Genomic DNA, 107,589 nt, shown 5'->3' on the forward strand with positions numbered 1-107,589 from the left:
GGCTCGGCATCGCCGCCAAGGCCCGGGAGGTCCGCGGCGTGCCCCGCGTCGTCGTGCGCGACGGTGAGGCGATCCGCGCGACGCTGCTCATGATGGGTGCGCAGAAGACCGCAGCGGCGTGGGAGGAGATGCGTCAGCGCCGGGAAGTGCGCGCTGGCGTGAACCGCCTCGTCAACTTCGATGACGCCAACCTCCGCCGTTCCGCGCAGGCCGCCGTCGCCGCGTGCGCGCGCGTCGAACGCGCACTCGAAATCCTGGGCGACACCGTTCCCGATCACCTCAAGCAGGCGGGCGATCTCCGTCTCGCGCATCGTGACGCGAGCCTCGACGAGCTCGGCCACCACGCAGATCCGCCCTTGACGAAGGATGCCGTCGCGGGCCGCATCCGTCGTCTTCTCGCCATGGCCGACAAGAAGGCTGCGCAGGACGGCATTCCGGACACGGAGTCCGCTGTCCCCGCCGGCCTCGAAGACTGACGGGATACATCGCCTCTTCCCGGGAAGCAACCGGGTGCCCGGTGGGTTGGCCCTCAATAGGATGAATCCGACCGGCTGCGCCGTGTGCGCGGCACCGACAGAAGGAAGAGGACATGGCGAAGTACACCCTGCCTGAGCTCCCGTACGACTACTCCGCGCTCGAGCCGAGCATCAGCGGCAAGATCATGGAGCTTCACCACTCGAAGCACCACCAGGCGTACGTCACGGGAGCGAACACCGCCCTCGAGCAGCTCGCTGAAGCCCGTGAGACCGGCAACCTGGCGAACGTGAACAAGCTGGAGAAGGACCTCGCGTTCAACCTCGGCGGACACGTCAACCACTCGATCTTCTGGACCAACCTGGCCCCGGCGTCGCAGGGTGGCGGTGGCGAACCCGAGGGTGAGCTCCGCGCCGCCATCGACGAGTTCTTCGGTGGGTTCGACAAGTTCCAGGCGCACTTCGCCGCCGCCGCTACCGGCATCCAGGGCTCCGGCTGGGCCGTCCTCAGCTGGGACCCGATCGGTGAGCAGCTCATCATCCAGCAGCTGTTCGATCAGCAGTCGAACACGGCTCAGGGCACCGTCCCGATCTTCCAGCTCGACATGTGGGAGCACGCCTTCTACCTCGACTACCTCAACGTCAAGGCGGACTACGTGAAGGCCGCGTGGAACATCGCCAACTGGCAGAACGTCGCCACGCGTCTCGACGCTGCCCGCGAGAAGACGGTGGGCCTGCTCTAGTAGTAGGGTCGTTCACAGGTGAGGATGCCGGGCTCCTCCCGGCAACGGGGGCTGAGCCCCGGCATCCTCTCTCTTTTCCAGCACATCGCGATCGACCCCTTCCTGGGGCGTGCGCGACGAGAAACGGGAGACAACGTGTCTGTCAAGATCGGCATCAACGGCTTCGGCCGTATCGGACGCAACTTCCTCCGCGCGGCGCTCGCGCAGGGAGCTGACCTGGAGATCGTGGCGGTGAACGACCTCACCGACAACAAGAGCCTCGCTCACCTCCTCAAGTACGACTCCGTCGGCGGGCGTCTCGACGCTGACGTCTCGTACACGGAGGACTCGATCACCGTGAACGGCAAGACCATCAAGGTCTTCGAAGAGCGCGACCCCGCCAACCTTCCCTGGGGTGACCTGGGTGTCGACATCGTCATCGAGTCGACCGGTCGCTTCACCAAGGCGGAAGACGCCAAGAAGCACATCGCCGGCGGCGCCAAGAAGGTCATCATCTCGGCACCCGGCACCGACGTCGACGGCACGTTCGTCATGGGCGTCAACGACGGCACCTACGACTCCGAGACGATGCACGTCATCTCGAACGCGTCCTGCACCACGAACTGCCTCGCCCCGATCGCCAAGGTCTTCAACGACAACTTCGGCATCGAGCGCGGCTTCATGATGACGGCCCACGCCTACACGGCCGACCAGAACCTCCAGGACGGCCCGCACAGCGACCTGCACCGCGCGCGCGCTGCGGCGATCAACATCGTCCCCGCCGCGACCGGCGCGGCCAAGGCCATCGGCCACGTGCTGCCCGAGCTCAACGGCAAGCTCAGCGGCTCGTCGTACCGCGTGCCCGTTCCCACCGGCTCGATCGTCGACCTCACCGTCGTCACCCCGACCGAGGGTCTGACCGTCGAGGCTGTCAACGCCGCGTTCGAGAAGGCCGCCTCGGAGGGCGAGCTCGTCGGCTTCCTCAAGTACAACTCCGACGCGATCGTCTCGAGCGACATCCAGCTCGACCCGCACTCGTCGGTCTTCGACGCAGGCCTGACCAACGTGTCGGGCAACCTCGTCAAGATCTCGTCCTGGTACGACAACGAGTGGGGCTACTCGAACCGTCTCGTCGACCTCACCGAGCTCGTCGCCAGCAAGCTCTGACGATGGCTCTGCGCACCCTCGATTCGCTGGGTTCGCTCGCAGGCAAGCGCGTCATCGTCCGTGTTGACTTCAACGTCCCCCTGAAGGACGGCGTCATCACGGACGATGGGCGCGTGCGTGCGGCCATCCCCACGCTCCGCGCGTTGGTCGAGCAGGGGGCGCGCGTCGTCGCTGTCTCCCACCTCGGCCGCCCCGACGGAGCGCCGGACGCGAAGTACAGTCTCGCCCCCGTAGCGACACGTCTCGCGGAGCTTCTGGACCAGCCGGTGGCCTTCGCGACCGACACCGTCGCTGACTCGGCGCGGGACACCGTCGCCGGTCTGACCGACGGACAGGTCGCCGTTCTCGAGAACCTCCGCTTCAACGCGGGCGAAACCGCGAAGGACGACGCGACGCGTCGTGCCTTCGCAGAAGAACTCGCCGCTCTCGGCGATGTCCTCGTCTCCGATGGTTTCGGCGTCGTCCACCGCAAGCAGGCGTCGGTCTACGACCTCGCCGACTTGCTGCCTTCGGCGGCGGGGCTCCTCATCGAGAAGGAGGTCGACGTCCTCGACCGCCTGACCGAGCGTCCCGAGCGCCCCTACGCCGTCGTCCTCGGCGGGTCGAAGGTCAGCGACAAGCTCGGCGTCATCGAGCACCTCCTGCCGCGCGTGGACAAGATCCTCGTCGGTGGCGGCATGCTCTTCACCTTCCTCGCGGCCCAGGGCCACAAGGTGGGAAAGAGTCTTCTCGAGGTCGACCAACTCGACACCGTCCGCCGGTACATGGAGACGGCGCGCGAGCGTGGCGTCGAGCTCATCCTGCCCGTCGACGCGGTCATGGCCTCCGGGTTCGCCGCTGATGCAGATCACGTCGTCGCACCCGCCGATGCCCTCGAAGACACCGACTTCGGTGCCGACGGAATGGGACTCGACATCGGTCCGAAGACGGCGGAATTGTTCGCGGACGCGATCCGCGGCGCGAAGACGGTCTTCTGGAACGGTCCGATGGGCGTCTTCGAGATGCCTGCCTTCGCGGCGGGCACGAAGACGGTCGCGCAGTCGCTGACGGAGGTCGACGGCCTGTCGGTCGTGGGCGGCGGTGACTCGGCCGCCGCTGTTCGTCAGCTCGGCTTCGCCGATGACCAGTTCGGCCACATCTCCACCGGTGGTGGAGCCAGCCTCGAGTTCCTCGAGGGTAAGAAGCTGCCCGGATTGGAGATCCTCGGATGGGAAGCGTGACTCGCAAGCCCCTCATCGCCGGCAACTGGAAGATGAACCTCGACCACCTGCAGGCGGTCGCGTTCGTCCAGAAGCTGCACTGGACGCTGAAGGATGCCGCGCACGAGACCGATTCGGTCGAGGTCGCCGTATTCCCCCCGTTCACCGACATCCGGACGGTGCAGACGCTGATCGACGCCGACAAGATCCCGTTCGCCCTCGGCGCGCAGGATCTGTCGACCAAGGATTCCGGCGCGTACACCGGCGAGGTTTCGGGAGCGTTCCTGAAGAAGCTGGCCGCGGACTACGTGATCATCGGTCACTCCGAGCGTCGTGAGTACCACGCCGAGTCGGACGAGGTCGTCGCGGCGAAGGTCCAGGCCGCGCTCCGGCACGACCTGGTCCCTGTCATCTGCGTCGGTGAGACGCTCGAGCAGCGTGAGGAGTCCGGTCCCACTGCCGTCGCCGTCGCACAACTGCGTGCCGCTCTCGAGGGCGTTTCGGCAGATGCCGATGTGGTCGTGGCGTACGAGCCCGTCTGGGCCATCGGCACCGGTCAGGTCGCGTCGCCCGAGCAGGCACAGGAAGTGTGCGCTGCGCTGCGTACCGTGATCTCCGAGTCGCTCGGGGATGCCGCGGCGGAGCGCACACGCATCCTCTACGGCGGATCGGTGAAGTCGGGCAACATCGCCAGCTTCATGCGCGAACCTGATGTCGACGGAGCCCTCGTCGGCGGTGCCAGTCTCCTGGCCGACGAGTTCGCCGCCATCATCCGATACCAAAAGCACGTCGGCGTGTGATCTCGAGCGGTGCGGCGCCTCACGGCGCCGCACCGCTCAGCCGGTATACTCGTGCGAGCGCTGAGCACCTCGGCGACCCGAAAGGCTTTCAACAACTGTGGACATCCTTCAGCTCGTGCTGCAGGTCTTGCTGGGACTCACCAGCCTCCTGCTCACGCTCCTCATCCTCTTGCACAAGGGGCGCGGCGGCGGCCTCTCCGACATGTTCGGCGGCGGCATGAGCTCGGCGATGGGGTCCTCGGGCCTCGCTGAGCGCAACCTCAACCGCTTCACCGTGGTGCTTGCCCTCGTCTGGTTCGTCTCTATCGTGGCGCTCGGTCTCATCACGAAGTTCCAGAGCATCTGATGGCTACCGGGGGAAACGCTATTCGCGGCACTCGCGTGGGCGCGGGGCCCATGGGGGAGCAGGATCACGGACACCACGCTGATCGCGTCGCCGTTTCGTACTGGGATGCGCACGGCAATGAGACAGTGCGCTACTTCGCGGCAGGCATCTCGGAGGAAGAGATCCCCGAGACGATCGATTCGCCTCACTCCGGACTGCCTGCGGGCCGCGACAAGGCGAACCCGCCCGCGCTCTCGAAGAACGAGCCCTACAAGACCCACTTGGCATACGTGAAGGAACGGCGTACGGACGAGGAAGCCGAGTCGATCCTCGGTGACGCTCTCCAGCAGCTCCGCGATCGACGCGGCCAGAGCTGAGCGGCATCCGCTCACTTCGATAGACCCCGGGTTCTCTTAGAACTCGGGGTCTATCAGTTCTTCCGGAACTCCCTGCGCGGCGGCCTCATCGACGAAGAAGACCGTCTGCTTGCGACCCTTCGCTCCGGCAGCGGGCACCGAGTGGTAGCTGGCGCCGGCGAGAGCGAGCCCCAGGGCTGACGCCTTGTCGGTGCCCGGCAGGACGAGCCAGACCCGGCGCGAAGAGTTGATCACTGGTCGGGTCAGAGTGATGCGCTCGGATGGCGGGACCGGCGACTCGCGCACGGCGAGGACGGCGTGTTCGGTGTCCGCGATCTCGCTCCGGTCGGGGAAGAGCGACGCGATGTGACCGTCCGGTCCGACGCCGAGGAACGTGACCGTGAAACGCGGCCACGCCTGCTCGTCGGTTCCGAACCTCGCGAGCTCATCGGCGTAGTCGGCTGCTGCTTCGTCGTGGGTGCGGCCACTGTCAGCAGCGGCGATCGGGTGGATGTTCGCCTCGGGGACGTCGATGCGCGACAGGAACGCCTCCCTCGCGGCGGTCTCGTTGCGGGCGGGATCGTTCGAGGGGACGAATCGCTCGTCGCCCCACCAGAAATGAACCCTCGACCAGTCGACCTCATGACGCGCGTCGCTCTCGCCGGCGGCCTGCAGGACAGCTGTTCCCGCCGTGCCGCCGGTGAGAAGGACGTGCGTCGTCTTCCCGTCGGTCGCGCGTGACGAGATCCGTTGGAAGAAGCGCTTCGCAACACCTTCGGCCAGTGCCCGGGCATCCGAACTGACGACGACGCGCTTCTCCGCGCGGAACTCCGACATACGACTCCTACCTCGTGGGAGGGTCGAGGAGCTCCCACCCTTCGGTGATGACTCGACCATACAAGAGGTCGGGATCGAGGCGGCGCAGCTCCTCCGCGAGGCACTCGCGCAGCGAGCGACGCGGCAGCACGATGTCGTGCGTGGGCTGACCGGGCTGGGTGAGCGTCGCGTCAGTCGCACTGGTGCGCTCGAGGACGATGTCGCCGGACGCACGCGACAGGGTGACCGAACGGATGCCGTGGGCCCACTCGTCGGAGTCGGTGTAACGCCACTCGACAGCGACGTCCAACTTGAGGCGCAACCATGCGGCCAGCAGCCCCGTCGAGGGGGAGCTGCCTGCCCCGACGACGGTGACGGCTGTGACGGGCTCGAACGGGGGCTGGTCCAGGACAGCGGCGAGCTGCTCGCGCCAGTTCGTGAGACGCGTCCACGCGAGGTCGGTGTCGCCGGGAGCGTACACCGAGCCGAGCTGGGCGAGACGGTCGTGTGCGATCGGCTTGGTCGAGGCATCCGTGATCCGTCGCTGCGCCATGCGCCCGATTGGGGACTCTGCCACGTCGACAGGCGGATCTTCCGGCCACCAGGCGACCACGGGTGCGTCGGGCAGTAGGAGGCCGTTGACGAGGCTCTCCTGGTTGCCGGCTGCGGCGCCGCGGGCGCGGAGCACAACGACCTCGCTCGCGCCGGCGTCGCCGCCCACGCGGATCTGGGCATCGAGGCCCGTCGGAGCGTCGGGTTCGATGACGAGCACGATAACCCGCATGGGGTGCTCACGAGAGGCCGCGTTGGCGGCGTCGATCGCTTCCTCGTCGAATCCTCCGGTCGAGACGATCACCAGCGTGAGCACGCGACCGAGGGCGACAGCGCCGCCCTCTTCGCGCACACTCACGAGCTTCTTCGCGATCGTGGACACCGTGGTGTCGGGCAGATCGACGATCATGGGCGCCTCCAGACGCGGCCGTCGCGGGCCAAGAGCTCATCGGCGGAAGGGGGACCCCACGAACCGGGGGAGTATTGCTCGAGCGCCTCGTCCTGTGTGGCCCAGAACTCCTCGATCGGATCGAGGATGCGCCACGAGAGCTCCACCTCTTCGTGACGGGGGAACAGCGGCGGGTCACCCAGCAGGACGTCGAGGATGAGGCGCTCGTAGGCCTCGGGGCTCGACTCGGTGAAGGCGTGACCGTAGCCGAAGTCCATCGTGACGTCGCGCACTTCGTTGCCGGCACCGGGAACCTTCGAGCCGAAGCGCAGGGTCACGCCTTCGTCGGGCTGGATGCGGATGACGAGGGCGTTCTGTCCGAGCTGCAGGGCCTGCGAACGCAGGAACAGCAGCGGGGGCGTGTGCTTGAACACGACGGCGATCTCGGTGACACGGCGACCGAGACGCTTGCCGGTGCGCAGGTAGAACGGCACGCCGTTCCATCGACGCGTTGCGATCTCGAGCTTGACGGCGGCGTAGGTCTCAGTGCGGGACTGCGGGTCCATACCGTCTTCGTCGAGGAACCCGGTCACCTCTTCACCGCCCTGCCATCCACCGGCGTACTGCCCGCGGGCGGTGGCGGAGGCGAGGTCCTCCGGCAATGTGACGGCGGCGAGCACCTTCTCCTTCTCGGCGCGGAGGTGCTCCGCGTCGAGGGAGATCGGCTCTTCCATCGCGGTGAGGGCGAGGAGTTGCAGCAGGTGGTTCTGGATGACGTCGCGAGCCGCGCCGATGCCGTCGTAGTACCCGGCCCGACCGCCGACGCCGATGTCCTCGGCCATCGTGATCTGGACATGGTCCACGTAGTTCGCATTCCACAGCGGCTCGTACAGCTCGTTCGCGAAGCGCAGCGCCAGGATGTTCTGGACCGTCTCCTTGCCGAGGTAGTGGTCGATGCGGAAGATGGCGTCGGCGGGGAACGCGACTTCGAGAGCCTCGTTGAGCTCGCGGGCGGTCTGCAGGTCGCTGCCGAACGGCTTCTCGATGACGACTCGGCGCCAGGTGTCACCCTTGGCCGTCTCGTCGACGAGACCGGAGTCGCGCAGCTGCCGCGCCACGACGGGGAAGTCCTTCGGCGGGATCGACAGGTAGTACGCGTGATTGCCCATCGTGCCGCGCTCGGTGTCGAGCTTCTCGACCGTCTCGCGGAGGCGGGCGAAGGATGCGGCGTCGTCGAACTCGCCCTGCACGAACCGGATTCCCTGAAGAAGCTGATTCCAGGTTTCCTCGCGGAAGGGCGTCCGCGCGTGCTGGCGCACGGCGTCGTAGACGACCTTCGCGAAGTCCTGGTCCTCCCAGTCGCGCCGTGCGAACCCGACCAGAGCGAACCCCGGGGGCAGCAGGCCGCGGTTGGCGAGGTCGTACACCGCCGGCATGAGCTTTTTGCGCGACAAGTCTCCCGTCACGCCGAAGATCACGAGCGCGCTCGGACCCGCGATGCGGTTCAGGCGACGATCGTCGGGGTCGCGGAGGGGGTTCTTCCCCCGCGAGATCTCAGCAACCATCGGTCAGCGTGCGCTGTCGAGAGCAGTCTGCACCGTGCTCTGCAGATCGTGCCAGGAGACGATGAACTTCTCGACACCTTCGTCCTCGAGCACCTGCGTGACATCGACCAGGTCGACGCCGGCAGCGGCCAGCTGGTCGAAGACGCCGTGGGCGTCCTCGTAGGCACCGGTGACGGTGTCGCCGGTGACCTTGGCGTGGTCGAAGGTCGCTTCAAGCGTCTTCTCAGGCATCGTGTTCACGGTGCCCGGGGCGACCAGCTCGGTGACGTACAAGGTGTCGGGAAGCGCAGGGTCCTTGACTCCCGTGGAGGCCCACAGGGGACGCTGCACGGTCGCACCCGCGGCGATGAGCTCGACTGCCGCCGACTCTGCGAAGCGCTTCTCGAAGAGCTCGTAGGCGAGACGAGCATTCGCGATGCCCGCCTTGCCCTTCAGAGCAGCCGCCTCGCTGGTGCCGATCGCCTCGAGGCGCTTGTCGACCTCGGTGTCGACGCGCGACACGAAGAACGATGCGACCGAGTGGATCGTCGAGATGTCGTGACCGTTCTCCTTGGCCCGGCGGACACCTTCGAGGTACGCATCGATGACCGCGGCGTAGCGCTCGAGGCTGAAGATCAGGGTCACGTTGACCGAGATGCCTTCGGCGAGAACGGCGCTGATCGCGGGCAGACCGGCCAGCGTGGCGGGGATCTTGATGAGCGCGTTGGGTCGGTCGACCTTCGCCCACAGTTCCTTCGCCTGAGCGACGGTGGCGTCGGTGTCGTGAGCGAGGTCGGGGGAGACCTCGATCGACACGCGTCCGTCCACGCCGTTCGTGCGGTCGAAGACCGGGCGGAAGATGTCGGCGGCGTCGCGCACGTCGGTCGTCGTGATCTCGAAGATCGCGGTGTCGACGTCGGCGCCCTGGCCCGCGAGGGTCTGCAGGGGCGCGTCGTAGGAGTCGTCTTCCTTGTTGCCGATGGCGGCCTGGAAGATCGACGGGTTGGTGGTGACGCCGACCACGTCGCGCGTCTCGATCAGCTGGGCGAGGTTGCCCGTGTCGATCCGCGATCGTGAGAGGTCATCGAGCCAGATGCTGACGCCGGCGGCGGACAGGTCCTCGGTGGGGGTGCTCATGCGTTCTCCTTGACGGTTGCGCGGGCCGCTTCGACGACCGCTTCGGCAGTGACGCCGAACTTCTCGAACAGGGTCTTGTAATCGGCGGAGGCGCCGAAGTGGTCGATTCCGACGGTGCGTCCGGTGTCGCCGACGACCGCCTTCCAGAGGCCGGTGGCCCCGGCTTCTACCGAGACGCGCGCCTTCAGGGCGGCGGGAATCACGGACTCGCGGTAAGCAGCATCCTGCTCGGCGAACCACTCGAGGCTGGGAGCGGAGACGACGCGAGCGCCGATCCCCTCCGCCGCGAGAGTCTCACGTGCTGCCACAGCGAGCTGCACCTCGGAGCCGGTTGCGATCAGGACGACATCGGGCTCGCCTTCTGGCGCGTCGAGGAGGACGTAGGCACCCTTCGCGACGCCCTCGGTGGTGGCGTAGCCGTTTTCCCCACGCGGGAACACCGCGATGTTCTGGCGGGTCAGGGCGATACCGGTCGGCCCGTCCTGTCGACGAAGGATCTCGAGCCACGCGGCGGCCGTCTCGTTCGCATCCGCGGGACGCACGACGGTGAAGTTCGGGATGAGGCGTAGCGTCGCGAGCTGTTCGATCGGCTGGTGCGTCGGACCGTCTTCGCCGAGGGCGACGGAGTCGTGCGTCCAGACGAACACCGAGGGGATGTTCATGAGGGCCGCGAGGCGCACTGCCGGTCGCATGTAATCGCTGAAGATCAGGAACGTCCCGCCGAAGGGCCGAGTCGGTCCGTGCAGCTTGATGCCGTTGATGATCGCGCCCATGGCGTGCTCACGGATGCCGAAGTGCAGGACGCGCCCGTAGGGGTCGCCCGACCATTCGTGCGTCGACCACTCGGACGGGATGAAGCTCTTCGCGTCCTTGATCGTCGTCAGGTTCGATTCGGCGAGGTCAGCCGATCCGCCCCACAGCTCGGGCAGCTCGGCGGCCAGAGCGTTGATGACGAGGCCGGATGCCGCGCGGGTCGACACATCCTTGCCCGCCTCGAACGCGGGAAGGGCGGTCTCGATGCCGTTCGGCAGGGTTGCGGCCTCGAGACGGTCGAGGAGGGCTTTGCGCTCCGGGTTCGCAGTGGCCCAGGCGTCGAAGGACTCCTGCCACGCGGCCCGGTCGGTCGCAGCGCGCTCGGCGAGCGAACGGGTGTGCGCCAGCACGTCGTCGGCGACGGCGAAGTGCTCCTCGGGGTCGAACCCGAGCACCTTCTTCGTTGCGGCGAGTTCGTCGGCTCCGAGGGCTGATCCGTGGATCTTGCCGGTGTTCTGCTTGCCGGGAGCCGGCCAGCCGATGATCGTCCTGAGGATGATGAGAGAGGGCTTCGACGTCTCCGCCTTGGCAGCCTCGATCGCGGTGTGGAGAGCGGCGACGTCTTCGACGTACTCGCCGGTCTTCTTCCAGTCGACGGTCTGCACCTGCCATCCGTAGGCCTCGTAACGGGCCTGGACGTCCTCGGTGAAGGCGACGTTGGTGTCGTCCTCGATCGAGATCTGGTTGGAGTCGTAGATGGCGATCAGGTTGCCGAGCTGCTGGTGACCGGCGAGGGAGCCGGCCTCGGAGGTCACACCCTCCTGCAGGTCGCCGTCCCCGGCGATGACGAAGACGTGGTGATCGAACGGGGAGGTGCCGGCATCCGCCTCGGGGTCGAACAGGCCGCGCTCGTAACGGGCGGCGTAGGCGAAGCCGACGGCGGAGGCGAGGCCCTGGCCGAGGGGGCCGGTCGTGATCTCGACGCCCTTGGTGTGGCCGTACTCGGGGTGGCCCGGAGTGAGCGAGCCCCACGTGCGAAGCGCCTTGAGATCGTCGAGCTCGAGACCGAAGCCGCCGAGGTACAGCTGCACGTACTGCGTCAGCGAGGAATGTCCCGCCGACAGGATGAAGCGGTCGCGACCCAGCCAGTGGGTGTCGGCCGGGTCGTGGCGCAGGACGCGCTGGTAGAGGAGGTACGCAGCCGGTGCGAGGCTCATCGCGGTTCCCGGGTGGCCGTTACCGACCTTCTCGACAGCATCTGCCGCCAGCACGCGTGCGGTGTTGACCGCGCGTCGATCGATCTCGTCCCAAACCAGCTCTGACACCAGGAAACCTTTCGTCGGTGAGTCCGCGCGGACGACCGCTGGTCTCGAAAGAGGAGGGAAGTCCCACGCCGGGGATTTTCAGCATATCGATCCGGGCACCTCGCCGAGGCCGGGCGGCGCTCTGTGACGTGCGCTGTGAGCGAAGCGCGGGTGATGGCACGGCGAAGCGTGGCTGATGGCGCGGGAGAGACTGCCTCTGATGGATGCCGTAGACTCGACGGAACGATCTACACGGCAGGGGCGATGGCACTCACGGACACCGGCGCGCGCGTATCCGCGCCCGCTCGACAGTCGTTCGGCCGAACCTTCCGCGCCTACGTCCAGTTGACGAAGCCTCGGGTTCTCGAGCTTCTGCTCGTCACGACGATCCCCGTCATGTTCCTCGCCGAGGGCGGCCTTCCCGATCTGTGGCTCATCCTCGCGACGGTCGTCGGCGGTGCCATGAGCGCCGGCTCGGCGGCATCCTTCAACATGTACCTCGATCGCGATATCGACGCGCACATGAAGCGGACCGAGAATCGACCCCTCGTCACGGGTGAGGTCTCACCCCGTGGCGCTCTCGTCTTCTCGTGGACCCTCGCCGTCGTCTCGACGCTCTGGCTTCTGGCCTTCACGAATTGGGTCGCCGCTGCGCTGAGCGCGACTGCCATCTTCTTCTACGTCGTGATCTACACGATCCTGCTGAAGCGCCGCACGGAGCAGAACATCGTCTGGGGCGGAATCGCCGGATGCTTCCCCGTCATCATCGGGTGGTCGGCGGTCACCAGTTCGCTCACGTGGACCCCGTTCATCCTGTTCCTGCTCGTCTTCCTCTGGACCCCGCCGCACTATTGGCCGCTGTCCATGAAGTACAAGGGCGACTACGCCGAGGTGGATGTGCCGATGCTGGGCGCGACCCGCAACGGTGCGCAGGTCGGTCTTCAGGTCATTCTCTACGCATGGGCGACCATCGCGAGCTCACTGCTCTTGATCCCGGTCGCCGGTATGGGGCTCGTCTACACCGTGTCGGCTGTGGTGTTCGGCGGCTGGTTCGTCTACGAGTCGCACATCCTCTACGCCCGCGCGGTGCGGGGCGAGAAGGTCCAGCCGATGCGAGTGTTCCACGCATCCATCACCTACTTGACGCTGCTGTTCGTCGCAATCGCGATCGACCCGCTGCTGCCGTTCTGACCGCAGCGGGCCGATCGACCGGTCAGCGCGTAGCGCCGTCGAGGACGGGCTGGTCGGTCGTGTCGAGCGACTCGTCGTCTGCTGACGGGATCTCTGCGGCGGTGACGTCCACATCCTGCGCACGCGGTGCGACGGCGAAAGCGCGCAGGGCGCCCAGCGAGAAGGCCAGCAGCAGCCCGGTCACGCCGACACCGATGAGGATCGCGCCAAGGATGGCCCAGACCTGTCCGACGTAGACCTCCACACCGGTCGCTGTGCCGGCGTTGAGCGCGGTCTCCATCGTCCCGAGCTTGTCGATCAGGACGATGGCGCCGGCGGCGCTGGACGCGAGTGAGCCTGCGACGAGCACCCAGAACGGGATGCTGCGGGTCAGGCGGGGGCGGGTGTTCATCGAATCTCCTCCGGGTCGGAGCCGCCCGGTCTCGGACGGCCCGGGCCACTGTTCCCGACGCACCCGGGCAGGAGTGATGCGGACCCTATGAGATCTCAGTGAGACGCGACGGCCGCGTCGGGTACCGGAGCCTTCATGCGGAGGATGACGACGGTCATGGTGGCTGCCGTCAATGCGGCGAGCACCATGTGGATGCCGACGGCGATCTCGGGGAGGCCGTTGCGCGCCTGATAAAGGCCCACGGCGATCTGGACCGCTTCGGCCCCGAGGAGCACCGTCACCCAGGTGCGCGGGCGCAGTCCGCGCGTCCAGGCGACCGCGACGAGGACCAACGTCAGCGCGAGGAGGGTGTAGCCCGGCCACGCATGGATGTGCTCGAGGAGCTCCGCGTTGAATCCGTTGCGACCCGCGGCTGCGTCACCCGAGTGGGGCCCTGCGCCGGTGGTCAGGACGCCGAAGGCGATGGTCACGGCGAGGACCGCAGTTGTCAGATGGGCCAGTCCTGCATACCAGGACGGGACGACTCGGACTCGGGGTGCGGCCGTTTCTTTCATGCGCACCAGGAAGGCGGCGCAGACGCACACGAGGACCAGTGATACGACGTAGTGGAAACCGACGATGAAGGGGTTGAGGCCCGTCAACACGGTGATCCCGCCCACGATGGCCTGGGCGATGACACCGCCGAGGACGATGAGCGCGAGCGTGAACAAGTCGCGTCGGGCGCGGCGCATCCGCCACACGAGGACGACCACGACGAGCGCCAGGATGCCGACAACGCCGGTGAGCGTGCGGTTGCCGAACTCGATGACACCGTGAAGGCCCATTTCGGGCGTCGCGACGAGCGACTCCGGCGTGCACGTCGGCCACGTCGGGCACCCGAGCCCCGAACCGGTGAGGCGCACGGCTCCACCAGTGCCGATGATGAGCGTCTCTGCGATGAAGGAGAGCCACGCGACGACGCGCAGCAGTCGCGGCATCCGGATCACAGGCGGAGCGGTCGGTGTCGACGCGGTGATGAGCATTGGGGTCGCCTCCGGGCGAGGGGCCGGCACGCCGCGGGGGACGGCCGTGCCTGTAGAATGAAGCAGTCGGCGAGCGCGATCCCCATCGCAGCCCGCACAACGATTCTAGGCGCGGTATCGCGTCGTCAGAGCGGCCAGTAGCGGCATCCCCCTCGTGCACTCCTCTCACGGGAGGGAATGCCGGAACGGATGACACCGTTGCCGCCCGTGAGGAGGAAATTCATGTCGGATGTGCTCATCGACCGTCCCGAACTCGAAGGCCTAGGGGTATACGAGTTCGGCTGGCACGACGCGGATGCCGCCGGTGCCATCGCCCAGCGAGGTATCAACGAGGACGTCGTCCGTGGGATCTCCGCTCTCAAGAGCGAGCCCGAATGGATGCTGAAGACCCGTCTGAAGGGTTATCAGCTGTTCGGTCGCAAGCCGATGCCGACGTGGGGCGCAGACCTCTCCGGCATCGATTTCGACAACATCAAATACTTCGTGCGCTCGACCGAGAAGCAGGCTCAGACGTGGGAGGACCTCCCCGAGGAGATCCGCAACACGTACGAGAAGCTCGGGATCCCCGAGGCGGAGCGTCAGCGCCTCGTCGCCGGCGTCGCCGCGCAGTACGAGTCTGAGGTCGTGTACCACCAGATCCGCGAGGACCTGGAGCAGCAGGGTGTCATCTTCATGGACACCGACACGGCTCTGCGCGAGCACCCCGAATTCTTCGAAGAGTACTTCGGCACCGTCATCCCGGCCGGCGACAACAAGTTCGCTGCGCTGAACACCGCGGTGTGGTCGGGCGGATCGTTCGTCTACGTCCCGAAGGGCGTCCACGTCGAGATCCCGCTGCAGGCCTACTTCCGCATCAACACGGAGAACATGGGCCAGTTCGAGCGGACCCTGATCATCGCCGACGAGGACAGCTACGTCCACTACATCGAAGGCTGCACGGCACCGATCTACAAGAGCGACTCGCTGCACTCCGCCGTGGTCGAGATCATCGTGAAGAAGAACGCCCGCGTTCGTTACACGACGATCCAGAACTGGTCGAACAACGTCTACAACCTCGTCACGAAGCGCGCCGTCGCCCATGAGGGCGCGACGATGGAGTGGGTCGACGGCAACATCGGCTCCAAGGTGACGATGAAGTACCCGTCGATCTACCTGATGGGCGAGCACGCGAAGGGTGAGACGCTGTCGGTCGCTTTCGCGGGCCCCGGTCAGCACCAGGATGCCGGCGCGAAGATGATCCACATGGCTCCGTATACGCAGTCGTCGATCGTCTCCAAGTCGATCGCCCGCGGCGGCGGTCGTGCGGGTTACCGCGGCGAGGTCCGCGTGGACGCGAATGCGCACCACTCCGCCAACACGGTGCGTTGCGATGCGCTCCTGGTCGACACGATCTCGCGGTCCGACACGTACCCCGCCATCGACATCCGTGTGGACGACGTGCAGCTCGGCCACGAGGCGACCGTCTCGAAGGTCAGCGAAGAGCAGCTGTTCTACCTCATGAGCCGCGGCATGCCCGAGGACGAGGCGATGGCGATGATCGTGCGCGGCTTCATCGAGCCGATCGCCCGCGAACTGCCCATGGAGTACGCCCTCGAGCTGAACAAGCTCATCGAGATGGGCATGGAAGGATCCGTCGGCTGATGACGACAGCGACTCAGGCCCCCGCATCCGATGCGAAGGGCCACATCGACCCTGCGGCGACACTGACCGGCACGGCCGCGGTCCCGGTGCAGACCCGATCGGCGCGCCCGTGGTCGTTCGACCCGGACGACTTCGGAATGCCCACCGGCCGCGAGGTCAACTGGAAGCACACGCCCCTCGACCGCGTCGCTTCGCTGCTGGCCAACGAGCCGGCGCCGCACGACGTGATCGGCGTCGAGGTGATCGGCCCGGATGCCGTGGAGCACCGACGTCTGCAGAAAGACGAGGGACCCCGCGGCGAGGTGTTCCGACCTGAGGACGTCGTGAGCGCGATCGCATGGACGCAGGAGCCCGAGGCTCCGCTCATCCGCATCCCCGCCGACACGGAGATCGACGAGCCCGTGATGGTCACCCTCACCGGTCGAGGCGGCGTCGCACACGCGCACGTCGTCATCGAGGCCCAGGCCAACTCGCGCGGCACGGTCGTCCTGCGTCACGAGGGATCTGCCGCACAGGCCCAGAACGTCGAGATCATCGTGCGGGACGGTGCGTCGCTGACCGTCGTGTCCGTGCAGCGGTGGGACGACGACGCCGTGCACCTTGCGGCGCACCAGGCGCGCGTCGACCGCGACGCGACCCTCACCCACATCGTCGTCAGCCTCGGCGGCGGCCTCGTGCGGGTCAACCCGTCGGTAGAACTCGCCGGGTCCGGAGCGCGGGGCCGCCTTTACGGCCTCTCGTTCGCCGACGCAGGCCAGCACCTCGAGAGCCAGGTGTACCTGCACCACAAGGGCGATCACACCAACGGCGATGTCCTGTACAAGAGCGCGCTGCAGGGCGCGTCGGCACGGACGGTCTGGATCGGCGACGTGCTGATCGGACCGGATGCCGTCGGCACCGACTCCTACGAAGCGAACCGCAACCTCGTCCTCACCGACGGGGCGCGTGCCGATTCGATCCCGAACCTCGAGATCGAGACCGGTGACATCGTCGGCGCGGGCCACGCCAGCGCCACCGGACGCTTCGACGACGAGCAGCTCTTCTACCTGCAGGCGCGCGGAATCGACGAGGAGCAGGCGCGACGCCTGGTCGTCCTCGGCTTCCTCGCCGAGATCGTCCAGAAGATCGGCATCCCCTCGCTCGAAGAGGAGTTCATCGACGCGATCGAGGCCGAACTCACGGGCGGTGTCCCGGCATGAGTGCGCAGAAGGTCCTCACCCTCAGCGAGCTGACCCAGGACGAGGCAGTTCGCGTCGAGGTGAATGGTGTGCCGATGGCTGTCGTTCTCGATGCCCAGGGCGAGGTGCACGCGATCGGCGACACCTGCACGCACGGTGACATCTCTCTCGCCGACGGGTTCGTCGAAGGCGAGTCGCTGGAGTGCTGGGCCCACGGGTCCGCCTTCTCGCTGCGCACCGGCCGCCCCCTGAATCTGCCGGCCTACGAGCCGGTGCCCGTCTATGAGGTCACGATCGAGGGGGACGACGTCCTCATCGACCCCGCCGTGACCAAAGCCGTGAACTGAAGAAAGAAGCTGACATGCCTGTCCTCGAGATCCGCGACCTCCACGTGACGGTCGAGACGGAAAACGGCGAGACCCCCATCCTCAACGGTGTCACGCTCACCGTCCGCACCGGTGAGACGCATGCCATCATGGGCCCCAACGGCTCGGGTAAGTCGACGCTCGCCTACACGATCGCCGGTCACCCCAAGTACACCGTCACGGGCGGCACGATCACCCTCGACGGCGTGGACGTGCTCGCCATGTCCGTCGACGAGCGTGCGCGCGCTGGTCTGTTCCTGGCGATGCAGTACCCGGTCGAGATCCCCGGGGTGACGGTCACCAATTTCCTCCGCACCGCGAAGACGGCGATCGACGGCGTTGCGCCTTCGATCCGCTCGTGGACCAAAGACGTGAAGGGCGCCATGCAGAACCTGCGCATGGATCCGAAGTTCGCGGCCCGCAACGTCAACGAGGGCTTCTCCGGCGGCGAGAAGAAGCGCCACGAGATCCTGCAGCTGGAGCTGCTCCAGCCCAAGATCGCCATCCTCGACGAGACCGACTCCGGTCTCGACGTCGACGCTTTGAAGATCGTCTCCGAGGGTGTCAACCGGGCGAAGGAGCAGAGCGACATGGGCGTTCTGCTCATCACGCACTACACCCGCATCCTCCGTTACATCCAGCCCGACTTCGTTCACGTGCTCGTGAACGGCCGGGTCGCAGAAGAGGGCGGCCCCGAGCTCGCAGCACGACTGGAGGATGAGGGTTACGACCGTTTCCTCGCCCCGGTCGGCGGCGAGCAGGCCTAGGATCTTCGCATGACCGACACGCTCGCACCCGAGAAGTACGACGAGGTCACCGAGGCCCTGAAGGATGTCATGGACCCCGAGCTGGGGGTCAACATCGTCGACCTCGGGCTGATCTACGACCTGGGATGGGATGACGAGAACGACGCACTCGTCATCCACATGACGCTGACCTCCGCCGGCTGTCCGCTGACGGACGTCCTCGAAGAACAGACCGGTCAGGCGCTCGACGGCGTCGTGGATCGTTTCCGGATCAACTGGGTCTGGATGCCGCCGTGGGGTCCCGAGAAGATCACCGACGACGGCCGCGACATGATGCGCGCGCTCGGGTTCTCGATCTGATCTGACTGCGGAAAGCGGTGCGACGATGTCGCACCGCTTTTTCAGTTCTCCGAGCGGCCCAGCCGCCAGTACCCCATGAACGCGACGGCGCGGCGATCGACGCCGACCTCGCTCACCAGGTGGCGTCGCAGTGCCTTGATAGCGGATGCCTCACCGGCGAGCCACGCGTATAGGGGAGCGCTCTTGAGAGCCGCACCACCCTTCGCCGTGCGCGGGACCTCCCACAGGATGTCGTGGTCTACGTCGATCTCCTCGACTTCGGCTCCGATCCCGCGGGGAGCGAGCCGAGAGGCGACCTCGGTGACCGCGGCGATGAGGTGATCGTGGCGGCAGTGCTCGCCTTCCCGCGCTGCCGTGATGAGCTCGAAGCCGGGATGCGCGGGGAGGTAGGCGATGTCGTCGGGATGCGGGACCTCGAGGACCACGACACCGCGGGCGTCGGCGGGCAGCTGCTCCAGGATGCGCGCGATCGCGGGCGCGGCCGTCTCGTCTCCGGCGAGGAGGATGTTCTCGGTTTTCGCCGGGGGCACGAAGTCGATGCCGTAGTTGACGCCGGTGTGGGCTGTCGTCGGTGCGAGGATCAGGACTTCGTCGCCTGCCTTCGCATCGGCGATCCACGCCGAGGCGGGGCCCATCACATCGTGGGCGACCATGTCGATGTCGACCTCGTGGTCGGCATTACGCACCGCTCGGGTCGTGTAGGTCCGCATGACGGGACGGGCGTCGTCGGGGAGGGCACGCCATTGGTCGTACCAGTCTTCGCCGGTCGGCATCGACTCGATGGGGGCGGTGGGTGTGGGGAAGAGGACCTTCACCCGCTGATCGAAGCCGGGGTCACCGTAGACCGACAGTGCCGTGTCTTTGAAGGTGAATCGACGGAAGCTCGGGGTCACGTCGGCGACGGACGCCACCGGTGCGCGGAAGAAGGCCATGGTGCTCTGGGTCATCGGTCACTCCGTGGATCAGCGGGCAGCGCCGTCGAGCGGCGCGGGGACGTGGTGGCGACCGATGGGAAGAACCAGCGGTCGACCCGTGAGCGGATCGGGGATGACACGGCTGTCGAGGCCGAACACCTCCCGGACCGTCTCGGCGGTGAGTACGTGCTCGGGCTCTCCCGAGGCGAAGATGCGACCCGCTGACATCGCGACCAGGTGATCGGCATAGCGGGCGGCCAGGTTGAGGTCATGCAGCACCATGACGATGGTGGTGCCGCGGGTGTGGTTCAGGTCGGTCAGCAGATCGAGGACGTCGATCTGATGGCTGACGTCGAGGAACGTGGTCGGCTCGTCGAGGAGCAGGACGTCCGTCTGCTGGGCGAGCGCCATCGCGATCCAGACACGCTGGCGCTGGCCGCCGGAGAGCTCGTCGACGGGCCGATCGGCGATCGCCACGATGTCGGTCGCTTCGAGGGCCTCGGCGACAGCGGCATCATCGGCGGGGGTCCACCGCGCGAGCGGGCCGTGGTGCGGGGTCCGGCCACGGCTCACCAGGTCGGACACCGCGATGCCCTCGGGTGCGATGGGCGATTGCGGCAGCAGGCCGAGATCGCGCGCGACCTGCTTCGTCGGCATCCGATGGATGTTCTTGCCGTCGAGGAGGACCTGTCCCGCTTTCGGGGAGAGCAGGCGCGCCATCGCCTTGAGGAGCGTCGACTTGCCGCAGGCGTTCGCGCCGACGATCGCCGTGACCTTGCCGGCGGGAACGGTGAGATCCAGTGTGTCGACGATGATCCGATCGCCGTACGCGAGCGAGATCCCCTCCGCGGTGAGGGTGCGGTGGGCGGTCATAGGGTGCCTCCCGAGCGGCTGCTGCGGATGAGAAGGAAGATGAGGTACGGCGCGCCGAGCACACCCGTGACGACGCCCACAGGCAGGCGGAGTCCGAGGAGGTACTGCCCGACGAAGTCGGCGACGAGCACCAGGAGGGCACCGAACAAGCCGGCGACGAGGACAGGGGAACCGACGGGTCCCAGCATCCGTGCCGCGATGGGGCCCGCCAGGAACGCCACGAACGAGATGGGTCCGGCCGCGGCGGTCGCGAACGCCAGCAGGGTCACGGCGGCGACGATGAGCATGACGCGCCGGCGCTCGACGGGCACGCCGAGCGCCGCGGCGGTGTCGTCGCCAAGTCGCATCAGCTCGAGGTCGCGCGCGAGCCAGAGGATGACGGGGACTCCGATCACCACGACGACGGCGAGGGGGACGGCCTCGTTCCAGGACGCGCCGTTGAGGTTGCCCGTGATCCAGCGCATCGCTGCCTGGAGATCCCACTCCGCGGCTCGCGACAGGACGTATGCCACGACGCTGTTGAAGATCGCGGCGACGCCGATTCCGATGAGGATGAACCGTGCGCCCGCCCCGCCGTCCTTGAACGCCAGGAGGTAGATGGACAAGGCGGTGACCAGCGCGCCGACGGTGGCGATGATCGCCACCGGGGTCTGATCGAGCGAGAGGAAGACGATGCCGACGACGGCGGCGGCGCTGGCGCCCGCGTTGATCCCGATGATGTCGGGGCTGGCGAGCGGATTGCGGAGCATGGTCTGGAACACCGCACCCCCGATGCCGAAGCAGGCGCCTGCGAGCAGGCCGACCGTCGAGCGGGGGAGTCGGAGCTCACCGACAGTGAACGAGGCGCCGGGGACGAGCTGACCGGTGATGACGCCCCAGACCTCGGCGAGGGAGTAGAAGGTCTGTCCCACCATCAGCGACACGAGGTAGGTGGCCGCGACCGCGATCACGAGGATGCTCGTGACGACCACGCGTCGCCGCGCCCTGCGGGCTCGGCCGCGCGTGACGAGGTCGAGTGTCGACGGCTGAACGGATGCCGCGGTCACAGTGCACGCATCTTCTGTCGACGCACGATGGCGATGAAGAACGGGGCCCCGATGAGCGCGGTGACGACACCGACCTCGACTTCCTGCGGCGGCGCGATCACGCGGCCAACGACGTCCGCGATGGTGAGGAGGCCGCCACCGACGAGGGCGGAGACGGGCAGGAGCCACCGATGATCGGGTCCGACGAGAAGCCGGCAGACGTGCGGGACGATGAGGCCGACGAACCCGATGGGCCCCGCGACGGCGGTCGCCGCTCCGCAGAGGATGACGGCTCCGACCGCGGCCAGCAGCCGTGCCGTCTGCACACGCTCGCCGAGGCCCGCGGCGAGGTCGTCGCCGAGGGCCAGAGAGTTCAGACCCCCGGCGGACGCGAAGCAGATCACGGCGCCGACGAGGAGGAACGGGATGACGAGAAGGATCTTGTCGGGGGATGCCCCGCCGACTCCGCCGATCTGCCAGAACCGGAAGACGCTCATGACGTCGATGCGAGGGAGCAGGATGGCGCTGATCAGCGAAGTGAAGGCGACCGCGGTCGCGGCGCCTGCCAGTGCGAGCTTCAACGGGCTGGCGCCGCCCCGTCCGAGAGATCCCACGGTGTAGACGAACACCGCGGCGACGGCGGCGCCGAGCATGGCGAGCCAGATGTAACCGAAGGCATCCGTGATGCCGAAGAAGGCAAGCCCGACGACGACGGCGAGGGAGGCGCCCCCGTTGATCCCGAGGATCTGCGGGTCCGCGAGGGGATTCCGCGTCACGCCCTGCATGACCGTTCCCGCGATGGCCAGGGCCGCTCCGATGAGCAGGGCCAGGAAGGTCCGAGGCACGCGCTTCGCGACGGCGGCCGCGGATGCTGTGTCGACGTTTCCGGACAGCCCCGCCCAGATGTCGTTGATGCTCACCGACCTCGCCCCCAGCGTCACGGACAGAACTGCAGCCACCGCCACGAAGGCAACGAGCACAAGCAGCCAGATCACACGCCGACGCCGCGGTCGCCGTCGAAGAGACGGGACCGCGGCGGCGGTGGGAGTGAGGGTGGTGGGCACGTCGATGGGACCGGAAGGGCTCAGGAGGCCTTCTTCGCCGCCTCCGCGAGCATCTTGATGAACTCGGAGGTGTGGGGATCGGTGATCGAGAGCGGGCTCGGGTTGGCTGCCGCCGCGAGCGAATCGTTCACCGACGGCAGGACCACGACGGCACCGTTCTTCACCGCGGGGATGCGGGACAGGAGCGGGTCCGCCTGCATGGCGGCGAGCGTGGAGTCATCGCCGTACGTCACCAGCACCTGGAGGTCGCTGAACCGCTCGATGTCCTCGGTGCTGTTGACGATCCAGAACTCCTTCGAGCTCTTCGACTGCTCCTCGACGGTGGTGGGGGGAACAGTGCCGAGATCCTTCAAGAACTTCGCGCGGGGGTCTTCCAGCGTGTAGAAGCCGATCTGGCTGAGGTTGCTCGGGTCGAAGGAGCTGAACATCGCCTTCTTTCCCGCGATCTCGGGGTACTTCGCGACCTCGTCATCGAGGGTCTTCGTCAGCGTCGACACGAGGTCTTCCGCCTGGGTCTTCAGGCCGAGCGCGGTGCCGTTGGTGATCGTCATGTCCTGCCACGTCGTGCCCCACGCGACCTTCGGGTAGGCGACCACGGGCGCGATCTTGCTCAGCTTGTCGTAGTCCTCGCGGGTCAGTCCCGAGTAGGCGGCGAGGATGACGTCGGGCCGGGAGTCGGCGACTCCCTCGAAGTCGATGCCCTGAGCCTCGTCGAACAGGGTGGGCGTCTTGGCGCCGAGCTCCTTGAGCTTGTCCTCGACCCAGGGAAGGACACCGTCTCCGTCGTCATCGCCCCACGTCACCTTGGGCATGCCCACCGGCACGACGCCCAGGACCAGGGCGGCCTCCTGGTTGCCCCACGCCACCGTGGCGACGCGCTCGGGCTTCTTCGCGATGGTGGTCTCGCCGAACGCGTTCTCGATGGTGACGGGGAATGCACCGGCGGCACCTGCAGTCGATGAGCCACCACCCGCGGCCGGAGCGGCGTTGGTCGCGCAGCCGGTCAGGACGAGGACGGATGCTGCGGCGAGGGCGAGTGCAGTGCGGATGCGAGGCACGGAGGTCTCCTGAGGAAAGTGATTAGGGTCGCCTAACCTTACCCCGAGTGCAGCGGCTCCGGAAACCAGAGGTCACCTGTGAGAGGCAACCTTGGGCGTCGTCCGCCGGCCGAACGCTCGCATCGTTTGCCGAGCCGTGAGAGTGGGCAGGTAGGCGCGAGCCAGTGCCAGCCCGATCGCGGGAAGGGCGAGCGGGTCGGCGTATACCAGGTGCAGTCGGCGGAATTCCGGCCGGAACTTCGTCTTGAACCGCAGGAGCGAACGGAACCCGTAGACCGGTTCCAGCGATCGGCTGAGAACCGCCAAGATGGCGCGCAGCGAGGCCGACTGGCCGTCCGGATCCACGTCGACCGCGAGGGGAGCCCCTGACAGGCTGACGAAGTCGAGACTTTCCTCACCGGCCTGCAGGATCGTCCGCGCGATCAGGAACTCCATGACCCCGTTCATGCTGTCGGGTGCCCGCCGCATGAAGTCGAGGGTCCAGCCTCTGACTCGACCGTCGTGGAAGGTGGGAAGCCAACTCGTCACGGCGTGGACCCGGTCGTCACTGTCGACCGCGATCATGAGCATGACGTCGCTGTCGAGCAGTTCATCGAACCCACCGAGGGTGAACCCCATCTCGGGGAGGTCGCGTTCGGCGACCCAGAGCTCGGAGATCTCGCGCACCTGCGCGGCGTGACGAGCGGGGAGGTCGCGGAATCGCATCCAGGATGCCGACAGCCCTTCTTTCTCGGCACGATTGATCGCCGTCCGGATGTCCTTCATCTTCCCGCCCTGCAGCGACCACCCGGTGGGACAGATGACAGTCTCCTCCGCGACGGCGATGGATCCGTATCCGCGAGCGACCAGCTCGCCGCGCAGGTCCTCGGTGACGGAGTAGAAGGCGACCGTCCACCCGTGGTGAGCGCAGTAATGGGCGAACGCTTCGGCGACGGCGGCCTCGCCCCCGGCTGCCACGATCGGGTCGCCGGTGGTGATCGCGACATTGTTGATCACCCGGTAGGCCACGGCGCCCCCGTCCGGCGCGAACCAGTAGTCGTTCCCATCCCACGTCGCCATCCACGAGAGCGTGCTCACCGAGCCTGCCTTCAGCAGTCTCAGGACGCGGGTGCGCGCCGAACCGTGTGCGGTGTCGATAGGCGAGCTGTTCTGCATGCCCCGATAGGCGATGACGATCAGGATGACCCAGAACAGCGGTCCGACCCCTTGTGAGGCCGCGATCGCGACCGGGCCCGTAGCCACCATGTCCACCGGCTCGAAAGCCAGGAAACCCACGGGGATGAAGTGCTCAGGCAGGTCAAGGATGAGCGCCGCGAATGATGCCGTGGGTGCGAACTGATCTCGAGCCGCCCACGCCACGGCGAGGAACGCGCCGGCCGTACCCACGAACGTCAGGAGTCCCAGCCCGACGAAGCGCAGAGCCACGCGGCCGGCACTCGAGGCCGGGAAGAGCGGGCGCGCAAGGACCAAAACGATCGCGAGTCCCGCAGGTACCAGGGTCGCAACGAGGTCGAATGCTCCGAACTCCTCCGCGGCGGCCGACTGGAACCGCGTGTACTGGGCCGAGGCCAGGAGGGGGAGGAAGCCGTAATAGACGGCGGCAAGCACCGCGAACAGGACGTTGAGGGCGATGGCCAGATAGAGACCGACGCGGCGGCCGCGGTAGATGCCGCGTGCGGCGAGGAGCATCGCGACGAGAGGCAGCACGGTGACGAGGACAGCACCCGGCCCGTCGAGTCGGGTCAGGGCCACGGCATCCAGGCACTGCCTTGTGAACTCACCGGTCTCGCACCTGGCCGCGACGAAGGCAGGATCGTGCAACGGGTCGCGGAAGAGCGAGCCCAGGGGGTTGAGGACCCCGGTGCTGTGAGGCGCGAGGATCGAGACGACAGGGCCGAGTGCGGTCACCGCGATGACCGCCGACAGCAGTGTGCGCGCCTCGCGTCGACTCGCGCGCGGGCGGGTGATGCCGGGGCGGCGATGCGCGAGCAGGACGCCGGCGAACACGCCGGCGATACCCGCCCCCAGGCGGTACTGGTCCGCCGGCGCACCCGCGTACAGGACCAGCACCGCCAGGACGGCGAATCCGATGATCCGTACCCGTCGACGCAGAAGCGGACGCGCGAACGCGCTCGCCGCCATGATGGTGCCGGCGACGGCGATCGTCGGGTCGAAGACGTGGTGACCGCGTGTCGCCTGTGCACCGTAGAGGTTCGAGACGAGACCGAGCGCCTGCGCCGACAGCCCCAGCGTGACCCCGATCACGGTGACGGCGGCGAACACCGCGAGAGTGCGGAGGTGGCCCATGCGCCGTTCGCTCCAGCCGAGGCCCAGAATCACGGCAAGCAGGGTGGGGAGGAGGCCGCCCGGCTTCGGGACGAAGAAGACCGCGGTGAACACCGACAGCCAGTCGTGGCCCAGGAGAACGGTGTCGAACCCGGTCGATGCGATCGCATCGAGAGTGCGGCGGAACTCCCCGTCCGGGCGCGTGAAGCGGTAGACGCTCGCGAGGGCGACGACGGCGGCGATGGCCCACGTGACCGGGACCGTGCGAGCGATCCGTGTCGCGGCATCCCAGGTCGCGCGGTACCGCCCGGCAGTCGGCGCGGCGGTGGTCGCGGGCGATGTCATCGGTCCAGTCCCCAGTGATCGGCGATGAGAGTGAGGCCCCGAGCGAAGATCTGCCTCCACGCATGGGAGTCGTGGGCGGTGTTCGGCACCTCGATGTAATGGGTGGTCATGCCGGCCGCGCGGGCGTCCGACGCGAGTGTCTCGATGCCTGGCTTGAAGCGGACATCCAGCGCTCCGACGCCCAAGACCGCGATCGTGTCCTTGTAGGGTGCGTGGGCGGTCATGATCGCAGCGGGCGCGGCAGCGGCGAAGGCTGCCGCGTCGCCACCGAAACCCTCCGCGATGGTCTTCTCATCGGAGCCCAGCGAGGGGTGCAACTGACCGGACGCGTCGAGGATGGCATCGAACAGTTCGGGATGTTCCGCCCCCAGCTGACTCGCGCACGTTCCGCCCTGGGAGAGCCCGCCGACACCCCACGAGCCGGGTGACAGCGTGGCGTTGAGGTGCGTCCGTATCCAGTGCGGGACGTCGACCGTCAGGTACGTGGCGGAGTTGCCCGCGCGAGCGGAGTCGATGCACATCGGATTGATATCGGGCGATCCCAGCTGGTCGGGTGAGACGACGATCGGGGCGAGACCGCGGTGCTCCGCCGCGTAGGCATCGAGGTGTGCGCCGAGACGATCGACCACGAGGGGGTTCTCCGGGCGGCCCGGCTGACCCGACATCATGATGAGGACGGGAAGGCGAGGAGGGTTCCGGGTGAGCGCTGCGGGCGGCAGGTAGACCACGGCGGGTCGAGCCCGAAATCCCGACACCGTCCCCGGGATGTCGACCGAGCCCAGCGCGCCGCGCGACGGCATGTCCGCGGGGGGTCGCCACGAGTCGATCGTCGGGGCGTCCGCTCCTGCCCGGGCCGTCGATGGGAGCCCCTCTTTCACGGAGCTGATGCCCAGGGCGCTTCCAATCGTCGGGTACTGGCCGAAGTCGACGTTCACTCCCATCGCGGCGGTTCCGACGAAGAGAGCCGCCGCCAGGACGCTGCCGATGGCCCGTCGCCAGGTGGAACGGATGATCGACGCCACGGCGAGGCCGACGCCGACGAAGCCCGCGATGATCCAGCCGCGGACGACGGGCGTCAGGTCGGCGTCGAACAGGTCGAGCCGATCGGACAGGAGCCAGGTCAGTCCGAGGCCGATCACCCCTCCGCCCACCGCCGACACCGCGGACACCGCCGCCCAGGACATCCGTCGCCAGCGTCGCGAGGGACGCCGGACGAGGAGCAGGACGAACGCGGCACCTGCGAGGAGATAGGTGACGATGACGACGGGTCCGTCGGTGATTCCGACTCCCAGCAGAACGTTCATGGTGCTCCTTCGCACCCAGTCTGGTTCCCGCGGGCCTCTGAACCCGACCATCGACGCCACATCGCGGCGATCTCATAGTCGAGGCATAGGAACGGGCGCGAACAGGTGCGGCCGGGCCGTGCATGCGGCCGCCGTATACTGGGGGTTTGGCCACTCGGCCGCCCTCCCTCGAAGAACGGACGTCTGCTGTGCTCGCCGTGCACGATCTTGAGATCCGCGTCGGTGCACGCACGCTCATGGCGGACGTGTCGTTCCGCGTCTCCCCGGGCGACAAGATCGGTCTGGTCGGACGCAATGGGGCAGGCAAGACCACCCTGACGAAGGTCCTCGCCGGTGATCTGATGGCCGCCGACGGCCGCGTCGACCGCACCGGAGAGCTCGGCTACCTGCCGCAGGACCCGCGGACGGGTGACCCTGAAATGCTCGCGCGAACCCGCATCCTCGATGCCCGCGGCCTCGGCTCCCTGGTCATCGGGATGCGCGAGACCGCGGAGCAGATGGCCTCGACGGATGCCGCTGAAGCCGATCGTGCCATGCGGAAGTACGGCTCCCTCACCGAGCGCTTCGAAGCTCTCGGTGGCTACGCCGCCGAGGCGGAGGCCGCGTCGATCGCGCACAACCTGTCGCTGCCGGACCGCATCCTCGATCAGCCGCTGAAGACGCTGTCGGGCGGTCAGCGCCGTCGTATTGAGCTCGCCCGCATCCTCTTCTCCGATGCCCAGACGATGATCCTCGATGAACCGACCAACCACCTCGATGCCGACAGCGTCGTGTGGCTGCGCGAGTTCTTGAAGGGGTACAAGGGCGGGCTGATCGTGATCAGCCACGACATCGAGCTCGTCGGCGAGACCGTGAACCGCGTCTTCTACCTCGACGCGATGCGTCAGGTCATCGACATCTACAACATGAACTGGAAGAACTACCTGCGTCAGCGTGCCGCGGACGAGGAACGGCGTCGCAAGGAACGAGCGAACGCCGAGAAGAAGGCGACTGCTCTCCAGCAGCAGGCGGCACGGTTCGGCGCGAAGGCCAGCAAGGCTGCCGCGGCGCACCAGATGGTCGCCCGGGCCGAGAAGCTCCTCGCGGGACTCGACGACGTCCGTCAGGACGATCGCGTCGCCAAGCTGCGGTTCCCGAAGCCTGCGCCATGCGGCAAGACGCCTCTCATGGCCAAGAACCTGTCCAAGTCGTACGGATCGCTGGAGATCTTCGCGGGCGTCGATCTGGCCATCGACCGTGGTTCGCGGGTCGTGGTGCTCGGCCTCAACGGTGCCGGCAAGACGACGCTCCTGCGCATCCTCGCCGGAGTCGACAAAGCCGACACGGGCGTCATCGACCCGGGTCACGGCTTGAAGATCGGTTACTACGCCCAGGAGCACGAGAACCTCGACGTCGGCCGCTCCGTCCTCGACAACATGATGTCGGCGGCACCGGACATCACCGCCACAGAAGCACGCAAGGTCCTGGGATCGTTCCTCTTCACGGGTGACGACGTCCTGAAGCCGGCCGGGGTCCTCTCCGGTGGCGAGAAGACGCGACTGTCACTCGCAACGCTCGTCGTGTCATCGGCGAACATGCTGCTGCTCGACGAGCCCACGAACAACTTGGACCCGGCATCCCGCGAGGAGATCCTCGGTGCGCTCGCGCACTACGAGGGCGCTGTCGTCCTCGTCTCCCACGACGAGGGCGCCGTCGAGGCGCTGAACCCGGAGCGCGTGCTCATCCTCCCGGACGGGGTCGAGGACATCTGGGGCCGCGACTACATCGACCTCATCACGCTGGCCTGATCACGGGAGCCGGCCCGGTGGTCGGGCTGCGCGAGATCAGCGGGCGTCGAGGAGCTCGTCCTCGGCATCCATGTCACTGTCGCGACGTCGACTCGGGGTCCGGCGCGACCGCTGACGCGTGCCGCTCTCCTCGTCCTCTCGGCGGTGTCGGATCTCTGTGCGGATCATGTACCAGATGAAAGCGAACCCCATGACGGCGAACAGGATCCACTGGATCGCGTAGGACAGGTACGGCCCCGGGTCTGCAGACGGGTCCTCGAGGGCGTTGGGTCGCTCCGCCGGTCGTGGTGTCTCGTCGGTCATGAGCACGTAGGCCGAATCGACCATCAGACCGGACTGGCCCGTTTCCTGGCCGATGAGCCCCAGGTCGATGGTGGGCACCTGCCCGTCGGCGGCGACACGTCCGTCTCGGGCGGCAGGTTCGCCTGCTTGAAGTCGTCCCGTCACGGTCACCCCACCCGAGGGAGGTGCCGGAATCGAGTCGGGTTCGGGCTGGTCGTCGCCCGGGCGGAGCCAGCCCCGGTCGACGAGCACGACGCGGCCGTCGTCGGTCCGGAGCGGGACCAGGACCTCGAAGGCGCTCGTGCCGCCGTGAGGACGGTTGCGGACGAGAAGCGTCTTGTCGGTGAGGTACTCGCCCGTCAGCTCGACCGGCCGCCACTCGTCCGCGGGTGAGAACGCGCCGCCTTCGGGAATCAGCTCGGCCAACGGCACCGCTTCGCGGGAGTAGTTGTTCTTCACCAGGGTGAGCTCGGCGTCGCGCTCCGCGTTGCGGGAGAACTGCCAGTTCGACAGCATTGCGCAGGCGATGGCGAACACGATGGCCATCGCGACGTACCCGCTCCAACGGAGCGCCGTCTCCTTGTTCATGAGGCGGACGCGGAGTCCAGCACCGCAACCTCAACCGGGAAGTTCCGGGAGGCGAGGTAGTCGCGGAGGAAGTCGACGTGCTCGGGGCAGGCCACCCACACCTTGCGCCGATCGGCGGAGTGGATGCGGGGGTTCCGCCACACGACCTGCCATTCGGCATCCCTGCGGCATCCCGCTCGGGAGCACTGCGCGACGGTCATCGATCCTCCCGCGGGGGGTTCTCCTGGATCCGGATGATTCCATCGTCGGTGGCCGGCGGGGCAGCGGGCTGGGAGGGCGGCGCCTCGATTTCGCGCGACGGGCGTTCCGCGACGATCACCTCTTCTTGGTTGCCGGTGTTGGCGACGACGACCGCGAGGTAGGGCAGAACGGCAGCGCCGGCCGCGAAGATCCAGGTCTGCCAGCCGTAGGGCGTCACCGTGACCATCAGGATGAAGCAGGCGACGCGGACCGTCATCATGATGATGTAGCGGCGGCTTCGGGAACGCGCATCGACCTCGGGTGCGGTGGCGAGTGAGGTCGCGGACTGCGTCCGGTCGTGCTTGGTGTGGCGAGACGTGAGAAGGCTCCTCAGGAAACCTGGGTGAAGGCCGGCGCGGACGCGGCGAACGCCACGATGAAGATCAGCCAGAAGGCGATGATAAGCAGCAGGATGCCTCCGCCGACCCAGCCGACGATGGTTCCGCCGAGAGCGAGACCACGGCCGTTCTCCCCGGAGGTCTTCAGCTGCTTGAGGGCCATGTGGCCGGTGATGATGCCCACGATCGAGGCCACGAACGGGAGGATCGTCAGCCCCGCGATGGAGGCGATGAGGGACACGATCGCCAGCACGTTGGTCGGCCGGGCCGGCGCAACGGCGTACCCGTAGCCGGGCTGTCCATACGCGGGCTGCCCGTAGCCGGGCTGCGGGTAACCGGGCTGAGAGTACTGCTGCCCGTAGACCGGGGCGCCGGGGGACTGCTGCCCGTAGACCGGGGCGGCGGGGGGCTGGCCGTAAGCGGAAGGAGCGTACGGCGGAGCGACCGAGGCGGACGAGTCAGGCGCGGGCGGCGCCGGCGGCACGTTCGAGGGCTGCGGCGGGGTGTTCGTGGCGTCGGTCACGTCCGTCTCCTTCAGGCGAGTTGGACCCCAGCCTACCGGTCGCCTGCGCCGCTAGGCTGGTGCGGTTCACCCGGCTCGGAGCAAGGAGAAGAATGTCCCGCGAGCGCGTCGTCCTGGTCACTGGAGGCAACCGCGGCATCGGCCGCGCGATCGCCGAGCGATTCGTCGCGGAAGGCTACGCGGTCGCCGTCACGGCCCGCTCCGGCGAAGGCCCCGAGGGGACGCTGACCGTTCGCGCAGATGTCACTGACGCCGCCTCGCTGGATGCCGCCTACACCGAGGTCGAGCAGCAGCTCGGCCCCGTGGAGGTCGTCGTCGCGAACGCTGGCATCACGAAGGACACGCTCCTGCTGCGGATGACGGAAGACGATTTCGACTCGGTTGTCTCGACCAACCTCGGGGGCGCATTCCGCGTTGTCAAGCGTGCGGCGAAGGGGATGCTGCGCGCCAAGTGGGGACGTGTGATCCTCATCTCCTCAGTCGTCGGCCTGTACGGCTCGGCCGGACAGATCAACTACTCGTCGTCCAAGAGTGCTCTCGTCGGGTTCGCGCGCTCGCTGACGCGCGAGCTCGGTTCCCGAAACATCACGGCGAACGTCGTCGCCCCGGGGTTCATCGAGACGGACATGACGGCCGCTCTCCCCGATGAGACCCAGGCCGATTACAAGAAGAGCATTCCGGCCGCCCGGTTCGGCGCCGCTGAGGAGGTCGCTGCCGCGGTCGTGTGGCTCGCGTCCGATGACGCCGCCTACATCTCCGGCGCCGTCATCCCGGTCGACGGTGGCCTCGGCATGGGGCACTGAGCCCGGTCAGCGCACCGCCTCGATGATCCGCCTGGCGAGCTCGTCCGGCGCGGAGAACTGGGGCCAGTGACCGGTGCCGAGCCGAACCACCTCAGCGTCGTCGATCGCCTCGAACTCCGCCGCGAAATCACCCCACGCCGTCACGACCTCGCGGAACGTCGGCTCGTCCATCGATCCCATGAGCATCGTGACAGGGATGCGGTGCCGCGCCGTTCCCTCCATGGGAAGCGGGTCGGTCGGCACACGCTCGGGCACGGATGCCGCGAGAGGCGCCGTGCGTGCGCGCGTCGCGTCGTCGAGGTCTGCGGTGTCCTCCGCGTCGAAGAAGTCCCACCCCGGGAACGGCACGACGCCGTCGTCGACGGGGAACTCCGAGATCGACGCACCGGGGGGCGGCGGCGTCGTGTCGACGAAGATGACGCGGCGGACGACGTCTGCGCGCTGCTCCGCAGCGGCCCAGGCGACGTTTCCGCCGCCGCTGTGTCCGACGATTACGACGGGGCCGCCGATGCGGTCGATCTCGGCGACGACGGCATCGATCCAATCGCTCAGGCCCGCGTCGGATGCCGCCTCGCCCACGCCGGGCAGGGTCAGCGGGTGAGGCGTGTGACCGGCGTCGCGAAGGGCGGGGACGACGTCGTCCCAGGAAGAGGCCGTCAACCACAGGCCGGGGATCAGGATGATGTTCATGTCGGGAGGCTACGCCGCCCTCCCGACATCGCTCAGGTCAGGGGAGGAGCGCGATCACTTCGGCCAGATCGACCGGGCCGACGACGAGGTCGGCGCGCCCGCGCACGGCGGGCTTGGCATTGAACGCGACGCCGAGGCCCGCGGCATCCATCATCAGCAGATCGTTCGCGCCGTCGCCGACCGCGATCGTCGCGGACGCCGCGACACCGTAGGCAGCCGCCCATTCCCGCAGGGCCGAGGCTTTGGCAGCCGCGTCGACGATCGGCCCGTCGACGGCGCCGGTGAGGATGCCGTCGGCCACCGCGAGCCGGTTCGCGCGCCACACGTCGACCCCGAGACCCGGCGCCACGGTGTCGAGGATCTCGTGGAACCCACCCGACACGACGGCGGCGACACCGCCGCCGTCGTGGATCGCGGCGATCAGCGCGTCGACTCCGGGTGTCGGTTCGATGCGAGACAGCACACGGTCGAACGACGCGACGGGTACGCCTGCCAGCTCGCCCACGCGCGAGCGCAGACTCGCCGCGAAGTCGACCTCGCCGCGCATCGCTGCCTCCGTCGCCGCGGCGACTTCCGCGCCTCGACCGGCCTCATCGGCGATGAGCTCGATGACTTCGTTACGGATGATCGTGGAGTCGGCGTCGAACACGACGAGGAATCGGGCGTCAGGCACGCGTCAACGCTATCGGCTGGACGACGACGCGCCCCTCAGGACGGAATGCGGATGTTCTTGCCGACGACGGTCAGTCCGCTGTCGGTGACGGTGAAGCCACGGGACAGGTCGAGCTCGCGATCCACTCCGACCGTCGCGCCCGGTTCGAGCACGACGTTCTTGTCGAGGATCGCGCGGTGAACGCGGGCACCCGCCCCCACACTGACGTGATCGAACAGGACAGAATCCGTGATCGTCGACCCGCCGCCCGAGAGCGTCCAAGGGCCGAGGACGCTGCGCTCGAGGTGCGTTCCCGACAAGACGCAGCCGAGCGACACGATCGAATCGATCGCATTGCCGATGCGGCCCACGCCATCGCGGACGAACTTCGCGGGCGGAGAGTTCACCGACTGCGAGCGGATCGGCCAGTCCATGTTGTAGAGGTTGAAGATCGGCAGCGCGGAGATCAGGTCCATGTGCGCGTCGAAGAACGAATCGATCGTCCCCACGTCCCGCCAATAGTCCCGGTCGCGATCGGTGGACCCGGGCACGTCGTTGCGCTTGAAGTCGTAGACCGCCGCCTCACCGCGTGAGACGAAGTAGGGGATGATGTCGCCACCCATGTCGTGGTTCGACGTGGGCAGTTCGCCGTCGGCTTCGACGGCTTCGATGAGCGCGTCGGTGTCGAACACGTAGTTGCCCATCGACGCGAGGACCTCGCCCGGGTTGTCGGGAAGGCCGGTCGGGTTCTGAGGCTTCTCGAGGAAATCGCGGATCGTGACGCCGTCGGCGGGGTCGACGTCGATGACGCCGAACTGGTTGGCGAGCCCGATGGGCTGACGGATGCCGGCCACCGAGGCCCGCGCACCGGAGGCGATGTGCGCATCGATCATCTGCTGGAAGTCCATGCGGTACACGTGATCCGCACCGATGACCGCGACGATGTCGGGCTTCTCATCGTGGATGAGGTTCAGTGACTGAAGGATCGCGTCGGCCGAGCCGGAGAACCACCGCTTGCCCAGGCGCTGCTGCGCCGGCACCGACGTGACATAGGCGCCCAAGAGGGCGGACATGCGCCACGTCTGGGAGACGTGACGGTCGAGGCTGTGAGACTTGTACTGCGTCAGGACGACGATCTGGCGAAGCTCCGAGTTGATGAGGTTCGAGATCGCGAAGTCGACGAGACGGTACTGCCCACCAAAGGGGACAGCCGGTTTCGCGCGGTCCTGGGTGAGCGGCATGAGGCGCTTGCCCTCGCCACCGGCGAGAACGATACCGAGGACCTTCGGGGATGCTGGCATGTGCTCACACTAAAGCGATTTGCGCTGACGGGGCGAGGACTTTGGTGCGTGTTCCGTGTGGCCTAGAGTTCGGTCCATGCGCGTCGACATCGTCACGAAGGAGTACCCGCCGGAGATCTACGGCGGAGCGGGAGTCCACGTCACCGAACTCGTGTCGGCGTTGCGTTCACGCATGGAAGTCCAGGTCCGAGCCTTCGGTGAGGCACGCGACGAAGCCGACACCACCTCGTACGCGGTGCCCGCCGGTCTCGCCGAGGCGAACGCCGCCGTGCAGACCCTCGGCACCGACCTCGAGATCGTGGGAGACGTCGCCGGGGCCGACGTCGTGCACAGCCACACCTGGTACGCGAACTTCGCCGGTTTCCTCGCTTCGAAGCTCCACGGCATCCCTCACGTCGTCACGGCCCACTCCCTCGAGCCGCTCCGGCCGTGGAAGGCCGAGCAGCTCGGCGGCGGCTACGCGGTGTCGAGCTACGTCGAGCGGACGGCCTACGAGAACGCCGCTGCCGTCGTCGCCGTCAGCGACGGGATGCGGCGCGACATCCTCCGCAGCTATCCCGCCCTCGACCCCGCCAAGGTGCGCGTCATCTACAACGGCATCGACGTCGACGCCTGGCAGCCGCGGGAAGACCCCGATTTGCTCTCGCGCTGGGGGATCGACCCGTCGCGACCGTCGGTCGTCTTCGTCGGCCGGATCACTCGTCAAAAGGGCCTGCCGTACTTCCTGCGCGCCGCCGAGCTCCTGCCGCCCGAGGTCCAGCTCGTCCTCTGTGCCGGTGCCCCCGACACTCCCGAGATCATGGCCGAGGTGCAGGGCCTCGTCCGGCAGCTCCAGCAGACACGTGAAGGCGTCGTCTGGATCGAAGAGTTCCTCCCGCGTCCCGACCTGTGCGCGATCCTCACCTCCGCGACGACCTTCGTCTGCCCGTCCGTCTACGAGCCCCTCGGGATCGTCAACCTCGAAGCCATGGCGTGCGGCGCTGCGGTGGTCGGGACGGCGACCGGCGGCATCCCGGAGGTCGTCATCGACGGCGTCACAGGCCGTCTCGTCCCGATCGACCAGGTCGAGGACGGCACCGGAACGCCGGTCGACCCCGATCGTTTCGTCGCCGACCTCGCCGCGACACTGACCGAGGTCGTCTCCGATCCCGAGAAGGCGAAAGCCTACGGCCGCGCAGGACGCGAGCGCGCCGCATCCGCGTTCAGCTGGGAAGCGATCGCGGATGCCACGGCAGAGCTGTACCGCGAGGTCGCCGCGACCGGCCGCTAGCGTCCCGGCACGGTCCCGGCCGGTCGATAGGCTGGGAGCATGCCTCAGGTGCTCGAACTCGCCGACGTCGTCGTCCGTCGGAACTCCCGCAACATCGTCGATGGGATCGACTGGACCGTCGACGCAGACCAGCGGTGGGTCGTCCTCGGACCCAACGGTGCAGGCAAGACCACGATCCTGCAGCTCGCGGCGACTCTCGTCCACCCGACGTCGGGTTCCGTGACCGTTCTCGATGAGGTCCTCGGCCGCACCGATGTGTTCGATCTGCGCCCCCGCCTCGGTTTCGCCTCGTCGGCCATGGCGAAGCGCGTTCCGCAGGACGAGACCGTCCTCGACGTCGTCCTGACGGCGGCGTACTCGGTCCTGGGCCGGTGGCGCGAGGATTACGAGGCCATCGACGAGCGACGCGCGCGTCGGGTTCTGGGGGAGTGGGGGCTCGCAGACCTCGCCGACCGGACGTTCGGAACCCTGTCGGACGGGGAGCAGAAGCGTGTCCAGATCGCTCGCGCCGTCATGACCGACCCCGAGATGCTGCTCCTCGACGAGCCGACCGCGAGCCTCGACCTCGGGGCCCGCGAGGAGCTCCTGAGTCTCCTGGGCGGGTACGCCCGGGAGGAGTCGACCCCCGCGATGATCATGGTCACGCACCACGTCGAAGAGATCCCGGTCGGGTTCACGCACGTCCTCCTGCTGCGCGATGGTGCCGTGGTGGCGCAGGGGCCGATCGGGGAGACGCTGACGGCCGAGAATCTGACCGAGACCTTCGGGATGCCGATCACGCTGACGTCGCAGGACGGTCGGTTCGCCGCGCGCGCGGCATCCTGATAGAATCTTGCGTTGGCGCTCTCGCGCCGCAGACTTTCACCCGCATCTGGCAAAATCCAGGGCACTTCGTGAGGAACCCAATGAAGACTGACATCCACCCCGAGTACCGCGCCATCGTCTTCCGCGACCTCGGCTCCGGCGAGACCTTCCTGACCCGTTCGACGGTCACGAGCGACAAGACGATCGAGCTGGACGGCGAGACCTACCCGGTCATCGACGTTGAAATCTCGTCCGCTTCGCACCCGTTCTACACGGGCAAGCAGCGCATCATGGACTCCGCCGGCCGCGTCGAGAAGTTCAACCAGCGCTTCAAGAACTTCGGCAGCAAGTAAGCAGCCGTCATCGAAGGCCCCGCTTCGGCGGGGCCTTCGTCGTTGATGGCCGGGGCGGTCTGCCCGGTGGCCAGCCGGGTCAGCGGATCGGCCAGCTCCCGTCGACGTCCGCGTCGAGTCGTCCGATGCGGACGAAGTACTCGCTGAGGCTCTCCGCCTGGGCACGGGCCCAGGCGACCTGCTGTACGTGCAGCTCGTCGGCGGAGGTCTCGAGGTCGAACCGCGCGGCGATGGCCTGCGCGACCCGTCCGGCCGCAATCGCGTCGGCGGCCGCATCGTGGGCGCCCTCGAGCGTCACCGAGTAGTGCGCGGCGACGACTTCCAAGGTGCGCTTCCCCCGCCGGTACCGGTCGTAGGTCCTGTCGACGACGAGCGGATCGATCACGGGCGACGGTTCTGCGATCGGGGTCACGCCGTGCCGCAATCCCTCGTACTTGAGGAGGGAGAAATCGAAGGGCGCGTTGTAGGCGACCACCGGGATGCCAGCGGCGAACAGATCCCGAAGAGCGTCAGTCACCTCCGCGACGACAGCGGCGGCGGGCCGCCCGTCTGCTCGCGCGCGTTCCGTCGTGATGCCATGGACGGCGGTGGCACCCGCCGGAATCTCGACCTCGGGGTCGGCGAGCCACGTGCGCGCGTCGATGACGGCGCCGGATGCGTCGAGTACGCCGACGTGCGCCGTCACGATCCGATCGGACCGGACGTCGATGCCGGTCGTCTCGAGGTCGAACACCCCGATCGGTCCGGCACACGGGCCGGAGGTGAGGGGAGCGGGCGGCGAGACGAGCGGGGCCGGTGAGGCGTCGGCCGCCGTGGCGTGCTCGGCGGCGACGGTGGCGACGATCGGGGGTGAAGATGCCTCACTCCACGTGTCGTCGTCCCACAGCGGAAGTTCCCCCCAGGTGCCCATCCTCCGACGCTACGGTCGACCGCCGACATCTCCGGGGACGACGCGCCGCCCGGGTGACGCGGACGCACCGCTCGTAGACTCGGAGGGTGAGTGCCGAAAATCCCTACGCCGCGCGGCTCGCCGCGATCCCTGCCGAGCGGCACGAGGTGGTCGTCGCGGGTGTGCGGACCGCCTATTGGGTCTACGGCCCCGCGGAGGCGGCGATGACGATCCTCGCGGTGCACGGATTCCGCGGAGATCATCACGGGCTGGAGCCCGTCGTGGCGTTCCTCGACGGTGTGCGCGTCGTCTCGCCCGACCTCCCCGGCTTCGGCGATACGGCTCCCCTGCCAAGAAAGCACGACCTCGACGGCTACGCGACCTGGCTCACCGCATTCGCGACCGAGGTCGCACCCGGAGCCGTCGTCCTCGGGCATTCCTTCGGCTCGATCGTCTCGTCCGCTGCCGTCGCGCGCGGCCTCGCAACGCCGCGACTGATCCTGGTGAACCCGATCGGTGCGCCGGCACTGGAGGGTCCGCGCGGCATCCTCACCCGGCTCGCGATCTTCTACTACTGGGCGGGCGCACGGTTGCCGAAGCGGCTCGGTGATGCGCTCCTGCGGAACGGCCTCATCGTCCGCGTGACGAGTATCGCGATGGCCAAGACGAAGGATCGAGGCCTCCGCTCCTTCATCCACGACCAGCACGACACCTACTTCTCGCGCTTCGCCGACCGTGACACGCTGCACGAGGCGTTCGTGACCTCGGTTTCTCACGATGTCCGGGCCGCGGCCGCCGACATCGTGGTGCCGACCCTGCTGATCGCGGCCGAGAACGACGACATCACCCCGCTCTCCGCTCAGCACGAGCTGCAGCGGATGTTCCGTGACGCAGACCTCGTCGTCATCCCGAAGGTGGGACATCTGATCCACTACGAGACGCCGCGGGCAGCGGCGATCGCGATCACGCGCTTTCTTCAGCCTTCCGACGGCGATACGCCATGACGTTCATGCGGTTGCCGCAGTTGCCGGTGTCGCAGTAACGCTTCGACCCGTTCTTCGAGTAGTCGATGTAGACGGCTTGGCAGTCGTCGGCCGAGCACACGCGCACGCGGTCGAACTCGTCCGAGCGGATGACGTCGACGAACGCCATGGCGACCTCCACGGTGATCCGCGTCGCGAGGGGTGCCGCATCGTCGGTGGCGTGGATGTGCCAGTCGTACCCGTCGTGGATCACCAGCTGGGGGAGCGCCTGACCCTCGCGGAGCATGGCGTTGACGATCGGCACCGCAGCGACGCGGTCGCCGGTCCACAACTGGCGCAGCTGAGACCGCGCGGAGCGGAGTTCGGAGAGCTCGACATCGTCCCGGCGGATCGTTCCCGAGTAGGGATACTCCTGCAGGAACGTGCTCAGGTCCTCGAGGGTCGCCAGGCGATCGATCCCTTCGCCGTCGATCTCGGGAAGGGAGTTCACGAGCGCCGTCGCCGCGCGCAGTGCGCTTTCGGTGTCATGAATGAACATGGTGTTGACTCCTGACGCTTTCGGTCGCTACTGTCACCAGTGTAATGACGCTTAGGTCATGACGAATCGATCTCGCCCTCGAGGACCGCTGATGACTTCTACGATGTCCGTCCAGCTTCCCGCACGTCCCACGCGCGGTGCTGTCCCGCCGAGCGGGTTGGTCCTTGCGGTCGCGAGCGCCCTGACGTTCTCGGTCAGTGGCCCCATCGCCAAGCCGCTGCTCGAAGGGGGTTGGTCTCTCGCGGCCGTTCTCGCGATCCGGATGGGGGTCGCCGGCCTCGTGCTCTCGCCGGCGCTCGTGCGCACCCTCATTCGACGCCCCGACTTCCTCCGCGCCCATGGGGTCTCGCTTCTCGCGTTCGGGCTCATCCCCGTGGTCGGATGCCAGGTGTTCTACTTCTCTGCGCTGCAGCGGATGCCGGTGGGCATCGCCCTCCTGATTCAATACCTCGCGCCGGTCATGCTCGTCCTCTTCGTCTGGGCGAGGACCCGCCGTGCTCCGTCCCGCGTCGTGCTCATCGGATCCGTCGTCGCGATGGTCGGCCTCGTCCTGGTGGTGGACGTCGCCGGCGCGCGGTTCGATCTGCTGGGAACTGCGTTCGCCCTCCTCGCTGCGGTGTGTGCGTGCGTGTACTTCGTGATGAGCGAGCGGACCGGCGATGATCTGCCGCCGCTGTCGCTCGCGGCGGGCGGTCTGCTCATCGGGACGGTGACGATCCTGTTGCTGGCCGCCGGGGGCATCCTGCCCCTGTCGGTCTCCGACGCGCCCGTGGAACTGTTGGGGATGACCGTTTCGCCGCTCGTCCCGCTGGTGCTGGTGGGGCTCTGCACGGCGACGGGCTACGCGCTCGGGATCGTGGCCGTTCCCCGGATCGGTTCGCGCCTCGCGTCGTTCGTCGGACTCTCCGAGGTGCTGTTCGCGCTGAGTTTCGCGTGGCTCCTGCTGGGGGAGGCGCCCGCGGTCGTGCAGTTCGTGGGCGGTGCACTCATCCTGGCGGGCGTCGTCCTCGTGCGCGCCGAGGAGCGGGCGCCCGTGGATGTCAGTTCCCCCGCCGAGCCGCTGCCAGGAGAGGTCGCACCCGGTACCCGATGACCTCGCCCATCGCGAGAGACGTCTCGGTGCGCTCGACGCCGTCGATTGCCAGGATGCGCGCGTCGATGTCGAACAGGTGCTGCGTGTCCCGGGCAGCGACGCGGACGAGCAGATCGACGGGTCCGCTCATGCCGTGGCATTGGACGACCTCGGGGATCTCCTGCAGTTCCGCGGTGATCCGCGGCAGGTCGGCCTGACGCACCTGCACGTGCAGGATCGCGTCGATCGCGTAGCCGAGAGCGGCGGGTGACATCGCCCGTTCGAAGGAGAGGAACACCCCCGAGCGCTCCAGCTTCGCCATCCGGGCCTGGACGGTGTTGCGAGACAGCCCGAGCCGCTCGGCGAGAGCGACCACGGTGGCGCGGTGATCCTCGGCGAGGGCGTTCAACAGCTCGAGATCCACGTGGTCGAGAGCGCTCATAGTGCCACACCATAGCAGGAGGCCTCTCGTGCGCTTACGCATCCTGCTCAATGTTCTTCGGGATGCTTGAGCGAGGTGCGATGTCGGCCTAGTCTCGCACCATCCGGCGACGAAGCCGGTGTTCTGCCCCGGTCGTCCGTCCACAAGACGCGCGTCCGCGATCAGAGAGGGACGACGATGACCGACACTCTGACACCCGCCACCGTGGTGGCGAGCGATACCGAAGACGTGGCCCGACTGCTTGATCACGAGGGTCGCCGTGTGCGGGACGAGCGGCTCGAACCGTGGGCAGCCGACGTGGACGCGCCGATGCTCCGTCAGGTCTACCGAGACATGTTCCTCGCCCGCCGGCTCGACGCCGAGGGAGTCGCCCTGCAGCGCCAGGGACACCTCGGACTCTGGGCACCGGCGCAGGGGCAGGAGGCCGTCCAGGTCGGCACTGCGTGGGCGTGTCACGATGACGATTTCCTCTTTCCGAGCTACCGCGAGATCGGCATCGAAGTCGTCCGCGGCGTGCAACCCCAGGATTTCGTCCTCGTCTGGCATGGCGCTCAGCACGCGAGCTGGAACCCGTTCGATGTCCATGTCGCCAACCCGCAGATCATCATCGGCGCCCAGAGCCTCCACGCCGTGGGCTACGCGATGGGCATACAGCGCGACGGTGGCGACCAGGTGGCCGTGGCGTACTTCGGCGACGGCGCGACGAGCCAGGGCGACGTCAACGAGGCCATGATCTTCGCCTCCTCCTACGGCGTTCCGGTCGTCTTCGTCTGCTCCAACAACCAATGGGCTATTTCCGAGCCCGTGGAGCTGCAGTCACGCACGCCCATCTCCCACCGTGCGCCGGGCTTCGGCATCCCGAGCCTGCGCGTCGACGGCAACGACGTCCTCGCCTGCATCGCCGCGATGCGCTGGGCCGCCGATCACGCCCGGAGCGGACGCGGGCCCGCCTACCTCGAAGCCGTGACGTACCGCGTGGGGCCTCACACCACCTCCGACGACCCGACCCGCTACCGCGACGCGGGCGAGGTCGCCTACTGGCGTGCCCGCGACCCCCTCACTCGGGTCGAGGCGTACCTGCGTTCCCTCGGCGCCTTCGACGATTCGTTCGCGCAGTCCCTGACCGCGGATGCCGGCCGGTTCACAGCGGCGATGCGGAGCGCCGTCGTGGGGGCCGTGGCCCCCGAACCCCTCCGGGTGTTCGACAACGTGTACGCCGAGCCGCACAGCGGACTCGATGAGCAGCGCGCTCGATTCGCTTCCTACCTCGACGGCTTCGTGGGCGGTGCGTCATGACCGAACTCACGATGGGCAAGGCCCTCACCGCCGCCATGCGCCGTGCTCTCGCGGACGACGATCGGGTTCTCGTCATGGGGGAGGACATCGGCCGACTGGGCGGCGTCTTCCGCATCACCGACGGCCTTCAGGAGGAGTTCGGTGCCCGCCGCGTGGTCGACACCCCTCTCGCCGAATCGGGCATCGTCGGAACAGCGGTCGGGCTCGCCTTCCGCGGGTTCCGGCCGATCGTCGAGATCCAGTTCGACGGCTTCGTGTACCCCGCGTTCGACCAGATCGTCAGCCAGGTCGCCAAGCTCCACTACCGCACGCAGGGTCGCGTGAAGATGCCCATCACGATCCGCATCCCGTGGGCCGGCGGAGTCGGCGCGGCCGAGCATCACTCCGAGTCGCCGGAGGCGTACTTCGTCCATACAGCAGGGCTCCGGGTCGTTGCCGTGTCGAACCCGCAGGACGCCTACACGATGCTCCGTCAGGCGATCGCGAGCGACGACCCGGTCGTCTTCTTCGAACCCAAGCGGATGTACCACGCCAAGGGTGACGTCGACCTCGAGGCCGACATCGCGGACGCGGCTCCGCTCGGGCTCGCGCGCGTCGTCCGCGAGGGCACCGACGTGACAGTCGTGACCTACGGCGCGCAGGTGACGACGGCGATGGATGCCGCGCTCGCCGCCGAGGACGAGGGCATCAGCCTCGAGATCATCGACCTGCGATCGCTCTCGCCCATCGACTACGGCACGGTCGCCGCATCCGTCCGCCGCACCGGCCGCGTCGTCGTGACGCACGAGGCCTCCCGGGAAGCAGGCGTCGCTGCGGAGGTGATCGCGAGCATCACCGAGAAGTGCTTCCACTACCTCGAAGCGCCGCCCCTCAGAGTCACGGGTCACGACATCCCGTACCCGCCGGCGAAGCTCGAGCATCATCACGTGCCCGACCTCGATCGCATCCTCGACGCCGTCGACCAGGTCCTCGGACGCTCCTCGAACGTGCCGGAGGTGACCGCGTGATCACCGAATTCCGTCTCCCCGACCTCGGTGAGGGCCTCCGCGAGGCCGAGATCGTCCAGTGGCACGTCGCGGCCGGGGACGTCGTCACCCTGAACCAGACGATCGCCGAGGTCGAGACCGCGAAGGCCGTCGTCGAGCTGCCCTCGCCGTTCGCCGGCACCGTGTCCGCCCTGCACCACGCCGAGGGCGACATCGTCCCCGTGGGCGAGGTCCTGATCGCCTTCGAAGTGGAGGGGGCGGATGCCGCCGGCACAGACGCGCCGGTCGACGCCAAGCGAGAGCCGAACCTGGTCGGCTACGGTGCCGCACCGCGCAGTTCCGCGCGTCCCCAGCGTCGTGTCCGCGCGGGTATCGGTGGCGACGCTGTCGACCTGGCCGTCCGCGAGGCGGCACCTCACGATGCCATCGCGCCGACGGTTCCGGAGCACGAGCCGCGCGAGCGCCCGCGTTCCACTCCGCCGGTGCGCAAGCTCGCCCGCGACCTCGGGGTCGACCTCGACCTCGTAGCGGCACACGGCGTCGACGGGATCATCACGCGCGAGGACGTCGAGGCTTATGCGGCGGAGACGACCGCCGTGGCCGTCGCCCCCGCGCCGGCATCCGCACGTCCGGTGGCCGCGACGACGGACGACCAGCGGGTCCCGATCCGGGGGGTCCGCAAACACACGGCGGAGGCGATGGTGCGCTCCGCGTTCACGGCCCCGCACGCGGCGACATTCCTCACGGTCGACGTCACAGCATCCGTCGGGTTCGTCGCCGGTTTACGCGAAGACCGGCGATACGCGGAGCACCGCATCGGAATCATGGCGGTCGCGGCCAAAGCGGTCTGCCTCGCGCTACGCCGGACTCCCGAACTCAACGCGACCTGGGACGAGGCTGCCGGCGAGATCGTCCGGTTCGGGCGGGTGAATCTCGGGATCGCCGCGGCGACAGAGCGGGGACTCGTGGTCCCCTCGGTCAAGGATGCCGGCGCTCTGTCGCTCGTCGATCTCGCCGGGGAGATCCGCACACTCGCCGACACCGCGAGAGCGGGTAAGGCCACTCCGGCGGACCTGTCCGGCGGGACCTTCTCGATCACGAACTACGGGGTGTTCGGCGTGGACGCCGGAACCCCGATCCTCGTGCCCGGTGAAGCCGGGATCCTCGGACTCGGCGCGGTGCAGCGTCGACCGTGGGAGCACGACGGTGCCGTCGCTCTCCGCGACGTCATGACCTTGAGTTTGTCGTTCGACCATCGTCTGGTGGACGGGGCCGAAGCGGCCCGGTTCCTCACCGACGTGGCCGATGTCTTGCGTGAGCCGGGAAGGGCGATGGTGTTCGGATGAGTCTGCCGATGTCGGGATACAACCTCACAGAGGAGCAGATCGAGCTGGCCGGTCTCGTCCGCTCGTTCGCGGACGAGGTGGTCGCGCCCGCCTCGTACGAGGCTGACCGCACGAAGACTCTGCCGATGGACGTCGTGGCGCAGATGGGGGACATGGGGCTGTTCGGCCTGCCGTTCCCCGAAGAGGTCGGCGGCCAGGGCGGCGACTACGTCACCCTGGGCCTCGCCATCGAGGCGCTCGCCCGCGTCGATCAGTCGATCGCCATCACGCTGGAAGCCGGTGTGAGCCTGGGAGCGATGCCGATCTTCCGGTTCGGCACCGACGCTCAGCGGAAGGAGTACCTGCCCGACCTTCTGGCAGGCCGAGCGCTCGCCGGCTTCGGGTTGACCGAGCCGGAGGCGGGGTCGGATGCCGGGGCCACCCGCACGACCGCGAAGCTGGACGGCGGAGAGTGGGTCATCGACGGCGGCAAGCAGTTCATCACCAACTCGGGTACCTCCATCACCCGCTTCGTCACGGTCACCGCCGTCACCGGGAGCTCCGACGATGCGAAGCGCGAGATCTCGACGATCATCGTGCCCCGCGGCACCCCCGGCTTCACGGTGGGGCCGGCCTACGACAAGGTCGGCTGGCATGCCAGCGACACGCATCCGCTCGTCTTCTCGGGCGCGCGGGTTCCCGAAGCCAACCTGCTCGGCGAGCGGGGCCGCGGGTTCGCGAACTTCCTGCACATCCTCGACGAGGGCCGCATCGCGATCGCGGCGCTGGCCACAGGTGCGGCGGAGGGATGCCTCGAGGCGGCGGTCGACTACGCGAAGACCCGGGTGGTCTTCGGCGAGTCGCTCGGCAGCCGGCAGAGCATCCAGTTCATGCTCGCACGCATGCAGCAGCGTGTGCACGTGTCGCGGCTCGCGTGGCTGCACGCTGCGCGCCTGCGCGATGCGGGGCGGCCCTTCAAGACCGAGGCGGCGATTGCGAAGCTGACCTCGAGCGACGCCGCGATGGACAACGCGCGCGACGCGACGCAGATCTTCGGCGGCAACGGCTTCATGAACGAGTACCCCGTCGCGCGCCACTTCCGCGACTCGAAGATCCTCGAAGTGGGGGAGGGGACGACCGAAGTGCAGCTGCTGCTGATCGCCCGGTCGCTCGGCCTCGCCTGAGCGTCAGACGGGCAGCGCGGACGACGTCAGCAGTGACAGCCAGGCGTCCTCGACCCGGAAGGTGTGCGCAGAGCCGTTGGCCAGCTTGTGGCCGGGCTCCGGATACTCGCCGGACGTCGCGTGCGAGATCACGGTGCGGATGAGTGCGCCGTGGGCGACGGCGATGACGTGCGGGGATGCCGGTGCGACCAGTGAGCGCGCATCGGCGACGGCCTCCTGGATGCCCCGCAGTGCGCGGGTTGTCACCTCCGCCCAGGGTTCGGCATTCGGGACATCGGCCGTGTGCCATGGCCCCCACCGTTCGAAGACCTCGACGTCGGTGAGGCCTTCCGCATCCCCGTACCCGCGCTCGCGCAGCGCCGGATAGGTGCGGGGTGCCGGGAGGTCGAGGATCTCGGCGATGATTCGTGCAGTCTCGTTCGCACGCGACAGATCGCTGGAGACCACGACGCTCGGGGTGAGGGGATCGAGTGCCTCGGCGAGGGCGGTTCCCGCCGCGCGCGCCTGAGCGCGGCCGGTGTCGTTGAGGGGGATGTTGCTGGACCCCTGGATGCGGCGGGTGCGGTTCCAGTCGGTTTCGCCGTGGCGTACGAGGGTGATGATCGTCACCTCTCGAGCGTACGGCGACCGCATCGGTGGCTCAGACCGCGGCGAGCGCGTCGCCGAGGACAGTGAGCACCTCGGACGCGCCTGCGTCGATCTTCACGGTCGCACGCTTGTCGCCTCGGGTCTCACCACGGTTGACGATCACGACCGGGAGGCGGCGTCGGCGCGCACGGTCGAGGAGACGGATGCCGGAGTTCACCACCAGCGATGATCCGACGATGAGGAGGGCGTTGCTCGAGCGGAGGAGCTGTTCGGCTTCGCGGAACTTCTCGAGGGGGATGTACTCGCCGAAGAAGACCACTTCGGGCTTCAGCATCCCGCCGCAGACGGAACAGTCGGGAATGATGAAGCCGTCGCTCGCGCCGGGTGTCACGTCACCGTCGGGCCCGAGTTCGACGTTCTCGGGCACGGTGATCCACGGGTTGTCCCGTTCGATCCGCACCGCGAGGTCGCGACGGTCGAAGACCTGACCGCAGTGCAGGCAGGAGACACGGCGCATCGTGCCGTGCAGCTCGACGACGCGGCGGCTGCCGGCGCGGACGTGCAGACCGTCGACGTTCTGCGTGATGACTCCGGTGGCGATCCCCGCCTTCTCGAGGTCGGCGAGCGCGCGATGGCCCTGATTGGGGGAGGCGGCGGCGAAGGTTCGCCAGCCGAGGTGGCTGCCGACCCAGTACCGACGGCGGGAGGCATCGTCGGCGAGGAACTCCTGCGCCGTCATGGGGGTGCGGACGGGGGCGCCCTTGCCGCGATAGTCCGGGATACCCGAATCGGTCGAGAGTCCGGCACCGGTGAGGACGGCGACGCGATGTCCCGCGAGCGCGTCGATTGCGCGTTCCACTGCGGCGGTCGTCGCGGCATCCAGGTCCAGCACGCTCATGGCCCTCCTCGGTGATCGAGCCTACGCCGTCGTCGTTTCGCGGAGGTCACGTCGGCCCGCGTGACAGCATGGGGCCATGACGACGATCCGCATCGACGACCCCGCGGATCCGCGCCTCACGGACTACCGCGGCCTCACCGACACCGCCCTCCGGCGGGTGACGGAACCGGCCGGAGGTCTCTACATCGCCGAGTCGGCCAAGGTCATCACGCGTGCCGTCGAGGCGGGGCACCGCCCTCGCTCGGTCCTTGTGCAGGAGAAGTGGGTCGACGACGTGACGGCGCTCGCGGGCGACGCGCCCGTCTACGTCGTCCCCGACACGGTCGCCGAGCAGGTCACCGGTTTCGCCGTCCATCGGGGAGCGATCGCTGCCATGCACCGGCCCGTGCAACCCGCCCCGGAGGATCTCCTCGCCGAGGCGCGGACCATCGTCGTCCTCGAGGACATCGTCGACCACACGAACGTCGGTGCGGCTTTTCGCGCTGCGGCCGCGCTGGGCGCCGATGCGGTGCTCGTGTCACCCCGCTGTGGCGACCCGCTGTACCGGCGCAGCGTGCGGGTGAGCATGGGGACCGTCTTCCAGGTGCCGTGGGCGCGTCTACCCGAGTGGGATGCCGAGGGGTCGCTCTTCACCGACGCGGGGGTGCATCTTGCGGCGCTCGCGCTCTCCGACGACGCCGTCTCGCTCGACGTGTTCGCCGCCTCCCGCCCACCCCGCCTCGCCGTGCTCATGGGCTCGGAGGGCGATGGCCTGTCGGCAGCAGCGCTCGCCGCCGCGGACACGATCGTCACGATCCCGATGTCGGGCGGGGTCGACTCGCTGAACGTCGCCTCCGCTGCGGCCGTCGCGCTCTGGGCGCTTCGCTGACTCAGTCGCCGCGCGGGTGACCGGAGAACGGCAGCGCGTCAGGCCGCTTCGCGGTGATGTCGTCGCCGGAGGACTGGTGCCGAAGGCGCCGGAGGACCCACGGCACGAAGTGCGTGCGCGCCCAGACGAGGTCGTTCGCCCGCGCAGCGCGCCACGTCGTCGGCGGAAGCGCCTCGGGGGCCATCGGCTGCAGCTCGTTCGGCACGTTCAGGGAACGCAGCACCATCCGGGCGACCTCATGATGGCCGAGCACGTTGTAGTGCAGGCGGTCGTCGTCGAAGAAGCGCATGTCCTGCACCTCTTTGAGCGCCCACTGGTCGGCGACGATGCAGTCGTAGCGGTCGGCGATCGCGCGGATGTTCTCGTTGTAGATCGCGACGCGGCCCCGGATGCCGCGGAACACCGGCGTGAACTCCGTGTCGATGGCGGTGAACACGAGGAGCGTCGCGCCCTGGGACGACAGGCGGGCCACGGCATCCTCGAACAGCTCGGCGACGGCATCCGGATCTCCCTGGGGACGGATGACGTCGTTGCCGCCGGCGGAGAGCGTGATCAGATCGGGCTTCAGGGCCAGCGCCGGCTCGATCTGGGCGTCGACGATCTGGCGGATGAGCTTGCCGCGGATGGCGAGGTTCGCGTACGCGAAGTCGTCGACCTGCGACGACAGGACGGCGGCGACACGATCGGCCCAGCCGCGATGCTCGCCCGGGCGGTCGGGGTAGGGATCGCCGATCCCCTCGGTGAAGGAGTCGCCGATCGACACCATTCGCCGCCAGGGGTGGACGGTCGGATTGGGGATATAGGGCGACCGGTTCTCGGCCGCGCCCGGGGCGTTCTCGATCATGGCACCTCCACATCGAGGCTACCCGCCGGAGGTCAGTCGTCCAGATGCCGGCGGGGGTGACTGTCGGAATGCACGATTAGGGTGGATCGACGTGACGAGCGAGATGACGAGCGAAGAAGGGGCGGCTGCGGAGGAGCCCCACTTCGGGAGTTTCGCCGCCGAGCATCTTTCCCCGGCGTTCCCGCAGCGCGCCCCGTGGGGAACTGCGCAGAACCTCCGAGCCTGGCAGGCCGAAGCGCTCGAGCGGTACTTCGAGATGGACGGACCTGACGGGGTCGGGGGCGGGCCTCGCGACTTCCTCGCCGCCGCGACCCCCGGCGCCGGTAAGACCACCTTCGCCCTTCGTCTCGCGAGCGAGCTGCTCCGCCGTCGCATCATCGACCGCATCATCGTGGTCGCGCCCACCGAACACTTGAAGACCCAGTGGGCGGATGCCGCGGCCCGTGTCTCGATCCGCCTCGACCCGCGCTTCAGCAACAAGCACTTCACCCCGGCGCGGCACTACCACGGGGTCGCGGTCACCTACGCGCAGGTCGCCGTGAAGGCATCCGTCCATGAGCGGCTCGTCCTCGACTCGAGGGCGCTCGTCATCCTCGACGAGGTCCACCACGGCGGTGACGCACTCAGCTGGGGCGATGCGCTCCGCGAAGCGTACGGACGCGCAACCAGACGTCTGCTCCTGTCGGGGACCCCATTCCGCAGCGACAGCGCTCCCATCCCGTTCGTCGAGTACCACCCCAACGACAAGGGCATCCGGCTGTCGCGGACCGACTACAACTACGGCTACGGACGTGCGCTCGCCGACGGCGTCGTCCGCCCCGTCCTCTTCCACGTCTACGCGGGGCAGATGAAGTGGCGGACCAAGGCGGGCGACGAGTACGAAGCCCACCTCGGCCAGGACAACACGAAGGACATCAACTCCCAGGCGTGGCGGACGGCGCTGAATCCCGAGGGGGAGTGGATCTCGGCCGTTCTGCGCTCCGCCGACCGGCGTCTCACCGAGGTCCGCCAGGACGTCCCGGATGCCGGGGGCCTCGTCATCGCGACGGACCAGACGGCGGCGCGCGCGTACGCCGCGATCCTGCGCGACATCACGGGGGAGCCGACGACGGTCGTCCTCTCCGACGACAAGGCGGCCTCGGGCCGCATCGAGACTTTCGGTCAGTCGACGACGCGATGGATGGTCGCGGTCCGCATGGTGTCGGAAGGTGTCGACGTCCCCCGCCTCGCCGTCGGTGTGTACGCCACCAGTGCGTCGACGCCGCTGTTCTTCGCTCAGGCGATCGGCCGCTTCGTGCGAGCCCGCCGCCGGGGCGAAGCGGCATCCGTGTTCCTCCCGAACGTTCCGCAGCTGCTCGCCCTCGCGAACGAGATGGAACGTGAGCGTGACCACGCCCTGGACCGCGAGGAGACCGACGACGACGGCCTCGAAGACTCGCTGCTCGAAGAAGCGGAGCGGGAGGACAAGGCATCCGATTCGCTCATCGAGGAGGGTAGCTACCAAGCCCTCGGTTCGACCGCGCACTTCGACCGCGTGCTCTACGACGGCAAGGAGTTCGGGCAGCTGGCCGTGCCGGGAACCCTGGAGGAGGAAGAGTTCCTCGGCATCCCGGGACTGCTCGAACCCGAGCACGTGCACGATCTGCTCATGCAGCGGCAGTCGCGACAGACGAGGCACCGCCACGCGCGTGAAGCGCAGGAGAAGACGACGGCCGAAGCGACGGGTGAACCGGAGAACACGCTGCCGCCGGCCCTCCACCGCACGCTCCGTGAACAGCGCCAACTCCTCAACAGCCTCGTCGGGCTGTACGCACGGCAGAGCGGTGAGCCGCACGGAGCGGTGCATGCGGAACTCCGCCGGGTGTGCGGCGGGCCCGAGGTCGCCCGCGCCACGGTCGCTCAGTTGCAGGCCCGCATCGAGGTCCTGCGGCGCCGCGTCCACTCCTGACGCGTGCTCCTTCGGATCCCCGAAATGCTGGCAGTTCCAGCTTTCGGCCGATGGCGGCCATCGGCCCTGACTACCGTGAAAGGGACATGAACACCCTGAACGCGACTTCCGTGCCCGACGCCACGCCCCGAGATCGGCGGCGGTGGGCCGCCTACCTGGCGGACGAACGCGCCGAAGCCCGGGTGTATCGCGAACTCGCGGCACGACGGTCGGGGGAGGAACGCGAGATCCTCGCGGCTCTGGCCGACGCCGAGGGGCGGCATGAGGCTCACTGGCTCGGCCTCCTGGGCGGAGAGCCCTCGCGTCTCCCCCGCGCGTCGGTGCGCACTCGGATGCTGGCGGCCATGGCGCGCCGGTTCGGCTCCATCTTCGTCCTGGCGCTCGCGCAGAACGCGGAAAACCGTTCGCCGTACGACGACGATCCCCACGCGACTCCCGCCATGCGCGCCGACGAGAAGATCCATGGCGAGGTCGTCCGCGGCCTCGCGGCCCGCGGCCGGATGCGACTGTCGGGAACCTTTCGGGCGGCGGTGTTCGGCGCGAACGACGGTCTCGTGTCGAATCTCGCCCTGGTGATGGGTATCGGTGCGACGGGTGTCGCTCCCCAGTTCGTCCTCTTCAGCGGCGTCGCGGGCCTGCTTGCGGGAGCCCTCTCGATGGCGGCGGGCGAATTCGTCTCCGTGCGCTCGCAGCGGGAGCTGATCGAGGCGACGCACCCCAACAACGACACCGACCACGTCCTCCCCGACCTCGATGTCGACGCGAACGAACTCGCACTCGTCTACCGCACGCGCGGTCTCGATGAGGACGCCGCTCTCGCGCGGGCGCGGAAAGTCATCGCGACGGCGCAGGCGAGCGACCGGGCCACTCCGTACCGCCGCGCCGCGGAACCGCCGGCGGACCTCGAGTCCGTGGGGTCGGCGTTCGGCGCTGCGGCATCCAGCTTCGCGTTCTTCGCGTCGGGCGCGGTCATCCCCGTGCTGCCGTGGATCTTCGGGCTGTCCGGCTTTGCAGCCGTCGCATTGGCGTTGGCCCTCGTGGGGCTCGCGCTCCTGCTCACCGGCGCGACAGTGGGGCTGCTGTCGGGGGCTCCGCCGCTGCGTCGTGGGCTCCGCCAATTGGCGATCGGATTCGGTGCCGCAGCGATCACCTATCTGCTGGGTCTGCTGTTCGGCGTGTCCGCCGCGTAGCGGCGCTGACAGTGCTCTCGATTTATCGGTCCGCACAGAACGTGCTACTGTCGATCCTCGGTTGCGAAACCAAAATCCCGGCGGAAACAAAGGGAAAAAACTCTGCGCGGGTGGCGGAATAGGTAGACGCGCTAGCTTGAGGTGCTAGTGCCCGATAGGGCGTGGGGGTTCAAGTCCCCCCTCGCGCACAGAGTGGAAATGGGTCCCGATAGGGGCCCATTTCTCGTTTCCGGGCTGATGCGGCCTCACCGGAACGGCACCCTCCTCTCCGAGGGGGAGAGGCGTCATCCGCGTGGGGGAGGCGTGAAGGAGCGTCCTCGCGTGGAATGAGGGCATGGACACCGAGCCCGCCCTGACGCCCACGACATCCGGTGGTGATGAACCCGTGTCGGTGGTGTCGGTGAGGCAGCTGGCGAAGCGGTACGGGCGGCGCGCCGCCCTCGACGACATCGATCTTGACATCGCGCGGGGAACGGTCCTGGGGATTCTCGGGCCCAACGGCGCCGGGAAGTCGACGCTCCTGGAGACCATTGCCGGGTTGCGGGCACCGACATCGGGCGTGGTGTCCGTCCTCGGCGTCGATCCCCGGCGCGAGCGACGTCAGACGACCCGGCGGGTGTCGGTACAACCGCAGTCCGCCAGCGTGTTCGGGTACCTGTCGGTCCGAGAGACCGTCAGGTTGTACGCCTCGTTTCATTCCGAATACCGCGACGTCGCCGAGGTGATCGTCGATGTGGGCCTGGCCGAGCAGTCCGAGGTGCGCGCACGCGACCTCTCCGGCGGTCAGCTGCGGCGCCTTCTCCTTGCGGTCGCCATCGTCGGCATGCCCGAGATCGTCATCCTCGATGAGCCGTCCGCCGGACTCGACCCTGAGGCGAAGAGGCACCTGCTCGATCTCATCCGATCACTCGCCCGAGATGGCACCACTGTCATCTTCTCGACGCACGACATGGCGGAGGCCGCCCAGATCTGCGATCGAGTCGTCATCGTCGTCGCCGGGAAGGTCCGCGCAGACGGGGCGCCCGCGGATCTCATCACGGGCGGGCGCTCAACCCTGACCTTCGACGTCGTGACCGAGGAAGCTCTGACTCGGGCGAGGTCAGTGCTCTCTGCCGACGCCGTGACGTGGTCGCAGGATGCCCGCGGAATCCACGTCAGCTACGCGACCGCCGACCCGGATGCAGCGCTGGAGGTCTTGACGCGGGACAGTCAGATTCGTGGCCGGTCTTATCGCGTCGTGAGTCCGACGCTGGAGGACCTCTACCTGTCGATCGTCCGCGGGGCGCGTGAAACCGACGGAAGACGCGACGCTGATGCCTGACACCCTCAGATACGGTCCACACTCTGCATTCGTGGAACTGGCGACGGCGAGCGCCAAGGACCTCTGCCGGGACCGGAGAGGCGCGTTCTCGATCCTGTTCACCTTCGTCTTCTTCTTCCTCTTGATCATCGGGTTGAACTTCGTGATCAACGTGGGCGGACGAGTAGCTCCGGTGGTCGTCATCGACAGCAGTGTTGCGCAGGGCGCCGAGATGGCCGACGAACTCGATTCTGCCGGCATCATCGTGGTGGAAGACGGGAAGGATGCCGCCGCAAACGTCGCGATCGCACCGGCGAAGGGCGGCGTCGCCATCCTCCTCGACGCCGACGCGAATCCGGAGTGGTTGGCGGTCGCGGCTGCCGTGGAGCGCACCGGAACCACTTACACCGTCACCGACACGGACGGTGAGGTGTGGATCGACTTGCTCCGGGCGAACCTTGCGGCGCTGTCGTGCATCGGACTGCTGGCCATCACCTTCATCGGCACGTCCGTTCCGCTTACACGGATGCGCGAGAATGGCACGCTCCGCCTGCTCGGGACCACACCCGCGAGCAAGTTCACCGTCATCGCCGCCCTCACCCCTTCACGTGTCGTCTTCGCGCTGTTCGTGATCGCGACCATCCACGCGACCTCGGTGATCCTCGGGTACTCCCAGTTCTGGCAGCTCCTCCGACTCCTGGTCACGATGTTCCTCGGCGTCGCGATGTTCTTCGCGCTCGCATATCTGCTCGCGTCACGGACGCGACGCGCGGAGACCGTGAACAACGTGGCCGCCGTGCTGCCGGTGATGGCGATCTTCGCCTCGGGCTCCGTCCTTCCTCCGCAGCTCATCCCAGAGCCGGTGGCATGGGTGCTCAACTGTCTGCCGACGACCTGGTACATGCGTGCGGCCGCCGCGGATCTCGCGGGAGACGCGGCGAGCGAGGGGCTGCTGTTCCTGTACTGGGGGCTCATGCTGGCGACGACGGTCCTCGCCGCCGTCCTCGCCGCCCGACTGTTCATCTGGGACGACCGAGAACGTTGAGTCGGAGAACGCCGGGCGTGACCGCGCGGGTAGCGTGGGCGCATGTCTGTTCACGACGATCTGCCCGAGGTCGCCCGCGTCGCCCGCGACCTGATTCGGTTCGACACGACCAACTACGGCGAAGGACGCGCGAACGGCGAGCGTGAGGCCGCCGAGTACGTCGGCGCCTATCTCGAATCGATCGGGCTCACCCCCGAGTACTACGAGCCCGTGCCGCGGCGCACCAACGTGATGGCGCGGGTCCCGGGTCGCGATCCCGACAAACCCGCGCTCATCCTTCACGGACACCTCGACGTCGTCCCCGCCGTGGCGGCGGACTGGAGCGTCGACCCCTTCGAAGGCGTCGTGCAGGACGGGATGCTGTGGGGTCGCGGCGCCGTCGACATGAAGGACATGAACGCCATGATCCTCACCTCGGTGGCCGAGCTCCTCCGGTCGGGGGAGCGACCCGAGCGGGATCTCATCCTCACGTTCTTCGCCGACGAGGAGAACGGTGGGGTCGAGGGCTCTCAGCTCGTCGTCCGTGACCGCGCTGACTGGTTCGCGGGTGCGACCGAGGCGATCAGCGAGGTCGGCGGCTACTCCATCGGCGTCGGCGATCAGCGCGCCTACCTGCTGCAGGTCGGCGAGAAGGCGCTCATCTGGATCCGTCTGCACGCCAATGGCCAAGCCGGCCATGGCAGCCGCCACCATCCCGACAACGCCGTCACGCGGCTCGCAGAGGCCGTCGCGGCTCTCGGGCGCGTGGGGTGGCCGATCGAACTCACGTCGACCACCCGGCAGCTCGTGGGATCGCTGGCAGAGCTCTCGGGGACGTTGGCGGATGACCCCGACGCGATCGCCGACACGGCGGGCGCGGCATCCGCGTTCCTGCGTTCCACGTTCCGCACCACGACCAACCCGACCGGGCTGACCGCCGGCTACAAACACAACGTGATCCCGGATGCCGCGACTGCCGCGATCGACATCCGCACCCTTCCGGGGCACGAGGACGAGGTGCTCGCGCAGGTGCAGCGGATCGTCGGCGACGACATCCGGATCGAGGTCGTCCACCGCGACATCGGACTCGAAGTGCCGTTCGCGGGTGACCTCGTCGACGCGATGGTCGGCGCGCTGGGGCGCCATGATCCCGGAATCCCGGTCATCCCGTACCTTATGGGGGGAGGGACCGACAACAAGGCCCTCGCCGAGCTCGGCATCGCCGGGTTCGGGTTCGCACCGCTGCGATTGCCCGCCGATCTCGACTTCACCGGGATGTTCCACGGTGTGGACGAGCGCGTCCCCATCGACGCCCTCGTCTTCGGGCAGCGTGTGCTCACCGATCTGATCCGCACGTACTGAAAGGCCCCCATGTCGATCTTCGACGCCATCATCCTGGGTATCGTCCAGGGCCTGACAGAGTTCCTCCCGATCTCCTCGAGCGCGCACCTGCGCATCGTGGGGGAGTTCCTGCCCAACGCGCAGGACCCGGGGGCGACGTTCACCGCGATCACGCAGATCGGTACGGAACTCGCCGTCCTCGTCTACTTCTGGCACCGGATCGTGAAGATCATCGCCGCGTGGGCGAAGTCGTTGACCGGTCGTGTGCCGCGGAACGACCCGGATGCGCGCATGGGATGGATCGTCATCATCGGTACGATCCCGATCGGCGTGCTCGGGTTCTTATTCCAGGACGTGATCCGCGACACCTTCCGGAATCTCTGGCTCGTCGCGATCGTGCTGATCATCTTCGGACTCATCCTCGGTGTCGCCGATGCGCTCGGAAAGCGCGTGCGCACCGAGAAGGACCTGACGATCGGCCACGGGCTCACCCTCGGGTTCGCGCAGTCCCTCGCCCTGATCCCCGGCGTCTCGCGGTCGGGTGCCACGACGACGGCTGCCCTCGCGATGGGGTACACCCGTCCCGCCGCCGCCGAGGTGGCGTTCCTCCTCGCCGTGCCGGCGGTCTTCGGCAGCGGACTGTACGAGTTGGTCCAGGCGATCCGCGAGCCCGGTCAGTCGCCCTTCACCCTCGGTGAGACGGCCATCGCCACGGTCGTGTCGTTCGGTGTGGGCCTCGTGGTGATCGCGTACCTGATGCGCTACCTGAAGCGGGGCAGCTTCCTGCCGTTCGTCCTCTACCGCCTGGTGCTCGGCATCGTGCTGCTCATCCTGCTGGCGTTCGGGGTGCTGCAGGCGTACTGAGTCCGGCCAGGCTCAGCGGCGCGGGTCGTCCTTCGAGCCGCGCGGGCCGTCGCCGCGGCGGCGGAGATAACGCTCGAACTCCTGCGCGATGGCGTCGCCCGATGCCTCGGGGGAGTCCCAGGCGTCGCGCGCGGTCTCGAGCTGATGGATGTACTCCGTCATCTCCTCGTCGTCCGCAGCTGCGGCATCCACGGATGCCTCCCAGGCCAGCGCCTCCGCCGGCAGCACGCCGCGGGGGATCGTGGCACCGGTGATCTCCCCGAGCTTGTCGAGAAGGGCCAGGGTCGCCTTGGGTGACGGCGTGTGACCGGCGACGTAGTGGGGGATGCTCGCCCACAGGCCTGCGGTCGGGATACCGGCCGCCTCCCCGGCCGCGGCGATCGTGGAGAGGATCCCGACGGGTCCCTCGTACGTCGATCTCTCGAGTCCGAGAGCGCCGCGGAGCTCCTCGTTCTCCGACCCGGCGAACACCGAGATCGGACGGGTGTGGGGAACGTCGCTCATCATCGACCCGAGCGCGACGATGCCGGTGATGTCCTCGCGGAGCGCGGCGTCGATGAACTCGGCCGAAAAGGCTTGCCACGCGCGCGCGGGCTCGGTGCCGGTGAGGAGCCAGAGGTCGGGACCGTCCTGGCGGGGAGCCGCCGGCCGCCACAGGGTCGCGTCCGGCCAGACGAGGCGACGGGAACCGTCGGCATCCATCTGCATCTGCGGCCGCGTGTACTGGTAGTCGAAATACAGCTCAGGATCGACCTCGAAAGCTTTCTCGAAGGTTCCTGCCGCGCGCAGCTGTGCGGCCGCAGCCGTCGCCGCCTCGCCGGCGTCGTTCCAGCCGTCGACGGCGATCACGAGCACCCGCTGTCCCAGTCCCTGCACGGAGGTCCTCTCTGTCGGTACCCCCACGATACGCCGCCGCCCCCGGGGCGGGCGGAAGCCCTCGCGTAGCATTGACCGGTGATCTCCCCTCTCCCCGCCGCAGTCCTCTGGGACATGGACGGCACCCTCGTCGACACCGAGCCCTACTGGATGGCAGCCGAGACCCCGCTGGTCGAGCGGTTCGGCGGTACCTGGACGCACGAGGACGGCCTCGGGATGGTGGGACTCGGACTCGAGGACGCTGCTCGCATCCTGCAGGGCGCGGGGGTCCGCATGGAGGTCGATGAGATCGTCGCCCACCTGACCGCCGAGGTCATGCGCCAGCTCCGGGAGGATGGTGTCCCGTTCCGCCCGGGTGCGCGCGAGATGCTCCGTGAGCTCCGGGATGCCGGGGTTCCGACAGCGCTCGTCACGATGTCCATGAGCCGCATGGCCAAGATCGTCACGGAGCTCATCGACTTCGACGCGTTCGACATCGTCATCGGCGGCGATGACGTCGCCCGGCCGAAGCCGCATCCGGACCCGTACCTCCAGGCGTGCGAGTCGCTCGGCGTGGATCCTGCCGACACCGTCGCGTTCGAGGACTCGATCACCGGCGCCCGCTCGGCGATCGCCGCGGGCACGGTGACCGTGGGAATCCCGAACATGGTCTCGCTCGACGAGGTCGGCGCCCACGTCCTGTGGCCGACTCTCGAGGGCCGGACCGTCGCCGATGTCGCGGACGTCCTCGCTCAGGCGCGCCAGGGGGTCCGCGCATGAGCGTCGACCTTCGCCCCAGTGGCCCGTTCCGCCTCGGCGATCGGGTTCAGCTCACCGGTCCGAAAGGCCGGTTGCACACTGTCACGCTCCGCGAGGGTGGTGAGCTTCACACGCACCACGGCGTCCTTCGCCATGAGTCGATCATCGGTCAGCCCGACGGCTCGGTCGTCGCCAACAGCGGCGGGCACGAGTACCTCGCGCTCCGCCCGCTGCTGCGCGACTTCGTGATGTCGATGCCCCGTGGCGCGGCGATCGTCTACCCGAAGGATGCCGCTCAGATCCTTGCCTCCGCGGACATCTTCCCCGGAGCCACCGTCGTCGAGGCCGGCGTCGGGTCCGGTGCGCTGTCGATGTGGCTGCTGCGCGCGATCGGGCCCGCGGGGCGCCTCGTGTCCTTCGAACGCCGCGAGGAGTTCTCCGAGGTCGCCGAGGCGAACGTCGAGACGTTCTTCGGGCACTATCCGAAGTCTTGGCAGGTCGTCGTGGGTGATCTCGTCGAGCAGCTTCCTCAGGTGACGCAGGCGGGCACGGTCGACCGCGTCGTCCTCGACATGCTCGCGCCGTGGGAGTGCATCGATGCCGTCGCGGAAGCCCTCACTCCGGGTGGTGTCGTGCTCTGCTACATCGCGACGGCGACCCAGCTCAGCCGCGTCGCCGAGTACATCCGGCATTCCGGGCTGTTCACCGAGCCGGAAGCGACCGAGACGATGATCCGCGGCTGGCACGTCGAAGGACTCGCCGTGCGCCCCGACCACCGCATGGTCGCCCACACCGGGTTCCTGCTCACCGCCCGTCGGCTCGCACCCGGTGCGATGCCGCCCGATGTCCGCAAGCGCGCCCTCAAGAAGCCCTCGTACGCAGACGCCGATGTCGAGACGTGGACCCCCGGTGCGGTCGGCGATCGTGAGATCACCGACAAGAACCTCCGCAAGCGGGTCCGTGATGCGCAGCGCGCCGCCGAGGGTGCGCGGCAGGCTGCCGGGGATCGCTCCGACGAGACCGTAGACTGAACCAATGCGCCAGATTCCCGCTGCCGTGGCCGTTCTCGGCCTGACCGCCCTGGCCCTCGTCGGGTGCGCCCCGACCGGACCGACCGTCAGCGGCTGTGAGCGTGTCACCGCCCACGCGTCTTCGCTCGACCTGGTCGACGTGACCGGTGCCGAGGGTTCCCCTACGGCGAAGACGAGCGACCCCGTCTACGTGTCGCGCACTTCGTACAAGGACCTCGCGAAGGGGGAGGGCACCCCGATCACGACGAGCAAGCAGGACGTGCAGTTGAGCATCACTCTTCTCAACGGCGCAACGGGGCAGACGATCCTGTCCGCGCCGACGCGGCTCATCCAGCTCAGCGTCCTCGAGCAGTCCTTCCCGACCATCGAGAAGGCCCTCGACTGCGCCCGGCCCGGCGCCCGCGTCGTCGCAGGCATCCCGGCGAAAGACCTCGAGCCGGCGCTGGTCGACCAGATCGGTCTGAAGAAGGACCAGTCCGCCGTCCTCGTGATGGACGTGAACACGGTCTTCCTGCCGGCGGCGAACGGCGTCCCGCAGTACGTAGACGGCAGCAACATCCCGACGGTCGTCCTCGCACCCGACGGTACCCCCGGCATCATCGTCCCCGACGCGGCACCGCCGAAGGATCTGGTCGTCAAGACGCTGAAGAAGGGCGACGGCGAGAAGATCACGGCGACCTCGACGCCCCGCCTCGCGTACACCGGCGTGCTCTGGAAGACCGGAGAGGTGTTCGATTCGACCTGGCAGAACGGCAGCCCCGTGACGCTCGCGATGGACAAGGTCGTGAAGGGTTTCTCGAAGGCGCTCGAGGGTCAGACCGTCGGTTCGCAGGTTCTCGTCGTCATTCCGCCGGACCTCGGATATGGCGACAAGCAGTCTGGGAGCATCCCTCCCAAGTCGACTCTCGTCTTCGTGATCGACGTCCTCGGCATCGACACCAGCGAAGACGCCGGCACCACGACACAGTGAGTCCCCGCGGGGCCGCGAGCCGGTCCCGCGCCTAGGATTGCGATGTGTCCAACGAACCGATCCGCAGCGCGCCCGAGGAACGGCTCGTCAACCTCGTGGTGGCCCTGCTGGCCACGGAGCAGGGGCTGACGAAGGACACGATCCTGTCGTCCGTGTCCGGCTATCGCGAGCAGGCCGCGGCCGGAGCGTCGAAGGACGCGCTCGAGAAGATGTTCGAACGCGACAAGGACAGCTTGCGATCGCTGGGCGTTCCCATCGAGACGATCGGCGACTACGCCGACCCAGACGATCTGCGGGAGGCCCGCTACCGGGTTCCCACCTCCGAGTACTCGCTTCCCGTCGACATCGACTTCACGCCGGCCGAGATCGCCGTCCTGAACCTGGCGAGCGGGGTGTGGGGCGAGAGCTCGATGTCGGCGTCGGCGCGCAGCGGGCTGCGCAAGATCAGCGCCCTCGGCATCGAAGTCGACGCCCCGATCATCGGCTACGCGCCGCGGATCAGCCTCCGTGAGACGTCGTTCGCCCCGCTGCAGCGTGCGATCGAGCAGGGCCGGGTGGTCGAGTTCGACTACATCAAGGGCGGGTCGGATGCCGCGCACCGCCGCCGCGTGCAGCCGTGGGCGCTCGTGGAGTACGAGGGGCGCTGGCACGTCTACGGTTTCGATCTGCTGCAGGACGCCGAGCGCACCTTCTTGCTCTCACGCATCTCGTCCGACGTGGTTGTCACCCGCATCTCCTTCGATCTGGCGCTTCGTGACGGCGCGGGGGAGAAGGTCATCACCGGGTTGAACGCCCTCGCTGAACGCCAGCGGGCTCGGCTGCAGGTCGAACCCGGCACCGAGGCGGCACTCCGGCTGTCGCGCCGCGCGATCACCGCCGACGACGCGGGATGCCTCGTCCCCTACGTCGACGCGCAGATTTTCGCGGATGAACTGGCCTCTTACGGCCCTGAGGTGCGTGTGATCGATCCTCCGCTCCTGGTCGACCTCGTCGTGGCGCGTCTTCGCAGAGCACGCGACCTCCATGGGGTGGTGGCGTGATGAGCGCGCAGCCGCTGGTCGCGACCGACCGAGCATCCCTTATCCTCCAGCTCGTTCCCTATCTGATCTCGAAGGGTGAAGTCACCGTGGCCGACGCTGCGCGCGACTTCGACGTCGAGCCCGACGAGATGCGTGCCATGGTCGAGAAGCTGACCGTCATCGGTCTGCCGGGCGACGGGGGCTTCTGGCAGATGGCGAACGACCTCTTCGACATCGACTGGGACCTGCTCGACGAGCAGGACACGATCTCGATCACCAATGCCGTCGCGCTCGAGCGCACCCCTCGGCTGACCGCCCGGGAGGCCGCCGCCCTGCTGGCGGGACTGCAGCTCGCGGCGAGCCTGCCGGGTGTCGGCGACAGCGGTGTGGTCCAGAAGCTGCTCGCAAAGCTCGCCTCCGGGGCCTCCAGCGCCCCTGCCGAAGTGATCGTCGCGACCTCCGGTGTCGATGATGTGCGGACGACGGTCGCGGAGGCTGTACAGCGGGGGGTCGCGGTGTCGTTCGAGTATCGGGCTCCCGATGCGCCGGTGACGACGCGCACCGTGGACCCGGTCAAGGTCCACATCGCCGACGGCCAGTGGTACCTCCAGGGGTGGTGTCACCTCCGTCAGGCCGTCAGGACGTTCCATCTCGACCGGGTGTCGCACGTCGTCCTCAGCGACATCGCCAGCACCCACGGAGCCGACGCGCTGCCGGGCCTGTTCGAGCCGACCGAGACGGACGTCGTCGTCGAGCTCCGCTGCCGCAAGGACGTGGTTCCGCTGCTCGGAGAATTCGCCGCGCGTGCGGTCGTCCACGGCAAGGGGGAGTACCGCACGGTGAAACTCCGCGTCGGCGACGAGCGCAGTCTCAAACGACTTGCCGCGCGTCTCGGCGGAGACGTCGAGATCGTCACACCGCAGCCCGCTCGCGAGGCGGCGCGCGCGTGGGCCGAGGCGGGGCTCGCCCTGTACAGCTGAGGGTCCCCGTTCACCTGAGGCGGTTAGACTGACGTGAAACCCCGACCCAAGGAGCTTTTCATGGGCTTGCAAGGATGGCACCTTCTCATCGTTCTGGCGGTGATCCTGCTTCTGTTCGGTGCAGCGAAGTTGCCCGCACTGGCGAAGAGCGTCGGTCAGTCCGCCCGCGTCTTCAAGGGTGAGATGAAAGCGATGAAGGAAGAGGACGGACCGGCCGAGACGCCGGCCCATCAGCAGCCGCAGGCTCCCACTTCCGTCACCGGTCTGACGCCCCCGCCGGCGCAGGGCTCATCGCAGGGCCCCACCAGCTCCAGCTGAGTCGGTGACCACCACCGATCGGGACGCCGCGACAGGCGACGCCCCTCTCCGGGACAAGCGGATGTCGCTCGGTGACCATCTCCGTGAGTTCCGCAAGCGGCTCATCATCGCCGCGATCGCTCTGGTCGTGGGGATGGTCGTCTCCTTTGCGCTGGGAGATGCGATCATCTGGGCGATCACGGAGCCCATCCGTATCGTGGCCGAACGTCGAGGCGACGAGAACGCCGTCACCCTCATGTTCGCGACGGTCACGTCCGCCTTCGACCTGCGTGTGCGCATCGCCTTCGCGGTCGGCGTGCTGATCTCCGCCCCCGTGTGGCTCTGGCAGATCTGGGCGTTCCTCATGCCGGGGCTCACTCGCAAGGAGGTCCGTTACACGATCGGATTCGTCGCCGCAGCCGTCCCGTTGTTCTTCGCCGGGGCGTTCACCGGATGGCTCATCCTGCCGCACCTGGTCGAGCTGATGGCCGGCTTCACGCCCAACGGTGCGTCGAACTTCTACGACGCGAAGTACTACTACGACTTCGTGTTCAAGCTCCTGATCGTCGTCGGCGTCTCCTACGTCACTCCCGTCTTCCTCGTGGCGTTGAACCTCGCGGGCGTCATGACCGGCCGGGAGATCATGAAGGGGTGGCGCGTGGCGATCGTGATCGCGACCGTGTTCGCGGGGGCCGCCACGCCGTCCGCGGACGTCGTCAGCATGCTCATCCTCGCCGGCATCCTCACCGTCCTCTTCTTCGCCGCGGCGGGCCTGTCGATGCTCTTCGACCGCCGCAAGAGCAAGCGCGAAGCCGCGCTTCTCGGCCCGATCGCATGACGGACTTCGCCGCCCGTTACGCACGCGCACAGTCCGACCGCCGGCATCCGATCTCCGCATCTTTCGCCGACCTGCAGCGGTTCGATCTCGATCCGTTCCAGGTCGAGGGGTGCAACGCCCTCGAGGACGGTCGGAGCGTTCTCGTCGCGGCGCCCACCGGCGCGGGCAAGACGATCGTCGGCGAGTTCGCGATCCACCTCGCGATGCGTGAGCCGGGTGACAAGGCGTTCTATACGACCCCCATGAAGGCCCTGTCGAACCAGAAGTTCCGGGAGCTCCAGGAGGTCTACGGCGAGGACGAGGTCGGACTCCTCACCGGTGACACGAACATCAATGGCAACGCTCGCGTCGTGGTCATGACGACCGAGGTGCTCCGCAACATGCTCTACGCGGATTCGCCGGCCCTCCGCGGGCTGCGATACGTCGTGATGGACGAGGTGCACTACCTCGCCGACCGGTTCCGCGGGCCCGTGTGGGAAGAGGTCATCCTTCACCTCCCGCCCGCCGTGCGGCTCGTGTCGCTGTCGGCGACGGTGTCGAACGCGGAGGAGTTCGGCGACTGGCTCGACACCGTCCGCGGCGACACCGCCGTCATCGTCTCCGAGACGCGACCCGTTCCGCTGGAACAGCACGTGCTCGTCCGGGGCGACCTGTTGCCCCTCTTCGATGATCGCGCCGGCGTCGCGACCGCGCAGGTGAATCAGGAACTGACCCGCATCCGCTCACCGAAGGGTGCGACGTACGAGAACAACCGGCGCGCGTCCGAGTATCGGTCCCGCAGCGACCGCGAAGGGCGCCGACCGCACCGCGGCGGCTCCCGTCCTGTGCGTCCGTCTACGGCGGCGCGCATCGAGCGCATGGACCGTCCCCAGGTCGTCGAACTCCTGGGCCGCTCCAACCTGCTGCCGGCGATCTTCTTCATCTTCAGCCGCGTGGGCTGCGAGGCCGCCGTCCAGCAGGTGCGCCGTTCGGGAGTGCGGCTGACCGACACCGCCGAGCGCGACGAGATCCGCGCGATCATCGACGAGCGGCTGCGTCCCCTTCAGGATGAGGACCTCAGCGTCCTCGGCTACTGGGAGTGGCGCGAGAACCTCGAGCGGGGAGTCGCCTCACACCACGCCGGAATGCTGCCGGCCTTCAAGGAGGTCGTCGAGGAGCTCTTCCGTCGCAAGCTCGTCAAGGTGGTCTTCGCCACCGAGACGCTCGCGCTCGGCATCAACATGCCCGCGCGAACGGTCGTCCTCGAGAAGCTCGAGAAGTTCAACGGCGAGGCACGCGTCGCGATCACGTCGGGGGAGTACACGCAGCTCACCGGTCGCGCCGGACGCCGTGGCATCGACGTCGAAGGGCACGCCGTGGTCCAGTGGACCGAGGCGCTCGACCCGCAGGCGGTCGCCGCGCTCGCCTCGCGCCGCACCTATCCGCTCAACTCCAGCTTCCGGCCGACGTACAACATGGCGGTCAACCTGATCGACCAGTTCGGTCGCGAGCGGGCCCGCGAGATCCTCGAGTCCTCGTTCGCCCAGTTCCAGGCGGACCGCGCCGTCGTGGGCCTCGCCCGTCAGGTGAAGGATGCCGAGGCATCCCTCGCGGGCTACGAGAAGTCGATGACGTGCGACCGGGGAGACTTCGCCGAGTACTCCGGGATCCGTCGTGAACTCAGCGATGCCGAGAAGCTGAACCGTGCCGACCGAACGGCACCGGCGCGCATCCGGCAGCAGCGGCAGAACGAGATCCAGTCGCTGCGGCGGCGGATGCAGCGGCATCCCTGTCACAGCTGTCCGGACCGCGAGAACCACGCCCGGTGGGCGGAGCGGTACTGGAAGCTGCGGCGCCGTACCGATCGCACCCGCCGTGACATCGAGACCCGCACCGGTACCGTGGCGCGGATCTTCGACCGGATCATCGATGTTCTCGCCGAACTGAACTACGTCTCCTTCGACGATGGCGCCGCTTCCCTGACGGCGGCCGGGCGGACGATGCGTCGCATCTACGGCGAGCGGGACCTCCTCGTCGCGGAGTCGCTGCGCCGCGGGCTGTGGGCGAACCTCGACCCCGCCGGCCTCGCCGCCCTCGCGTGCTGCCTCGTGTACGAACCGCGCCGCGATGAGGCGGGGGAGTACCGCTTGCCCCGCGGCCCGTTCCGCGACGCCCTGACGAAGACGCAGGAGCTCTGGAGCCGTCTCGACGACCTCGAGCAGGAGCACCACCTGCCCGGTACGGAACCGCTCGCGACGGGACTCGCCCAAGCGATGAACTCCTGGGCCCGAGGCGCGTCCCTCGACGTCGTGCTGTCGGAGGCCGACCTCGCCGCCGGCGATTTCGTGCGCTGGACGAAGCAGACGATCGACCTGCTCGATCAGCTCTCGATCGTCGCCGATGCGGACGTCGCGGTGACGGCGCGGAAGGCTCTGGATGCCGTCAGGCGCGGGATCGTCGCCTACAGCTCGGTGTGAGCGGCGACGCGGTATGTGGAGGGGATGACGGGAATCGAACCCGCGTAATCAGTTTGGAAGACTGAGGCTCTACCATTGAGCTACATCCCCGACGACGCTGTAATCAGCGCCTCGACGAGTGTACCGGACATGGTCGGCTAGACTTACCAACGGCCGTTTTTCGGCGCCCGCCAGCGTGCGCGCCCGGGGCGTAGCTCAGCTTGGTAGAGCGCCCGCTTTGGGAGCGGGAGGTCGCAGGTTCAAATCCTGTCGCCCCGACCAACGGCCCCACGAACCCAGATCACCGAACGGACGCGCACGTGCGCGGCCGGACAAGGAGAACGACAGGCATGGTCACCAGCACCGTCGAGCAGCTCACCCCGACGCGGGTAAAGCTCCACATCACGGTCACCCCGGACGAGCTCAAGCCGAGCATCGCCCACGCGTACGAGCACATCGCGCAGGACGTCCAGATCCCAGGCTTCCGCAAGGGCAAGGTCCCGGCGCCGATCATCGATCAGCGCATCGGTCGCGAAGCCGTCCTCGAGCACGCCGTGAGCGAGGGCCTCGACGTGTTCTACCGCGAGGCAGTGACAGCGAACGAGGTGCGCATCGTCGGGCGTCCCGCCGCCGAGATTGTCGAGTGGCCGAGCACGAAGGACTTCTCCGGCGACCTCAAGGTCGAGGTCGAGGTGGACGTCCGCCCCGAGTTCGAGCTTCCCTCCTACGACGACATCACCATCGAGGTCGACGCTGTCGAGACCGATGAGGCCGCCGTCGACGCTGAGCTCGACAAGCTCCGCAGCCGCTTCGGCACGCTTGTGACGGTCGATCGTCCCGCCAAGGCCGGCGATTTCGTCGAGCTCGACCTCGTCGCCACGATCGACGCCGCCGAGATCGACCGCGCCGAAGGCGTGTCCTACGAGGTCGGCTCCGGCGAGCTCCTCGAGGGCATCGATGAGGCCGTCGAGTCGCTCACCGCGGGTGAGGACACCACGTTCCGTTCGAAGCTCGTCGGCGGCGACCACGCCGGTGAAGAGGCCGAGGTGGCCGTGACCGTCAAGGCCGTCAAGGAGCGCGAGCTTCCCGAGGCCGACGATGACTTCGCTCAGGTCGCGTCGGAGTTCGACACCATCGCCGAACTCCGCGAGAGCCTCGTCGAGCGCGTCTCCGAGCAGGCTGTGTTCACGCAGGGGTCCGCGGCCCGCGACAAGCTGGTCGACGCCCTCATCGAGAAGGCTGACATCCCCGTTCCCGCCAAGCTCGTCGAGGACGAGGTGCACACGCACCTCGAGGGTGAAGGACGTCTCGAGGACGACGTGCACCGCGCCGAGGTGACCGAAGCGAGCGAGAAGCAGTTCCGCACGCAGATGATCCTCGACAAGATCGCGGAGAAGCACGAGGTCCAGGTCTCTCAGGAAGAGCTGACCCAGTACCTCATCCAGTCGTCGGCGCAGTACGGCATGTCCCCGCAGGACTTCGTCAACGCGCTCCAGGAGGGCAACCAGATCCCGATGATGGTCGGTGAGGTCGCCCGCAACAAGGCTCTCGCCGTCGCTCTCGGCAAGGTGAACGTCGTCGACACCAACGGCAAGAAGGTCGACCTGGCCGGTTTCGCCGCCGAGGACGACGAGGCTGGCGACGAGTCCGCCGAGACCGCGGACGAGAAGCCCACCGCCACGAAGGCCCCGGCCAAGAAGGCTCCGGCCAAGAAGCCCGCCGCGAAGAAGGCGGATGCCGCCGACGACGCCGAGGCTTCGGACGAGAAGCCGGCCGCCAAGAAGGCTCCGGCGCGCAAGCCCGCGGCCAAGAAGGCTGACGCGGACGCCGCTGAGGAGCCCGTGAAGAAGGCTCCCGCCAAGCGCGCCCCCAAGAAGGCCGCCGACAGCGAGTGACCTCGGTGGAGGGCGGCGGGTGCCTTCGGGCCCCGCCGCCCTTCGTCGTTTCCCGACGTTTTCCGAGGGCCCGCGGGCGTTGATGCCGCCGCTGGTATGCCCACGGCGAACACGGGCGAGACGCTTCGAACGCGCCACTAGATTCGAAGCACGAACACGAATCCAGGAGAGCATCCATGGCTGAACCCCTTATGGCGACCAGTGTCTTCGACCGGCTGCTGAAGGACCGAATCATCTGGCTCGGTTCCGAGGTGCGCGACGAGAACGCGAACGAGATCTGCGCCAAGATCCTGCTGCTCGCGGCCGAGGATTCCGAGAAAGACATCTACCTCTACATCAACTCGCCCGGTGGCTCGATCACCGCGGGCATGGCGATCTACGACACGATGCAGTTCGTGCCGAACGACATCGTCACCGTCGGTATCGGCATGGCCGCGTCGATGGGACAGCTGTTGCTGACCAGTGGCACGAAGGGCAAGCGCTACATCACGCCCAATGCCCGCGTCCTGCTGCACCAGCCCCACGGTGGCTTCGGGGGCACCTCGAGCGACATCCAGACCCAGGCGCAGCTCATTGTCTCGATGAAGAACCGTCTCGCCGAGATCACCTCCGCGCAGACCGGCAAGACGGTCGATCAGATCAACGCCGACGGTGACCGCGACCGCTGGTTCACCGCTGAAGAGGCCCTCGAGTACGGCTTCGTCGACCACATCCGCGAACACGCTGCTGACGTCACCGGCGGCGGCGGGACCGAGAACTGAGCGTCGGAGGACAGACGACATGAACATTCCCACCTTCGGTCGCCCCCAGGGCGACATGATGCCCTCGAGCCGGTACATCCTGCCGCAGTTCGAGGAGCGCACCGCCTACGGCTACAAGCGTCAGGACCCGTACAACAAGCTGTTCGAAGACCGCGTGATCTTCCTCGGCGTCCAGGTCGACGATGCCTCCGCCGATGACGTCATGGCGCAGTTGCTCGTCCTCGAATCGATGGACCCGGACCGCGACATCATCATGTACATCAACTCGCCCGGCGGCTCGTTCACGGCCATGACGGCGATCTACGACACGATGCAGTACATCTCGCCCCAGGTCTCGACCGTCGTGCTCGGTCAGGCGGCTTCGGCGGCATCCGTCCTGCTCGCCGCCGGCGCACCCGGCAAGCGTCTCGCCCTGCCCAACGCCCGCATCCTGATGCACCAGCCCGCCGTCGGCGAGTCGGGCCACGGTCAGGCGTCCGACATCGAGATCCAGGCCGCGGAGATCCTCCGGATGCGCACCTGGCTCGAGGAGACCATGGCTCGCCACTCGAACCGTTCCGTCGAGCAGGTGAACAAGGACATCGACCGCGACAAGATCCTCTCCGCCCATGAGGCGCTGGAGTACGGTCTCGTCGACCAGGTCCTGACGTCGCGCAAGCGCACTCCGGCCGCCATCACGGCCTGATGACCGCACACGATGCCCCGCCGATTCGTCGGCGGGGCATCGTCGTCCACACTCGCGTCGCAATCCACCCCGTGTCGGGATCTGCGATTAGGCTCGACTCCACCGGCACGAATCCTGAGGGGGAACACCATGGCACGCATCGGTGAGAGCGCCGACCTGTTCAAGTGTTCCTTCTGCGGCAAGAGCCAAAAGCAGGTCCAGCAGCTGATCGCCGGCCCCGGCGTCTACATCTGCGACGAGTGCGTCGAACTCTGCAACGAGATCATCGAAGAGCGGATGGCGGAGTCGGGTGACGGCGAGGTCAAGGACTTCGATCTTCCGAAGCCGCGCGAGATCTTCAGTTTCCTCGAGGAGTACGTCGTCGGCCAGGACCCCGCCAAGCGGGCCCTCGCAGTCGCGGTGTACAACCACTACAAGCGTGTCCGCGCCCGCAGCACGATCCAGTCCGCAGAGCAGCGGGCTGATGAGATCGAGATCGCGAAGAGCAACATCCTGCTCCTCGGGCCGACCGGTTGCGGCAAGACCTACCTCGCGCAGACCCTCGCCAAGCGTTTGAACGTCCCGTTCGCGGTGGCGGATGCGACGGCGTTGACGGAGGCCGGCTACGTCGGTGAGGACGTCGAGAACATCCTCCTGAAGCTCCTTCAGGCCGCGGACTTCGACGTCAAGCGCGCGGAGACCGGCATCATCTACATCGACGAGGTCGACAAGATCGCCCGCAAGGCCGAGAACCCCTCGATCACCCGCGACGTCTCGGGTGAGGGCGTGCAGCAGGCGCTCCTGAAGATCCTCGAGGGCACCGTTGCTTCCGTGCCGCCCCAGGGCGGGCGCAAGCACCCGCACCAGGAGTTCATCCAGATCGACACGACGAACGTCCTCTTCATCGTGGCGGGTGCGTTCGCGGGCCTCGAGGACATCATCTCGTCCCGCGTCGGCAAGCACGGCGTCGGCTTCGGCGCCCCGCTGCAGGACAAAGAGCAAGAACTCGACGTCTTCCGCGACGTTCTCCCGGAAGACCTCCACAAGTTCGGCCTGATCCCCGAGTTCATCGGCCGGCTGCCCGTCGTGACGACCGTGTCACCGCTCGACCAGACCGCGCTCATCGAGATCCTCACGGGTCCGAAGAACGCCTTCGTGAAGCAGTACCAGCGCATGTTCGAGCTGGACGGCGTCGAACTCGAGTTCGAGGAAGACGCACTTCGCTCGATCGCCGACCTCGCTGTTGCGCGCAAGACGGGCGCGCGTGGTCTCCGAGCGATCCTCGAGGACGTCCTCGGCCCGATCATGTTCGAGATCCCGTCGGCGGAGGACGTCGACAAGGTCATCGTGACGCGTGCTGCCGTCGACGAGGGTGCACCCCCGACGCTGGTTCTGCGGCAGAAGCGCAAGAGCGCCTGACGCCCATTCACGCAACGAAGGGCGCCGCCTCCGGAGGGAGACGGCGCCCTTCGTTTCTCGCGGTGTCAGGCGGCGAGACCGCGCCGCTCGAGGAGCGGCTCGATGCGTGCATCGCGGCCACGGAAGTCGCGGTAGGCCTCGAGCGGGTCCTTCGACCCGCCGACGCCCAGAAGGCGCTGCCGGAATCGATCGCCGTTCTCGCGGGTCAGGCCGCCGTTCTCGCGGAACCATTCCACGGTGTCGGCGTCGAGGACCTCGCTCCAGATGTAGGAGTAATACCCGGCGCTGTACCCGCCCGAGAAGATGTGGGCGAAGTACGTCGATGAGTAGCGCGTGGGCACCGCGGGGTTGTCGAGGCCGATGTCGGAGAGCGCGGTCGCCTCGAAGGCGTCGACATCGATCCCGCCGGCCGTGTCCTCCGAGTCGAGGCTGTGCCACGCCTGGTCGATCCAGGATGCGGCGAGGTATTCGCTGGTGGCGAAGCCTTGGTTGAAGGCCTCCGAGTCGCGGAGCTTCTCGACCACCTCGGCGGGGAGCGGCTCGTCGGTGTCGACGTGGCGTGCGTAGGCTGCGAGCACCTCAGGCCAGAAGATCCACATCTCGTTGACCTGGCTCGGGAACTCCACGAAGTCGCGGAACACCGAGGTCCCGGCGAAGTGAGGATAGGTGACTGTTGCGAACAGCCCGTGCAGCGCGTGGCCGAACTCGTGGAAGAGCGTCGTGACCTCGTCCAGGGTCAGGAGCGTCGGGCTGCCGGGGGCGGGCTGCGGCACGTTCAGGTTGTTGACGACGATCGGCGCTGTGCCGCGGAGGGCGGACTGCGACACGATCGAGTTCATCCACGCACCGCCACGCTTGGAGTCGCGGGTGTACAGGTCGAGGATGTAGAGCCCGAGGTGCGAGCCGTCCTCGTTGCGGACCTCGAAGACCCGAGCGCCCGGGTGGTAGGCGGGAAGGTCGGCCCGCTCGGTGAACGTGATGCCGTAGAGATCGGTCGCGGCGCGAAAGACCCCGTCGACGAGGACCCGTTCGGCCTCGAACCACGGCCGGAGGGCGGTGCGGTCGAGGTCGTACCGCGCGGCGCGCACACGCTCCGTGTAGAACGCCCAGTCGTGCGCGGCGAGACGGAAACCCTCACCATCGCTGTCGATGATCTCCTGGAGTGCGGCCTGTTCCTGGCGCGCGTTCTCCGCGGCGGGCACGGCGAGACGTCGGAGGAGGGCGTGCACGGCTTCGGGGGAGCCGGCGGTTTCATCGGCCGTCACGTACGCCGAGTGGGAGTCGTACCCGAGAACTCGTGCCCGCTCCGACCGGAGCCGGACGATCTCGGTGAGGACCTCACGGTTGTCGTTCTCATTGCCTCGCCGCCCCCGTGAACGGGATGCCGCCATGAGGCGCTCGCGGCTCGTCCGAGAGGTGAGCGATGAGAGGTACGGGTGTCCGGTGAAGAGCGTCAGCGTGACGACGTACTTGCCGTCGAGGCCTCGGTCCGACGCATTGCGCGCCGCGGCGGACAGCTCGCCGTCGGTGAGCCCGTCCAGCTCGGCGGCGTCGTCGAAGACGACGGCGAGGTCGTTCGTGTCGGCGAGCAGATTCTTCTCGAACGTCGTCGTGAGCGTCGAGAGCTGCTGGTTCAGTTCCGTGAGGACGGTTTTGTCCGAGTCGTCGAGCCCGGCGCCGGCGTTCGTCATCTCGCGGTGGGTGCGCTCGACGAGGTAGCGGTCCTCGCCCTCGAGGCCGAGTTCTTCTCGACGGGCGAAGACGTCTGCGACGCGGGCGTATAGGCGGGAGTCGAGCGTCACCGCGTCGTGGTGCGCGGCCATGAGGGGTGCGAGTTGCTCGTCGATCTCTTGGATGGCTGCGGTCGCGTCGGCGGAGCTCACCGTGTAGAAGGTCCGCGCGACGCGACCGAGGGTCTCGCCGGCGCGTTCGAGGGCGACGAGCGTGTTCTCGAAGGTCGCGGCGTCGGTTGCGGTCGCGATCTCCTCGATCTCCGCCCGGTGCTCGGCGAACGCCTGCTCGAACGCCGGCAGGTAGTGCTCGGGCCGGATGTTCGGGTAGTCGGGGAGATCGAACGCGAGGGGCGAGGGGGAGAGGAGCGGGTTCAGAGCGGCATCCGTCATCGTCCCAGCGTACGACGCCGCTGCGCCGCTCAGCGCGACCGTTCGGGTGCAAAGAAAAACTTGCAAAGAAGTGCTTGCAAAGATATCTTTGGAGATATGACTGAGGCACCGACACGGCGGGACGACCGCAAGTTGGATGCCGGTGCGCTCCGCGCGCTGGCACATCCGCTGCGCGTGCAGCTCTTCGACATCCTGTCCCAGTACGGGCCGCAGACGGCCAGTTCGCTCGCGGAGCGCACAGGGGAGTCCTCCGGTGCGACGAGCTATCACCTGCGCGCGCTCGCGAAGCAGGAGCTCATCCGTGAGATCCCGGACCGGGGGTCCGCCCGGGAACGGTGGTGGGAGCGCGCCGACAAGGCCGTCTCCTTCGACAGCCCCGAGGCCCTGGCGACGCCATCGGGCAAAGCCGCGACTCAGATGATCATGAATGAGTTCCTGGGGAGACGGCAGCAGCAGCTCATGCGTCACGTGAGCGAGCAGATCGCTGCGGGCGACCACGCCGACGACGGCACCTCGTCCATCACGACCGCCCACATCCACCTCACGCCCGAGCAGGCCAGGGACATGATCCGACGCCTGTCCGCCGTCGTCGACGAGGTCGTCGCCGGCGCACGCGGTCACGAGCAGGAACCCGATCGATCGCCGTTCACCGTGCGCGTGGACGTGTTCGCACTGCCCGAGGACGGAGACGGACGATGACCACCATCACGATCCCGACGCTGGATGTCAGCGCACGGCCCACACGGCTCGAGGCCGCACTGTGGCGTGCAGCGGCATCCGTCCAACACGCCGTCGCCGCCAGGATGCTGCGCCGCGTCGACCAATCGACCGCACGATCAGCCGCGACCGAGTACGCCAAGCAGACCCGCGCGCACGTGCTCACGCACGTCGCTCGTCACCCCCGGGCCTGAGCCTGAGTCAGGACATGCCGTCGTCGTCCAGATGGCCGACGACGACCTCGCCCTCACGGTCGACTCGGACGACGACGCCGGTGTCGAGCTCGGCGACGGGGCGTCCTTCGAGCCAGGTCAGCGTCCACCGCGGGCGGGGCTGACCGAGAGGGTCCTGATCGACGGATGCGTCGACCGCCGCGATCTGTTCGCGGAGGATCTCAGGCACGGCAGCCGGCGGCTGGTCACCGCTGGTCCATCGCGTTCCGAGCTGCATGTCACGCCTCCTGCGGGGTGAGGACGATGTCGCTGACGGACACGGCGTCGCCGGCCGCGTACGACACCTGCGCGATGCGTCCCACGGCTGCGAGGTCGCCCTCTGCGGAGCGGATGGCCTCGAGGGCCGCATCCGGACCGGCGATGGTCAGCGAGTCGACGGGGGTCTTCTGCGAGGCCTTCGCTTCGGTCTTCGCGCGGCGCACCGAGATGAGCGCCTCGCCGACCGTGCGGAGCACTGCGGGGTCGCCCTCGATGCCCACGGGCTCAGGCCACTCAGCGGTGTGCACCGAGCCCTCTTCGAACCACGACCACGCTTCTTCTGCCGCGAACGACAGGACGGGAGCCAGCAGCCGCAGCAGGGTCGACAGCGCCATCCGGAGGGCGAGAGCAGCCGACGCCTGGCCGGCATCCGACTGGTTGTAGGCGCGCTCCTTCACGAGTTCTAGGTAGTCGTCGCAGAACGTCCAGAAGAACGACTCGGTGATCTCCAGGGCGCGAGCGTGATCGAACGCGTCGAATGCCTTCGTGGCGTCGCGGACCACCTGGTCGAGCGTCGCCAGCATCGATGCGTCGAGCGCGTGCGTGATGCGGGCGTCTTCGGGAACGGGGAAGGACAGCACGAACTTCGCCGCATTGAGGACCTTGATCGCCAGGCGGCGACCGATCTTCACCTGCGTCGGGTTCTGCGGGTCGAAGGCGGCGTCGGCGCCGAGGCGGCTTGAGGCGGCCCAGTACCGCACCGCGTCCGTCCCGTGGGTGTCGAGGATGTCTGCGGGCGTCACGACGTTGCCCTTCGACTTCGACATCTTCTTGCGGTCGGGGTCGACGATGAAGCCGGAGATGGCGGCATCCGTCCACGGAGCACGGTCGTCTTCGAGCACCGAACGCACCATGGTCGAGAACAGCCACGTGCGGATGATGTCCTGACCCTGCGGGCGGACATCGAACGGGGCCACGAGGTTCCAGAGCTCCTCGTCGCGCTCCCAGCCGCCGGCGAGCTGCGGGGTCAGGGAGGACGTCGCCCAGGTGTCGAAGATGTCTCGCTCGGCGTCGAAGCCGCCCGGCACGCCGCGCTGGTCCTCCGTGTAGCCGTCGGGGACGTCGGTGGTCGGGTCGACGGGAAGGCGGGACGCATCGGGGGTGAGGACGCGGTCGTAGTCGCGGTCGCCGTTCTCATCGAGGCCGTACCAGATCGGGATCGGCACGCCGAAGAAGCGCTGACGAGACACGAGCCAGTCACCCGTCAGGCCGTTGGTCCAGTTCTCGTATCGCACGCGCATGAAATCGGGGTGCCAGCCCATGCTGCGCCCCATCTCGATGAGCTTCTCGCGCAGCTGAGCGTCACGGGCGCCGTTGCGGAGGTACCACTGGCGGGTCGAGACGATCTCGAGCGGCCGGTCGCCCTTCTCATAGAACTTCACCGGGTGGGTGAAGGGCTTGGACACCTCGAGCAGCTCGCCGGACTCCTCGAGGAGCTCGACGACACGCTTCTTGGCGCTGAAGACGGTCTTGCCGGCGAGTTCCGCATAGGCCGCCTTCGCGGCATCCGTCACCAGTGCGTCGGGGGCCTCGTCGATGATGCGACCGTCGCGGCCGAGGATCGTGCGGTTCGGCAGATCGAGCTCGCGCCACCAGATGATGTCGGTCACGTCGCCGAAGGTACAGATCATGGCGATGCCCGTGCCCTTGTCCTTCACCGCGAGCGGGTGGGCGAGGACGGGCACCTCGACGTCGAACAGAGGGGTGCGCACGGTCGAGCCGAAGTATGGCTGGTACCGCTCGTCGTCGGGGTTCGCGACGAGGGCCACGCACGCCGCCAGCAGCTCGGGGCGGGTCGTCTCGATGTGGATGTCGCCGGAGCCGTCGCTCTTGTGGAAGGCGACGCGGTGGTAGGACGCCTGCTGCTCGCGGTCCTCGAGTTCGGCCTGCGCGATCGCGGAGCGGAAGTCGATGTCCCAGAGCGTCGGCGCCATGGCCTGGTACGCCTCGCCACGGTCAAGGTTGCGGAGGAAGGCGAGCTGGCTCGTGCGGATCGTGTCGTCGGAGATGGTCCGATAGGTCTGCGTCCAGTCGACCGAGAGGCCGAGCTTGCGGAACAAGTCCTCGAACTGCTTCTCGTCCTCGAGGGTCAGCTCCTCGCAGAGCTCGATGAAGTTGCGACGGCTGATCGGGACCTGGTCGGCCGGCTTCAGGCTCTTCGCGTCACCGCGGAACGGCGGGGTGAACTCGGCGTCGTAGGGAAGCGAGGTGTCGCACCGCACGCCGTAGTAGTTCTGCACGCGACGTTCGGTCGGCAGACCGTTGTCGTCCCAGCCCATCGGGTAGAACACGGTCTTGCCGCGCATGCGCTCGTAGCGCACCTTCACGTCGGTGTGCGTGTAGCTGAACACGTGCCCGATGTGGAGCGATCCGGATGCCGTCGGGGGAGGCGTGTCGATCGAGAAGACGCCCGCGCGGCCCTTGGCCTTGGCCGCGTCACGGTCGAACAGGTACGTGCCGGCGTCAGACCACGCGGCATCCCACTTCTGCTCGAGGCCTTCCAGGGCGGGCTTGTCGGGAATGTGCGCGTTCGTCATGGTGATGCTCCTCGAGCGATATGTGCGGCACTGTGTGAGCGTGCCTGAGTGTGGGTGGCAGACAGTCTACCGCCGGGGCGCTCGCGGGACCGAGGTGCGACGCGGCTTCGCAAAGAGATGCGGTTTGCCGAGGAGCGGATGCCGGGATCCGGCCCTCGGGACGCGTCATCTCCTCGCGAAGCGACCCGCAAGGCTCAGAAGGCGGTCTCGATGGTCTTGTTGCCGTCGATGATCTTCCGGACCGGTTCGCTCGTGAACGCATCGACCAGGGCCTTGGTCGACGCGGCATCCTTCTCCTCGCCGGGGACGACGAGCTGCAGCGCGAAGCGGTCGTCGAGTTCGGTGAGGAGGCCGTCGTCCTGCGGGGTGAGGCCGAGAGCGGCGATGTGCGACGGCCACTGGAACACGAGGTCGGCCTCGTCGTAGGCGGTGTTGAGCTGGTTGATCTGCAGTTCGAGGAACTGCAGGTCCTTCGGGTTCTCGGCGATGTCGTCGACGGTCGCGGCGTAGGGGTCTACGCCCTCGGCGAGGGTGATGATCTTCGCGTCGGCGAGCATCTTCAGCGCTCGGCCGGTGTTGGACGCATCGTTGGGGATCGCGACGGTCGCGCCTTTCGGGAGATCGGCGATGTCGTCGAGGGTCTTCGAGTAGAACGCGATCGTGAAGTTGTAGATCGGCTGCACGGCGGTGAGGTCCGCATCGTTGGCGGCGTTGAACTCCTCCATGTAGGGCTTGTGCTGCGAGAAGTTCGCGTCGATGTCGCCCGCGGCGAGCATCTTGTTGATCGTGACGTAGTCGGCGACCTCGACGAGGTCGATCTTGTAGCCGTCTTCGATCTCGTCGGCGGCGGCCTCGACGATGTCGGTCATGGGCGAGGTGACGGCGCCGACGCGGAGGGTCTGGACGTCGCCGGTGCCGGGCGCGGCAGGGGAGGCGCAGCCTGCGAGGAGGGCGACGGCGGCAGCGGTGAGTGCGGCGGCGAGGGTGATGCGGCGCGGGGACATGGTGCTCCTTGTGGGATGGGGTGGATGCCGGCGATGGCCGGGCTCAACGGTGGTCGAGACGGACCGAGATCCGTTGGCCGACCGCCTGGACGACGAGGACGATGATCAGGATGACGAGGATCGTGAAGTACATGAGCACGTCGTCGTACTCCTGATAGCCGTAGCGCAGCGCGAAGTCGCCGATACCGCCGCCGCCGACGACGCCGAGCACGGTCGAATACGACAGCAGGCTGATGCTCGCCGAGGTGAGCGCGTAGACGAGACCGGGGAGGGCCTCCGGCAGAAGGAACCGCCAGACGGTCTGGGGGACCGTCGCCCCGAGGGTCTGGGCGACCCGCGGGATGCCGGGACTCACTTCGCGGAGGATCTGCTCGACGAGCCGGGCGTACACGGCCACGGCGACGACGCAGAGGGAGAAGGTCGCCGCGGGTGTGCCGAACGTGGTGCCGTAGACGGCCCGGGTCACCGGGACGAGGAAGACGACCAGCAGCAGGAACGGGAACGAGCGGATGACGTTGATGAGGAAGTTCACGATCGACCACACGATGCGCTGGGGGACGATCCCGCCGGGGCGGGTCAGATAGACCGCCGCTCCGAGGGGCAAGCCGATCACCACGGCCGCGGCGAGGGAGACGCCGAGCATGTAGGCGGTCTCGCCGAGAGCTTCGATCAGGTCGTCGCCGCGCGCCACGAGCGATGCTCCGAGCGACGCGAGGATGTCATCCTGCCCCGTCATGCGCCGAGCTCCCGTCGGGCGCGGTCGAGGTACGACTCCCGCTCGCGGCGTGCCGCGGGGGCGATGGCGAGAACGTCGACGAGCCTGCCGTCGTCGAACAGAGCGACCCGGTCGCAGACGTCGCGCACGACGTCGAGGTCGTGGGTGACGATGACGACCGTCGTTCCGAAGCGATCGCGGGCGTCGCGCAGGAGGTCGAGAACCTCACCGGCGGTCGCCGCGTCGAGCGCTGAGGTCGGCTCATCGCACAGCAGCAGGCGCGGGCGCGTCACGAGGGCTCGGGCGATCCCGACGCGCTGGCGCTGACCACCGCTGAGCTGGGCGGGATAGGCATCCGCTCGCTGGTCGAGCCCGACGAAGCGCAGCACGTCGTCGACAGCCTCGGCGGATCGCTCGCGCCGGGGGCGGAGGTCGAGGGGGACTTCGACGTTCTGCCGCACCGTCCGGTTCGAGAGGAGATGCACGCCTTGGAAGACGACGCCGATGTCTCGCCGCAGCCGCCGCAGGCCCGCTCGGTCGAGCCGTCCGACGTCCTGGCCGAGGACGCTGACCGTGCCGGAGGTGGCGGACACCTCACCCGTCAACACCGAGAGGAGAGTGCTCTTGCCCGCACCGCTTTCGCCGATGACGCCGAGGATCTCGCCACCGGCGACGGTCAGGTCGACGCCGGCCATGCCCTGAACGCCGCCCGGGTACGCCACGCCCGCGCGAGCGAGCGCGACCGGTGAAGTAGGCAGCACGACAGGACCTCAAGACGTTGTTGGATGCCGTCCAACTATAGTTCTGCCATGAGCACCAGGTACCGGACCGCCGCAATCAACGACGACGGCGGAACCGGAGTCTCCCGGGTGGAGGGCGGCCTCGAGGTCGCGGTCTCGAACCCGCTCAGTCCCGATGCGGATCTCTCCCGCAGCAACCCGGAGCAGCTCCTCGCCCTCGCGTGGGCGACCTGCCTCGACGCGACACTGCAGGCGATCGTGAAGGGCGCCCACCGTACGAGTGTCCGCGTCGAGGTCGAGCTCCACGACTCCGCTGAGCGCGGCGGCTACGAGTTCCACGTCGTCGCCTTCGTCTCCGCCGAAGGCCGTACGCTCGCCGAGACCGAGACTCTCGTGACCGCCGCTCACGACCGGTGCCCCATCTCCCGGCTCCTGCAGGGAGCGTCGACCGTCGGCATCCGTGCCGAGGAATGGGCAGGCTGAGCCTCAGCGGTCGACGGCGAATCCGAGATGCGGCATGTCCACGCCGCGGTAGTGCGTCAAGAATCGACGGCGCACCGTCATCCCGAGTCGGATCGCGACGTTCATCGAGGCGACGTTCGTGTCACGGACCTTCGCCCAGATCGTCGCGGCGTCGAGCTGTCGGAACGCCCAGTCCCGTGACGCGGTCGCCGCCTCGGTGGCGAAGCCGCGGTGCCAGTGCGCGCGATGGAACAGGTAGCCCACCTCGAGGATGTCGTCGTCCTCGAGGCGCTGACGCGTGATCCCGCACTGACCGATCATCCGCCCGGGCGCATCCCTCAGCTCCACCGCCCAGAGGCCGAAGCCGTCCTCGTCGTAGCGCTGCAGGTTTCGATCGAGCCACGCCCGTGACTCGGAATCGTCGAACGGGCCCTCGTACGCGGCCATGGCGACCGGGTCCGTCAAAATCTCCCGGAGGTTCGGAAGGTCCGTCTCACTCATGTCACGGAGGACGAGCCGCGTGGTCTGCAGTCTCATCACTCGCGCCTCACATCGATGCCGAGGGATGCCGCGAACGCGAGCGCGTGCGTCATCGCCTGGTCTGCGGTCACGGTGACGCCGCGCAGCATCCGGACGTCCGTGAACGAGAGCACCTCCGCGCCCCGGAGGTCGACGTCGTTCGTCTGCCACTCGCGGACATCCCACTCGTCGATACTCGACTCCGATACCCGGAGGCGCTCGACGCGGGAGCCCGGAAGGTCGAGTGTGCCGATGCGGCATCCCGTCACCTCGACGTCGCGAAGCGTGGCAGCGCCACCCGCAAGGTAATCGATGCGGACGCCGTCGAGGATGAGGCCGTCGCACCGGGCGCGGGAGAGGTCCAGCGTGCCGATACGCCCGCCACGGATGATGACGGTCCGCCACGTGGAGTCCCGTGCGATCACCTCCACAGCCGAAAGGCCGTCGACCACGACGTCAGAGAGGATCGCGCCCCTCACATCCACGGTCTGGACGGATGCCGCCGCCACGACGCTCTCGCTGATCCGAGAGTGCGCAGCGTCCGTCGTTCCGGAGTCGAGCTCGATCCGCGACTCGGAGAACTCGCCCGACCGGCTCAGCGTCGCCGGCGCGAACTCGCGGGGCAGATCCGGATCCGGGATACGGGGCGGCTCGGGACGGATACGGGTGCGGGCCATGACGCCAGGCTATGCCGACGGTATGATCGACGCATCAGCACCGATCCGGCCATCACCGGGGAGCTCTCGGAAGAACAGCGGTCCGCCGCCCAGTAGACCCGAGCGGGGCAGGCCCGTCATCGCCGCAGGTGAGTGGGTGAACCCGGATCCGGGTTGCGCCAAGCGGGGTGGTACCGCGGTCCTCGGATCGTCCTCGCAGGACCAGACCTGCAGGAGCGACATGACCTACCCCCGACCTTCCGCCTTCGGCCCCGCCGCCGACGCGACCAGCCCGGTCGTCCCGAGCCCGCGGTTCCCCGACGTCGAGCGCGACGTCCTCGCCTTCTGGGAGCAGGACGATACGTTTCGCGCCTCCATCGCGCAGCGCGACGGCGCTGACGAGTGGGTGTTCTACGACGGCCCGCCGTTCGCCAACGGCCTGCCGCACTACGGCCATCTCCTCACGGGATACGCGAAGGACCTCTTCCCGCGTTTCCAGACGATGCGCGGCAAGAAGGTCGACCGTGTCTTCGGCTGGGACACCCACGGGCTCCCCGCAGAGCTCGAGGCGATGAAGCAGCTCGGTATCACCGAGAAGAGCGAGATCGAGGACATGGGGATCGCCGCGTTCAACGCGAAGGCGCGCTCCTCCGTCCTCGAGTACACGCAGGAGTGGGAGAACTACGTCACCCGCCAGGCGCGCTGGGTCGACTTCGAGCGGGGCTACAAGACGCTCGACACCGGGTACATGGAATCCGTGCTCTGGGCCTTCGCAGAGCTGTACGAGAAGGACCTCGCCTACGAGGGCCACCGCGTGCTGCCGTACTGCTGGCGCGATGAGACCCCGCTCTCCAATCACGAGCTGCGGATGGACGACGACGTCTACAAGATGCGTCAGGACCCGTCCGTCACGGTCACCTTCCCGCTCGTCGGGGCGAAGGCCGAAGCCCTGGGCCTCACCGCCGTCCGCGCGCTCGCCTGGACGACGACCCCGTGGACCCTTCCGACCAACCTCGCGCTCGCCGTCGGCCCCGACATCGAGTACGTGGTCCTGCCCGGCGGACCCGCCGGTGCCTCCGACGTCCATGAGGACGCGCTCGAGGGCGAATCGCACCGCTACCTGCTCGCCTCCGACCTCCTCGCGAACTACGCGAAGGATCTCGGCTACGCCTCGGCTGACGAGGCCCGCGACGCCGTCGACCAGACCGTCCGCGGGGCCGACCTCGCCGACGTCGCCTACGACCGGCTCTTCGACTACTACGCCGACGAGGAGACCTGGGGCACGCAGAACGCGTGGCGCATCCTCGTCGACGACTACGTCACGACGACCGACGGCACGGGCATCGTCCATCAGGCTCCGGCCTACGGTGAGGACGACCAGCGCGTGACGGCGGCCGCCGGCATCCCGCTCATCATGAGCCTCGACGACGGCGGACGTTTCCTGCCGCAGGTCGCCGACGTCGCCGGCGAGCTCTGGATGGACGCCAACCGCCCGCTGATCCGGCTGTTGAAGGGTGAGGGGCGACTGCTCCGCGAAGCGAGCTACGAGCACTCGTACCCGCACTGCTGGCGCTGCCGGAACCCCCTCATCTACAAGGCCGTCTCGAGTTGGTTCGTCCGGGTCACCTCGATCAAGGACCGCCTCGTCGAACTCAACGAGCAGATCACCTGGGCGCCCGAGAACGTCAAGCACGGGCAGTTCGGAAAGTGGCTCGAAGGTGCGCGCGACTGGTCGATCAGCCGCAACCGATTCTGGGGCTCGCCCATCCCGGTGTGGAAGAGCGACGACCCCGAGTACCCGCGCGTCGACGTCTACGGATCGCTCGCCGACCTCGAGCGCGACTTCGGTCGCCTCCCCGTCAACGAGGCGGGCGAGGTCGACCTCCACCGTCCGTTCATCGACGACTTGACCCGGCCCAACCCCGACGACCCGACCGGGAACTCGACGATGCGTCGCATCGAGGATGTCTTCGACGTGTGGTTCGACTCCGGGTCGATGCCGTACGCGCAGGTGCACTACCCGTTCGAGAACCGCGACTGGTTCGACGAGCACGCGCCGGCGGACTTCATCGTCGAGTACATCGGGCAGACGCGCGGCTGGTTCTACGTCATGCACGTGCTCTCGGGGGCGCTGTTCGACCGTCCGGCGTTCGCGGGTGTCGCCTGCCACGGCATCGTCCTCGGCAGCGACGGTCAGAAGATGTCGAAGTCGCTCCGGAACTACCCGGACGTCAGCGAGGTCTTCGACCGCGACGGCTCCGACGCCATGCGCTGGTTCCTGATGAGCTCGTCCGTCCTCCGCGGCGGCAATCTCGTCGTCACCGAGGAGGGCATCCGCTCGGGTGTCCGCGAGTTCCTGCTGCCGCTGTGGAACGCGTGGTACTTCTTCTCGACCTATGCGAACGCCGCGGGCGGCCAGGACGGTACCGGCTACGAGGCGACGCGTCGGACGGATTCGACGAACGTGCTCGATCGCCACATCCTGGCGCTGCTCGGCGACCTCGTCCGCGACGTCGCCGCCGACCTCGAGGCGCTCGACTCGACGATGGCCGCGGCCAAGCTCCGCGACTTCGTCGAGGCGCTCACGAACTGGTACATCCGGCGTTCGCGGGATCGGTTCTGGGTGGGGGTGGATGCCGCGGACCCCACCACGACCGAGGCGTTCGACACCCTCTACACGGTGCTCGAGACGCTCACCCGCGTCGCGGCGCCCCTCATCCCGCTCGTCTCCGAGCGCGTGTGGCAGGGCTTGACGGGTGGGCGCAGTGTCCACCTGGAGGACTGGCCGGACGCCGACGAGTTCGCCCCGGCATCCGACATCCGCGAGGCCATGGACACCGTCCGGGAGGTCTCGTCGGTCGCGAACGCCCTCCGCAAGAAGGAGGGCAAGCGCGTCCGCCTACCGCTCGCCTCGCTGACGGTCGCCGTCGCCGGAGCCGACGCGCTCGCTCAGTTCGAGGACATCGTCCGCGAGGAGCTGAACGTCAAGGCCGTCGAGGTCGTCGAGCTGACCGAGGGCCTCGCCGAGCAGTACGGCATCAGCCAGCGCCTCGCGGTCAACGCACGCGCCGCGGGTCCGCGGCTCGGCAAGCAGGTGCAGCACGTCATCAAGGGCGCCAAGGCGGGTCTGTGGACCGAGGAGAACGGCGTGGTCGTCGTCGACGGCATCGCGTTGGAGCCGGGGGAGTACGACCTCACGCTCGAGGCCGGCGGCGTCGCCGAAGGCACCGCGATCGCGCTCCTCCCGCGCGCCGGGTTCGTCCTCCTCGACACCACGACGACACCCGAGCTCGAGGCCGAGGGCCTCGCGCGCGACGTCATCCGCGCCGTGCAGGACGCCCGCAAGGCCGCCGGGTTCGAGGTGAGCGACCGCATCGCGCTGCAGCTCACCTTCGACGACCGCGCCGATGCCGACGCTGTCGCCGGGGCCTTCGATGTCGCCGACGTCGCGGGGGAGACCCTGTCGGTCGCCGACCTCGTCGCCACCGCCGACGGCTCCACCCTGCGGGGTGAGGCGCTTCGCTCGAGCCCCGAGCACACGGCATCCGTCCCCGCCGGCACGTACGCGAACGCCGGCGACTTCACGATCGGCGTCCGCCGGATCGGAGCGACCTCATGAGTGACCGGACACGAGCGGATGCCGTCTACGCGGCGCTTCTGGAACGCCAGGGGGAGCGGTGGGTCGAGCCGCGCGTCGAACGCACACGGCGCGCTCTCGAGCTCCTCGGCGACCCGCAGCGGACTTACCGCGTCATCCACGTGACGGGCACCAACGGGAAGACGTCGACGAGCCGGATCGCCGAGTCGATCGTGCGCGCGCACGGCCTCCGGACGGGCCTGTTCACGAGCCCTCACCTGCAACGCTTCACCGAGCGGATCACGGTCGACGGCGAGCCGATCGCCGACGCCGCGATCGCCGACGCCTGGGACGAGATCGCGCCCATCGTCGCCCTCGTCGATGACGAGCTCGAGCAGAAGGACGAGCCCCCGCTCACGTTCTTCGAGTTGCTCACCGTCCTCGCGTTCGTCTGCTTCGCCGACGCGCCGGTCGACGTCGCGGTGGTCGAAGTCGGCATGGGTGGTTCGTGGGATGCCACGAACACGGCCGATGGCGACGTCGCCGTGTTCGCGCCGATCGACATCGACCACGCCGACAAGCTCGGCGACACCATCGGGGAGATCGCGACCGTCAAGGCGGGGATCATCAAGCAGGGAGCTGCCGCCGTCTCCGCCGCGCAGACGCCCGCTGCGACGAGCGTGCTCGCCTCGGCAGCTCGTGCCCGGGGCGCTTCGCTCGCGGTGGAGGGGGAGCAGTTCGGCCTGCTCGACCAGAAGCTCGCCGTGGGTGGTCAACTGTTCACCCTGCGGGGTCTCGCCGCGACGTATGAGGAGCTCTACCTGCCGCTCTACGGCGCGCACCAGGGGCACAACGCGGCGCTGGCGATCGCGGCGGTCGAATCGCTGATCGGCGGGGGGACGCAGGCGATCGCGGCCGACGTCCTCGCCGACGGTCTGGGCAATGTCACGTCCCCGGGGCGGCTGCAGCTCGTCGGAATCGCCCCCACGGTGATCGTCGACAGCGCACACAACCCGCACGGCGCGCGCTCGCTGGTCGCTGCGCTCGGCGACTCGTTCGACTTCGACGAATGGGGACTCGTCCTCGGTGCCTTCGCCGATAAGGACGTGGCCGGCATCGTCGGTACGCTCGCCCCGGCTGTCGCGCACGTGTTCGCTACGGCGCCCGAGTCCGACCGAGCAGAAGAGCCGGATGCCGTCGCCGACCTCGTCGAGCAGACGGAGACCCCCGTCACTGTGCACCGCGACCTCGCCGAGGCCGCCGAGGCGGCGCGCGCCTGGGCTGCGGACTCCGAGCGCCGCGCGGTCGTCATCGCCGGAAGCGTCTTCCTGGCTGGCGAGGCCGTCGTCCTCGCCGAGGCGGAGGACTGGAAGTCGGGGTACCGCTCATGAGCCGCACGCCGCGAGCTCGACGCCAGCGAGGCGCTCAGGAGTCCCTTCTGTCGGTGATCCTGGGCTTCGAGTCGATCGTCGCGTTCCTGGCGGGTCTCTCGATCTACGGGCTCAAAGCGCTCCCCGCCGGCATCGAGCCGTGGTGGGGCATCGTCGCCGGTGTCGCCCTCGGCATCCTGATGATCGTTCTCAGCGCGTTCACCCGGTACCGCTGGGGTGTCATCGCGGGCGGAGCGCTACAGGTGCTGATCGCGCTCGGCGCGTTCCTCGTGCCGGCGCTCCTCATCGCCGCCGCTGTTTTCGGCGCGTTGTACGTGTATGGCACCATCAAGGGCGGCGCGCTCGACGAGCGCAACGCCACACTCGCCGCCGAGGCGGAGAAGAACGGAGACTGACATGGCCACCGAACAGACACTCGTCCTCGTGAAGCCCGACGGCGTCGCGCGCGGACTCACCGGTGCGATCCTCGCGCGCATCGAGGCAAAGGGATACTCGCTCGTCGACATCCGCCTCGTGGAGCCCGATCGCGAACGCCTCGAGCAGCACTATGCCGAGCACGCGGGCAAGCCCTTCTACGAACCGCTGCTGGAGTTCATGATGTCGGGGCCGTCCGTGGCGATCCGCCTCGCCGGCAACCGCGTGATCGAAGGATTCCGCTCCCTCGCGGGCACCACCGATCCGACGTCCGCAGCGCCGGGAACCATCCGTGGCGATTTCGGTCGCGACTGGGGTCTCGCCGTGCAGCAGAACCTCGTGCACGGGAGCGACAGCGTCGAATCCGCGAACCGCGAGCTCGCGATCTGGTTCGACTGATCACAGCCCTGAGTGCGCCCGTCCCGGTATCGGGGCGGGCGCATCGTCGTCTCAGCGGGTGAACTCCGAGATCCAATCCAGTCGCACCTGGGCGATCACGCCGACGACGGCGAAGGCGACGATCGCCATGAGCGGCGTCCACGCGATGAGCCCGTCCGCTTTGCGGCGGACTGCGGCGGATGCCGGGATCGCCCCCTCCCGGACGAGGTGCACGATGACCGCGAAGAAGGTCGGGATCGTCACGGACCACGTCACCATGCACCACGGGCAGAGCGTCGCCAGCACGAAGATGCTTTGGGTGATGAGCCACAGGACGAAGGCGAACGCCGCGGTGACGCCGACTCCGAACAGCAACCAGAACCACCGCGCGAAGCGAGCTCCCGCCAGCAGAGCTGCCCCGACGACGATGGGCGCCATCCAGCCGGTCAGGCCGAGGATCGGGTTCGGGAAGCCGAACACCGCGCCCTGCGCAGACTCCAGGTTCTTGCCGCACTGGACGAGCAGGCTGATGTCGCAGGATGCCGACGCGCCCGGGTTCTCGAGCAAGCGGAAGCGCTCCGTGGTCAGTTCGAACGCGGCGAACCACCCGACGATGCCGGCGACGATCAGCCAGATCGCGAAGAGGGTCGGGCGGGGAGAGCGGGTCCGCGTGGTCATGGGGGCGATTATCGCACCGCGGGTGATCGCTCTCCTGAGCCCCCGGCCGTGCATATCGGAGTGGGTCGGTCACGGTTCTTGCCCGGGTAGTGAGATAATGGGGGTCGACGTCTCCGCGGCCGCGCCGCCAAGATGTCACAGAAGACTTCGGGCGGTCAGCGCCCGCGCAGCATCACCCCGCCGAGTGTGCGGGGATCGGCTGCAGACCGAATGAGTTCGCGGCACCCCCGACACCGGAGCGGAGCCGCCCGATTTTCGCCGGACGGCACGCGGGGCCGTCGGCTAGGAGTAGGCCAGAGATGGCAGATGACACGAACGACACAGCAGCATCCGAAGCGATCGACGGCGATCTGACGGCCGCCGCCGACCAGGTGACCCAGGCTCCAGCCGCACAGGTCGCCGAGCCCGAACACGACGAGCAGGCGACAGAGCCCGCACAGGCGTCCGAGCCTCAACAGGTCGCCGAGCCTGAGCAGGCAGCAGAGGCCGAGCCCGAGCAGGCAGCAGAGGTTGCGCCCGCTTCTGGGCCGGAGCAGCCCGCGGAGCCCGAGCAGCCCGCCGAGCCGACGATCCCGACGGCTGTGAGCCTGGGGCTCCTCCCCGAGGAGTTCGTCTCCGCCGTGTCCACGGCCCTTCACTTCTACGCCCCCGAGCTTCCGGCGCTACCCCCGCTGCCGCGCGAGGAGCGCGAGGAGCGGTACGACCGTGACGACCACGACGAGTCCGCATCCGAGTCGGCCGGGAGCTCACGTCGACGCAACCGCCGCCGTGGCGGCAACGCTCCTGAGCAGCAGGACGAGCCGGCGCCGCGGCGCCGTGCCGTCGAGGTCATCACGGAGCCGCAGCGGATCAAGGGCTCGACGCGTCTCGAAGCCAAGAAGCAGCGTCGTCGCGACGGTCGTGAGGCAGGTCGTCGTCGCCCGGTCGTAACCGAGGCCGAGTTCCTCGCCCGCCGCGAGTCCGTCGACCGTGACATGATCGTCCGCACCCGTGGTGGCCGCATCCAGATCGGCGTCTTGGAGGATAACGTCCTCGTCGAGCACTACGTCGCGCGCAACCAGGACGCATCGCTCATCGGCAATGTGTACCTCGGTCGCGTGCAGAACGTCCTCCCGAGCATGGAGGCCGCGTTCGTCGACATCGGTCGTGGACGTAACGCCGTGCTGTACTCCGGTGAGGTCGACTGGGATGCTGTCGAGACCGGCAACCAGCCGCGACGCATCGAACTCGCACTCAAGTCCGGAGACCGCGTCCTCGTGCAGGTCACGAAGGATCCCGTGGGGCACAAGGGCGCTCGTCTGACGAGCCAGATCTCCCTTCCGGGCCGGTACCTCGTGTACGTTCCCGGCGGCGCGATGAACGGCATCTCGCGGAAGCTCCCCGACACCGAGCGCGCTCGCTTGAAGAAGATCCTCAAGGAGGTGCTCCCGGAGTCGTCGGGCGTCATCGTCCGCACTGCCGCCGAGGGCGCCACGGAAGATCAGCTCACGCGCGACGTGCAGCGGCTCACCTCGCAGTGGGAGCACATCAGCACGCAGGCGCAGACGGGACAGGCCCCGGCGCTGCTCCACTCCGAGCCCGACCTTCTCGTGAAGATCGTCCGTGACGTCTTCAACGAGGACTTCCGCAAGATGCTCATCCAGGGGGACGAGGCGTACGAGACGATCACGTCCTACCTCACGGGTGTGGCTCCTGATCTCCTCGAGCGCATCGAGAAGTACGAGGGCGAGCAGGACCCGTTCGATGTCTTCCGAGTCACCGAGCAGATCGAGAAGGCCCTCGACCGCAAGGTCTGGCTGCCCTCGGGTGGTTCGCTCGTCATCGACCGCACCGAAGCGATGACGGTCGTCGACGTCAACACGGGCAAGTTCGTCGGTACCGGCGGCAACCTCGAGGAAACCGTCACCAAGAACAACCTCGAGGCCGCTGAAGAGATCGTGCGGCAGCTGCGCCTCCGCGACATCGGCGGCATCATCGTCGTCGACTTCATTGACATGGTGCTCGAGTCCAACCGCGATCTCGTGCTGCGACGCCTCGTCGAGTGCCTGAGTCGTGACCGGACGAAGCACCAGGTCGCCGAGGTCACCTCGCTCGGCCTCGTGCAGATGACCCGCAAGAAGATCGGCCTGGGCCTGCTGGAGACCTTCAGCGAGGCGTGCGAAGTGTGCGCCGGCCGCGGCGTCATCGTCCACCACGACCCCGTGGTCAAGCACCGTCCGCAGAACGGCAGCAGCAACGGGAACGGCAACGGGGGAGGCGGCAACCGCCGTCCTCGCCAGGGTGGCGGCGGCGTGCCGCAGAACCAGGCCGCCGGCGCAGCCGCGCCGGCACCGGGCGGCACCCACGTGATCACCGAGGGTGTGAAATCCGCGCTCGCACAGATCGCGGCATCCACCATCCAGCCCCACGAGGAGCCGGCCGCGGTCGTCGCGGAGGAGCCCCCAGCCGAGCGGACCGAGCGTCCGAAGCGCGCGCGTCGCAAGAAGGCAGAACCGCCCAAGAGCGACGCCGACCGCCTTCTCGACTCCGTTCTCGAGGCGCTGCCCGAGCCGAAGGCTCCGGGTCAGGGCCGTGCGCGACGACGCGTCTCGACGGCCGCCCTCACGGGAACGCCCGTTCAGACGACGCCCGAGGACTGATGTCGCGTGTCACCGCCCGCGGCGTTCGCGGGTGGTGACGCGCAACCCCGATGCGATCAGGCGGCGGACGAGTTCGTGCGCGCCGACCTGTTCGGCGCCGCCCGCAACGAGTCGGTTGATCGCCTCATCCGGAACGTCGTAATGATCGCGGTCGAATGCTCGCGAGGGGATGCCGTGGGCCGCCGCGAAGGCATGCAGCTCGTCGAGATCGCTGTCGGAGACGAGATGAGCCCACAGCCTTCCGTGAGCCGGCCACATCGCGGTGTCGACGAGGATGGCCATCCGCCGATCATAAGCGGGCTCTCGTCCGGTCGGGTCGGCGGCGACGCGCCGGAGCGTGCTTTTGCCCTCACTGCGGGGATCGGGTATTCTGGTCCCTTGGTGCGTCACGTGTCGCAGGCAGTTGCGATGCAGAGCCTGGCTTCCGCACCAAGACTTCCAGTCTCATCAGACAATCGGAGCCGTGCGCTCCACAGAAGAAACAAGGTGTGAAGTGGTTTACGCAGTTGTGCGCGCCGGTGGCCGTCAGGAGAAGGTTCAGGTCGGCACCATCGTCGTCCTCGACCGTCAGTCGGCCAAGGTCGGCGACAAGATCGAGCTTCCCGCTGTCCTCTTCGTCGACGGCGACGCCGTGACGACCGACGCCGACAAGCTCGCCAAGGTCAAGGTCACCGCCGAGGTCGTCGGCGAAGAGCGTGGTCCGAAGATCATCATCCAGAAGTTCAAGAACAAGACCGGCTACAAGAAGCGCCAGGGCCACCGTCAGGACCTCACGCGCGTCAAGATCACCGGCATCAAGTAAGTAGCCGAGAGGACACGAGAGATGGCACACAAAAAGGGCGCAAGCTCCACCCGTAACGGTCGTGACTCCAACGCCCAGCGCCTCGGCGTGAAGCGCTTCGGTGGTCAGAAGGTCCTCGCAGGCGAGATCATCGTCCGTCAGCGCGGCACCCACTTCCACCCCGGCGCCGACGTGGGCCGCGGTGGCGACGACACGCTGTTCGCTCTGGCCGCCGGTGCGGTCGAGTTCGGCACGAAGGGTGGCCGCAAGGTCGTCAACATCGTGCCGGTCGCTGAGTGACCACACACAATCCTTGACGAGGGGCGGGCTGCGGCCCGCCCCTCGCTTTTTCCCCGCCGACCTCGGTCGGCTTCCCCGTCAGGAGACACCGCATGGTGACGTTCGTCGATCGCGTGACGCTGCATTTGAGCGCAGGCAAGGGCGGCAACGGCTGCGTGTCCGTGAAGCGAGAGAAGTTCAAGCCTCTCGCCGGTCCTGACGGCGGCAATGGCGGAAACGGCGGCGACATCACCCTCGTCGCAGACCCGCAGGTCACGACGCTCCTGTCGTACCACCACGCACCGCACCGCTCCGCCGGCAACGGCGGTTTCGGTATGGGCGACCACCGCTCCGGTGCCGCCGGTGAAGACCTCGAGCTCCTCGTTCCCGTGGGCACCGTGGTCAAAGACGAGAACGGCGAGACGCTCGTCGACATGGCGACGCCCGGCATCCGCTTCGTCGTCGCTCCGGGCGGTCAGGGCGGTCTCGGCAACGCATCGCTCGCGAACCCGAAGCGCAAGGCGCCCGGCTTCGCTCTTCTCGGCACGCCCGGCTGGGAAGGCGATGTCCATCTCGAACTGAAGACCGTCGCCGACATCGCACTCGTCGGCTTCCCCTCGGCGGGCAAATCGAGCCTGATCGCTGCGATCTCTGCTGCTCGCCCCAAGATCGCCGACTATCCCTTCACGACCCTCCACCCGAACCTCGGCGTCGTCCAGGCGGGGGATGCGCGCTACACCGTCGCCGACGTCCCCGGGCTCATCGAAGGTGCGAGTGAGGGTAAGGGTCTCGGCCTCGAGTTCCTCCGCCACGTCGAGCGCTGCACGGCCCTCGTGCACGTCCTCGACTGCGCGACCCTCGAGCCCGACCGTGACCCGATCAGCGACCTCGACGTCATCCTCGCCGAGCTCGCGGCCTACCCCGTACCCGAGGGGCAGATCCCTCTGCTGGAGCGTCCGCAACTCATCGCACTGAACAAGCTCGACGTTCCCGAGGCGAAGGATCTGGCGGACCTCGTGCGGCCCGAGCTCGAGGCGCGCGGGTTCCGCGTGTTCGACATCTCCACGGTCAGCCGTGACGGTCTGCGTCAGCTCACCTTCGCGCTCGGTGAGGTCGTCGAGGAGCACCGGGCGGCTCTTGCCGCCGCTCCCGCTCCCGAACGCGTCGTCATCCGCCCGAAGGGATCGAAGAAGGACTTCGAGATCCGCGTCGAGGGCGGCACGTACGGCAACATCTACCGCATCCTGGGCGACAAGCCGGTGCGCTGGGTTCAGCAGACCGACTTCCAGAACGAAGAAGCCGTGGGCTTCCTGGCCGACCGCCTCGAGAAGCTGGGCGTCGAAGACGGGCTGCTGAAGGCCGGCGCCGAAGCGGGTTCGACGGTCGTCATCGGCCCCGGCGACGGCATCGTCTTCGACTGGCACCCCTCACTCGGCTCCGCTGCCGAGCTGATGACGGCTCCCCGTGGCACCGACCCCCGCCTCGACCTCAACCCGCGTCGCACCACCTCGCAGCGTCGTGACCGGTATCACGAGCGCATGGACGCGAAGGCCGAAGCGCGCGCTGAGCTCGAGTCCGAGCGCATCGCCGCCACGCGCGGGGAGGACGAGGACGCCTCGTGACGCTGCAGGACCGGGCCGGGCTCGCCGGCGCACGTCGAGTGGTTGTCAAGGTCGGTTCGTCCTCCATCAGCGGTGAGAACGCCGAGAAGATCGGCCCGATCGTCGACGCCCTCGCTGAGGCCCATGCCCGCGGCACCGAGGTCGTGCTGGTCTCCTCGGGAGCCATCGCGACCGGGATGCCGTTCCTCCTTCTCGACGCACGTCCCAGCGACCTCGCGACTCAACAGGCTGCTGCAGCCGTCGGTCAGAACATGCTCGTGTACCGCTACCAGGAGGCGCTCCGGCCGTTCGACATCGTCGCCGGCCAGGTGCTCCTCACGGCAGGCGACCTTGAGAACCCGACGCACCGCTCGAACGCGCGACGCGCGATGGAACGTCTTCTCGGTCTGCGGATCCTTCCGATCGTCAACGAGAACGACACCGTCGCCACCCACGAGATCCGCTTCGGCGACAACGACCGGCTGGCTGCTCTGGTCGCACAGCTCGTCGGAGCTGACGCGCTCGTTCTGCTGAGCGACATCGAGACCCTTTACACGCGCCCGCCGGACGAGCCGGGCGCCACCCCCATCATCGACGTCGACTTCGGCGACGACTTGTCGGGGTATCAGTTCGGCTCGGTCGTCGTGAACAGCGTCGGCACCGGGGGAGCGGCGACCAAGGCGTCCGCAGCGCGCCTCGCGGCATCCGCCGGCATCGCCGTGCTCGTCACGAGTGCCGACCTCGTCCACGCCGCCCTCCGCGGCGAACAGGTGGGGACGTGGTTCGCTCCGAACCCGCAGCCGATCGCGCCCTCGACGACGGCGCCCGTGCGCGTCGACGGCGCCTGAACGAGAGAAGCGGCGGCACCCACCCGCTCTAGACTTGGCGGATGACGATCACCGCTGCGACGCCTCAGGAGCGCATGCGCTCGGCGCGGACCGCCTCGCGGTCGCTGGGACTGCTGACGGATGCCGCCAAGGCCGATCTCCTCCGTGGCATCGCTGACGCGATCGACGCGAACGTGACCGTTATCGTGGCGGCGAACACGGAGGATGTCGCCCGTGGTCGAGCCGACGGTTTGACTCCCGGTCTCGTCGACCGTCTCACGCTGGATGAGGCGCGCGTGCGGTCCCTGGCGGCGGCGGTGCGCGACGTCGCCGAACTTCCTGATCCCGTCGGTCGGGTGCTGGACGATCGCGTCCTCGACAACGGTCTGCACCTGCAGAAGGTGTCGGTCCCGTTCGGCGTCATCGGTTCCATCTATGAAGCTCGCCCGAACGTGACTGTCGACATCGCCGCCCTCGCACTGCGGTCGGGGAACGCCGTCGTGCTCCGAGGCGGCAGCGCTGCGCAATCCTCCAATGCAGCGTTGATCTCCGTCATGCGGGGCGCTCTCGCCGACGCCGGAGTCGATCCCGAGGCGATCCAGACGGTCGACGACTTCGGCCGCGACGGCGCCCGGGCGCTCATGCGTGCCCGAGGGCTCGTCGACGTGCTCGTGCCCCGTGGCAGTGCCCAGCTCATCGAGACGGTCGTCACGGAGTCGTCCGTGCCGGTGATCGAGACGGGCGCGGGCGTCGTGCACATTGTGCTCGATGCGTCTGCGCCTCTCGAGTGGGCGACGGACATCGTCGTCAACGCGAAGGTGCAGCGGCCGAGCGTCTGCAACGCCGTCGAGACCCTTCTCGTGCACCGCGATGCCGCGGCCCGCTTGGTTCCGCCGGTCGTCGCCGCCCTGCAGGCGCAGGGCGTCACGGTGCACGGCGACGCGACGACCGCGGCACTCGCCTCGGGCGTCGTCGCGGCCACCGCGGAGGACTGGGCTACGGAGCACATGAGCCTCGACATCTCCGTCCGCATCGTCGACGGTCTCGACGATGCGCTCGCGCACATCCGTGAGTACTCGACCCAGCACACCGAGTCGATCATCACGGCGGACGATGCCGTCGCCGAGCGCTTCCTGGCGGAGGTGGATGCTGCCGTGGTCATGGTGAACGCATCGACCCGCTTCACCGATGGCGGCGAGTTCGGCTTCGGTGCCGAAGTGGGGATCTCCACTCAGAAGCTGCACGCGCGTGGACCCATGGGGCTTCCGGAGCTCACGACCACCAAGTGGCTGGCGCGGGGCGCCGGGCAGATCCGCGCCTGACCGCCTAAACTGAACCTGCACCACACCCCTCGAACGGAGCCCGAATGAATCTCGCGACGACCATCGTCCTCGCCGCAGCGGAGACCGAGCACCATGGCGGCAACGTCATGGCCACGACTTACGGCTACGGCATCCTGGCGTTCGCGCTGTTCATGATGCTCGGTCTGGTCAGCGTCTCCTACCGCAACGTGGCCAACCGCCACGCCCACAAGGCTGAGGCCTACGCCGCGAACAACCCTGTGCAGCAGGCGGGCCACGGCCACCACTGAGGCCGTGTCCATGGCAACCACGCGCGCACCGCGTATCGGTGTGATGGGCGGCACGTTCGACCCGATCCACCACGGCCACCTCGTGGCGGCGAGCGAGGTCGCGCAGTCGTTCGATCTCGACGAGGTCGTGTTCGTGCCGACTGGACAGCCGTGGCAGAAGTCCGGCGTCTCCTCCGCGGAGCACCGCTACCTGATGACCGTCATCGCGACGGCATCCAACCCGATGTTCACGGTCAGCCGGGTCGACGTAGACCGTACTGGTGCCACCTACACGATCGACACGCTCCGTGATCTCAAAGCTCAGCGCCCCGACGCTCAACTGTTCTTCATCACGGGTGCCGACGCCATCGCGCAGATCCTCGGATGGCGTGACGTCGCGGAGCTGTGGGACCTCGCCCACTTCGTCGCGGTATCCCGACCGGGGCACACTCTCAGCGTCGACGGGCTGCCGTCGGATGACGTCAGTGTCCTCGAGATCCCGGCCCTGTCCATCTCCTCCACCGACTGCCGCGCTCGCGTGAACCGCGGCGATCCCGTCTGGTACCTCGTGCCTGACGGCGTCGTCCAATACATTGCGAAGCATCACCTGTATCGGAGCAAGGCATGACCACACCCGACCAGCCGAGCACCCCGCCGCTGACCCGGCGTCAGCTGCGTGAGTTGCGCAACACGGCATCCACGCCGATCATCACGTCGGAAGAGGCGCAGGCAGACGTCGACGCCTCGCAGGACGTGGTCGACGACGCCCCTATCGTCGAAAACGCGCCCGTGGACTCCCCCCACAGCGAGTCGATCGAATCCGACCAGTCGCCCATCGCGCTGGCCGACGACGCCGATCTCGACCCCGATGTCCACCCCGTCACGCGGCGTCAGGCTCGTCATCTCGCCAAGCTCCGCACCGGGACGGTGGACGTCGTCGAGACGGAGCCCGCTCCAGAGGACGCGTCTCGCACGGATGCCGAAGCGGTCGAGTTCGCGCACGGCGGTGGCGACGAGGAGCCCACAGACGAGGACGAGGTCGACGACGCCGACGAGCAGAGTGACGCCGAAGCGTCGGACGAGTTCGACGTCGATGTGGACGCCGAACCGGATGAGGTCGACGAGCCCGAGGTCGAAGAGCCCGTCATCGCTGCGTCTGACGAGCCGGCGACAGCTCACGAGGTCCACGTGGCGGCGCCGAGCGTCGCCACCGACGCCGAGCAGGAGCCTGCACGCGTCGTGGCGCCCGAACTCGGGGCCCAGCTCCTCGAGGACGGTGCCGCGCCGATCGACCTGCCGTCGTCGTTCGATCACCTGCTGACACGAGGGGGGAGCGGTTCCTCGGCTGCCCCGAACGCCCTCATCCTGTCCCAGACGCCTGAGACAGGTTCGCTTTCGGTACCGATCCTCGGCACCGGAGAACTCATCATCACCGGCAGCTACGCCCTGCCCGACAGCTACGGCTCGACCGGCTCGACGCCGGGCAGTTCCGACGGCAAGGACGTCGATGAGAGTCTCATCGACGGCGAGCTGCCCCCGGCATCCTCGCCCACCCCGATCGCGGCATCGTCGGCGATCAGTACGATTAAGAGTGCGGATGACATCATCCGCCCCCCGGCGCCCGAAAAAGGCAGCCGTCTCATCATGACCCTCGCGATCTGCGCCGGTGCCCTCGGGCTGGCCCTCGCGACGGTGCTCATCCTCACCGTTGTGAACGGAGTCTTCTAATGGTTGCTGCAGAGCATACGCACGAACTGGTCCAGGTGGCGGCGGCCGCCGCTGACAGCAAGGGTGGCACAGACCTCGTCGCGTTCGACGTGTCCGGTCCGCTGCCGCTGATCGACGCCTTCCTCCTCGTCACGGGAAACAGCGAGCGGAATGTCGCCGCGATCGCCGACGAGATCGAGGACAAGATGCTCGAGGCGGGCCAGAAGCGGCTACGCCGCGAGGGGCGTTCCGAGTCGCGCTGGGTCCTCATCGACTTCGGCGATGTGGTCGTTCACGTCTTCCATGAGGAGGAGCGCGTGTTCTACGGCCTCGAGCGCCTCTGGAAGGACTGCCCGGTCATCCCCGTGACGATCGCGGAGCCCACTCCGCAGGACTGACGTCGTCGCCTCATGTTCAGAGCACTCCTCCGTGTGTAGTAAGCTGGATGAGTTGCCGCGAGCGGCGATCAAGGGCCTGTGGCGCAGCTGGTAGCGCACCTGCATGGCATGCAGGGGGTCAGGGGTTCGAGTCCCCTCAGGTCCACCAAATACCCCGGTTCGCCGGGGTTTTTGTGTTTCTGCAGTCAGGGTTGCAGATGGCGTACGCTCGGCGCATGCGCATCGACGGCCGCCGACGATCGACCCTCTCGTGACGGCGTCGCCGCGGCGTCCGGCATCCTTGCATCTTGTCCCTATGGTGCCTCGGGATCCTCACGAGCCGGGGAGGGTGGCCTCCTCGCTGGAGCTGTTCTTCGACCTCGTCTTCGTCGTTGCGGTGAGCATCTCCGCGGTCGAGTTGCATCATGCGCTCACCGATGGCCTTGTCGTGTCCGGAGTCCTCAGCTACGCCGCCGTCTTCTTCAGCATCTGGTGGGCGTGGATGAACTTCACCTGGTTCGCTACCGCATTCGACACGGACGACTGGCTCTACCGGGTGCTCACCATCGTCCAGATGAGCGGAGTGCTGGTTCTGGCAGCCGGGGTTCACTCCGCCTTCACCGAGTCCGATTTCCGTATCGTCACTGCGGGGTACGTCGTGATGCGGCTCGCGATGGTCGCACAGTGGCTCCGCGCTTCTCGCGGTGCCGGCCCCGCTCGACCCGCGACGCTCGTCTACGCCGTCGGTATCGCTTGCGTCCAGGTTCTGTGGGTTGCGGCCCTCCTGCTTCCCGGCGAGATCTTCCGCACTGTCATCGTCGCGCTCTTTCTGGCGGAACTCGCGGTACCGGTCGTCGCCGAAAGCCGCGGTGCGACGCCGCGAAACGCGCACCACATCACGGAGAGGTACGGCCTGTTCACCCTGATCCTCCTCGGCGAGAGCCTCCTCGCCTCGGCGAACGCGATCATCCACGCGGTGCAGGATGCGGAAGCGCTGGCGCCCCTCGTCGGAATTGCCGTCTTGACCCTGGCCGTCACGGCGGCTCTGTGGTGGATCTACTTCTGGCCGCCGCATCACCTCGCGATCGACCTCGTGCGTAGCCCGCTGATCTACGGCTACGGCCACTTCTTCATCTTCGCCGCTGCCGGCGCCTTCTCGGCCGGAATCGAGGTCGAAATCGATGTGCTGATGGGGCACAGTGCGTTGAGCTCACCCGCGGCATCCTTCACCTACACGGTGCCGATCGCTGTGTTCATCGGCGTCGTCTGGGTGTTGGCGATCCGACCGCGCGCGACGCGCGTGGTCAACGTCGTCGTCGCGGCCGGGGCCTTGCTCGTCCTCGTCGACCCGGTCATTCCGGTGCCCGTGGCGTTGACGGCGGTGGTCCTCTCCGGGGTCGTGGCAGTGCTCGTCGCATACGGGCCGACAGACCGCGAGCAGGAGTCACTCGTCGAGGTCTGAGGCATCGTCGGCGGGTGTTCATCGACGGCGGCGAGCGCCGTGTGACTCCACCTGCTCACAGGTCGTTGAGGTCACGCGTCCTGTCGCCGGCGTGCGCCACGATGTCGCGAGCGACGTCGGAGAGGCGCCGTTGGCTCCGGCGCGCCTGCTCCCGAAGGCGTTGGAAGGCTTCATCCATGTCGATGTTATGCGTATGGGCGAGCACGCCCTTCGCCTGTTCGATCACCACACGACTGTCCAGCGCCTGCTGCAACTGAGCGCGCGCGAGATCAGCTTCTCTGAACGCCTGCTCGTGGAGGATTCCGATCGTCGCGATGTCGGCCAGACCACGCGCCGCTCGAACGTCTTCCGGGCTGAGGGTCTCGGATCCGTCCCCGAAGAGGTTGAGCGAGCCGATCACCTCATCACGCAGACGCAACGGCACCGCGTGCATCCAGTTGTATCCCAGAGCGCCTGCCCTCGCGGCGAAGTCCGGCCAACGCTCGCGGATGGACGCGATGTCGTCGACCGTCACTGGCTCACCGGACCGATAGGCATCGACGCACGGACCTTCATCCGCACTGAGCTGCAGGAGACTGATGAGCTGGCTTCGCTCTGTCGTCGAGGCGACGACTTCCAGCGGATGTCCGTCGATCCGCAGGAGGATACCGGCGTCCGCCGCCGCGAAGATGATCGAGCATCGCGACACGAGGCGATACAGCAGGTCTACGACGTCGTACCCGCCCACCATGGTGTCCGCGATCTCCACGAACGTCTCGATGAGTTGCTTCTCCCGCATTTCCCTGCTCATGTCTGCAACCTCTTCCGAACCAACCTGATGATCACACCGTGAAGTCGATCTCGCGACCGACGATCGACTCCGCTATCTGGACGACGGACCGGCCGGAGGCGAACGCGTGCGCACGGATGACCACGAGAGCGTCGTCCGGATTCACTCGCAGCTGGGCGCAGACCATCCCTGTTGCCTGGTGCACGACCCGCCGGGACGACCCACCGAACCCTGCGGAGGCATCCTCGCCAGCCAGGACCCGCTCGAAGATGCGGAGAGCGGCTGCATCCGCCATGGCCGACGCAAGGGCGACATCGCGCTGCTTCAGCGCGCCGAGGTCATCGGCGTAAAGGTCGACAACTCCGACCTCGACCTCACCGACGGTCATGGGGAAGGCGTACAGCGACCGGACACCGTGATTCCCGGCAACAGCGCGGAGCATGGGCCAATCCAGCGCCGACGCCTCCTGCACATCGTGAAGAAGCACCGGCGCGCGGGACGACCGTGCGACCCAGCACGGACCGACGCCGGAATCCAGCTGGATCTCCTCGAGCGCGGCCGCTGCGAAATCACTCGTACAGATCGTCTCGACATCGAAGGGGGGGCCCAGCGTCGATACGCCCACATGGTGGACCGGAAGCATCGTCATGAAGACGGCACAGATGGGATCGCTGTCTGCGGTAGAGAAACCGATCATGCATTCTCCGGACCTGGCTGTCAGAAGCGGCCTAGATCCAGGGACGCTGGTTTCAGTATAGGGAGTGTGCATGTCCGCGCATCGTCATTCCTTGTGCAGACCCGGGGATGGCAATACAGTGACACCACGTTGCCCCGGACCTCGGCTCGCGTTCACTGACATGCGAGAGCGGGAGGACGTCATGACGATGAACTTTGGGCACCAGGGGGACAAGCTGGTGTGGAGTACGACCGAGCCGCAAATGCACGTCTGCATGCAGGGCTCGCGGACGGTGGGTTTCGTCGTCCGCGTCGAGGGGGGCTTCATCGCATTTGATAACGACTCGAATCCGCTCGGCCGCTTCCAACGCTGGCGCGCCGCGAAGCAGTCCGTTGAGACGATTCCCGCGCGGCGCTCGATCCTGTGACTCTGCGCATGAGCCATCGTCTCTGTGACGAGGATGCCGACGGTCACGACCCGGGAGCGCTCGCGTTCCACACATCACACGTCCGTGGCCTCGTCATCGATCTCGAGGTAGCTACCTCCGGGCGCCTGGAATCGTTCGTCGGGCGCCATCGCGTCGACGTCGTCAGGTGCTCCTTCGGGCGCCGGCGGAAGGCCCTCCTGCTCTCCGCCGACGAGACGGTCGAGGTCGGGCGAGTTCGAAGTGCTGTCTGCGCTCACAGTGATCCTTTCGACGCACTCGAGTCTCGCTAGAGAGTCGGCTCGCGTCGAGGGCCTTGACGTCGCATCGCTTCAGCGGATGACCGCCAGGAGGCGTTCGCGGATGGGCTGGGCCCGATCGGTGAACGCGCGTTGAGCGGTGATGTACTCCGCCTTCCCCGCGGGCGTTTCGACGGGAACCGGCGGGTATCCCCACTCCGTCAAGTCGTAGGGAGAGGCCCGCATGTCGAGTTCTCGGATGTCGCGCGCGAGTTCGAATGCGTCGAGGAGCACCTCGCCCGGGACGAGCGGCCCCAACTTGACCGCCCACTTGTAGAGGTCCATGCCGGCGTGCAGGCATCCAGGCTGTTCTGTCTGCGCCTGGGTGTCGCGGGTAGGGGCGAACCGATTGAGCGGAGCGGCTTCCGGAGTGAAGAAGCGGAACGCATCGATGTGCGTGCAGCGCAGGTCGTGCGCTTCGACGACGCCGTCCGTCGCGCTCGCACCGAGCCTCAAAGGCACGGGATGCCGCGTCTCGCGATCCCGGTAGACCATCGCCCATTCGTGCATGCCGAAGCACCCGTACGATCCTGCGCGCCCGAGGGTGCTCGCGAGGATGCCGCGAATCGCCCGTACGAGGGGAGCCTTCTCCGTCAGGAACGCCTCGGCGTCGGCGGCCACCCCTTCGCCTTCGGCCCGGTACCAGCGCCAGGCGGCCTGCGGGGCGTCCGCGGCATCGTCGAGGACCACGTCGCGCCCGGGGTGCCAACGACGGAGCACCGACGGCTTGTAGGAGTAGTACGTGTAGAGGAAGTCGTCGACCGGATGCGTCTCGCCGCGGGACGCGCGGTGTCGCCGACCGGCGGTGAGGGCGTCGGCGCGCTCGACGTGCGCCTGCATCCGCTCGGTCCAGTCGGACCGCGCCAGGATGACACGCGTGAGGGTGGTCATGCGAAACGTGTCAGACGGGCTGGATGAGGTCGGGAGAGTCGTTGCGGACGTTGCCGACGGCGCTCGACACGACGTGGTCGGTGAGCCCCGCGACGACCTCGGGGGCCGCGTCGACGGCGGCGTCGAGCAGGTCACCGACGTTGTCGACCTCGGTGTCGAGCCAGGCGTCCGCGAAGTCGGCGTCGAGGAACAGCGGCATCCGGTCATGGATGGACCCCAGGGGAGCCACCGCGTCACGCGTGATGATCGTGAACGACAACACCCACTTCGTCGGGTCGTCCTCGGCCTTCGCGGGATCCTTCCACCACTCGTAGAGACCGGCGAACAGGAGCGGCGAACCGTCGGCGGGGTGGATGAAGTACGGCGTCTTGCCCTCGTCGGTCGTCTGCCACTCGTAGTACCCGGTCGCGGGCACGATCGCCCGACGCTTGATGAGGGCCTGCCGGAACATCGGCTTCTCTTCGAGTTCTTCGGACCGGGCGTTGAACGCGCGCGCACCCACCTTCACGTCCTTCGCCCACGACGGGACGAGTCCCCACCGCGCGGGTTCCAAACGTCGCGTCGGCGGGTCGGTCTTGGCGGAATCGAGCACGATGCCGACGCGGGAGGTCGGCGCGATGTTGTACGAGGGGGCGGGGAGGTCGTCGCTCTCGACGTCGACGCGCAGAACGCCGACGAGCTCGGAGGCGACGTTGGCAACGACGAAGCGACCACACATGGGTGTCAGCCTAGGAGGAGGTGGGGACATCGCGGACGATGTCGACATCGGTGAGGCGCTCGAGCAACTCGGCGCCGTCGTCACCCGTCACCCAGGGCACCCCGGCGGCGCTGTGGTCGTCGACCGCGGTGCGTCCACCGGCGAGGACAGCCTCCGCGGGGGTGAGCCGACGAATCGCCACCGCGGCGACCTGCTCAGGATGCTGGATCGTGAACTGCGTGTAGATCTCGTCGTCGTGCTGGCCGTCGTCGCCGATCAGGAGCCAGTCGATGTCGGGGAACTCCTCGGCGAGCCGGCGGAGGTTCTCCTGCTTGTGGGCCTTGCCGCTGCGGAACCATCGGTCGTGCGTGGGACCCCAGTCGGTGAGGAGCATCGCGCCCAGCGGGAAGAGGTGACGCCGCTGGAAACGCACGAGCGTCGGTGCGACGTTCCACGCACCGGTCGACAGATAGAGGATCGGTGCGCCCGGGTTCTCCCGCGCGAGCCGTTCGAGGAGGACGGCCATGCCAGGCACGGGCTGCCGGGCGTGCTCGTTGAGGACGAAGGAGTTCCAGGCCGCCACGAATGGGCGGGGGAGCGCCGTGACCATCACCGTGTCATCCACGTCGGAGATGACCCCGAACCGGACGTCGTCTCCGACGATGAAGACGCGGGCCTCCACAGATTCAGAGTCCTCGACGCTCATGGTGACCGTCTGCCAGCCGGCTGCCAGCGTGGCGGGGAGAACAGCGTCGATCACGCCGCCACGATCCGCAGACACGGTGTGCGCGACTCCATCGATGATGACGGTGACCCTCGCGTGGGCGATCGGCACTGCGGCGAAGCTCCGCCAGCCGCGGACGCCGGCGTAGTCGCCGCGTTCACGACGCTTCGCCTTGGGCGGGATGAGCACGCGGCCGAGGACGCGGACCCACTGGGTGCTGCCGTACCCGGGAAAGGCGGCGACGGTCGGCGTGCGCCCGCGAGAGCGCGCGCGATTCTCGCGCCAGGCATGGAACCGGTACTCGAGCCGGGCGAGCCAGAGCACCTTCGTGTCGCGCGAGGAGGGGGAAGCCATCGGCTCAGTCTTTCACGTCGTCCGCTCGCGTTCCCGCGGTCTCTTCGAGCGCGAGGTGGCGGGCTTCGCGTGCGCTGATGACGCGCTTGGCGATGTAGACGAGCAGAAGGAACGCGGCGATCACTCCGACGAAGAGATACCCGGCGTAGTGGAGGCTGTCCGAGAGATCCCGATACCCCTCCGCCGCGGCAGCGGCGACGGAGACGTACGCCACCGACCAGACGGTGCACGCCGGGACCGTCCACGCGAGAAAACGTCGGTACGCGAACCCGCTCATTCCGACCGTGAGCGGCACGAGAGAGTGGAGGACCGGGAGGAACCGCGACAAGAAGATGGCGGGGCCGCCGCGGCGACGGAGGTACACCTCGGCGCGCACCCAGTTCCGTTCGCCGACCAGTCTGCCGACCCTGGAGAAGCGGATGCGGGGACCCAGCCAGCGACCCAACGCGAAGCCGATGCTCTCGCCGAGGAGGGAGCCCACCAGGACCGCGAGGACGAGCCACGCTCCCTGAGCGATGCCGTCGACGGCTGTGCCCGCGACGATCACGATCGTGTCGCCCGGCACGACGAGGCCGACGAGCACGCTCGTCTCGAGCATCATCGCGAGGCCGGCGAACAAGGTCCGCACGACCGGGTCGACCGCCTGGACGGTGTCGAGCAGCCAGTCGAGGATCTCGTTCACGACCTCAGATTATCCGCCGTCTACCCTGAGGGGGTGCCGAGCCACCTCCACCATCGCGTTCTCCAAGGTTGGGTGGATCCCGCGCTGGCGTTCACGACGCTTTTCGGCTCGGCCCCCGATGCGTTCTGGCTCGACGCCGGCCCGGACGCGTCGCAGGGATGGAGCTGGGTGGGTACCGGCAGCCCGTCGCCTCCGCCCCGTGACGTCGTCGCCGGCGGCGCCACGGACGGCGCGAACGGACCGTTCCGGGGAGGGTGGGTCGGCTGGTCGGGGTACGACGCCGCAGCCCGTCGCGCGGGTGCCCCGGCATTAGACGACGTCGGTCCCGCGGACGTCTGGCTGCGGATCGATCGGATGCTGGGATTCGATCACGCCGCGGGGCGGATGATCGCTTTCAGCTCGGCGGAGGACGTGAAACCGTTCGTCGTCGCTGTCGAGACGGCCCGGCTCGCGGGGTCGGTGCCGGCGCTCGATGCTCCCGCGGCTGTTCAGGTCCGGGCGCGTCATGCCCCGTCGGCCTACGCGGCGCTCATCGAGGAGTGCCGGGACGAGATCCGCGAGGGGCGTGCCTACCAGCTGTGCCTGACGACGCGTTTCGAGACCGCGGCATCCGTCGACCCCGTCGATACTTACCTGCGGCTGCGGACCGCGACACCCGCGCATCACGGCGGGATCATCCGCAGCGGCGGGTGGGCGCTCGTCAGCGCGTCGCCGGAGCAGTTCCTCACAGTGAGCGGCGGGATCGTCCGCACCCGCCCGATCAAGGGCACGCGGCCGCGGTCTCCTGACACGGTGGATGATGCGGCGCTGGCCGCCGAGCTGCGGGCGAGTGAGAAGGAGCAGGCCGAGAACGTCATGATCGTCGACCTCATGCGCAACGATCTGCAGCGCGTGTGCGAGCCGGGGTCCGTTGCTGCGGAACGGCTGCTGGAGGTCGAGTCGTACCCCGCTGTGCATCAGCTCGTGAGCACGGTCGCCGGGCGACTCCGCGCCCGGACGACCGTGGGCGATCTGTGGGATGCCTCGTTTCCCGCCGGGAGCATGACGGGGGCGCCCAAGCTCTCGGCCATGCAGATCCTGCACCGACTGGAAGGAGCGCCGCGCGGAGTCTTCGCCGGATGCTTCGGGTGGATCGGCGTCGACGGCGGGCTCGACCTCGCCATGGTGATCCGCTCGATCGTCGTGCATCCGGGTGGTGCGTACGTCGGGGCCGGCGGGGGGATCACGTGGGGGTCGGTTGCGGCGGATGAGGTCGCCGAAGTCGGCATCAAGGCGCGAGCGCCCCTCCGCGCGCTGGGGGCGGACCTGCCCCCGGGCTGGTGAAAGCCCCGGTCCGCTAGGCTGAAATGGCGCTTTCGCGCGCCCTCCCGACTTTGCACGATTGGTTCACCGTGTCCTCCAGCACCTCCTCCGACGCATCGGCTCCCGAGCAGGCGAGCTTCGATTCCCGCGCCATCCAGAACAAGTGGCAGGCGCGATGGGCGGAGTCGGACCCGTTCAAGGCCGGTGGCAGCGACGACACCCGGCCGCGCAAGTACGTCCTCGGGATGTTCCCGTACCCGTCCGGCGACCTGCACATGGGTCACGCGGAGAACTACGCCTACGTCGACGCCGTCGCGCGGTTCTGGCGTCACCGCGGGTACAACGTGCTGAACCCCATCGGTTGGGACTCGTTCGGTCTCCCCGCCGAGAACGCCGCCATCAAGGGCGGCGCCGGTTCGGACCCGCGCGAGTGGACCTACAACAACATCGACCAGCACAAGGTCAGCTTCCGTGCCTTCGGGTCGTCCTACGACTGGAGCCGCGTGCTCCACACGAGCGACCCCGAGTACTACCGCTGGAACCAGTGGCTGTTCCAGCGGCTGTTCGAGCGTGGACTCGCGTATCGCAAGCAGAGCGCCGTGAACTGGTGCCCCAACGATCAGACCGTCCTCGCCAACGAGCAGGTCGTTGACGGTCACTGCGAGCGGTGCGGGTTCGAGGTCGTCAAGAAGAAGCTGACGCAGTGGTACTTCAAGATCACGGAGTACGCCGACCGGCTGCTCGACGACCTGAACCAGCTCGAAGGGTTCTGGCCGCACAAGGTGCTGCAGATGCAGCGCAACTGGATCGGCCGCTCCATCGGCGCCGACATCGACTTCGAGATCGAGGGCCGCGACGACAAGATCAGTGTCTTCTCGACTCGGCCCGACACGCTGCACGGCGCGACGTTTATGGTCGTCGCGCCCGACTCCGACCTCGCTGCCGAGCTCGCGGAAGGTTCGTCCACCGAAGTGCAGACGCGCTTCCGGAGCTACCTCGACACCGTGCAGAAGACGAGCGAGATAGAGCGTCAGACCGCCGACCGCCCCAAGACGGGTGTGTTCCTCGACCGCTTCGCGATCAACCCGATCAACGGCGAACGTCTGCCGATCTGGGCTGCCGACTACGTCCTCGCCGACTACGGACACGGCGCCGTCATGGCCGTTCCCGCGCACGATCAGCGCGACCTCGACTTCGCCCGGGCCTTCGGCCTGCCCGTGAAGGTCGTCGTCGACACGACGGCCCCCGTCACCGGTGCGATCCCGGTCATCGAGGTCGATGAGGACGGCGTGCCGGTCGGCGAGGACATCGAGTCCATCGACCCGGCGCGCACCGGCACCGCTCTGACGGGCGACGGCCGACTCATCAACTCCAGTTCGCTCAACGGGCTGTCCAAGCGCAACGCGATCGCCCGCGCGATCGAGGAGCTCGCTGCCGCCGGTACCGGCCGCGCCGCGAAGACCTACCGCCTCCGCGACTGGCTGATCTCGCGTCAGCGTTTCTGGGGCACGCCGATCCCGATGATCCACACCGAGGACGGTCGCATCGTCCCCGTTCCCGACGACCAGCTTCCCGTCGTGCTCCCGGATGCGAAGGGTCTCGACCTGAAGCCGAAGGGCACCTCGCCGCTGGGCGGGGCAGCGGAGTGGATGTCGACGGTCGATCCCGAGACGGGGGAGCCCGCGCTCCGCGACGCGGACACCATGGACACGTTCGTGGACAGCTCCTGGTACTTCCTGCGCTTCTTGGCCCCGAAGGGGGCGACGGAGCCGTTCCCGACGGCCGAGGCATCCAAGTGGGCGCCGGTCGACTCGTACATCGGCGGCGTCGAGCACGCGATCCTGCATCTGCTGTACGCGCGGTTCATCACGAAGGTCCTCTTCGACATGGGTCTCGTCGACTTCACCGAGCCGTTCACGAGCCTGATCAACCAGGGCATGGTCCTGCTCGACGGGTCGAAGATGTCGAAGTCGAAGGGCAACCTCGTCGAGTTCGCATCGAGCATGGACGACCCGGGAGCGGACGCCGTGCGTGTCGCGATCGCGTTCGCCGGACCGGTTGAGGACGACATCAACTGGGAGGACGTCTCGACGACGGGTGCCCAGAAGTTCCTCTCTCGCGCACTGCGTGTCGCCACCGATGTCGCGAGCCCGAGGGACGTGGTCTGGGCGGAGGGGGACACCTCGCTCCGCCGCGTCACTCACCGTCTCTGGGCGGATGTCGTGGGCCTCGTCGAGCAGTCGAAGTTCAACGTCGTCGTCGCGCGCCTCATGGAGCTCGTGAACGCCACGCGCAAGGCGATCGACTCGGGTGCCGGTGCTGCCGACCCCGCCGTCCGCGAGGCTGCCGAGGCCGTCGCGATGATCCTGGACCTCTTCGCCCCGCACACCGCGGAGGAGATGTGGGAGATCCTCGGGTACGAGCCGTTCGTCGGCGTCACGCCGTGGCGTCAGGCCGACCCGACCCTCCTCGTCGAGGAGTCGGTGACCGCCGTCGTCCAGGTCAACGGCAAGGTGCGCGGCACGCTCACCGTCCCCGCGAAGATCTCGGGCGACGAACTCGAGAAGCTCGCGCGGGCCGACGAGAAGGTGCGCCGGGCGATCGGCGACAAGGAGATCACGCGCGCCGTCGTGCGCGCGCCGAAGGTCGTCAGCTTCACCGTCGCCTAAGGGTGTGGCGGGCTCGCACCCGCC

The 107,589-nt window shown here is 68.0% G+C and carries 108 protein-coding genes, 4 tRNA genes and 1 pseudogene; 67 read left to right on the plus strand and 46 right to left on the minus strand.

The genetic code is table 11. The features are described 5' to 3' along the window. The 7 genes from whiA to MO1_RS12930 all read left to right on the plus strand — a co-directional run. Window positions 1-476: DNA-binding protein WhiA (gene whiA, locus MO1_RS12900; protein ID WP_082724423.1), on the plus strand; the 476-nt coding region annotated here is incomplete at its 5' end. Between the two features lie 113 nt (window positions 477-589). Next, window positions 590-1,216: a superoxide dismutase gene (locus tag MO1_RS12905; RefSeq protein ID WP_060916242.1), complete on the plus strand. Its 627-nt coding sequence runs from the start codon at window positions 590-592 to the stop codon at window positions 1,214-1,216. A 135-nt stretch (window positions 1,217-1,351) separates the two neighbouring features. Further along, a complete protein-coding gene (gene gap / locus MO1_RS12910; RefSeq protein ID WP_036308567.1) occupies window positions 1,352-2,362 on the plus strand; it encodes a type I glyceraldehyde-3-phosphate dehydrogenase in 1,011 nt (336 codons plus the stop codon). Window positions 2,363-2,364: 2 nt separating this feature from the next. Continuing rightward, the gene (locus tag MO1_RS12915) at window positions 2,365-3,582 is read left to right on the plus strand and encodes a phosphoglycerate kinase (protein ID WP_060916243.1); all 1,218 of its coding nucleotides are present in this window, start codon (window positions 2,365-2,367) and stop codon (window positions 3,580-3,582) included. After that, window positions 3,570-4,361: a triose-phosphate isomerase gene (tpiA, locus tag MO1_RS12920; protein ID WP_060916244.1), complete on the plus strand. Its 792-nt coding sequence runs from the start codon at window positions 3,570-3,572 to the stop codon at window positions 4,359-4,361. The genes MO1_RS12915 and tpiA overlap by 13 nt, the downstream gene beginning before the upstream one ends. Window positions 4,362-4,458: 97 nt before the next feature. Next, on the plus strand, window positions 4,459-4,707 hold the full coding sequence (gene secG, locus MO1_RS12925; RefSeq protein ID WP_018186506.1) for a preprotein translocase subunit SecG: 249 nt from the start codon (window positions 4,459-4,461) through the stop codon (window positions 4,705-4,707). Next, the gene (locus MO1_RS12930; RefSeq protein ID WP_036308574.1) at window positions 4,707-5,063 is read left to right on the plus strand and encodes an RNA polymerase-binding protein RbpA; all 357 of its coding nucleotides are present in this window, start codon (window positions 4,707-4,709) and stop codon (window positions 5,061-5,063) included. The genes secG and MO1_RS12930 overlap by 1 nt, the downstream gene beginning before the upstream one ends. Window positions 5,064-5,099: 36 nt before the next feature. Here MO1_RS12930 and pgl read toward each other — a convergent pair whose 3' ends face one another. Genes pgl through tkt form a run of 5 tightly spaced genes read right to left on the minus strand, consistent with a single transcriptional unit; the run spans window position 5,100 to window position 11,557 of the window. Next, on the minus strand, window positions 5,100-5,879 hold the full coding sequence (pgl, locus tag MO1_RS12935; protein WP_060916245.1) for a 6-phosphogluconolactonase: 780 nt from the start codon (window positions 5,877-5,879) through the stop codon (window positions 5,100-5,102). Window positions 5,880-5,886: 7 nt separating this feature from the next. Continuing rightward, on the minus strand, window positions 5,887-6,819 hold the full coding sequence (locus MO1_RS12940; protein ID WP_060916246.1) for a glucose-6-phosphate dehydrogenase assembly protein OpcA: 933 nt from the start codon (window positions 6,817-6,819) through the stop codon (window positions 5,887-5,889). Then, on the minus strand, window positions 6,816-8,363 hold the full coding sequence (zwf, locus tag MO1_RS12945) for a glucose-6-phosphate dehydrogenase (protein ID WP_036308580.1): 1,548 nt from the start codon (window positions 8,361-8,363) through the stop codon (window positions 6,816-6,818). The genes MO1_RS12940 and zwf overlap by 4 nt, the downstream gene beginning before the upstream one ends. Before the next feature lie 3 nt (window positions 8,364-8,366). After that, a complete protein-coding gene (gene tal / locus MO1_RS12950; RefSeq protein ID WP_036308582.1) occupies window positions 8,367-9,479 on the minus strand; it encodes a transaldolase in 1,113 nt (370 codons plus the stop codon). Continuing rightward, a complete protein-coding gene (tkt, locus tag MO1_RS12955; RefSeq protein ID WP_060916247.1) occupies window positions 9,476-11,557 on the minus strand; it encodes a transketolase in 2,082 nt (693 codons plus the stop codon). Before tkt ends, tal begins: the two co-directional genes overlap by 4 nt. A gap of 243 nt (window positions 11,558-11,800) precedes the next feature. On the opposite strand from tkt, the gene MO1_RS12960 reads away from it, so the two are divergent. Next, complete coding sequence (locus MO1_RS12960; RefSeq protein ID WP_060916248.1) at window positions 11,801-12,727, plus strand: heme o synthase; 927 nt, start codon at window positions 11,801-11,803, stop codon at window positions 12,725-12,727. 22 nt (window positions 12,728-12,749) lie between these two features. Here the strand turns inward: MO1_RS12960 and MO1_RS12965 are convergent, their stop codons facing one another. Together MO1_RS12965 and MO1_RS12970 are read right to left on the minus strand one after the other, a co-directional pair. Then, window positions 12,750-13,118 (minus strand): dinucleotide-utilizing enzyme, encoded by a 369-nt coding sequence (locus MO1_RS12965; protein WP_081416909.1) that lies wholly within the window; start codon window positions 13,116-13,118, stop codon window positions 12,750-12,752. Window positions 13,119-13,213: 95 nt separating this feature from the next. Continuing rightward, complete coding sequence (locus MO1_RS12970) at window positions 13,214-14,140, minus strand: COX15/CtaA family protein (RefSeq protein ID WP_060916249.1); 927 nt, start codon at window positions 14,138-14,140, stop codon at window positions 13,214-13,216. Between the two features lie 222 nt (window positions 14,141-14,362). Here MO1_RS12970 and sufB point away from each other — a divergent pair, with 222 nt between their 5' ends. The 5 genes from sufB to MO1_RS12995 are packed head-to-tail and all read left to right on the plus strand — an operon-like array spanning window position 14,363 to window position 18,430. Next, window positions 14,363-15,781: a Fe-S cluster assembly protein SufB gene (gene sufB / locus MO1_RS12975; protein ID WP_036308589.1), complete on the plus strand. Its 1,419-nt coding sequence runs from the start codon at window positions 14,363-14,365 to the stop codon at window positions 15,779-15,781. Then, window positions 15,781-16,980 (plus strand): Fe-S cluster assembly protein SufD, encoded by a 1,200-nt coding sequence (gene sufD, locus MO1_RS12980; RefSeq protein WP_036308591.1) that lies wholly within the window; start codon window positions 15,781-15,783, stop codon window positions 16,978-16,980. The genes sufB and sufD overlap by 1 nt, the downstream gene beginning before the upstream one ends. Next, window positions 16,977-17,306, plus strand: a complete 330-nt coding sequence (locus tag MO1_RS12985) for a non-heme iron oxygenase ferredoxin subunit (protein WP_060916250.1) — start codon at window positions 16,977-16,979, stop codon at window positions 17,304-17,306. The genes sufD and MO1_RS12985 overlap by 4 nt, the downstream gene beginning before the upstream one ends. 14 nt (window positions 17,307-17,320) lie before the next feature. Further along, window positions 17,321-18,091, plus strand: a complete 771-nt coding sequence (gene sufC / locus MO1_RS12990) for a Fe-S cluster assembly ATPase SufC (protein ID WP_036308594.1) — start codon at window positions 17,321-17,323, stop codon at window positions 18,089-18,091. A gap of 9 nt (window positions 18,092-18,100) precedes the next feature. Next, window positions 18,101-18,430, plus strand: coding sequence for a metal-sulfur cluster assembly factor (locus MO1_RS12995; protein ID WP_036308596.1), 330 nt, complete (start codon window positions 18,101-18,103; stop codon window positions 18,428-18,430). 41 nt (window positions 18,431-18,471) lie between these two features. Here the strand turns inward: MO1_RS12995 and MO1_RS13000 are convergent, their stop codons facing one another. The 7 genes from MO1_RS13000 to MO1_RS13030 all read right to left on the minus strand — a co-directional run bounded on the left by MO1_RS13000 (window position 18,472) and on the right by MO1_RS13030 (window position 27,299). Beyond that, window positions 18,472-19,377, minus strand: coding sequence for a siderophore-interacting protein (locus MO1_RS13000; RefSeq protein ID WP_036308597.1), 906 nt, complete (start codon window positions 19,375-19,377; stop codon window positions 18,472-18,474). Between the two features lie 15 nt (window positions 19,378-19,392). After that, window positions 19,393-20,217, minus strand: a complete 825-nt coding sequence (locus MO1_RS13005) for an ABC transporter ATP-binding protein (RefSeq protein WP_036308598.1) — start codon at window positions 20,215-20,217, stop codon at window positions 19,393-19,395. Next, the gene (locus MO1_RS13010) at window positions 20,214-21,263 is read right to left on the minus strand and encodes a FecCD family ABC transporter permease (RefSeq protein ID WP_060916251.1); all 1,050 of its coding nucleotides are present in this window, start codon (window positions 21,261-21,263) and stop codon (window positions 20,214-20,216) included. The genes MO1_RS13005 and MO1_RS13010 overlap by 4 nt, the downstream gene beginning before the upstream one ends. Next, complete coding sequence (locus tag MO1_RS13015) at window positions 21,260-22,306, minus strand: FecCD family ABC transporter permease (RefSeq protein ID WP_052009359.1); 1,047 nt, start codon at window positions 22,304-22,306, stop codon at window positions 21,260-21,262. The genes MO1_RS13010 and MO1_RS13015 overlap by 4 nt, the downstream gene beginning before the upstream one ends. A gap of 20 nt (window positions 22,307-22,326) precedes the next feature. Further along, window positions 22,327-23,364, minus strand: coding sequence for an iron-siderophore ABC transporter substrate-binding protein (locus MO1_RS13020; protein ID WP_060916252.1), 1,038 nt, complete (start codon window positions 23,362-23,364; stop codon window positions 22,327-22,329). A 72-nt stretch (window positions 23,365-23,436) separates the two neighbouring features. Next, window positions 23,437-25,995 (minus strand): bifunctional lysylphosphatidylglycerol flippase/synthetase MprF, encoded by a 2,559-nt coding sequence (locus MO1_RS13025; RefSeq protein WP_060916253.1) that lies wholly within the window; start codon window positions 25,993-25,995, stop codon window positions 23,437-23,439. Continuing rightward, window positions 25,992-27,299 carry an alpha/beta hydrolase gene (locus tag MO1_RS13030; RefSeq protein ID WP_060916254.1) on the minus strand — a complete coding sequence of 436 codons (1,308 nt, stop codon included), beginning with the start codon at window positions 27,297-27,299 and terminating at the stop codon, window positions 25,992-25,994. Before MO1_RS13030 ends, MO1_RS13025 begins: the two co-directional genes overlap by 4 nt. A 188-nt stretch (window positions 27,300-27,487) precedes the next feature. Between MO1_RS13030 and MO1_RS13035 the strand changes: the two genes are divergently transcribed. Next, window positions 27,488-29,086, plus strand: coding sequence for an ABC-F family ATP-binding cassette domain-containing protein (locus tag MO1_RS13035; RefSeq protein WP_036308612.1), 1,599 nt, complete (start codon window positions 27,488-27,490; stop codon window positions 29,084-29,086). Between the two features lie 36 nt (window positions 29,087-29,122). Here MO1_RS13035 and MO1_RS13040 read toward each other — a convergent pair whose 3' ends face one another. From MO1_RS13040 to MO1_RS13055, 4 genes are read right to left on the minus strand one after another with little or no spacing between them, the layout of a single operon-like run. Further along, window positions 29,123-29,956, minus strand: coding sequence for an SURF1 family cytochrome oxidase biogenesis protein (locus MO1_RS13040; protein ID WP_060916255.1), 834 nt, complete (start codon window positions 29,954-29,956; stop codon window positions 29,123-29,125). Beyond that, entirely contained in the window at window positions 29,953-30,156 is a 204-nt protein-coding gene (locus MO1_RS13045; RefSeq protein ID WP_036308618.1) for a hypothetical protein, read from the minus strand. The genes MO1_RS13040 and MO1_RS13045 overlap by 4 nt, the downstream gene beginning before the upstream one ends. After that, window positions 30,153-30,626, minus strand: coding sequence for a DUF3099 domain-containing protein (locus MO1_RS13050; protein ID WP_306307192.1), 474 nt, complete (start codon window positions 30,624-30,626; stop codon window positions 30,153-30,155). The genes MO1_RS13045 and MO1_RS13050 overlap by 4 nt, the downstream gene beginning before the upstream one ends. After that, window positions 30,527-31,057 carry a DUF4190 domain-containing protein gene (locus MO1_RS13055; RefSeq protein ID WP_060916256.1) on the minus strand — a complete coding sequence of 177 codons (531 nt, stop codon included), beginning with the start codon at window positions 31,055-31,057 and terminating at the stop codon, window positions 30,527-30,529. The genes MO1_RS13050 and MO1_RS13055 overlap by 100 nt, the downstream gene beginning before the upstream one ends. A 92-nt stretch (window positions 31,058-31,149) precedes the next feature. On the opposite strand from MO1_RS13055, the gene fabG reads away from it, so the two are divergent. Continuing rightward, a complete protein-coding gene (gene fabG / locus MO1_RS13060) occupies window positions 31,150-31,860 on the plus strand; it encodes a 3-oxoacyl-ACP reductase FabG (protein ID WP_060916257.1) in 711 nt (236 codons plus the stop codon). Between the two features lie 6 nt (window positions 31,861-31,866). On the opposite strand, the gene MO1_RS13065 is transcribed toward fabG, so the two are convergent. From MO1_RS13065 to glgC, 3 genes are read right to left on the minus strand one after another with little or no spacing between them, the layout of a single operon-like run. Continuing rightward, window positions 31,867-32,550, minus strand: coding sequence for an alpha/beta fold hydrolase (locus MO1_RS13065; protein WP_060916258.1), 684 nt, complete (start codon window positions 32,548-32,550; stop codon window positions 31,867-31,869). 37 nt (window positions 32,551-32,587) lie between these two features. Continuing rightward, a complete protein-coding gene (serB, locus tag MO1_RS13070; RefSeq protein WP_060916259.1) occupies window positions 32,588-33,223 on the minus strand; it encodes a phosphoserine phosphatase SerB in 636 nt (211 codons plus the stop codon). A gap of 35 nt (window positions 33,224-33,258) precedes the next feature. Then, window positions 33,259-34,503 (minus strand): glucose-1-phosphate adenylyltransferase, encoded by a 1,245-nt coding sequence (gene glgC / locus MO1_RS13075; RefSeq protein WP_036308631.1) that lies wholly within the window; start codon window positions 34,501-34,503, stop codon window positions 33,259-33,261. Window positions 34,504-34,579: 76 nt separating this feature from the next. Between glgC and glgA the strand changes: the two genes are divergently transcribed. The 3 genes from glgA (at window position 34,580) to MO1_RS13090 (ending at window position 36,930) form a co-directional block, all read left to right on the plus strand. After that, the gene (gene glgA, locus MO1_RS13080; RefSeq protein WP_060916260.1) at window positions 34,580-35,773 is read left to right on the plus strand and encodes a glycogen synthase; all 1,194 of its coding nucleotides are present in this window, start codon (window positions 34,580-34,582) and stop codon (window positions 35,771-35,773) included. A gap of 39 nt (window positions 35,774-35,812) precedes the next feature. Beyond that, complete coding sequence (locus MO1_RS13085; RefSeq protein WP_060916261.1) at window positions 35,813-36,598, plus strand: ABC transporter ATP-binding protein; 786 nt, start codon at window positions 35,813-35,815, stop codon at window positions 36,596-36,598. 80 nt (window positions 36,599-36,678) lie between these two features. Continuing rightward, complete coding sequence (locus MO1_RS13090) at window positions 36,679-36,930, plus strand: type B 50S ribosomal protein L31 (protein WP_036308636.1); 252 nt, start codon at window positions 36,679-36,681, stop codon at window positions 36,928-36,930. A 79-nt stretch (window positions 36,931-37,009) separates the two neighbouring features. Here the strand turns inward: MO1_RS13090 and MO1_RS13095 are convergent, their stop codons facing one another. Continuing rightward, on the minus strand, window positions 37,010-37,840 hold the full coding sequence (locus MO1_RS13095) for an exonuclease domain-containing protein (protein ID WP_060916262.1): 831 nt from the start codon (window positions 37,838-37,840) through the stop codon (window positions 37,010-37,012). An 86-nt stretch (window positions 37,841-37,926) separates the two neighbouring features. Here MO1_RS13095 and MO1_RS13100 point away from each other — a divergent pair, with 86 nt between their 5' ends. Continuing rightward, window positions 37,927-38,823 carry an alpha/beta fold hydrolase gene (locus MO1_RS13100; protein WP_060916263.1) on the plus strand — a complete coding sequence of 299 codons (897 nt, stop codon included), beginning with the start codon at window positions 37,927-37,929 and terminating at the stop codon, window positions 38,821-38,823. On the opposite strand, the gene MO1_RS13105 is transcribed toward MO1_RS13100, so the two are convergent. Next, window positions 38,783-39,340: a CGNR zinc finger domain-containing protein gene (locus MO1_RS13105; protein ID WP_036308643.1), complete on the minus strand. Its 558-nt coding sequence runs from the start codon at window positions 39,338-39,340 to the stop codon at window positions 38,783-38,785. The two genes, MO1_RS13100 and MO1_RS13105, sit on opposite strands and share 41 nt — an antisense overlap. 103 nt (window positions 39,341-39,443) lie before the next feature. Between MO1_RS13105 and MO1_RS13110 the strand changes: the two genes are divergently transcribed. After that, window positions 39,444-40,433 (plus strand): EamA family transporter, encoded by a 990-nt coding sequence (locus MO1_RS13110; RefSeq protein ID WP_255209275.1) that lies wholly within the window; start codon window positions 39,444-39,446, stop codon window positions 40,431-40,433. On the opposite strand, the gene MO1_RS13115 is transcribed toward MO1_RS13110, so the two are convergent. Then, complete coding sequence (locus MO1_RS13115; protein WP_036308647.1) at window positions 40,381-40,854, minus strand: Lrp/AsnC family transcriptional regulator; 474 nt, start codon at window positions 40,852-40,854, stop codon at window positions 40,381-40,383. The genes MO1_RS13110 and MO1_RS13115 overlap by 53 nt on opposite strands. A gap of 177 nt (window positions 40,855-41,031) precedes the next feature. Here MO1_RS13115 and pdhA point away from each other — a divergent pair, with 177 nt between their 5' ends. Genes pdhA through MO1_RS13135 form a run of 4 tightly spaced genes read left to right on the plus strand, consistent with a single transcriptional unit; the run spans window position 41,032 to window position 45,645 of the window. Then, a complete protein-coding gene (gene pdhA / locus MO1_RS13120) occupies window positions 41,032-42,150 on the plus strand; it encodes a pyruvate dehydrogenase (acetyl-transferring) E1 component subunit alpha (protein ID WP_036308648.1) in 1,119 nt (372 codons plus the stop codon). Then, complete coding sequence (locus MO1_RS13125; RefSeq protein ID WP_060916264.1) at window positions 42,147-43,157, plus strand: alpha-ketoacid dehydrogenase subunit beta; 1,011 nt, start codon at window positions 42,147-42,149, stop codon at window positions 43,155-43,157. The genes pdhA and MO1_RS13125 overlap by 4 nt, the downstream gene beginning before the upstream one ends. Further along, window positions 43,154-44,482, plus strand: a complete 1,329-nt coding sequence (locus tag MO1_RS13130; RefSeq protein WP_060916265.1) for a dihydrolipoamide acetyltransferase family protein — start codon at window positions 43,154-43,156, stop codon at window positions 44,480-44,482. Before MO1_RS13125 ends, MO1_RS13130 begins: the two co-directional genes overlap by 4 nt. 8 nt (window positions 44,483-44,490) lie before the next feature. Next, entirely contained in the window at window positions 44,491-45,645 is a 1,155-nt protein-coding gene (locus MO1_RS13135; protein ID WP_082724424.1) for an acyl-CoA dehydrogenase family protein, read from the plus strand. Between the two features lie 3 nt (window positions 45,646-45,648). On the opposite strand, the gene MO1_RS13140 is transcribed toward MO1_RS13135, so the two are convergent. Beyond that, window positions 45,649-46,254: a histidine phosphatase family protein gene (locus MO1_RS13140; protein WP_060916296.1), complete on the minus strand. Its 606-nt coding sequence runs from the start codon at window positions 46,252-46,254 to the stop codon at window positions 45,649-45,651. Between the two features lie 31 nt (window positions 46,255-46,285). Next, window positions 46,286-47,131 (minus strand): Sir2 family NAD-dependent protein deacetylase, encoded by an 846-nt coding sequence (locus MO1_RS13145; RefSeq protein WP_036308658.1) that lies wholly within the window; start codon window positions 47,129-47,131, stop codon window positions 46,286-46,288. Between the two features lie 76 nt (window positions 47,132-47,207). Between MO1_RS13145 and MO1_RS13150 the strand changes: the two genes are divergently transcribed. Beyond that, window positions 47,208-47,999, plus strand: a complete 792-nt coding sequence (locus tag MO1_RS13150) for a TrmH family RNA methyltransferase (RefSeq protein WP_060916267.1) — start codon at window positions 47,208-47,210, stop codon at window positions 47,997-47,999. A gap of 1 nt (window position 48,000) precedes the next feature. On the opposite strand, the gene MO1_RS13155 is transcribed toward MO1_RS13150, so the two are convergent. Continuing rightward, entirely contained in the window at window positions 48,001-48,843 is an 843-nt protein-coding gene (locus tag MO1_RS13155) for an SGNH/GDSL hydrolase family protein (RefSeq protein WP_036308661.1), read from the minus strand. 103 nt (window positions 48,844-48,946) lie between these two features. Between MO1_RS13155 and MO1_RS13160 the strand changes: the two genes are divergently transcribed. The 7 genes from MO1_RS13160 to MO1_RS13190 all read left to right on the plus strand — a co-directional run bounded on the left by MO1_RS13160 (window position 48,947) and on the right by MO1_RS13190 (window position 56,510). Then, window positions 48,947-50,791: a DEAD/DEAH box helicase gene (locus tag MO1_RS13160; protein WP_060916297.1), complete on the plus strand. Its 1,845-nt coding sequence runs from the start codon at window positions 48,947-48,949 to the stop codon at window positions 50,789-50,791. Window positions 50,792-50,877: 86 nt separating this feature from the next. Continuing rightward, window positions 50,878-51,981: a VIT1/CCC1 transporter family protein gene (locus tag MO1_RS13165; RefSeq protein ID WP_036308662.1), complete on the plus strand. Its 1,104-nt coding sequence runs from the start codon at window positions 50,878-50,880 to the stop codon at window positions 51,979-51,981. 104 nt (window positions 51,982-52,085) lie between these two features. Then, window positions 52,086-52,169 (plus strand) — tRNA-Leu (locus tag MO1_RS13170). Window positions 52,170-52,315: 146 nt separating this feature from the next. Next, on the plus strand, window positions 52,316-53,302 hold the full coding sequence (locus MO1_RS13175; protein ID WP_060916268.1) for an ABC transporter ATP-binding protein: 987 nt from the start codon (window positions 52,316-52,318) through the stop codon (window positions 53,300-53,302). 31 nt (window positions 53,303-53,333) lie between these two features. Further along, window positions 53,334-54,326 (plus strand): ABC transporter permease, encoded by a 993-nt coding sequence (locus tag MO1_RS13180; protein WP_255209276.1) that lies wholly within the window; start codon window positions 53,334-53,336, stop codon window positions 54,324-54,326. A 42-nt stretch (window positions 54,327-54,368) separates the two neighbouring features. Next, window positions 54,369-55,667, plus strand: a complete 1,299-nt coding sequence (locus tag MO1_RS13185) for a M20/M25/M40 family metallo-hydrolase (RefSeq protein WP_060916270.1) — start codon at window positions 54,369-54,371, stop codon at window positions 55,665-55,667. A 9-nt stretch (window positions 55,668-55,676) separates the two neighbouring features. Further along, window positions 55,677-56,510 carry an undecaprenyl-diphosphate phosphatase gene (locus MO1_RS13190; protein ID WP_036308666.1) on the plus strand — a complete coding sequence of 278 codons (834 nt, stop codon included), beginning with the start codon at window positions 55,677-55,679 and terminating at the stop codon, window positions 56,508-56,510. A gap of 12 nt (window positions 56,511-56,522) precedes the next feature. Here MO1_RS13190 and MO1_RS13195 read toward each other — a convergent pair whose 3' ends face one another. After that, window positions 56,523-57,386, minus strand: coding sequence for a PAC2 family protein (locus MO1_RS13195; RefSeq protein WP_036308668.1), 864 nt, complete (start codon window positions 57,384-57,386; stop codon window positions 56,523-56,525). 78 nt (window positions 57,387-57,464) lie between these two features. Here MO1_RS13195 and MO1_RS13200 point away from each other — a divergent pair, with 78 nt between their 5' ends. The 8 genes from MO1_RS13200 (at window position 57,465) to MO1_RS13235 (ending at window position 65,715) form a co-directional block, all read left to right on the plus strand. Further along, window positions 57,465-58,145, plus strand: a complete 681-nt coding sequence (locus MO1_RS13200) for an HAD family hydrolase (protein ID WP_036308671.1) — start codon at window positions 57,465-57,467, stop codon at window positions 58,143-58,145. Then, window positions 58,142-59,155 carry a tRNA (adenine-N1)-methyltransferase gene (locus MO1_RS13205; protein WP_036308674.1) on the plus strand — a complete coding sequence of 338 codons (1,014 nt, stop codon included), beginning with the start codon at window positions 58,142-58,144 and terminating at the stop codon, window positions 59,153-59,155. The genes MO1_RS13200 and MO1_RS13205 overlap by 4 nt, the downstream gene beginning before the upstream one ends. Before the next feature lie 4 nt (window positions 59,156-59,159). Then, window positions 59,160-60,125, plus strand: coding sequence for an FKBP-type peptidyl-prolyl cis-trans isomerase (locus MO1_RS13210; RefSeq protein ID WP_036308676.1), 966 nt, complete (start codon window positions 59,160-59,162; stop codon window positions 60,123-60,125). A 44-nt stretch (window positions 60,126-60,169) separates the two neighbouring features. Further along, the gene (locus MO1_RS13215; RefSeq protein ID WP_036308678.1) at window positions 60,170-61,165 is read left to right on the plus strand and encodes a helix-turn-helix transcriptional regulator; all 996 of its coding nucleotides are present in this window, start codon (window positions 60,170-60,172) and stop codon (window positions 61,163-61,165) included. Further along, entirely contained in the window at window positions 61,165-62,124 is a 960-nt protein-coding gene (locus MO1_RS13220) for a helix-turn-helix transcriptional regulator (RefSeq protein WP_060916271.1), read from the plus strand. The genes MO1_RS13215 and MO1_RS13220 overlap by 1 nt, the downstream gene beginning before the upstream one ends. Before the next feature lie 60 nt (window positions 62,125-62,184). Continuing rightward, window positions 62,185-62,442 (plus strand): Sec-independent protein translocase subunit TatA, encoded by a 258-nt coding sequence (gene tatA, locus MO1_RS13225; protein ID WP_060916272.1) that lies wholly within the window; start codon window positions 62,185-62,187, stop codon window positions 62,440-62,442. 61 nt (window positions 62,443-62,503) lie between these two features. Then, window positions 62,504-63,259, plus strand: coding sequence for a twin-arginine translocase subunit TatC (gene tatC, locus MO1_RS13230; RefSeq protein WP_036308685.1), 756 nt, complete (start codon window positions 62,504-62,506; stop codon window positions 63,257-63,259). After that, window positions 63,256-65,715, plus strand: a complete 2,460-nt coding sequence (locus MO1_RS13235; protein WP_060916274.1) for a DEAD/DEAH box helicase — start codon at window positions 63,256-63,258, stop codon at window positions 65,713-65,715. Before tatC ends, MO1_RS13235 begins: the two co-directional genes overlap by 4 nt. A 16-nt stretch (window positions 65,716-65,731) precedes the next feature. On the opposite strand, the gene MO1_RS13240 is transcribed toward MO1_RS13235, so the two are convergent. After that, a tRNA-Gly gene (locus MO1_RS13240) sits at window positions 65,732-65,805 on the minus strand. Window positions 65,806-65,899: 94 nt separating this feature from the next. On the opposite strand from MO1_RS13240, the gene MO1_RS13245 reads away from it, so the two are divergent. The 5 genes and pseudogenes from MO1_RS13245 (at window position 65,900) to clpX (ending at window position 70,433) form a co-directional block, all read left to right on the plus strand. Further along, window positions 65,900-65,976: transfer RNA gene (locus MO1_RS13245), tRNA-Pro, on the plus strand. A gap of 68 nt (window positions 65,977-66,044) precedes the next feature. After that, window positions 66,045-67,589, plus strand: a complete 1,545-nt coding sequence (gene tig, locus MO1_RS13250; RefSeq protein WP_036308688.1) for a trigger factor — start codon at window positions 66,045-66,047, stop codon at window positions 67,587-67,589. Window positions 67,590-67,738: 149 nt separating this feature from the next. Then, a pseudogene (locus MO1_RS13255) lies at window positions 67,739-68,350 on the plus strand (ATP-dependent Clp protease proteolytic subunit); the annotation flags it as partial. 19 nt (window positions 68,351-68,369) lie between these two features. Then, entirely contained in the window at window positions 68,370-69,035 is a 666-nt protein-coding gene (locus MO1_RS13260; protein ID WP_060916275.1) for an ATP-dependent Clp protease proteolytic subunit, read from the plus strand. Between the two features lie 129 nt (window positions 69,036-69,164). After that, complete coding sequence (gene clpX / locus MO1_RS13265) at window positions 69,165-70,433, plus strand: ATP-dependent Clp protease ATP-binding subunit ClpX (RefSeq protein ID WP_036308694.1); 1,269 nt, start codon at window positions 69,165-69,167, stop codon at window positions 70,431-70,433. A 65-nt stretch (window positions 70,434-70,498) separates the two neighbouring features. On the opposite strand, the gene MO1_RS13270 is transcribed toward clpX, so the two are convergent. After that, entirely contained in the window at window positions 70,499-72,556 is a 2,058-nt protein-coding gene (locus MO1_RS13270; RefSeq protein ID WP_060916276.1) for a M3 family metallopeptidase, read from the minus strand. A gap of 96 nt (window positions 72,557-72,652) precedes the next feature. Between MO1_RS13270 and MO1_RS13275 the strand changes: the two genes are divergently transcribed. Further along, window positions 72,653-73,255 (plus strand): ArsR/SmtB family transcription factor, encoded by a 603-nt coding sequence (locus MO1_RS13275; RefSeq protein WP_060916277.1) that lies wholly within the window; start codon window positions 72,653-72,655, stop codon window positions 73,253-73,255. After that, window positions 73,252-73,467 (plus strand): hypothetical protein, encoded by a 216-nt coding sequence (locus tag MO1_RS13280; RefSeq protein WP_060916278.1) that lies wholly within the window; start codon window positions 73,252-73,254, stop codon window positions 73,465-73,467. The genes MO1_RS13275 and MO1_RS13280 overlap by 4 nt, the downstream gene beginning before the upstream one ends. A gap of 7 nt (window positions 73,468-73,474) precedes the next feature. Here MO1_RS13280 and MO1_RS13285 read toward each other — a convergent pair whose 3' ends face one another. From MO1_RS13285 to MO1_RS13305, 5 genes are all read right to left on the minus strand, one after another. Continuing rightward, window positions 73,475-73,723 carry a hypothetical protein gene (locus MO1_RS13285; protein WP_036308701.1) on the minus strand — a complete coding sequence of 83 codons (249 nt, stop codon included), beginning with the start codon at window positions 73,721-73,723 and terminating at the stop codon, window positions 73,475-73,477. A 1-nt stretch (window position 73,724) separates the two neighbouring features. After that, window positions 73,725-76,301, minus strand: coding sequence for a valine--tRNA ligase (gene valS, locus MO1_RS13290; protein ID WP_060916279.1), 2,577 nt, complete (start codon window positions 76,299-76,301; stop codon window positions 73,725-73,727). A 194-nt stretch (window positions 76,302-76,495) separates the two neighbouring features. Further along, entirely contained in the window at window positions 76,496-77,305 is an 810-nt protein-coding gene (locus MO1_RS13295; RefSeq protein WP_036308704.1) for a MetQ/NlpA family ABC transporter substrate-binding protein, read from the minus strand. 43 nt (window positions 77,306-77,348) lie between these two features. Further along, a complete protein-coding gene (locus MO1_RS13300; protein ID WP_060916280.1) occupies window positions 77,349-78,041 on the minus strand; it encodes a methionine ABC transporter permease in 693 nt (230 codons plus the stop codon). Then, entirely contained in the window at window positions 78,038-78,781 is a 744-nt protein-coding gene (locus MO1_RS13305; protein WP_036308708.1) for an ATP-binding cassette domain-containing protein, read from the minus strand. Before MO1_RS13305 ends, MO1_RS13300 begins: the two co-directional genes overlap by 4 nt. Window positions 78,782-78,829: 48 nt before the next feature. Here MO1_RS13305 and MO1_RS13310 point away from each other — a divergent pair, with 48 nt between their 5' ends. Beyond that, window positions 78,830-79,243: an OsmC family protein gene (locus MO1_RS13310; protein WP_036308711.1), complete on the plus strand. Its 414-nt coding sequence runs from the start codon at window positions 78,830-78,832 to the stop codon at window positions 79,241-79,243. 3 nt (window positions 79,244-79,246) lie between these two features. Here the strand turns inward: MO1_RS13310 and MO1_RS13315 are convergent, their stop codons facing one another. Both MO1_RS13315 and MO1_RS13320 read right to left on the minus strand, forming a co-directional pair. After that, on the minus strand, window positions 79,247-79,759 hold the full coding sequence (locus MO1_RS13315) for a GNAT family N-acetyltransferase (protein WP_060916281.1): 513 nt from the start codon (window positions 79,757-79,759) through the stop codon (window positions 79,247-79,249). Then, on the minus strand, window positions 79,759-80,418 hold the full coding sequence (locus tag MO1_RS13320) for a hypothetical protein (RefSeq protein ID WP_060916282.1): 660 nt from the start codon (window positions 80,416-80,418) through the stop codon (window positions 79,759-79,761). The genes MO1_RS13315 and MO1_RS13320 overlap by 1 nt, the downstream gene beginning before the upstream one ends. Window positions 80,419-80,638: 220 nt before the next feature. On the opposite strand from MO1_RS13320, the gene ileS reads away from it, so the two are divergent. The 4 genes from ileS to ndk are packed head-to-tail and all read left to right on the plus strand — an operon-like array spanning window position 80,639 to window position 86,178. Further along, entirely contained in the window at window positions 80,639-84,016 is a 3,378-nt protein-coding gene (gene ileS / locus MO1_RS13325; RefSeq protein WP_060916283.1) for an isoleucine--tRNA ligase, read from the plus strand. Beyond that, on the plus strand, window positions 84,013-85,365 hold the full coding sequence (locus MO1_RS13330; protein ID WP_036308719.1) for a bifunctional folylpolyglutamate synthase/dihydrofolate synthase: 1,353 nt from the start codon (window positions 84,013-84,015) through the stop codon (window positions 85,363-85,365). The genes ileS and MO1_RS13330 overlap by 4 nt, the downstream gene beginning before the upstream one ends. After that, the gene (locus tag MO1_RS13335; RefSeq protein ID WP_060916284.1) at window positions 85,362-85,760 is read left to right on the plus strand and encodes a DUF4233 domain-containing protein; all 399 of its coding nucleotides are present in this window, start codon (window positions 85,362-85,364) and stop codon (window positions 85,758-85,760) included. Before MO1_RS13330 ends, MO1_RS13335 begins: the two co-directional genes overlap by 4 nt. Before the next feature lies 1 nt (window position 85,761). Continuing rightward, a complete protein-coding gene (gene ndk / locus MO1_RS13340) occupies window positions 85,762-86,178 on the plus strand; it encodes a nucleoside-diphosphate kinase (RefSeq protein ID WP_036308723.1) in 417 nt (138 codons plus the stop codon). A 51-nt stretch (window positions 86,179-86,229) separates the two neighbouring features. Here the strand turns inward: ndk and MO1_RS13345 are convergent, their stop codons facing one another. Continuing rightward, window positions 86,230-86,835 (minus strand): vitamin K epoxide reductase family protein, encoded by a 606-nt coding sequence (locus tag MO1_RS13345; RefSeq protein ID WP_036308725.1) that lies wholly within the window; start codon window positions 86,833-86,835, stop codon window positions 86,230-86,232. A gap of 299 nt (window positions 86,836-87,134) precedes the next feature. Here MO1_RS13345 and MO1_RS13350 point away from each other — a divergent pair, with 299 nt between their 5' ends. Continuing rightward, entirely contained in the window at window positions 87,135-89,474 is a 2,340-nt protein-coding gene (locus MO1_RS13350) for an Rne/Rng family ribonuclease (RefSeq protein ID WP_060916285.1), read from the plus strand. A gap of 9 nt (window positions 89,475-89,483) precedes the next feature. Here the strand turns inward: MO1_RS13350 and MO1_RS13355 are convergent, their stop codons facing one another. Beyond that, a complete protein-coding gene (locus MO1_RS13355; RefSeq protein ID WP_060916286.1) occupies window positions 89,484-89,756 on the minus strand; it encodes a DUF4031 domain-containing protein in 273 nt (90 codons plus the stop codon). 211 nt (window positions 89,757-89,967) lie between these two features. Between MO1_RS13355 and rplU the strand changes: the two genes are divergently transcribed. From rplU to MO1_RS13410, 11 genes are all read left to right on the plus strand, one after another. Then, window positions 89,968-90,276 (plus strand): 50S ribosomal protein L21, encoded by a 309-nt coding sequence (gene rplU, locus MO1_RS13360; RefSeq protein ID WP_036308731.1) that lies wholly within the window; start codon window positions 89,968-89,970, stop codon window positions 90,274-90,276. A gap of 21 nt (window positions 90,277-90,297) precedes the next feature. Continuing rightward, window positions 90,298-90,555 carry a 50S ribosomal protein L27 gene (gene rpmA, locus MO1_RS13365; protein ID WP_018186593.1) on the plus strand — a complete coding sequence of 86 codons (258 nt, stop codon included), beginning with the start codon at window positions 90,298-90,300 and terminating at the stop codon, window positions 90,553-90,555. Window positions 90,556-90,647: 92 nt separating this feature from the next. Next, the gene (gene obgE / locus MO1_RS13370; protein ID WP_036308733.1) at window positions 90,648-92,156 is read left to right on the plus strand and encodes a GTPase ObgE; all 1,509 of its coding nucleotides are present in this window, start codon (window positions 90,648-90,650) and stop codon (window positions 92,154-92,156) included. Then, window positions 92,153-92,983 carry a glutamate 5-kinase gene (gene proB, locus MO1_RS13375; RefSeq protein WP_036308734.1) on the plus strand — a complete coding sequence of 277 codons (831 nt, stop codon included), beginning with the start codon at window positions 92,153-92,155 and terminating at the stop codon, window positions 92,981-92,983. Before obgE ends, proB begins: the two co-directional genes overlap by 4 nt. A 41-nt stretch (window positions 92,984-93,024) precedes the next feature. After that, a complete protein-coding gene (locus tag MO1_RS13380) occupies window positions 93,025-94,284 on the plus strand; it encodes a glutamate-5-semialdehyde dehydrogenase (protein WP_036308735.1) in 1,260 nt (419 codons plus the stop codon). Window positions 94,285-94,328: 44 nt separating this feature from the next. After that, complete coding sequence (locus MO1_RS13385; protein ID WP_060916287.1) at window positions 94,329-94,553, plus strand: hypothetical protein; 225 nt, start codon at window positions 94,329-94,331, stop codon at window positions 94,551-94,553. 10 nt (window positions 94,554-94,563) lie between these two features. Then, the gene (nadD, locus tag MO1_RS13390; RefSeq protein WP_036308737.1) at window positions 94,564-95,160 is read left to right on the plus strand and encodes a nicotinate-nucleotide adenylyltransferase; all 597 of its coding nucleotides are present in this window, start codon (window positions 94,564-94,566) and stop codon (window positions 95,158-95,160) included. Continuing rightward, complete coding sequence (locus tag MO1_RS13395) at window positions 95,157-96,260, plus strand: hypothetical protein (RefSeq protein ID WP_060916288.1); 1,104 nt, start codon at window positions 95,157-95,159, stop codon at window positions 96,258-96,260. Before nadD ends, MO1_RS13395 begins: the two co-directional genes overlap by 4 nt. Then, window positions 96,260-96,637, plus strand: a complete 378-nt coding sequence (gene rsfS, locus MO1_RS13400) for a ribosome silencing factor (RefSeq protein ID WP_036308739.1) — start codon at window positions 96,260-96,262, stop codon at window positions 96,635-96,637. The genes MO1_RS13395 and rsfS overlap by 1 nt, the downstream gene beginning before the upstream one ends. 72 nt (window positions 96,638-96,709) lie before the next feature. Further along, window positions 96,710-96,785, plus strand: a tRNA-Ala gene (locus tag MO1_RS13405). A gap of 147 nt (window positions 96,786-96,932) precedes the next feature. Then, entirely contained in the window at window positions 96,933-98,078 is a 1,146-nt protein-coding gene (locus tag MO1_RS13410) for a low temperature requirement protein A (RefSeq protein WP_060916289.1), read from the plus strand. 55 nt (window positions 98,079-98,133) lie between these two features. Here the strand turns inward: MO1_RS13410 and MO1_RS13415 are convergent, their stop codons facing one another. Further along, a complete protein-coding gene (locus tag MO1_RS13415; RefSeq protein ID WP_235186023.1) occupies window positions 98,134-98,826 on the minus strand; it encodes a GAF and ANTAR domain-containing protein in 693 nt (230 codons plus the stop codon). 73 nt (window positions 98,827-98,899) lie between these two features. Further along, window positions 98,900-99,496: an ANTAR domain-containing protein gene (locus MO1_RS13420; protein ID WP_161635812.1), complete on the minus strand. Its 597-nt coding sequence runs from the start codon at window positions 99,494-99,496 to the stop codon at window positions 98,900-98,902. Between the two features lie 229 nt (window positions 99,497-99,725). Between MO1_RS13420 and MO1_RS13425 the strand changes: the two genes are divergently transcribed. Beyond that, the gene (locus MO1_RS13425; RefSeq protein ID WP_126963212.1) at window positions 99,726-99,950 is read left to right on the plus strand and encodes a hypothetical protein; all 225 of its coding nucleotides are present in this window, start codon (window positions 99,726-99,728) and stop codon (window positions 99,948-99,950) included. Between the two features lie 74 nt (window positions 99,951-100,024). Here the strand turns inward: MO1_RS13425 and MO1_RS13430 are convergent, their stop codons facing one another. The 5 genes from MO1_RS13430 to MO1_RS13450 all read right to left on the minus strand — a co-directional run bounded on the left by MO1_RS13430 (window position 100,025) and on the right by MO1_RS13450 (window position 103,594). Further along, window positions 100,025-100,207 (minus strand): hypothetical protein, encoded by a 183-nt coding sequence (locus MO1_RS13430; RefSeq protein WP_060916291.1) that lies wholly within the window; start codon window positions 100,205-100,207, stop codon window positions 100,025-100,027. Between the two features lie 72 nt (window positions 100,208-100,279). Further along, complete coding sequence (locus MO1_RS13435; RefSeq protein WP_060916292.1) at window positions 100,280-101,137, minus strand: hypothetical protein; 858 nt, start codon at window positions 101,135-101,137, stop codon at window positions 100,280-100,282. Between the two features lie 10 nt (window positions 101,138-101,147). Then, window positions 101,148-101,855, minus strand: coding sequence for an SOS response-associated peptidase (locus MO1_RS13440; RefSeq protein ID WP_060916293.1), 708 nt, complete (start codon window positions 101,853-101,855; stop codon window positions 101,148-101,150). 10 nt (window positions 101,856-101,865) lie between these two features. Next, entirely contained in the window at window positions 101,866-102,912 is a 1,047-nt protein-coding gene (locus tag MO1_RS13445; protein ID WP_036308749.1) for an App1 family protein phosphatidate phosphatase, read from the minus strand. 4 nt (window positions 102,913-102,916) lie between these two features. Then, complete coding sequence (locus MO1_RS13450; protein ID WP_036308751.1) at window positions 102,917-103,594, minus strand: DedA family protein; 678 nt, start codon at window positions 103,592-103,594, stop codon at window positions 102,917-102,919. Between the two features lie 33 nt (window positions 103,595-103,627). Here MO1_RS13450 and MO1_RS13455 point away from each other — a divergent pair, with 33 nt between their 5' ends. Together MO1_RS13455 and leuS are read left to right on the plus strand one after the other, a co-directional pair. Beyond that, complete coding sequence (locus tag MO1_RS13455) at window positions 103,628-104,917, plus strand: anthranilate synthase component I family protein (protein ID WP_060916294.1); 1,290 nt, start codon at window positions 103,628-103,630, stop codon at window positions 104,915-104,917. A 68-nt stretch (window positions 104,918-104,985) separates the two neighbouring features. After that, window positions 104,986-107,565 (plus strand): leucine--tRNA ligase, encoded by a 2,580-nt coding sequence (leuS, locus tag MO1_RS13460; RefSeq protein WP_082724426.1) that lies wholly within the window; start codon window positions 104,986-104,988, stop codon window positions 107,563-107,565. Window positions 107,566-107,589: the final 24 nt, after the last annotated feature.

The sequence above is a fragment of the Microbacterium oleivorans NBRC 103075 genome (assembly GCF_001552475.1).
GTDB classification, from domain to species: domain Bacteria; phylum Actinomycetota; class Actinomycetes; order Actinomycetales; family Microbacteriaceae; genus Microbacterium; species Microbacterium oleivorans.

Bases quoted from the DNA above. Each gene is read 5' to 3' on its own strand.
- MO1_RS13190 (WP_036308666.1), top strand. From the start codon at position 55,677: ATGTCGATCTTCGACGCCATCATCCTGGGTATCGTCCAGGGCCTGACA.
- pgl (WP_060916245.1), bottom strand. From the start codon at position 5,879: ATGTCGGAGTTCCGCGCGGAGAAGCGCGTCGTCGTCAGTTCGGATGCC.
- MO1_RS13330 (WP_036308719.1), top strand. From the start codon at position 84,013: ATGAGTGACCGGACACGAGCGGATGCCGTCTACGCGGCGCTTCTGGAA.
- glgA (WP_060916260.1), top strand. From the start codon at position 34,580: ATGCGCGTCGACATCGTCACGAAGGAGTACCCGCCGGAGATCTACGGC.
- nadD (WP_036308737.1), top strand. From the start codon at position 94,564: ATGGCAACCACGCGCGCACCGCGTATCGGTGTGATGGGCGGCACGTTC.
- MO1_RS13335 (WP_060916284.1), top strand. From the start codon at position 85,362: ATGAGCCGCACGCCGCGAGCTCGACGCCAGCGAGGCGCTCAGGAGTCC.
- rpmA (WP_018186593.1), top strand. From the start codon at position 90,298: ATGGCACACAAAAAGGGCGCAAGCTCCACCCGTAACGGTCGTGACTCC.
- sufD (WP_036308591.1), top strand. From the start codon at position 15,781: ATGACGACAGCGACTCAGGCCCCCGCATCCGATGCGAAGGGCCACATC.
- MO1_RS13355 (WP_060916286.1), bottom strand. From the start codon at position 89,756: ATGGCCATCCTCGTCGACACCGCGATGTGGCCGGCTCACGGAAGGCTG.
- MO1_RS13260 (WP_060916275.1), top strand. From the start codon at position 68,370: ATGAACATTCCCACCTTCGGTCGCCCCCAGGGCGACATGATGCCCTCG.
- MO1_RS12915 (WP_060916243.1), top strand. From the start codon at position 2,365: ATGGCTCTGCGCACCCTCGATTCGCTGGGTTCGCTCGCAGGCAAGCGC.
- MO1_RS13425 (WP_126963212.1), top strand. From the start codon at position 99,726: ATGACGATGAACTTTGGGCACCAGGGGGACAAGCTGGTGTGGAGTACG.
- MO1_RS13090 (WP_036308636.1), top strand. From the start codon at position 36,679: ATGAAGACTGACATCCACCCCGAGTACCGCGCCATCGTCTTCCGCGAC.
- MO1_RS13300 (WP_060916280.1), bottom strand. From the start codon at position 78,041: ATGACGGGGCAGGATGACATCCTCGCGTCGCTCGGAGCATCGCTCGTG.
- tig (WP_036308688.1), top strand. From the start codon at position 66,045: ATGGTCACCAGCACCGTCGAGCAGCTCACCCCGACGCGGGTAAAGCTC.
- MO1_RS13395 (WP_060916288.1), top strand. From the start codon at position 95,157: ATGACCACACCCGACCAGCCGAGCACCCCGCCGCTGACCCGGCGTCAG.
- MO1_RS13000 (WP_036308597.1), bottom strand. From the start codon at position 19,377: ATGACCCAGAGCACCATGGCCTTCTTCCGCGCACCGGTGGCGTCCGTC.
- MO1_RS13175 (WP_060916268.1), top strand. From the start codon at position 52,316: ATGGACACCGAGCCCGCCCTGACGCCCACGACATCCGGTGGTGATGAA.
- MO1_RS13205 (WP_036308674.1), top strand. From the start codon at position 58,142: ATGAGCGTCGACCTTCGCCCCAGTGGCCCGTTCCGCCTCGGCGATCGG.
- MO1_RS13110 (WP_255209275.1), top strand. From the start codon at position 39,444: ATGTCCGTCCAGCTTCCCGCACGTCCCACGCGCGGTGCTGTCCCGCCG.
- MO1_RS13275 (WP_060916277.1), top strand. From the start codon at position 72,653: ATGACTGAGGCACCGACACGGCGGGACGACCGCAAGTTGGATGCCGGT.
- glgC (WP_036308631.1), bottom strand. From the start codon at position 34,503: ATGCCAGCATCCCCGAAGGTCCTCGGTATCGTTCTCGCCGGTGGCGAG.
- MO1_RS13280 (WP_060916278.1), top strand. From the start codon at position 73,252: ATGACCACCATCACGATCCCGACGCTGGATGTCAGCGCACGGCCCACA.
- zwf (WP_036308580.1), bottom strand. From the start codon at position 8,363: ATGGTTGCTGAGATCTCGCGGGGGAAGAACCCCCTCCGCGACCCCGAC.
- MO1_RS13350 (WP_060916285.1), top strand. From the start codon at position 87,135: ATGGCAGATGACACGAACGACACAGCAGCATCCGAAGCGATCGACGGC.
- MO1_RS13315 (WP_060916281.1), bottom strand. From the start codon at position 79,759: ATGAGACTGCAGACCACGCGGCTCGTCCTCCGTGACATGAGTGAGACG.
- tpiA (WP_060916244.1), top strand. From the start codon at position 3,570: ATGGGAAGCGTGACTCGCAAGCCCCTCATCGCCGGCAACTGGAAGATG.
- MO1_RS13065 (WP_060916258.1), bottom strand. From the start codon at position 32,550: ATGAACATCATCCTGATCCCCGGCCTGTGGTTGACGGCCTCTTCCTGG.
- MO1_RS12965 (WP_081416909.1), bottom strand. From the start codon at position 13,118: ATGAACACCCGCCCCCGCCTGACCCGCAGCATCCCGTTCTGGGTGCTC.
- MO1_RS13380 (WP_036308735.1), top strand. From the start codon at position 93,025: ATGACGATCACCGCTGCGACGCCTCAGGAGCGCATGCGCTCGGCGCGG.
- MO1_RS12940 (WP_060916246.1), bottom strand. From the start codon at position 6,819: ATGATCGTCGATCTGCCCGACACCACGGTGTCCACGATCGCGAAGAAG.
- ndk (WP_036308723.1), top strand. From the start codon at position 85,762: ATGGCCACCGAACAGACACTCGTCCTCGTGAAGCCCGACGGCGTCGCG.
- MO1_RS13045 (WP_036308618.1), bottom strand. From the start codon at position 30,156: ATGACCGTCGCGCAGTGCTCCCGAGCGGGATGCCGCAGGGATGCCGAA.
- MO1_RS13385 (WP_060916287.1), top strand. From the start codon at position 94,329: ATGAATCTCGCGACGACCATCGTCCTCGCCGCAGCGGAGACCGAGCAC.
- MO1_RS13095 (WP_060916262.1), bottom strand. From the start codon at position 37,840: ATGGGCACCTGGGGGGAACTTCCGCTGTGGGACGACGACACGTGGAGT.
- pdhA (WP_036308648.1), top strand. From the start codon at position 41,032: ATGACCGACACTCTGACACCCGCCACCGTGGTGGCGAGCGATACCGAA.
- MO1_RS12905 (WP_060916242.1), top strand. From the start codon at position 590: ATGGCGAAGTACACCCTGCCTGAGCTCCCGTACGACTACTCCGCGCTC.
- MO1_RS13410 (WP_060916289.1), top strand. From the start codon at position 96,933: ATGGTGCCTCGGGATCCTCACGAGCCGGGGAGGGTGGCCTCCTCGCTG.
- MO1_RS13125 (WP_060916264.1), top strand. From the start codon at position 42,147: ATGACCGAACTCACGATGGGCAAGGCCCTCACCGCCGCCATGCGCCGT.
- MO1_RS13320 (WP_060916282.1), bottom strand. From the start codon at position 80,418: ATGGCCCGCACCCGTATCCGTCCCGAGCCGCCCCGTATCCCGGATCCG.
- fabG (WP_060916257.1), top strand. From the start codon at position 31,150: ATGTCCCGCGAGCGCGTCGTCCTGGTCACTGGAGGCAACCGCGGCATC.
- MO1_RS13030 (WP_060916254.1), bottom strand. From the start codon at position 27,299: ATGAACGTTCTGCTGGGAGTCGGAATCACCGACGGACCCGTCGTCATC.
- MO1_RS13085 (WP_060916261.1), top strand. From the start codon at position 35,813: ATGCCTCAGGTGCTCGAACTCGCCGACGTCGTCGTCCGTCGGAACTCC.
- MO1_RS12995 (WP_036308596.1), top strand. From the start codon at position 18,101: ATGACCGACACGCTCGCACCCGAGAAGTACGACGAGGTCACCGAGGCC.
- MO1_RS13145 (WP_036308658.1), bottom strand. From the start codon at position 47,131: ATGAGCGTGCTGGACCTGGATGCCGCGACGACCGCCGCAGTGGAACGC.
- obgE (WP_036308733.1), top strand. From the start codon at position 90,648: ATGGTGACGTTCGTCGATCGCGTGACGCTGCATTTGAGCGCAGGCAAG.
- MO1_RS13025 (WP_060916253.1), bottom strand. From the start codon at position 25,995: ATGACATCGCCCGCGACCACCGCCGCGCCGACTGCCGGGCGGTACCGC.
- MO1_RS13005 (WP_036308598.1), bottom strand. From the start codon at position 20,217: ATGACCGCCCACCGCACCCTCACCGCGGAGGGGATCTCGCTCGCGTAC.
- sufB (WP_036308589.1), top strand. From the start codon at position 14,363: ATGTCGGATGTGCTCATCGACCGTCCCGAACTCGAAGGCCTAGGGGTA.
- MO1_RS13285 (WP_036308701.1), bottom strand. From the start codon at position 73,723: ATGCAGCTCGGAACGCGATGGACCAGCGGTGACCAGCCGCCGGCTGCC.
- tal (WP_036308582.1), bottom strand. From the start codon at position 9,479: ATGAGCACCCCCACCGAGGACCTGTCCGCCGCCGGCGTCAGCATCTGG.
- tatA (WP_060916272.1), top strand. From the start codon at position 62,185: ATGGGCTTGCAAGGATGGCACCTTCTCATCGTTCTGGCGGTGATCCTG.
- MO1_RS13235 (WP_060916274.1), top strand. From the start codon at position 63,256: ATGACGGACTTCGCCGCCCGTTACGCACGCGCACAGTCCGACCGCCGG.
- MO1_RS13310 (WP_036308711.1), top strand. From the start codon at position 78,830: ATGAGCACCAGGTACCGGACCGCCGCAATCAACGACGACGGCGGAACC.
- MO1_RS13220 (WP_060916271.1), top strand. From the start codon at position 61,165: ATGAGCGCGCAGCCGCTGGTCGCGACCGACCGAGCATCCCTTATCCTC.
- MO1_RS13420 (WP_161635812.1), bottom strand. From the start codon at position 99,496: ATGACGATGCTTCCGGTCCACCATGTGGGCGTATCGACGCTGGGCCCC.
- MO1_RS13440 (WP_060916293.1), bottom strand. From the start codon at position 101,855: ATGTGTGGTCGCTTCGTCGTTGCCAACGTCGCCTCCGAGCTCGTCGGC.
- MO1_RS13105 (WP_036308643.1), bottom strand. From the start codon at position 39,340: ATGTTCATTCATGACACCGAAAGCGCACTGCGCGCGGCGACGGCGCTC.
- MO1_RS13210 (WP_036308676.1), top strand. From the start codon at position 59,160: ATGCGCCAGATTCCCGCTGCCGTGGCCGTTCTCGGCCTGACCGCCCTG.
- MO1_RS13135 (WP_082724424.1), top strand. From the start codon at position 44,491: ATGTCGGGATACAACCTCACAGAGGAGCAGATCGAGCTGGCCGGTCTC.
- MO1_RS13345 (WP_036308725.1), bottom strand. From the start codon at position 86,835: ATGACCACGCGGACCCGCTCTCCCCGCCCGACCCTCTTCGCGATCTGG.
- MO1_RS12970 (WP_060916249.1), bottom strand. From the start codon at position 14,140: ATGCTCATCACCGCGTCGACACCGACCGCTCCGCCTGTGATCCGGATG.
- MO1_RS13435 (WP_060916292.1), bottom strand. From the start codon at position 101,137: ATGACCACCCTCACGCGTGTCATCCTGGCGCGGTCCGACTGGACCGAG.
- MO1_RS13155 (WP_036308661.1), bottom strand. From the start codon at position 48,843: ATGATCGAGAACGCCCCGGGCGCGGCCGAGAACCGGTCGCCCTATATC.
- sufC (WP_036308594.1), top strand. From the start codon at position 17,321: ATGCCTGTCCTCGAGATCCGCGACCTCCACGTGACGGTCGAGACGGAA.
- MO1_RS13165 (WP_036308662.1), top strand. From the start codon at position 50,878: ATGAACACCCTGAACGCGACTTCCGTGCCCGACGCCACGCCCCGAGAT.
- MO1_RS12930 (WP_036308574.1), top strand. From the start codon at position 4,707: ATGGCTACCGGGGGAAACGCTATTCGCGGCACTCGCGTGGGCGCGGGG.
- MO1_RS13295 (WP_036308704.1), bottom strand. From the start codon at position 77,305: ATGTCCCCGCGCCGCATCACCCTCGCCGCCGCACTCACCGCTGCCGCC.
- clpX (WP_036308694.1), top strand. From the start codon at position 69,165: ATGGCACGCATCGGTGAGAGCGCCGACCTGTTCAAGTGTTCCTTCTGC.
- MO1_RS13445 (WP_036308749.1), bottom strand. From the start codon at position 102,912: ATGGCTTCCCCCTCCTCGCGCGACACGAAGGTGCTCTGGCTCGCCCGG.
- MO1_RS12960 (WP_060916248.1), top strand. From the start codon at position 11,801: ATGGCACTCACGGACACCGGCGCGCGCGTATCCGCGCCCGCTCGACAG.
- MO1_RS13270 (WP_060916276.1), bottom strand. From the start codon at position 72,556: ATGACGGATGCCGCTCTGAACCCGCTCCTCTCCCCCTCGCCCCTCGCG.
- valS (WP_060916279.1), bottom strand. From the start codon at position 76,301: ATGACGAACGCGCACATTCCCGACAAGCCCGCCCTGGAAGGCCTCGAG.
- MO1_RS13160 (WP_060916297.1), top strand. From the start codon at position 48,947: ATGACGAGCGAAGAAGGGGCGGCTGCGGAGGAGCCCCACTTCGGGAGT.
- MO1_RS13185 (WP_060916270.1), top strand. From the start codon at position 54,369: ATGTCTGTTCACGACGATCTGCCCGAGGTCGCCCGCGTCGCCCGCGAC.
- MO1_RS13040 (WP_060916255.1), bottom strand. From the start codon at position 29,956: ATGAACAAGGAGACGGCGCTCCGTTGGAGCGGGTACGTCGCGATGGCC.
- MO1_RS13150 (WP_060916267.1), top strand. From the start codon at position 47,208: ATGACGACGATCCGCATCGACGACCCCGCGGATCCGCGCCTCACGGAC.
- tatC (WP_036308685.1), top strand. From the start codon at position 62,504: ATGTCGCTCGGTGACCATCTCCGTGAGTTCCGCAAGCGGCTCATCATC.
- ileS (WP_060916283.1), top strand. From the start codon at position 80,639: ATGACCTACCCCCGACCTTCCGCCTTCGGCCCCGCCGCCGACGCGACC.
- MO1_RS13115 (WP_036308647.1), bottom strand. From the start codon at position 40,854: ATGAGCGCTCTCGACCACGTGGATCTCGAGCTGTTGAACGCCCTCGCC.
- rsfS (WP_036308739.1), top strand. From the start codon at position 96,260: ATGGTTGCTGCAGAGCATACGCACGAACTGGTCCAGGTGGCGGCGGCC.
- MO1_RS12985 (WP_060916250.1), top strand. From the start codon at position 16,977: ATGAGTGCGCAGAAGGTCCTCACCCTCAGCGAGCTGACCCAGGACGAG.